General features: G+C 51.6%; 105 protein-coding genes and 9 pseudogenes (1 of these 114 running past the window's edge). 52 read left to right on the top strand and 62 right to left on the bottom strand.

The window, feature by feature from the left end; all coding sequences use genetic code 11:
- Both priA (P3339_RS00550) and priA (P3339_RS00545) read right to left on the bottom strand, forming a co-directional pair.
- On the bottom strand, positions 1 to 841 hold the 5' portion of the coding sequence (gene priA, locus P3339_RS00550) for a replication restart helicase PriA (protein WP_282952103.1). It extends 140 nt beyond the left edge of the window; 841 of the gene's 981 nt are visible here — the first part of the coding sequence; its start codon is at positions 839 to 841; its stop codon lies off the left edge, out of view.
- A complete protein-coding gene (gene priA, locus P3339_RS00545) occupies positions 826 to 2,073 on the bottom strand; it encodes a replication restart helicase PriA (RefSeq protein ID WP_282952102.1) in 1,248 nt (415 codons plus the stop codon). The genes priA (P3339_RS00550) and priA (P3339_RS00545) overlap by 16 nt, the downstream gene beginning before the upstream one ends.
- Before the next feature lie 364 nt (positions 2,074 to 2,437).
- Here priA (P3339_RS00545) and rpmE point away from each other — a divergent pair, with 364 nt between their 5' ends.
- From rpmE to P3339_RS00500, 11 genes and pseudogenes are all read left to right on the top strand, one after another.
- The gene (gene rpmE / locus P3339_RS00540) at positions 2,438 to 2,650 is read left to right on the top strand and encodes a 50S ribosomal protein L31 (RefSeq protein WP_083922744.1); all 213 of its coding nucleotides are present in this window, start codon (positions 2,438 to 2,440) and stop codon (positions 2,648 to 2,650) included.
- 348 nt (positions 2,651 to 2,998) lie between these two features.
- Positions 2,999 to 4,252 (top strand): malic enzyme-like NAD(P)-binding protein, encoded by a 1,254-nt coding sequence (locus P3339_RS00535; RefSeq protein WP_020414009.1) that lies wholly within the window; start codon positions 2,999 to 3,001, stop codon positions 4,250 to 4,252.
- Positions 4,253 to 4,374: 122 nt separating this feature from the next.
- Positions 4,375 to 4,806, top strand: coding sequence for a hypothetical protein (locus tag P3339_RS00530; RefSeq protein ID WP_282952101.1), 432 nt, complete (start codon positions 4,375 to 4,377; stop codon positions 4,804 to 4,806).
- Between the two features lie 81 nt (positions 4,807 to 4,887).
- Positions 4,888 to 6,239 (top strand): annotated as a pseudogene (gene gshA / locus P3339_RS00525) (glutamate--cysteine ligase).
- Between the two features lie 5 nt (positions 6,240 to 6,244).
- On the top strand, positions 6,245 to 6,469 hold the full coding sequence (locus P3339_RS23250) for a hypothetical protein (RefSeq protein ID WP_353056871.1): 225 nt from the start codon (positions 6,245 to 6,247) through the stop codon (positions 6,467 to 6,469).
- Positions 6,470 to 6,518: 49 nt separating this feature from the next.
- Complete coding sequence (locus P3339_RS00520; protein WP_020414006.1) at positions 6,519 to 7,121, top strand: acyl carrier protein phosphodiesterase; 603 nt, start codon at positions 6,519 to 6,521, stop codon at positions 7,119 to 7,121.
- Positions 7,118 to 7,609, top strand: coding sequence for a disulfide bond formation protein B (locus P3339_RS00515; protein ID WP_020414005.1), 492 nt, complete (start codon positions 7,118 to 7,120; stop codon positions 7,607 to 7,609). Before P3339_RS00520 ends, P3339_RS00515 begins: the two co-directional genes overlap by 4 nt.
- Positions 7,610 to 7,644: 35 nt before the next feature.
- On the top strand, positions 7,645 to 8,028 hold the full coding sequence (locus P3339_RS00510) for a CidA/LrgA family protein (RefSeq protein WP_282952100.1): 384 nt from the start codon (positions 7,645 to 7,647) through the stop codon (positions 8,026 to 8,028).
- Positions 8,022 to 8,714, top strand: a complete 693-nt coding sequence (locus tag P3339_RS00505) for an LrgB family protein (RefSeq protein WP_282952099.1) — start codon at positions 8,022 to 8,024, stop codon at positions 8,712 to 8,714. The genes P3339_RS00510 and P3339_RS00505 overlap by 7 nt, the downstream gene beginning before the upstream one ends.
- A 169-nt stretch (positions 8,715 to 8,883) precedes the next feature.
- Positions 8,884 to 9,108 (top strand): Rsd/AlgQ family anti-sigma factor, encoded by a 225-nt coding sequence (locus P3339_RS23245; RefSeq protein ID WP_353056950.1) that lies wholly within the window; start codon positions 8,884 to 8,886, stop codon positions 9,106 to 9,108.
- Complete coding sequence (locus P3339_RS00500; RefSeq protein ID WP_353056870.1) at positions 9,039 to 9,350, top strand: Rsd/AlgQ family anti-sigma factor; 312 nt, start codon at positions 9,039 to 9,041, stop codon at positions 9,348 to 9,350. The genes P3339_RS23245 and P3339_RS00500 overlap by 70 nt, the downstream gene beginning before the upstream one ends.
- A gap of 184 nt (positions 9,351 to 9,534) precedes the next feature.
- Here P3339_RS00500 and bamJ read toward each other — a convergent pair whose 3' ends face one another.
- Entirely contained in the window at positions 9,535 to 10,326 is a 792-nt protein-coding gene (gene bamJ, locus P3339_RS00495) for a BamJ family beta-barrel-assembly machinery protein (RefSeq protein WP_282952098.1), read from the bottom strand.
- A gap of 456 nt (positions 10,327 to 10,782) precedes the next feature.
- Here bamJ and P3339_RS00490 point away from each other — a divergent pair, with 456 nt between their 5' ends.
- Complete coding sequence (locus P3339_RS00490; RefSeq protein ID WP_020414000.1) at positions 10,783 to 11,703, top strand: hypothetical protein; 921 nt, start codon at positions 10,783 to 10,785, stop codon at positions 11,701 to 11,703.
- Between the two features lie 155 nt (positions 11,704 to 11,858).
- Here the strand turns inward: P3339_RS00490 and P3339_RS00485 are convergent, their stop codons facing one another.
- A complete protein-coding gene (locus P3339_RS00485; RefSeq protein ID WP_282952097.1) occupies positions 11,859 to 12,374 on the bottom strand; it encodes a TIGR02444 family protein in 516 nt (171 codons plus the stop codon).
- A gap of 109 nt (positions 12,375 to 12,483) precedes the next feature.
- Here P3339_RS00485 and P3339_RS00480 point away from each other — a divergent pair, with 109 nt between their 5' ends.
- Positions 12,484 to 14,400 (top strand): ATP-binding cassette domain-containing protein, encoded by a 1,917-nt coding sequence (locus P3339_RS00480; RefSeq protein WP_282952096.1) that lies wholly within the window; start codon positions 12,484 to 12,486, stop codon positions 14,398 to 14,400.
- 150 nt (positions 14,401 to 14,550) lie between these two features.
- On the opposite strand, the gene P3339_RS00475 is transcribed toward P3339_RS00480, so the two are convergent.
- The 8 genes from P3339_RS00475 to ftsY all read right to left on the bottom strand — a co-directional run bounded on the left by P3339_RS00475 (position 14,551) and on the right by ftsY (position 21,097).
- Positions 14,551 to 15,429, bottom strand: a complete 879-nt coding sequence (locus P3339_RS00475; RefSeq protein WP_020413996.1) for an outer membrane beta-barrel protein — start codon at positions 15,427 to 15,429, stop codon at positions 14,551 to 14,553.
- A gap of 475 nt (positions 15,430 to 15,904) precedes the next feature.
- Positions 15,905 to 16,696, bottom strand: a complete 792-nt coding sequence (trmB, locus tag P3339_RS00470; protein WP_282952095.1) for a tRNA (guanosine(46)-N7)-methyltransferase TrmB — start codon at positions 16,694 to 16,696, stop codon at positions 15,905 to 15,907.
- A gap of 88 nt (positions 16,697 to 16,784) precedes the next feature.
- Positions 16,785 to 16,964, bottom strand: coding sequence for a DUF423 domain-containing protein (locus P3339_RS23240; RefSeq protein WP_353056869.1), 180 nt, complete (start codon positions 16,962 to 16,964; stop codon positions 16,785 to 16,787).
- Positions 16,949 to 17,161, bottom strand: coding sequence for a DUF423 domain-containing protein (locus P3339_RS23235; RefSeq protein WP_353056868.1), 213 nt, complete (start codon positions 17,159 to 17,161; stop codon positions 16,949 to 16,951). The genes P3339_RS23240 and P3339_RS23235 overlap by 16 nt, the downstream gene beginning before the upstream one ends.
- 111 nt (positions 17,162 to 17,272) lie before the next feature.
- Positions 17,273 to 18,127 (bottom strand): RNA polymerase sigma factor RpoH, encoded by an 855-nt coding sequence (rpoH, locus tag P3339_RS00460; RefSeq protein ID WP_020413993.1) that lies wholly within the window; start codon positions 18,125 to 18,127, stop codon positions 17,273 to 17,275.
- Positions 18,128 to 18,350: 223 nt separating this feature from the next.
- On the bottom strand, positions 18,351 to 19,367 hold the full coding sequence (ftsX, locus tag P3339_RS00455) for a permease-like cell division protein FtsX (protein WP_020413992.1): 1,017 nt from the start codon (positions 19,365 to 19,367) through the stop codon (positions 18,351 to 18,353).
- The gene (gene ftsE / locus P3339_RS00450) at positions 19,348 to 20,034 is read right to left on the bottom strand and encodes a cell division ATP-binding protein FtsE (RefSeq protein WP_020413991.1); all 687 of its coding nucleotides are present in this window, start codon (positions 20,032 to 20,034) and stop codon (positions 19,348 to 19,350) included. The genes ftsX and ftsE overlap by 20 nt, the downstream gene beginning before the upstream one ends.
- A gap of 34 nt (positions 20,035 to 20,068) precedes the next feature.
- The gene (ftsY, locus tag P3339_RS00445; protein ID WP_211214942.1) at positions 20,069 to 21,097 is read right to left on the bottom strand and encodes a signal recognition particle-docking protein FtsY; all 1,029 of its coding nucleotides are present in this window, start codon (positions 21,095 to 21,097) and stop codon (positions 20,069 to 20,071) included.
- A gap of 373 nt (positions 21,098 to 21,470) precedes the next feature.
- Here ftsY and rsmD point away from each other — a divergent pair, with 373 nt between their 5' ends.
- From rsmD to ggt, 3 genes are all read left to right on the top strand, one after another.
- Positions 21,471 to 22,073: a 16S rRNA (guanine(966)-N(2))-methyltransferase RsmD gene (gene rsmD, locus P3339_RS00440; RefSeq protein WP_020413989.1), complete on the top strand. Its 603-nt coding sequence runs from the start codon at positions 21,471 to 21,473 to the stop codon at positions 22,071 to 22,073.
- 102 nt (positions 22,074 to 22,175) lie between these two features.
- Positions 22,176 to 22,652 (top strand): pantetheine-phosphate adenylyltransferase, encoded by a 477-nt coding sequence (coaD, locus tag P3339_RS00435; RefSeq protein WP_020413988.1) that lies wholly within the window; start codon positions 22,176 to 22,178, stop codon positions 22,650 to 22,652.
- A gap of 62 nt (positions 22,653 to 22,714) precedes the next feature.
- Complete coding sequence (gene ggt, locus P3339_RS00430; protein ID WP_282952094.1) at positions 22,715 to 24,433, top strand: gamma-glutamyltransferase; 1,719 nt, start codon at positions 22,715 to 22,717, stop codon at positions 24,431 to 24,433.
- 32 nt (positions 24,434 to 24,465) lie between these two features.
- Here the strand turns inward: ggt and P3339_RS00425 are convergent, their stop codons facing one another.
- From P3339_RS00425 to radC, 8 genes are all read right to left on the bottom strand, one after another.
- Positions 24,466 to 24,783 carry an amidohydrolase family protein gene (locus P3339_RS00425; protein ID WP_282952093.1) on the bottom strand — a complete coding sequence of 106 codons (318 nt, stop codon included), beginning with the start codon at positions 24,781 to 24,783 and terminating at the stop codon, positions 24,466 to 24,468.
- A gap of 35 nt (positions 24,784 to 24,818) precedes the next feature.
- Positions 24,819 to 26,072, bottom strand: coding sequence for an amidohydrolase family protein (locus tag P3339_RS00420; RefSeq protein WP_282952092.1), 1,254 nt, complete (start codon positions 26,070 to 26,072; stop codon positions 24,819 to 24,821).
- A 191-nt stretch (positions 26,073 to 26,263) separates the two neighbouring features.
- A complete protein-coding gene (locus tag P3339_RS00415) occupies positions 26,264 to 26,803 on the bottom strand; it encodes a disulfide bond formation protein B (RefSeq protein ID WP_282952091.1) in 540 nt (179 codons plus the stop codon).
- A 24-nt stretch (positions 26,804 to 26,827) separates the two neighbouring features.
- Entirely contained in the window at positions 26,828 to 26,980 is a 153-nt protein-coding gene (locus P3339_RS00410; protein ID WP_282953647.1) for a DUF5993 family protein, read from the bottom strand.
- Between the two features lie 77 nt (positions 26,981 to 27,057).
- Positions 27,058 to 27,873, bottom strand: a complete 816-nt coding sequence (gene mutM / locus P3339_RS00405; protein ID WP_020413984.1) for a bifunctional DNA-formamidopyrimidine glycosylase/DNA-(apurinic or apyrimidinic site) lyase — start codon at positions 27,871 to 27,873, stop codon at positions 27,058 to 27,060.
- Positions 27,874 to 27,969: 96 nt separating this feature from the next.
- The gene (rpmG, locus tag P3339_RS00400; protein ID WP_020413983.1) at positions 27,970 to 28,125 is read right to left on the bottom strand and encodes a 50S ribosomal protein L33; all 156 of its coding nucleotides are present in this window, start codon (positions 28,123 to 28,125) and stop codon (positions 27,970 to 27,972) included.
- A 36-nt stretch (positions 28,126 to 28,161) separates the two neighbouring features.
- Positions 28,162 to 28,398 carry a 50S ribosomal protein L28 gene (gene rpmB / locus P3339_RS00395; RefSeq protein WP_020413982.1) on the bottom strand — a complete coding sequence of 79 codons (237 nt, stop codon included), beginning with the start codon at positions 28,396 to 28,398 and terminating at the stop codon, positions 28,162 to 28,164.
- Between the two features lie 215 nt (positions 28,399 to 28,613).
- Positions 28,614 to 29,288 carry a RadC family protein gene (radC, locus tag P3339_RS00390; protein ID WP_282952090.1) on the bottom strand — a complete coding sequence of 225 codons (675 nt, stop codon included), beginning with the start codon at positions 29,286 to 29,288 and terminating at the stop codon, positions 28,614 to 28,616.
- Between the two features lie 151 nt (positions 29,289 to 29,439).
- On the opposite strand from radC, the gene coaBC reads away from it, so the two are divergent.
- From coaBC to slmA, 4 genes are all read left to right on the top strand, one after another.
- Entirely contained in the window at positions 29,440 to 30,648 is a 1,209-nt protein-coding gene (gene coaBC, locus P3339_RS00385) for a bifunctional phosphopantothenoylcysteine decarboxylase/phosphopantothenate--cysteine ligase CoaBC (RefSeq protein ID WP_282952089.1), read from the top strand.
- 22 nt (positions 30,649 to 30,670) lie between these two features.
- On the top strand, positions 30,671 to 33,052 hold the full coding sequence (locus P3339_RS00380) for a phosphomannomutase/phosphoglucomutase (RefSeq protein WP_282952088.1): 2,382 nt from the start codon (positions 30,671 to 30,673) through the stop codon (positions 33,050 to 33,052).
- A gap of 168 nt (positions 33,053 to 33,220) precedes the next feature.
- Complete coding sequence (gene argB / locus P3339_RS00375; RefSeq protein ID WP_282953646.1) at positions 33,221 to 34,123, top strand: acetylglutamate kinase; 903 nt, start codon at positions 33,221 to 33,223, stop codon at positions 34,121 to 34,123.
- A gap of 127 nt (positions 34,124 to 34,250) precedes the next feature.
- The gene (slmA, locus tag P3339_RS00370; protein WP_020413977.1) at positions 34,251 to 34,859 is read left to right on the top strand and encodes a nucleoid occlusion factor SlmA; all 609 of its coding nucleotides are present in this window, start codon (positions 34,251 to 34,253) and stop codon (positions 34,857 to 34,859) included.
- A 100-nt stretch (positions 34,860 to 34,959) separates the two neighbouring features.
- Here the strand turns inward: slmA and P3339_RS00365 are convergent, their stop codons facing one another.
- Together P3339_RS00365 and pyrE are read right to left on the bottom strand one after the other, a co-directional pair.
- Positions 34,960 to 35,565: a hypothetical protein gene (locus P3339_RS00365; protein ID WP_020413976.1), complete on the bottom strand. Its 606-nt coding sequence runs from the start codon at positions 35,563 to 35,565 to the stop codon at positions 34,960 to 34,962.
- 46 nt (positions 35,566 to 35,611) lie between these two features.
- Positions 35,612 to 36,265, bottom strand: coding sequence for an orotate phosphoribosyltransferase (pyrE, locus tag P3339_RS00360; RefSeq protein ID WP_020413975.1), 654 nt, complete (start codon positions 36,263 to 36,265; stop codon positions 35,612 to 35,614).
- A 114-nt stretch (positions 36,266 to 36,379) separates the two neighbouring features.
- Here pyrE and P3339_RS00355 point away from each other — a divergent pair, with 114 nt between their 5' ends.
- On the top strand, positions 36,380 to 37,147 hold the full coding sequence (locus tag P3339_RS00355; RefSeq protein WP_282952087.1) for an exodeoxyribonuclease III: 768 nt from the start codon (positions 36,380 to 36,382) through the stop codon (positions 37,145 to 37,147).
- Between the two features lie 85 nt (positions 37,148 to 37,232).
- Here P3339_RS00355 and rph read toward each other — a convergent pair whose 3' ends face one another.
- Positions 37,233 to 37,952, bottom strand: coding sequence for a ribonuclease PH (gene rph / locus P3339_RS00350; RefSeq protein WP_282952086.1), 720 nt, complete (start codon positions 37,950 to 37,952; stop codon positions 37,233 to 37,235).
- Positions 37,953 to 38,062: 110 nt separating this feature from the next.
- On the opposite strand from rph, the gene P3339_RS00345 reads away from it, so the two are divergent.
- The 3 genes from P3339_RS00345 (at position 38,063) to P3339_RS00340 (ending at position 42,045) form a co-directional block, all read left to right on the top strand.
- On the top strand, positions 38,063 to 38,950 hold the full coding sequence (locus P3339_RS00345) for a YicC/YloC family endoribonuclease (RefSeq protein ID WP_020413972.1): 888 nt from the start codon (positions 38,063 to 38,065) through the stop codon (positions 38,948 to 38,950).
- Between the two features lie 118 nt (positions 38,951 to 39,068).
- Complete coding sequence (locus P3339_RS23230; protein WP_353056867.1) at positions 39,069 to 39,605, top strand: rhomboid family intramembrane serine protease; 537 nt, start codon at positions 39,069 to 39,071, stop codon at positions 39,603 to 39,605.
- 709 nt (positions 39,606 to 40,314) lie between these two features.
- Positions 40,315 to 42,045: a S8 family peptidase gene (locus P3339_RS00340; RefSeq protein ID WP_282952085.1), complete on the top strand. Its 1,731-nt coding sequence runs from the start codon at positions 40,315 to 40,317 to the stop codon at positions 42,043 to 42,045.
- Between the two features lie 83 nt (positions 42,046 to 42,128).
- Here P3339_RS00340 and P3339_RS00335 read toward each other — a convergent pair whose 3' ends face one another.
- A complete protein-coding gene (locus tag P3339_RS00335) occupies positions 42,129 to 42,671 on the bottom strand; it encodes a carboxymuconolactone decarboxylase family protein (RefSeq protein ID WP_020413969.1) in 543 nt (180 codons plus the stop codon).
- Positions 42,672 to 42,828: 157 nt separating this feature from the next.
- Here P3339_RS00335 and P3339_RS00330 point away from each other — a divergent pair, with 157 nt between their 5' ends.
- The 7 genes from P3339_RS00330 (at position 42,829) to P3339_RS00300 (ending at position 48,715) form a co-directional block, all read left to right on the top strand.
- Positions 42,829 to 43,425, top strand: a complete 597-nt coding sequence (locus P3339_RS00330; RefSeq protein ID WP_282952084.1) for a TetR/AcrR family transcriptional regulator — start codon at positions 42,829 to 42,831, stop codon at positions 43,423 to 43,425.
- A 142-nt stretch (positions 43,426 to 43,567) separates the two neighbouring features.
- Entirely contained in the window at positions 43,568 to 44,197 is a 630-nt protein-coding gene (locus P3339_RS00325) for a sterol desaturase family protein (RefSeq protein ID WP_282952083.1), read from the top strand.
- Positions 44,113 to 44,811, top strand: a complete 699-nt coding sequence (locus tag P3339_RS00320) for a sterol desaturase family protein (RefSeq protein ID WP_282952082.1) — start codon at positions 44,113 to 44,115, stop codon at positions 44,809 to 44,811. Before P3339_RS00325 ends, P3339_RS00320 begins: the two co-directional genes overlap by 85 nt.
- Before the next feature lie 230 nt (positions 44,812 to 45,041).
- Positions 45,042 to 45,662, top strand: a complete 621-nt coding sequence (gene gmk, locus P3339_RS00315) for a guanylate kinase (protein WP_020413966.1) — start codon at positions 45,042 to 45,044, stop codon at positions 45,660 to 45,662.
- Positions 45,663 to 45,763: 101 nt separating this feature from the next.
- Complete coding sequence (gene rpoZ, locus P3339_RS00310) at positions 45,764 to 46,027, top strand: DNA-directed RNA polymerase subunit omega (RefSeq protein WP_020413965.1); 264 nt, start codon at positions 45,764 to 45,766, stop codon at positions 46,025 to 46,027.
- A 54-nt stretch (positions 46,028 to 46,081) separates the two neighbouring features.
- Positions 46,082 to 48,199: a bifunctional GTP diphosphokinase/guanosine-3',5'-bis pyrophosphate 3'-pyrophosphohydrolase gene (gene spoT, locus P3339_RS00305; RefSeq protein WP_020413964.1), complete on the top strand. Its 2,118-nt coding sequence runs from the start codon at positions 46,082 to 46,084 to the stop codon at positions 48,197 to 48,199.
- A 132-nt stretch (positions 48,200 to 48,331) separates the two neighbouring features.
- The gene (locus P3339_RS00300; RefSeq protein ID WP_020413963.1) at positions 48,332 to 48,715 is read left to right on the top strand and encodes a RidA family protein; all 384 of its coding nucleotides are present in this window, start codon (positions 48,332 to 48,334) and stop codon (positions 48,713 to 48,715) included.
- 46 nt (positions 48,716 to 48,761) lie between these two features.
- On the opposite strand, the gene P3339_RS00295 is transcribed toward P3339_RS00300, so the two are convergent.
- Both P3339_RS00295 and P3339_RS00290 read right to left on the bottom strand, forming a co-directional pair.
- Entirely contained in the window at positions 48,762 to 49,646 is an 885-nt protein-coding gene (locus P3339_RS00295; protein ID WP_282952081.1) for an NAD-dependent epimerase/dehydratase family protein, read from the bottom strand.
- Positions 49,647 to 49,878: 232 nt separating this feature from the next.
- Complete coding sequence (locus tag P3339_RS00290) at positions 49,879 to 50,139, bottom strand: GlsB/YeaQ/YmgE family stress response membrane protein (protein WP_020413961.1); 261 nt, start codon at positions 50,137 to 50,139, stop codon at positions 49,879 to 49,881.
- Positions 50,140 to 50,340: 201 nt separating this feature from the next.
- Between P3339_RS00290 and P3339_RS00285 the strand changes: the two are divergent.
- Positions 50,341 to 51,260: pseudogene (locus P3339_RS00285) on the top strand (hydrogen peroxide-inducible genes activator).
- Positions 51,239 to 53,341, top strand: coding sequence for an ATP-dependent DNA helicase RecG (gene recG / locus P3339_RS00280; protein WP_282952080.1), 2,103 nt, complete (start codon positions 51,239 to 51,241; stop codon positions 53,339 to 53,341). The pseudogene P3339_RS00285 and the gene recG overlap by 22 nt, the downstream one beginning before the upstream one ends.
- Before the next feature lie 11 nt (positions 53,342 to 53,352).
- Here recG and P3339_RS00275 read toward each other — a convergent pair whose 3' ends face one another.
- Positions 53,353 to 54,672, bottom strand: coding sequence for a dicarboxylate/amino acid:cation symporter (locus P3339_RS00275; RefSeq protein ID WP_020413958.1), 1,320 nt, complete (start codon positions 54,670 to 54,672; stop codon positions 53,353 to 53,355).
- 126 nt (positions 54,673 to 54,798) lie between these two features.
- Between P3339_RS00275 and P3339_RS00270 the strand changes: the two genes are divergently transcribed.
- The 4 genes and pseudogenes from P3339_RS00270 (at position 54,799) to phoR (ending at position 58,587) form a co-directional block, all read left to right on the top strand.
- The gene (locus P3339_RS00270; RefSeq protein ID WP_282952079.1) at positions 54,799 to 55,413 is read left to right on the top strand and encodes a chorismate--pyruvate lyase family protein; all 615 of its coding nucleotides are present in this window, start codon (positions 54,799 to 54,801) and stop codon (positions 55,411 to 55,413) included.
- Between the two features lie 57 nt (positions 55,414 to 55,470).
- Positions 55,471 to 56,312: pseudogene (gene ubiA / locus P3339_RS00265) on the top strand (4-hydroxybenzoate octaprenyltransferase).
- Positions 56,313 to 56,421: 109 nt separating this feature from the next.
- A pseudogene (gene phoB, locus P3339_RS00260) lies at positions 56,422 to 57,125 on the top strand (phosphate regulon transcriptional regulator PhoB).
- Between the two features lie 136 nt (positions 57,126 to 57,261).
- Complete coding sequence (gene phoR, locus P3339_RS00255; protein ID WP_282952078.1) at positions 57,262 to 58,587, top strand: phosphate regulon sensor histidine kinase PhoR; 1,326 nt, start codon at positions 57,262 to 57,264, stop codon at positions 58,585 to 58,587.
- 35 nt (positions 58,588 to 58,622) lie between these two features.
- On the opposite strand, the gene P3339_RS00250 is transcribed toward phoR, so the two are convergent.
- The 4 genes from P3339_RS00250 to P3339_RS00235 all read right to left on the bottom strand — a co-directional run bounded on the left by P3339_RS00250 (position 58,623) and on the right by P3339_RS00235 (position 60,999).
- Positions 58,623 to 58,982 carry a hypothetical protein gene (locus P3339_RS00250; RefSeq protein WP_020413953.1) on the bottom strand — a complete coding sequence of 120 codons (360 nt, stop codon included), beginning with the start codon at positions 58,980 to 58,982 and terminating at the stop codon, positions 58,623 to 58,625.
- Between the two features lie 2 nt (positions 58,983 to 58,984).
- Positions 58,985 to 59,596, bottom strand: coding sequence for a DUF938 domain-containing protein (locus tag P3339_RS00245; RefSeq protein WP_282952077.1), 612 nt, complete (start codon positions 59,594 to 59,596; stop codon positions 58,985 to 58,987).
- Positions 59,593 to 60,369, bottom strand: a complete 777-nt coding sequence (gene yaaA, locus P3339_RS00240; protein ID WP_282952076.1) for a peroxide stress protein YaaA — start codon at positions 60,367 to 60,369, stop codon at positions 59,593 to 59,595. Before yaaA ends, P3339_RS00245 begins: the two co-directional genes overlap by 4 nt.
- A 150-nt stretch (positions 60,370 to 60,519) precedes the next feature.
- Positions 60,520 to 60,999, bottom strand: coding sequence for a DUF4265 domain-containing protein (locus P3339_RS00235; RefSeq protein ID WP_020413950.1), 480 nt, complete (start codon positions 60,997 to 60,999; stop codon positions 60,520 to 60,522).
- A gap of 69 nt (positions 61,000 to 61,068) precedes the next feature.
- Here P3339_RS00235 and P3339_RS00230 point away from each other — a divergent pair.
- Both P3339_RS00230 and P3339_RS00225 read left to right on the top strand, forming a co-directional pair.
- Positions 61,069 to 61,749, top strand: a pseudogene (locus tag P3339_RS00230) (M48 family metalloprotease); the annotation flags it as partial.
- 380 nt (positions 61,750 to 62,129) lie between these two features.
- Entirely contained in the window at positions 62,130 to 62,354 is a 225-nt protein-coding gene (locus tag P3339_RS00225; protein ID WP_282952075.1) for a tetratricopeptide repeat protein, read from the top strand.
- A gap of 81 nt (positions 62,355 to 62,435) precedes the next feature.
- Here the strand turns inward: P3339_RS00225 and P3339_RS00220 are convergent, their stop codons facing one another.
- The 8 genes and pseudogenes from P3339_RS00220 to P3339_RS00185 all read right to left on the bottom strand — a co-directional run bounded on the left by P3339_RS00220 (position 62,436) and on the right by P3339_RS00185 (position 70,842).
- Positions 62,436 to 63,281: a putative porin gene (locus P3339_RS00220; protein WP_020413948.1), complete on the bottom strand. Its 846-nt coding sequence runs from the start codon at positions 63,279 to 63,281 to the stop codon at positions 62,436 to 62,438.
- A 582-nt stretch (positions 63,282 to 63,863) separates the two neighbouring features.
- On the bottom strand, positions 63,864 to 64,667 hold the full coding sequence (locus P3339_RS00215) for a putative porin (RefSeq protein ID WP_282952074.1): 804 nt from the start codon (positions 64,665 to 64,667) through the stop codon (positions 63,864 to 63,866).
- 292 nt (positions 64,668 to 64,959) lie between these two features.
- A complete protein-coding gene (locus tag P3339_RS00210) occupies positions 64,960 to 65,274 on the bottom strand; it encodes an antibiotic biosynthesis monooxygenase family protein (RefSeq protein WP_282952073.1) in 315 nt (104 codons plus the stop codon).
- Between the two features lie 83 nt (positions 65,275 to 65,357).
- Entirely contained in the window at positions 65,358 to 66,059 is a 702-nt protein-coding gene (gene phoU / locus P3339_RS00205; RefSeq protein WP_020413945.1) for a phosphate signaling complex protein PhoU, read from the bottom strand.
- A gap of 25 nt (positions 66,060 to 66,084) precedes the next feature.
- Positions 66,085 to 66,959 (bottom strand): annotated as a pseudogene (pstB, locus tag P3339_RS00200) (phosphate ABC transporter ATP-binding protein PstB).
- A 33-nt stretch (positions 66,960 to 66,992) separates the two neighbouring features.
- Complete coding sequence (pstA, locus tag P3339_RS00195) at positions 66,993 to 68,279, bottom strand: phosphate ABC transporter permease PstA (RefSeq protein WP_020413943.1); 1,287 nt, start codon at positions 68,277 to 68,279, stop codon at positions 66,993 to 66,995.
- Complete coding sequence (gene pstC / locus P3339_RS00190; protein WP_020413942.1) at positions 68,272 to 69,651, bottom strand: phosphate ABC transporter permease subunit PstC; 1,380 nt, start codon at positions 69,649 to 69,651, stop codon at positions 68,272 to 68,274. The genes pstA and pstC overlap by 8 nt, the downstream gene beginning before the upstream one ends.
- Positions 69,652 to 69,790: 139 nt before the next feature.
- Positions 69,791 to 70,842: pseudogene (locus P3339_RS00185) on the bottom strand (PstS family phosphate ABC transporter substrate-binding protein).
- A gap of 183 nt (positions 70,843 to 71,025) precedes the next feature.
- Here P3339_RS00185 and P3339_RS00180 point away from each other — a divergent pair.
- From P3339_RS00180 to P3339_RS00160, 5 genes are all read left to right on the top strand, one after another.
- Positions 71,026 to 71,598, top strand: a complete 573-nt coding sequence (locus P3339_RS00180) for a TRAP transporter small permease subunit (protein ID WP_020413940.1) — start codon at positions 71,026 to 71,028, stop codon at positions 71,596 to 71,598.
- The gene (locus P3339_RS00175) at positions 71,595 to 72,959 is read left to right on the top strand and encodes a TRAP transporter large permease (RefSeq protein WP_020413939.1); all 1,365 of its coding nucleotides are present in this window, start codon (positions 71,595 to 71,597) and stop codon (positions 72,957 to 72,959) included. Before P3339_RS00180 ends, P3339_RS00175 begins: the two co-directional genes overlap by 4 nt.
- A 353-nt stretch (positions 72,960 to 73,312) precedes the next feature.
- Positions 73,313 to 74,206: an ABC transporter ATP-binding protein gene (locus P3339_RS00170; RefSeq protein ID WP_020413938.1), complete on the top strand. Its 894-nt coding sequence runs from the start codon at positions 73,313 to 73,315 to the stop codon at positions 74,204 to 74,206.
- A 19-nt stretch (positions 74,207 to 74,225) separates the two neighbouring features.
- Positions 74,226 to 77,807, top strand: a complete 3,582-nt coding sequence (locus tag P3339_RS00165) for an ABC transporter permease/M1 family aminopeptidase (protein ID WP_282952072.1) — start codon at positions 74,226 to 74,228, stop codon at positions 77,805 to 77,807.
- A 171-nt stretch (positions 77,808 to 77,978) separates the two neighbouring features.
- Positions 77,979 to 78,377, top strand: a complete 399-nt coding sequence (locus P3339_RS00160; protein ID WP_020413936.1) for an acyl-CoA thioesterase — start codon at positions 77,979 to 77,981, stop codon at positions 78,375 to 78,377.
- A gap of 76 nt (positions 78,378 to 78,453) precedes the next feature.
- Here the strand turns inward: P3339_RS00160 and P3339_RS00155 are convergent.
- Together P3339_RS00155 and uvrD are read right to left on the bottom strand one after the other, a co-directional pair.
- Positions 78,454 to 79,598, bottom strand: a pseudogene (locus P3339_RS00155) (TRAP transporter substrate-binding protein).
- Between the two features lie 133 nt (positions 79,599 to 79,731).
- A complete protein-coding gene (gene uvrD / locus P3339_RS00150; RefSeq protein WP_020413932.1) occupies positions 79,732 to 81,936 on the bottom strand; it encodes a DNA helicase II in 2,205 nt (734 codons plus the stop codon).
- A 139-nt stretch (positions 81,937 to 82,075) separates the two neighbouring features.
- On the opposite strand from uvrD, the gene hexR reads away from it, so the two are divergent.
- The 3 genes from hexR (at position 82,076) to P3339_RS00135 (ending at position 85,201) form a co-directional block, all read left to right on the top strand.
- Positions 82,076 to 82,930 (top strand): transcriptional regulator HexR, encoded by an 855-nt coding sequence (hexR, locus tag P3339_RS00145; RefSeq protein WP_020413930.1) that lies wholly within the window; start codon positions 82,076 to 82,078, stop codon positions 82,928 to 82,930.
- Between the two features lie 189 nt (positions 82,931 to 83,119).
- Positions 83,120 to 83,758 (top strand): NAD(P)-dependent oxidoreductase, encoded by a 639-nt coding sequence (locus tag P3339_RS00140; protein WP_282952071.1) that lies wholly within the window; start codon positions 83,120 to 83,122, stop codon positions 83,756 to 83,758.
- A 336-nt stretch (positions 83,759 to 84,094) separates the two neighbouring features.
- Entirely contained in the window at positions 84,095 to 85,201 is a 1,107-nt protein-coding gene (locus tag P3339_RS00135) for a multidrug effflux MFS transporter (protein ID WP_282952070.1), read from the top strand.
- A 175-nt stretch (positions 85,202 to 85,376) separates the two neighbouring features.
- Here P3339_RS00135 and gstA read toward each other — a convergent pair whose 3' ends face one another.
- The 3 genes from gstA to P3339_RS00120 all read right to left on the bottom strand — a co-directional run bounded on the left by gstA (position 85,377) and on the right by P3339_RS00120 (position 87,468).
- Positions 85,377 to 85,973 carry a glutathione transferase GstA gene (gene gstA, locus P3339_RS00130; protein WP_020413927.1) on the bottom strand — a complete coding sequence of 199 codons (597 nt, stop codon included), beginning with the start codon at positions 85,971 to 85,973 and terminating at the stop codon, positions 85,377 to 85,379.
- A gap of 64 nt (positions 85,974 to 86,037) precedes the next feature.
- Positions 86,038 to 87,009 (bottom strand): glutathione S-transferase family protein, encoded by a 972-nt coding sequence (locus P3339_RS00125; protein ID WP_282952069.1) that lies wholly within the window; start codon positions 87,007 to 87,009, stop codon positions 86,038 to 86,040.
- Between the two features lie 60 nt (positions 87,010 to 87,069).
- Entirely contained in the window at positions 87,070 to 87,468 is a 399-nt protein-coding gene (locus P3339_RS00120) for a DoxX family protein (protein WP_282952068.1), read from the bottom strand.
- A gap of 463 nt (positions 87,469 to 87,931) precedes the next feature.
- On the opposite strand from P3339_RS00120, the gene P3339_RS00115 reads away from it, so the two are divergent.
- Genes P3339_RS00115 through P3339_RS00100 form a run of 4 tightly spaced genes read left to right on the top strand, consistent with a single transcriptional unit; the run spans position 87,932 to position 91,107 of the window.
- The gene (locus P3339_RS00115) at positions 87,932 to 89,035 is read left to right on the top strand and encodes a cation:proton antiporter (protein WP_282952067.1); all 1,104 of its coding nucleotides are present in this window, start codon (positions 87,932 to 87,934) and stop codon (positions 89,033 to 89,035) included.
- An 8-nt stretch (positions 89,036 to 89,043) separates the two neighbouring features.
- On the top strand, positions 89,044 to 89,238 hold the full coding sequence (locus tag P3339_RS00110; protein ID WP_282952066.1) for a hypothetical protein: 195 nt from the start codon (positions 89,044 to 89,046) through the stop codon (positions 89,236 to 89,238).
- 13 nt (positions 89,239 to 89,251) lie between these two features.
- Positions 89,252 to 90,469: a monovalent cation:proton antiporter-2 (CPA2) family protein gene (locus P3339_RS00105; protein WP_282952065.1), complete on the top strand. Its 1,218-nt coding sequence runs from the start codon at positions 89,252 to 89,254 to the stop codon at positions 90,467 to 90,469.
- A 17-nt stretch (positions 90,470 to 90,486) separates the two neighbouring features.
- Complete coding sequence (locus P3339_RS00100) at positions 90,487 to 91,107, top strand: NAD-binding protein (RefSeq protein WP_353056949.1); 621 nt, start codon at positions 90,487 to 90,489, stop codon at positions 91,105 to 91,107.
- Positions 91,108 to 91,152: 45 nt separating this feature from the next.
- Here the strand turns inward: P3339_RS00100 and P3339_RS00095 are convergent, their stop codons facing one another.
- The 11 genes and pseudogenes from P3339_RS00095 to glmU all read right to left on the bottom strand — a co-directional run bounded on the left by P3339_RS00095 (position 91,153) and on the right by glmU (position 103,631).
- Positions 91,153 to 92,772: a Na+/H+ antiporter gene (locus P3339_RS00095; protein ID WP_026305151.1), complete on the bottom strand. Its 1,620-nt coding sequence runs from the start codon at positions 92,770 to 92,772 to the stop codon at positions 91,153 to 91,155.
- A gap of 113 nt (positions 92,773 to 92,885) precedes the next feature.
- Positions 92,886 to 93,650 carry a class II aldolase/adducin family protein gene (locus P3339_RS00090; protein ID WP_282952064.1) on the bottom strand — a complete coding sequence of 255 codons (765 nt, stop codon included), beginning with the start codon at positions 93,648 to 93,650 and terminating at the stop codon, positions 92,886 to 92,888.
- Positions 93,651 to 93,975: 325 nt separating this feature from the next.
- Positions 93,976 to 94,995 (bottom strand): zinc-binding alcohol dehydrogenase family protein, encoded by a 1,020-nt coding sequence (locus P3339_RS00085; RefSeq protein ID WP_444902433.1) that lies wholly within the window; start codon positions 94,993 to 94,995, stop codon positions 93,976 to 93,978.
- Positions 94,996 to 95,193: 198 nt separating this feature from the next.
- Positions 95,194 to 96,033 carry an alpha/beta fold hydrolase gene (locus P3339_RS00080; RefSeq protein WP_282952063.1) on the bottom strand — a complete coding sequence of 280 codons (840 nt, stop codon included), beginning with the start codon at positions 96,031 to 96,033 and terminating at the stop codon, positions 95,194 to 95,196.
- A gap of 24 nt (positions 96,034 to 96,057) precedes the next feature.
- Entirely contained in the window at positions 96,058 to 97,887 is a 1,830-nt protein-coding gene (gene glmS / locus P3339_RS00075) for a glutamine--fructose-6-phosphate transaminase (isomerizing) (RefSeq protein ID WP_282952062.1), read from the bottom strand.
- 44 nt (positions 97,888 to 97,931) lie between these two features.
- A complete protein-coding gene (locus P3339_RS00070; RefSeq protein ID WP_026305148.1) occupies positions 97,932 to 98,705 on the bottom strand; it encodes a DeoR/GlpR family DNA-binding transcription regulator in 774 nt (257 codons plus the stop codon).
- A gap of 122 nt (positions 98,706 to 98,827) precedes the next feature.
- Positions 98,828 to 100,062: pseudogene (locus P3339_RS00065) on the bottom strand (dihydrolipoamide acetyltransferase family protein).
- Positions 100,059 to 101,054, bottom strand: coding sequence for an alpha-ketoacid dehydrogenase subunit beta (locus P3339_RS00060; RefSeq protein ID WP_282952060.1), 996 nt, complete (start codon positions 101,052 to 101,054; stop codon positions 100,059 to 100,061). Before P3339_RS00060 ends, P3339_RS00065 begins: the two are co-directional and overlap by 4 nt.
- Positions 101,054 to 101,206 (bottom strand): hypothetical protein, encoded by a 153-nt coding sequence (locus P3339_RS00055; protein ID WP_282952059.1) that lies wholly within the window; start codon positions 101,204 to 101,206, stop codon positions 101,054 to 101,056. Before P3339_RS00055 ends, P3339_RS00060 begins: the two co-directional genes overlap by 1 nt.
- On the bottom strand, positions 101,191 to 102,144 hold the full coding sequence (locus tag P3339_RS00050) for a thiamine pyrophosphate-dependent enzyme (RefSeq protein ID WP_282952058.1): 954 nt from the start codon (positions 102,142 to 102,144) through the stop codon (positions 101,191 to 101,193). The genes P3339_RS00055 and P3339_RS00050 overlap by 16 nt, the downstream gene beginning before the upstream one ends.
- 125 nt (positions 102,145 to 102,269) lie before the next feature.
- The gene (gene glmU, locus P3339_RS00045) at positions 102,270 to 103,631 is read right to left on the bottom strand and encodes a bifunctional UDP-N-acetylglucosamine diphosphorylase/glucosamine-1-phosphate N-acetyltransferase GlmU (protein ID WP_282953643.1); all 1,362 of its coding nucleotides are present in this window, start codon (positions 103,629 to 103,631) and stop codon (positions 102,270 to 102,272) included.
- Between the two features lie 214 nt (positions 103,632 to 103,845).
- Here glmU and P3339_RS00040 point away from each other — a divergent pair, with 214 nt between their 5' ends.
- Positions 103,846 to 107,187 (top strand): amidohydrolase family protein, encoded by a 3,342-nt coding sequence (locus P3339_RS00040; RefSeq protein WP_282952057.1) that lies wholly within the window; start codon positions 103,846 to 103,848, stop codon positions 107,185 to 107,187.
- 74 nt (positions 107,188 to 107,261) lie between these two features.
- Here P3339_RS00040 and P3339_RS00035 read toward each other — a convergent pair whose 3' ends face one another.
- The 7 genes from P3339_RS00035 to P3339_RS00005 form a co-directional block, all read right to left on the bottom strand.
- A complete protein-coding gene (locus P3339_RS00035; RefSeq protein WP_211214935.1) occupies positions 107,262 to 108,500 on the bottom strand; it encodes a glycosyltransferase family 2 protein in 1,239 nt (412 codons plus the stop codon).
- Positions 108,497 to 109,912, bottom strand: a complete 1,416-nt coding sequence (locus P3339_RS00030) for a glycosyltransferase (RefSeq protein ID WP_282953642.1) — start codon at positions 109,910 to 109,912, stop codon at positions 108,497 to 108,499. Before P3339_RS00030 ends, P3339_RS00035 begins: the two co-directional genes overlap by 4 nt.
- A 4-nt stretch (positions 109,913 to 109,916) precedes the next feature.
- Positions 109,917 to 110,438, bottom strand: a complete 522-nt coding sequence (locus P3339_RS00025) for a glycosyltransferase family protein (protein ID WP_282952056.1) — start codon at positions 110,436 to 110,438, stop codon at positions 109,917 to 109,919.
- Between the two features lie 176 nt (positions 110,439 to 110,614).
- Entirely contained in the window at positions 110,615 to 111,361 is a 747-nt protein-coding gene (locus P3339_RS00020) for a hypothetical protein (RefSeq protein ID WP_282952055.1), read from the bottom strand.
- An 80-nt stretch (positions 111,362 to 111,441) separates the two neighbouring features.
- On the bottom strand, positions 111,442 to 113,763 hold the full coding sequence (locus P3339_RS00015; protein ID WP_282952054.1) for a glycosyltransferase family 4 protein: 2,322 nt from the start codon (positions 113,761 to 113,763) through the stop codon (positions 111,442 to 111,444).
- The gene (locus P3339_RS00010; RefSeq protein ID WP_282952052.1) at positions 113,753 to 114,730 is read right to left on the bottom strand and encodes an SDR family NAD(P)-dependent oxidoreductase; all 978 of its coding nucleotides are present in this window, start codon (positions 114,728 to 114,730) and stop codon (positions 113,753 to 113,755) included. Before P3339_RS00010 ends, P3339_RS00015 begins: the two co-directional genes overlap by 11 nt.
- A gap of 21 nt (positions 114,731 to 114,751) precedes the next feature.
- A partial coding sequence (locus tag P3339_RS00005) for a Rossmann-fold NAD(P)-binding domain-containing protein (RefSeq protein ID WP_502867312.1) occupies positions 114,752 to 115,343 on the bottom strand: 592 nt, incomplete at its 5' end.

The following is a 115,343-nucleotide window of genomic DNA, read 5'->3' as shown; positions in this document are numbered from 1 at the left end:
AACGCCCGGATTTGCGCTCCAACAACGCGGGCACTGGCCCCAGATACTGTAACTGCGGTGAAGGGGGTGCCAGGGACTGCATAAACATTCTCGCATTGTGCAGGAACTCCTCAGCCCAGGAGGGCTCTTCGCACTCCGCCCGCACGAGAGCCATTGCATTGGTAGGGGGCAGCTGCGCCACCGCGCGATCGCGCAGTAATTGGCGCGCAAAGCTACCGTAGCCTTTCTCCAATAACATCTGTAACAGGGGGTGTTCAGGAAATCGACTCTGCACCAGTACCCGACCGCTCAGACTGCCGCGCCCTGCACGTCCAGCCACCTGCTCCAGCAACTGACCAGTACGCTCCGGGGCGCGGAAATCTGCACTAAACAGGCCACCATCCGCATCCTGAACTACTACCAAGGTCACCCGCGGCAAATGGTGACCTTTAGCCAGCATCTGGGTACCCAGGAGCAAACAGGGCTCTCCATCGCGCGCCGGAGCCAACAACCGGTCCAAGGCCAGCTTACTGGTCGTGGTGTCCCGATCCACACGGATTACCGGATATTCGGCAAAGCGCCGCGCCAACAACTCCTCACTGCGTTCAGTACCCCCACCCAGGGCGGAGATAGATCGGCTGTGGCACTGGGGGCAACTATCAACTAGTGAACAGCGGTAATCGCAATGGTGGCAACGCAACTGACGCAAGCGCCGATGCATGGTGAGCTTGCTGGAGCAGTGGGGGCAATCGGCCAACCAACCACAATCATCACAGGTGAGGGCGGGAGCGAAGCCGCGCCGGTTAATAAAAACCAAAACCTGTTCACCACGCGCCAGGGTTTCCCCTATATGGCGAAGCACCTGGGGGAAAATCCCTCCTCCAGCGGCTCGCGCAGAGTGGGCACCACATGGATCTGCGGAGGGCGCGCATCCCCCGCGCGCTGGCGCATGCGCAAATGCTGGTAACGGCCATTCAACGCGTTATGCAGGGTTTCCAGGGAGGGCGTGGCGGAGCCCAATAGCACCGGAACATTGGCATTGCGCGCCACCACCACTGCAAGATCCCGAGCTGAGTAGCGCACACCATCCTGTTGCTTAAAGGAAGCATCGTGCTCCTCATCCACTATCACTATGCCAAGTCTCGGCATTGGCGTCATAATCACCGAGCGGGTGCCAATCACAATATCGGCCTGCCCCGCCACTGCAGCGAGCCAGGACTGGGCCCGCTCGCCTTCAGCCAGGCCTGAATGCAGAGCCGCAATGCTGCGCTTGGGGAAACGCGAAGCTATACGCCGTAGGGTCTGAGGGGTAAGTCCTATTTCTGGAACCAGGAGTAGCGCCTGGCGCCCCTCAGCCAAAACCCGCTCCATCAATTGCAAGTAAACTTCGGTCTTGCCACTGCCGGTAGTGCCCTCAAGGAGGGAAGCGGAATAGTGGCCGCAATCCACCGAATCCAATACCTTTTGCTGTTCTTCACTCAATTGCGGCGCCGGAACCGGTTCTGCTACCGGTAGCGGTGGTGGAACGGTAGGGCCAGAGCTCCAATTAACAAGGCCGCGCTCCTGCAAGGCGCGCACTATCGTCGATGTATGCCCCAGGGCTTTCAGGTGAGTACGGCTTTGCCTTCCCTCACTGAGCAACAGTTGCAACAGGGCTTGTTGTTTTGGTGCCCGCGCCAATGCTGACTCGGGCAAACCCTTGCCCTCGGTAGTGAGCTGCAACCATTGCTCGGCCCAGTGGTCTGCGGGCTTGCCCTTACGCAGAGCGGCGGGCAGTGCGGCTGCATACACTTCACCAATCGGGGCCTGGTAATAATCGGCGATCCAGGAAAGGAATCCCAGACTGACTCTACTAAACAGCGCCGTTTGGTCAATCACCCCCAGGGCGGGCTTTAAATGTGCAAACGATGACTTCTGCACAACGTCTACCAATACCGCAACCAGTTTGCGCCCGGCAAAGGGCACCCACAGCCGCTGCCCTGGTATTAATGTCTGCGGATCCAGGCCCTCTGGAGGCAGGTAGTCGAACAGGCGCCGCAACGGTACTGGTACCGCCAAGCGTAAAATGACATTCTGTTGGACTGCCTGTTCCACCTCACCCCCACGAACCTCGGTAAAAGGCGCTAGTGTACTGACTGCTCCGGCAAGATACAGAGGCCGATTACTTTTTTATATGGCAATGTGTAACCACCAGGTCGGGTAGCCTTCCTAAGCCAGGCCCGGCCCTATGCTTACCAACACCCCAAAGAGGCAATACCGAGATATCCAGATAAGTCCATTGGCTGAATAAATGGCAATTTAGTGACTGGCTAGATCCCGGTATTTGGACTTGAACCCCGACGCTAATCTGATAGTATGCGCCGACTTTTTAATCAGCCTGGAACCGGTCCGGTTCCTGCTCCAACGACGATACCGTGCCCGGCAACAGATCGAGTGGCGGTTTCGAAAAGAGGCAATCATGAAAGCAGATATCCATCCTAACTACACCGACATCACCGCCACTTGCTCCTGCGGAAACGTAGTCAAAACCCGTTCTACCCTGGGCAAAGACCTGCAGATCGATGTGTGCTCCCAGTGCCACCCCTTCTACACTGGCAAGCAAAAGCAGGCTACTACCGGTGGACGCGTGGACCGCTTCAAAAAGCGTTTCGGCAGCCGCATCGGCAAGTAAACCGAACATTGGGATGCCTGACATCTCGGAAGAGGGCATTGGGGCCACCCCAATGCCTTTTTTTACCCTTAATACCTATATCTGCTCAAAGGTATGCCCCACGGGCAAAATCGATTCGAATTGCTTAATGTTGTCGATTTTGACGATAAATTTATCCTTCAAAATCACACATTAGCAACTGATCATCCTGAAATTAGCCACTTACTAAGGGCAAAATAGTAAGAAGTACTAGTTTTAGCCTTCCATTAAGCTTGTGGCTACAAGTGCCCCTCGGTTATTCTCTGGCACCCGCAGTAACCGGGATAGCACCGCAGCGTTATCCCAAGTTTTCGAGAGAATAGCCCCCAAATGACGGATTCATTGCGCCAGGCAGCGCTCGATTACCACGCGCTCCCCACTCCCGGCAAACTTTCAGTTGAGCTGACTACTGCCGCCGAAACCCAAGAGGACCTGTCCCTGGCCTATAGCCCAGGGGTAGCCGAACCGGTACGCGAGATAGCCAAAGACCCAGAGGCCGCTTATCAATACACTGGTAAGGGCAACTTGGTAGCTGTTATTTCTAATGGCAGCGCCATTCTCGGCCTCGGCAATCTGGGGCCATTGGCTTCCAAGCCCGTTATGGAGGGGAAATCACTTCTGTTCAAGCGCTTCGCCGATATCAATTCGGTGGATATCGAGGTGGACGTCAATAGCCCGGAGCAATTTATCCAGACTGTTGCCGCTATCGCCAATACCTTTGGCGGCATCAACCTTGAGGATATAAAGGCGCCGGAGTGCTTCCATATTGAAGAGGCACTGATAGAGCGCTGCCCGGTACCGGTATTCCACGACGACCAACACGGCACAGCTATTGTGACCGTAGCGGGAATGCTCAATGCACTGGAAATCCAGGGTAAAAAAATCAGCGAAGTGCGCATGGTATGCCTGGGCGCTGGCGCAGCTGCTACCGCCTGCTGCAAGCTAATGTTGGCTGCCGGTGCGCGCAAAGAGCAAATCACCATGCTCGACAGCCGTGGGGTAATCCACTCCGGGCGCACCGATATCAACGCCTACAAAGGCGAGTGGGCACGGGATACCGATATGCGCACCCTCGACGATGCCATAGCCGACGCGGATGTGTTCCTCGGCGTATCCGGACCAGACCTGCTATCTGCCGAGCAGCTGCAACGAATGGCACCCAGGCCGGTAGTCTTTGCCTGCTCCAACCCCAACCCGGAAATCAAGCCGGAGCTGGCCCACAGTGTGCGCGAAGACCTGATTATGGCTACCGGGCGTTCGGACTATCCAAATCAGGTCAATAATGTGCTGTGCTTCCCCTTTATTTTCCGCGGCGCTCTGGATGTACGTGCGGCACGGATCAATGAAGAGATGAAACTCGCGGCAATCGAAGCCATCCGCAAAATTGCCCACCTGCCCGTTCCCGACTCAGTTCGTGAAGGCTACGGTGGTATAGAACTAAGCTTTGGCTACAACTATATTTTGCCCAAGCCCACAGACCCGCGCCTGCTGCCCGAGGTCGCTGCTGCAGTAGCCCGCGCGGCAGTGGATAGTGGCTGTGCTCGCCTGCCTTACCCCGAGCACTACCCGCTGAAATCTGTATAGCCATCCCCACCTCACCCCGTGGGAGCGGGCGTTTGCCGCGTTCGCTCTCACGGACTCCTTGAGCCATACAGCACCCGTCGCTAAACTGCCTTTCTGTCACAGCATCAAAGTTGCCCAACATAATGAGTCATGTGTATGTGCTGGCCAATCAGCACCAGCAGTTCCTGAGCAAAAGTGGTGAATGGCTGGATGGCCGTGAGCCCAATAAACTGTTTCGCAGCGAACACAAAGACGTCGCCATCAATCAGATGTTCGAAGCCAACACACGTGATGTCAGCCTGCGCATCGAATTGCTGCAATGTGAGCTGAATAACAAGGGACAACCGCTAGTACCAGAAGAGGCCCTTGCCGACATTTCTACTCTGCAGGGTGACCCGGAAATTGAGCCGAACACGCCAGAGGAAATGCCAGCGCAGGAACCTCCTGAGCTGGAGCCCCAGGCAGAGCCGGAGGTATCCCCGGAACCGGCTCCCGAGGTTGTACCTGAGCAACCCCCAGAAGAAACGCCCGCTCATCCCAGCGAGAAAACATCGGAATCAGAGTCAGCCGCTTGAGCGGTAACTCTCACTGAACCGGCACCAGTCGCTCTATCCAGCGACGCAAGAGAAAGTTCCGGTAGTACCAAGGAGATTCGAGTGCCTATTCCCCATCTGGCCGCCCTGTCTCAGGCCAAACCTGTGCAATTACTCAAGGGCATACGCCGTGGACTCGAGAAAGAGAGCTTGCGGGTTGCCAGTGACGGTACCTTGGCGGCAACCCCCATGCGCAAACACTGGGCTCAGCCCTCACCCACGAGAGTATCACTACCGATTTTTCCGAGGCGCTGCTGGAATTTATCACACCGCCGGTAGCCACCCCCGAGGAGGCGTTGCGGATACTCGACCGTATCCACCGCTACACCTATAGCCAGATCGGCGATGAGCGCCTGTGGGTCAACAGCATGCCCTGTGTAATCGGTACCGATAATGATATCCCGGTAGCCCGTTACGGCAATTCCCATAGCGGTGCCATGAAAACTATTTATCGGCTCGGTCTTGGCCTACGCTACGGCCGCGCCATGCAGACAATCGCCGGTATCCATTACAACTTTTCTCTGCCCGATGATTTCTGGCTGTGGTTGCACGAGCTCGAGGGCAGCAGCGAGTCCTTGAGTGAATTCAAGACCCGTCGCTACTTTGATTTGATCCGTAATTTCCGCCGCAATTACTGGCTGTTGATTTATCTGTTTGGCGCAGCGCCAGCTGTGTGCTCGTCTTTTGTGGAAGGGCGTGAACACAAGCTTGAGGCGTTTAACGGCGATAGCCATACTTTACACGTCCCCCATGCCACCTCACTGCGTATGGGCGACCTGGGCTACAACAGTGATGTGCAGCAATCCCTGATCGTTTGCTACAACAACCTGCGCAGCTACCTCTCAACATTATGTTCTGCCATCAGTCGTCCCTACGGCCCCTATCAGGAGATGGGAGTGAAAGATGGCGATGAGAATTACCAACAGCTGTCTACCGGCATACTGCAGATCGAAAATGAATTCTATTCGCCCATTAGGCCCAAAAATCCGGCCAAGCGCGGTGAGACAGCCCTGGCTGCTCTGAACAATCGCGGGGTCGAGTATGTCGAGGTCCGCTGCCTCGACCTAAACCCATTTATGCCACTGGGTATTGATGCCCAGCAGATGCGTTTCCTCGACAGCTTCCTGCTTCACTGCCTGCTCACCGAAAGCCCCAAAACCAACGATACCGATTATCGCGCTACCCAGGAAAACCAGCAGCGCATTGTCTATCGCGGCAACGAGCCAGGCCTGTTGCTGCGCTCCGGCAATGGCGAGCGCAAACTCGAAGACTGGGCTTCTCAGCTTTTGGGGGAGATGAACTCCGTTGCTGAGCTGCTCGACAGTGCTTGGGGTGGCGACCAGTACCGCTGTGCCGTTGGCGTTCAGCGTGCAAAAGTGAAGGGGAAATCCCCACTCCTGCGCAGCAGATCTTAGCCGAAATGGATGCGCAGAAACTGAGCTTCTACCAATGGGCCATGGAAAAAGCTGAGCAGCATCGACACTACTTTCTCGAGCGCCCTCTCGACAGCGACTCAGTCCGGGACTTCTCCCGTCAAGCTGAGGAATCGCTGCTCAGGCAAAAGCAGATGGAAGCGGAAGATAAAGGCTCTTTTGAGGAGTTCCTCAGCCACTACTACGCACAATATATTTGTTGTCAGGACTAGTCGGCCACCGGCGTCTGACCGGGTGTGCGGGCTCGAACGGATCGATAGTATGAACTACCTCGCACACCTGTTGCTGTCCGGCCCCGAAGCGCGCTGGCGCCTGGGTGGACTCCTGGGTGACTTTGTCAAAGGGCCACTGGTTGGCGAAAGGCCCGCAGCCATTGAGGCCGGCATCAAGTTGCACCGGCGGATTGATGCGAGTACGGATGAACATACCGCCTACCGCGACGCCCTGGCAAGCTTGGACCCCAGGTGGCGCCGCTATGCCGGTATTGCGCTGGATATTTGGTTCGATCACCTACTGGCACAAAATTGGCACACATGGCACCCACAGAACCTGGAAGAGTTCTGTACCGAATGCTGGAGAGACTTTCGCAGCGACAGCGCGTATATTCCGCCGCAAGCCAAAGCGTTTATGGCGCGTGCTGAGCAGTTTAAACTGCTGCAGAGCTACCGCGAAGAGCAAGTGGTAGCCCTCACTTTGGAGCGGGTTGGGCAGCGCTTGCGCCGCCCGGTGGCCCTACAGGAAATGCTGCCCGAGCTGATCGCCGGGCGGGAAAAGCTGGAACACAATTTCAATAAACTACTGACCGACTTGAATCTCGAAGCCTCCCGGTTTCGGCAGCATTATTCAGGATCTGATAAATCATGACCTTACCCAACCCACGCATCACTTTTCTGATTGTTTTCCTAATGGTTGCCTTCCTGCTGGGCTCTGCGTTCTACTTGGAATACGTTCGCGGCCTGGAGCCCTGCAAGCTCTGTATTACCCAAAGGGTAATGCTGCTCGGTGTGGGAGTGGTTTCCCTGATTGCCTTCCTGCACAACCCGGCCACCATAGGCAGGCGCGTCTACGGTCTGCTGGTATCCATCTGGGCCCTGGGCGGACTTTACTTTGCCGGCCGCCAGTTATGGTTGCAGAGCCTACCCGAAGACCAGGTGCCCGCCTGTGGTCCCAGCGTGAGTTACATGCTGGAAGTTTTTCCCATGGCCGATGTTCTCAAGGCACTTTTGAGTGGTGACGGTAACTGTGCAGAAGTCCAGTGGACAATGATGGGCCTGAGTATTCCCGGCTGGTCCGCGATCGGCTTTGGCGGCCTGGTCCTATTCGGTGCCTGGCAGGCATTCCGCAAAGCTTGATAAAAAATGGCGGCTCCACCGGGCCGCACTCCAAAATGACTCCACCCGCCCTGAGCAACATATTTCACTGGCTGATTGGCACCGCCATTCTGTTTGGTTGTGAACGCCTCGGCACACTTGCCAGCACAATGCTCGCACTTCCTGTTCCCGGCGCGGTGGTAGGTATGCTACTGCTACTATTTGGGTTGATGGTGAATGGAGGCGTACCACGTGGCCTCGCCCAAATCAGTGCCCAGCTGCTCTTCCTGTTGCCACTACTTTTCCTGCCCGCTGCAGTGGGCGTCTTTTTTCTACGTGACCTTGCCCCCGCAGACTGGCTTGCGCTGATCGCTGCGGTTGTAATCGGCACCCTAATCAGCCTAGTCCTGTGCGCCATGCTACTGCAGAGGCTATTAAACAAGGCCGGTAGTAAATGGTAGTGGCTAACTGGCTGCACAGCTCTCTGTTTGCCTTACCGCTGAGTCTGGTGGCTTTCTGTATCGGCGTGTACTTTTACCGCCGCAGCGGTACAGTACTATTGCACCCAATAGTGACCGCCAGCCTGATAGTAGCGGCGCTGCTCCATACCTTGAATGTTCCCTACAGCGATTATCAGCACTCCAGTACACTGCTCTACGCACTACTCGGTCCAGCAGTAGTGGCCCTGGCAGTGCCACTGAAACAGAACCTGGCAGTGATTCGCCGGGCCGGCTGGCCACTGCTGGTAACGATTGCCGTAGGGGCAGTCCTGGCACCGGTTGTCGCTATCATAATCGCCCTTTTATTTGGCGCCGGGGAATCCGTATTACTGGCTCTCAGCGGCAAATCTGTCACTACCCCGATTGCCCTGGCTTTGGCCGAAAAAATCCACGCAGCATTGAGCCTCACCGCGGGCATCGTAGTCCTCACTGGAGTGGTTGGTGCCCTGGCCGGACCACCGTTACTAACTCTGCTTGGTATTCGCGATAAGCGTATCCTCGGGGTGGTTCTAGGTATAAACGCCCATGCCGTAGGCACCGCTCGCGCTTTCGAAATCAGTGCCCTTTGTGGCGCCTGCTCTGCCCTTGCCATGGGACTCTGCGGCGCGCTGACTGCACTGGTCCTGCCGCTGATTATCAGTAGCTGAACAGCTTTCAATTCCCCATAATCGAATTCGCACATCTGTCACAGTATTTTGGCGTAGTTTACTCCCTCTATCTTGCTGCCGGCGGGGAATCTCCTATCTTCCATAAAGTCTTCGACATCGGCAATAAAGCTGGCCACTGCGGCAACAGTAACAAAGGGACATATTGGAGATGCTGGAAAATTGCAAATCGGCGCGGGAGCGCTGGGGTGGTGTAAGCGAAATAATCGACCGCTGGTTACAGTCGCGGCAAAATTTGCTGGTGAGCTTCTATCATCTCTCTGAAAAAAAGAGTTCAGTGAAGACGACCCTGAAACTGAGGATCGTGTGCGCCAGTTGTGCCAGCTGTTGGTGGATTATGTCTCGGCAGGTCACTTTGAAGTCTATGAGCAATTAATGCGAGAGGGCCAGGCATTCGACGACAAGTCGGGACTTAAAAAAGCCTGTGAGCTGTACAAAGATATCGATACAACGACAGACATCGCCGTCGATTTCAATGATAAGTACTTAGAGACAGATGATCTCTCCAGCCTGGCCCCGGATCTATCCGAACTCGGGGAGGCGTTGGAAACTCGATTTAGCTCCGAAGACAAGATGATCGCCCTGCTGCATACCGCACATAAAAACCAGATTGTCTGAAAGCAGCAATAAAAAACCGCTCTTATAGTTCGCAATTTAACTCCTGTTACTGTGAAACTAAATGTATTTACAATTTTCTATTGGTTATTCGAAAGCGGTTTACTAGCGCTCAAAAGCTTCCTACCAAAAAATAAAAAAGGGCGCCCTTTAGGCACCCTTTTTCAGTAAAGTCTAAAAAGTCAGATTATTCAGACTTTGGCTCTTCCTTCTTTTCTTCTTCTTTTTTCTTGGTCTCTTCTTCACCGCCAACATTGGCCTTGTGCAACTCCACTTCAAAAATCAGGGTCGCGTTCGGGCCGATTTTGCCACCGGCACCACCGGGGCCATATGCCAATTCAGAAGGAATATAAAGTTCCCACTTGGAACCTTCCTTCATTAGTTGCAGGGCTTCAGTCCAACCTTTGATAACGCCGTTTACCGGAAACTGTACCGGCTCACCACGGGCGTAGGAGCTGTCAAACTCCTCACCGTTAATCAGGGTACCTTTGTAGTCGACTTCAACAGTGCTGCTGGCGGAAGGCTTGCTGCCGGAACCTTCAGTAATCACTTTGTACTGCAGGCCTGAATCAGTGGTAATCACACCTTCCTTTTTCGCATTCTCTTCGAGGAACGCCTTTCCTTCAGTCAGGTTTTTATCAGCAGTTTCCTTAAACTCCTGTTCCTGCTTGGCCAGCATTTCCTGCTGCTTCTTCTGCATCTGCTCCTGGAAAGCAGCAATGGTCTGTTGCTTATCTTCGTCTGTCAGACGCGATTCATGGTCACTGGCAACATCATTGAGTGCCATCAACACCACCTGAGGGTCCAGCTTCACGTCCTGGGCTTGAAGACGCTTGGCCATATCTTCAGCAATGATATAGCTGACCTTCTTCTCCTGGGTATCCAGGGTAACTTCTTTTTCCTGCTTGGATCCCTGTTCGTTACAGCCGGTCAGCGCCAGGCCAAGGGCAATTGCTGCAGCCAAAGGGTATTTATTCATGGATGTTGTCTCTTTGTCCGTATTGCGTTTATGGATTCGCGCTTGACCTTGGTCCAACGCCATCAGCGGTTTCTCGGGCAATGCTGTTGCGGCCTCCAGCCGCCGGGCGCACGCTATCCGCCAGTGCGCTCAAGTCTAACCCAAGGCGACAGCCAGTGCATACCGATGACTTTCACACTGTGCAGGACACCACATTCCCTATGCCAGTTCCGGTCTCTTCCATAAAAAAACGCAACCCGCGCTTTTTTCACTGCACTCGGCATACATTTTTATTAAAAACAGCGCTATTATCGACGAGTCACCGGTTATTGTTCTGGACTGTTTGAGGTGCTTTTCAGTTTTGGGGCAATATTGCAGTGCGCGCGTCTCTTCTTCAGCGGTATCGATCGTATTTAAGGCAAGGCTAGTGCACCACCCGGAAGTGCCAATCGATAATAAACGTCAGGACATTTACTCATGGCTGCCAAACGAAAAGCTGTCAATCCGGTCGCAGAGCTGGAAGCACAAATTTCCAAGCTCTCTGCAAAACTGGATAAAGCCCGCAATAAAAAAGTCACCGATGCCGGCAAGGCGGTATTAAAAGCCGGAAAAGCTCTGACTTCGGCAAAGGAAAAACTGGCCAAGGCCAAAACCAAGCTTAGCGAAGCCCGCGCCGCGGCTAAAACGGCCAAGACCGCCGCTGCACGAAAACGAGTCGATACCGCCAAAGCCAATGTGGAAAAACTCAATGAAGTATTCCAATTGGCTAAGAGTTCGGCAGCGGAGGCCAAAGATAGTCAATCCCTGGCTAAAGCCGAGCTTAAAGCTGCAGAAGCTGTGCGCAAAATCGCAGCCAGAACAGAAAAAGAGCTCGCTAAGAAGCAACCCAAGGCTAAGAAGGCTCCAGTAGTTAAAAAAACTGCTGGAGCTAAAAAGGCTACAGCAAAAACTGCCACTAAAGCTGTGAAAGCAGCTGGTACTAAAACGAGCAAAAAACCAGGAGCTAAAAAAGCTACTGAAAAGAAAGTTGCTACGAAAAAGGCCAGCGTACGCAAAAGCACTGCAAAAGCTACAAATTCCACTGCGAAGAAAGCCGCTGCCAAACCCGCTAAAGTCAGCACTACTCACAAAGCGACAAAGCCCGCCAGCAAAAAAGCAACCTCAGCCAAAGCTGCTTCAACAGCAAAAGCTTCTGTTGCGGCTAAGCCTAGATCTGAAAAGCCTGTGCAGGCAAAAGGCGGTGACTCCGTTACCGTAGAAAAAGCTCCAAAGGAAGCAAAAGCCTTTGTAGCTACCGAAGAGAAGAAGCCGGTGGAGTCCACACCTCCTAACCCAACTATTACACCAACCACTCCCGCCAACAGCCTGTTCTCCTCGGAAAACCGTAGCAGCGAGTGAGGGCTTCAGGCAATTGATTTACTGCGCCCAGCCGACCAACGCTCTCGATTGGCGGCAAGGGCGCAAACTTAGCAGATTTTTGCCTTATGCGACTCCGTTCTCCAGACAGGTCATGTGAGTTCATCCCACAAACAGGTCCCTGTTAAGCCCGGCGCTTATGGACTGTTGGTTTTTGTCTTACCCAGACTTCTCGATTGTGTCATAAAACTCTCTATCAACTCTGACCAGTAGGCCTGCTCTTTTTGTAGCAGACCATACTGCTGCCCAGCCAGCTCCAGGGCAGGACGATCCCCCGGCCACTCCTCAACGCAGATTTTCCAAAGAGCGGCTAACTGCAAGCGCTCAAGATTCAGCTCATAGCGTCTAAATAAATCATAAATCCGCTGGCTGTGGGGGCGAAAGCGCCCCAGCAAGCGTCGCAGGTGACGAACACTCGTGATTATCCTACGCCTCGGCGCCAGGCCACGATCCGCAACACGCCAACCCTCTTCACTCAGCTGATGACCACAGGCAGTGGCATAGCTCGCCCACAGCATCAAGCACACATCCGCACCTTTTTTATCCTGGCAACGGAGTAGGAATTCCTCCACCTCTTCATGGCGGTAAAATTCCAAGCTGAACTGCCACAGAGGGTTTTCCTGAGCAGAAGATGGAGGTGAACTATTTGTCACGTTAGAATCCCGACCTTTTGTTGATCGGCGCTTATGTAGAGGCGGCGATTGAATTCAAATACGTCGAATAGCCTAGCACCCATCGGCCTGTTCATATGAGGTTTTTCCAGTGATCAATTTGCAAGGTGTCTCCCTGCATCGGGGTGAACGTGACCTGTTGGACAGCGCAGATTGCCGTATATTTCCCGGCCACAAAGTGGGAATTATCGGTGCGAATGGCTGCGGCAAGTCAACCTTATTTAAGCTTTTACTCGGCCAGCTGGAAAGCGATGCAGGTCAGGTAGACCTACCGAGCACCTGGCGTATCTCGCATATGGCCCAGGAAGTTGAAGCCAGTGAACAATCCGCCCTTGATTATGTTCTCGATGGCGATCAAGAGCTTCGCCAACTGCAAAGACAATTGGCCCAGGCGGAAAATAGTGATGATACCGATGGCCATAAGCTGGGAGAGCTGCACGAGCGTATGGCCAGTATCGATGGCTACAGCGGGCCAGCGCGCGCCGCACAGCTGCTCGATGGACTGGGATTTTCCCACGCAGATCAACAGCAGCCAGTACGCAGCTTTTCCGGGGGCTGGCGTATTCGCCTCAACCTGGGGCGGGCGCTGATGTGCCCCGCTGATCTGATGTTGCTCGACGAGCCCACCAACCACCTGGACCTAGATGCAACCCTGTGGCTGGAGCAGTGGTTACAGCGCTTTCCCGGTACCCTGCTGATTATTTCCCACGACCGCGATTTTCTCGATGCGGTCGTCGATGGCATTGTCAGTTTTGAGCAGCAAAAACTGGTGCTCTATAGCGGTAATTACAGCGCCTTCGAGCGCACACGCGCAGAGCGCCTGGCACAGCAACAAATCCAGTTCGAAAAGCAGCAGGTCGAACGTGCGCACATGGAAGACTTTGTGCGGCGTTTCCGCGCCAAAGCGAGCAAGGCCAAACAGGCACAGAGTCGCATTAAGGCACTCGATCGCATGGCCCGGATTGCCCCAGCCCATGTGGACTCCCCCTTTCACTTCACCCTGCCTTCCGCAGAGAAAACCTCCAACCCGCTGATCGATCTGCGCGAAGCGGATATCGGCTATGCCGACAAGGTAGTGGTGAGCAAGGTACAACTGGGTATCCAGCCCGGTCGCCGCATTGGCCTGCTTGGTCCCAACGGCGCAGGTAAATCTTCACTGATTAAAACCCTCGCCGGGGAGCTGCCGCCACTGAGTGGCGAGCGCCAAAGTGGAGAACACCTGGCAATTGGCTACTTTGCCCAACACCAGCTGGAAGCCCTCGACGGAGCCGCCTCGCCACTACTACACCTGCAACGCTTAAGCCCAAATGCCAGTGAACAATCACTGCGGGATTTCCTAGGTGGCTATGGCTTTGTCGGAGATCGGGTTTTTGAAACCGTCGCTGGTTTTTCCGGCGGCGAGAAGGCACGCCTGGCGTTGGCTATCCTGGCTTGGCAGAAACCCAATCTGCTATTGCTCGACGAGCCCACCAACCACCTCGATCTAGAGATGCGCCACGCTTTAACCATGGCACTTGCGGAGTTTCCCGGTGCGATGGTTCTGGTTTCCCATGATCGTCATCTGCTTGCCAACACTACCGATGAGTTTATTCTGGTTGCCAATGGCCGCGCTGAACCCTTTAGCGGTGATCTCGATGACTACAAACAGTGGTTGCTGAGCTTTAACCGGGATAAACGGCGCGACGAGAAATTCACCGATAATAACGAAATTCCCGAGAGGTCTGCTGAAGACAAAAGAACACAGCGCCGCGCCGCTGCCGCGCTACGAGAACAGCTAAAGCCTCTTACCAATAAGCTGAAAACGATTGAACGGCAAATCTCTACAGCAGAGAAGAAACTGAACCAGGCTCAGGAAAAGCTTGCAGACGAAAATCTGTATAGCGGCGGCCAGCAGGAGGAAATCTCCCGCCTCAATAAAGTGCAGTCAGAGCAGCGCGAAATTCTTGATACCCTGGAAATGGAGTGGCTTGAAATTTCTGAACAGGTGGAAGAGTTGCGTGGAGAGTAACACCTCTACCCACCTATTCTTACAGCCTTAGAGGGGCGCTTTGCCCGGATGATGTACCTGAAACCGCCATCACAATGTTACATCACGGGCATCCCTTATCTGGATGGCACCGCGTAAGGCGGTTTTCCAAAAAGTGGAAACCGCCAGTTTTTAGCTGCGGATACAACCGTATTCATCCACCGCAATACCAATCGGTGTATTCGGACACTGGTCTATATAGGTAGGTACACCATCAAAGTCTGAGTCGATAGGACAACCGTCAGGCCCCACATCCACACCAACTGGTGTCTGTGGACATTGGTCTGTTGCATCAATCACACTGTCGGCATCCTCGTCATACCAAAAATCCGGGTACTCAAGCCACTGATAGCCTACTGCGACACTGGCAAATCCATCCAGGCCACCTTCTTCCACCCCTTGAAAAAGACGTATATCAGCACGTGCCTGCCAACGAGGCCCCAGACTGTACTTCACTCCAATACCCAGATTGACCATAGTCTGGCTATCATGCCAATTGCAAACGTACTTTGGGTAGAGGTGCGTATAAGGGTATTTACGTTTGTACTCACAGTCATACCGATACTTGCCGTCTTTATCCCTGTAATGTTTTTTTGGTGCATCATCGTAGTTAATACGAATTTCGCCAATCCCGAAAGCTACGTAGGGTTGCCAGCAAAAGTCGCCGCAGAACTGGCCACCAAATTGATAAAGCAGATCCAAATGGTAATTGTATACTTCAACCTTTTCAGGAATTTCATCTACATTCACTACAAAGTAATCAACCACTCCCTCCATGGCCCAGTAGTTGGTCATATTGAATCCCAGGCCGCCACCGCCACCAGTGGTGTCCCGCAGTTTTAATCCATGAAAGGGTGTCCCATTTAGTCGGTCACTGTTAAACCAATGTTTACCACCATTGGCGTAGAGATTCAGTGTGCCAACAAAATCAGCAGAGGCCCCTGAACTTGTAAAAAGAAGAGAAAATAAAACGCCATACAAAATTGAAAGAAGCGAGAGACGCTTTCTCATTAGAGACACCGAAATTCCTTTTCGAACCAACCCCCCAAGGCTTTTATTCGAATGGGTACTTAGCAACGAAATCGAATTTATTGGTATATTTTTTAAGTACTCTTAATACGAATTCGTATTTGATGCCTCGCCCAGTATTAGCATCATAGACTGGAAATAGGAAAAGATAGCGATAAGGACAGGAGAGATAACCGATGCCGACGCCAACAATGTAGTGGCATTCATGGCCATTAACAAACAGTACCTTCGGCGGTCCTGAATGCAATATTTTGCCGCTACACAAAACAGTATTGTGCCTGTGAACTGGATAAGTTTTGGCAGGATTGCCTTTTAGAATCTCCGATGTCAGCGAAGATCGGAAACTACCGGGAAAAACTGGCAGATAATTTTGTAGAGACTGCGATATTTCAAAACTGATCACTGGTGGAACGGGTAATATCACCAGTGATCATACTCTCGCTCTAAGTACTAGAGACTATTCTCCACCGGGACCATAAGTGGAACTGACTTCACTCTCTATGCTAGCCACTCGCTGAGCGGGAGCTTCACCGGGCAAACGCCGATACACCAAATCCCAAACACCATGGCCCAGGCGCTGGCCTCGACGTTCGAATTTGGTTTCCGGGCGCCACTCGGGCCGCGCAACATAGTCATTGCTGGCAGATGTATTTTCTAACAACTGCTCCGCCTGGAGTACTTCCAACATATGCTCGGCATAGTTCTGCCAGTCTGTCGCCATATGCATCAGCCCGGCGGTTCTTAGTTTGGCACAAATCAAGCGTACAAATTCTGGCTGCACAATGCGACGCTTGTGATGCTTTTTCTTGTGCCAAGGGTCGGGAAAATATAATTGGAACCTGTCCACGATACCCTCACCGATGCAATCATTGAGAACGTCTACTGCATCAGCCATATAAACACGCAGGTTTTCCAGCCCAGCTTTACCGGCACTATTAATCAACCTGCCGACACCGGGAGGGTGCACCTCGATACCAATAAAATTCTTGTCGGGCTCCGCCTGTGCCATCGCGAACAGGGAGTCCCCCATACCAAAACCAATTTCCAGAACCAGCGGGGCCTCGCGCCCGAAAACTTCACTCGGATTGATAGGACCATCAAACAGGGACAAGCCAAACTGCCCCCAGTAGGTATCAAAAGCGCGGCGCTGCCCTTCAGTCATTCGCCCTGCGCGGATCACGTAACTACGGATGGACTTTTTCTTGTACTCGGTGCGGTAGGGGAACTCTCCCGCGGATTCGTCTTGCATTCTTCACGACCTCTTATGCGAAACGGTTTTCTTATATTCGGGTATTGGGATAAATTGGGCGCCGACTCAAAAATGAATCTGGTCCCGATTATTTGGAGAAATTTGCAGCGGCAATTAACAATGCAATCCAACCGGCAATCATCAGGGTCCCACCAACTGGTGTGACAGGCCCCAGCCACCGCGGCCCTCCAAGGGCGAGGGCGTAGAGACTGCCGGAAAAAAACACTACGCCAAATACAAAGAAAGCTCCGCTCAGGGTGAGTGACAAGTGCACCCCCTGCTCTGGATTAACAGAGCCACGCCAAGCAATGCCAAGGCATGGAGCATCTGGTACTGCACTCCAGTCTTGTAGGCCTCCAATAGGTTCTCTGTCACCTTATCGCGCAGGCCGTGGGCGCCGAAGGCACCCAGGGCAACACCGCTGGCGCCGAACAGCGCGGCGAGCACCAGGTAAAGTTTTGCCATTATTTATCCCTCAACAGTTTCCTTCCTGGTTAGACTCAGGAAATCGATAAATACGGAAATAAAAAAACCGCGCAACTGCGCGGTTTTCTACCGAATGACAAAGATACGGGTTCAGGCCTCCATGGCCGCCCGCACTTTCTTCATGGCATTCTTTTCCAGCTGGCGGATACGCTCAGCGGAAACACCATACTTGTCAGCCAATTCATGCAGCGTGGACTTCTCCTCACTCAACCAGCGTGCCTGGATAATATCGCGGCTGCGCTCATCCAGTTGCTCCATAGCATGGGCGAGGCTACTGAGGTTGGTTTCCTGCCAGTTATCACGCTCCAGCTGGGCGGCTGGGTCGAAACTGCGATCTTCCAGGTAATGCGCCGGTGCCTGCCAGGCAGTATCGTCATCGTCATCTACACCTGCATCGAATGCGGCATCATAAGCAGCGAGACGGCCTTCCATCTCATGGACCTGGGCAACATCCACGTTTAAGTCTTTTGCCACAGCCTTGGCTTCATCATTGCTGAGCCAAGCCAATTTCTTCTTTTGGCCACGCAGGTTAAAGAAGAGCTTGCGCTGCGCCTTGGTGGTGGCGATCTTCACAATACGCCAATTGCGCAGGATAAATTCGTGGATCTCGGCTTTGATCCAGTGAACCGCGAACGAAACCAGGCGCACCCCCTTTTCAGGGTTAAAGCGCTTGACGGCTTTCATCAGGCCAACATTACCTTCCTGAACCAGATCGGCCTGATTAAGGCCATAACCGGAGTAGGACTTGGCAATATGCACTACAAAGCGCAGGTGGGACATCACCAGCTGGCGAGCGGCATTAATATCTTCACGATAGTAGAGGTCTTCTGCCAGGCGCTTTTCCTCTTCGGCAGTCAGTACATCAAAGCTACTGACCGTCTGGATATAAGCTCCCAGGTTGGCGCCCGGAGACAGCGTATGCACTGGCTGTAGGCTGGTTCCCATTCAGGTTTCTCCTCTCTTTATTAGTCGACCGGCTCCACCGGCCGCTGTCGTCGAATACTGTTTCCGGCGACAAGCTGGGCTCAGTGTAGCACTTGCACAGGCGGATAAGAAAGTCCGCCGCCAATTGCCGTATTCCGCTGTATTTCGGGCAATTAGAGGGCCGAACAACCCCTGGGGTTCCCACTGCTGCAACAGCTTTACGATTCTTTATGGAACTAACCAGTCAAGTGGGTTCGATAGCCCGAATATGCCGGGTTGCCGCCAGCCAGGCACCCAACAATCCCAAGAGGGCTGCGCCAGCGGTCAGCCCTAAAAAGTAGCTGAATCCAGGGCCTGCCAGAGCGTAGTTACTTCCATAACTGGAAGAAAGGCCTGCAATTGGCCCCGACAACAGCAGTACGCCACCCAGTAACAGCAACCAGGCCAACAACCCGCCACAAAAACCATAGCAGAGCCCGCTGTAGAGAAAGGGCCTGCGCACAAAGGCATTGGTACCGCCCACCAGCTTTACCACCAGAATCTCCTCGCGGCGGCTCTCGATATGTAGACGAATGGTATTGACTACCACCAGGATCACCCCCAGTGCCAACAGGACCGCAAGCCCAGCGGAGAGGCGCTGCCCCAGCTCAGTAAGCTGGGTAAGACGCTGCACCCAAGCTAAATCTAACACCACGGAATCAGTCAGGGCCTGTTGCTGCAAGTTCGCCACCAATATCTGCAACTTGTCATTATCTTGGGTATCCCGTGGGCGCAATAGCAATACCGCTGGAAGAGGGTTCGCATCGAGTCCCGCCAGCACATCACCGAGCCCCGATGCCTGCTCAAACTCAGCCAGGGCCTCTTCCGGGGAGATATAAGTCACTTCGGCTACTGCCGGATCGCTGCGTAGTTTTGCAGCAAAAGATTCCACAGCAGCGTCCCGCGCACCCTTATGCAGGAAAACTGAAATTTGCGGTTGTCCATCCCAACCAGCTACGGCGCGCTGAAAATTCGCTAGCCCCAGTTGCAGGGCAGCAGGTAGGGCTAAAGCTATCGCTATCACCAGTGCAGTCATGATACTAGCCATGGGGGTAGCAAAAAAACGCCGTAGGGATTCCAACGCCACCTCTCTATGATGGCCGAGCCAGCTGCGCCACAAATCGCCAAAATCGGTACGGGCTGCTACTGCCCCGGTACTGCGCGTACGTTTTTCAGCACTGGGATTGGCCTGGCGCTGTGACCTAGACTGGGTTTGCTTCACGGCTCGGAACTCCGTCATAAATCAACTGGCCAGCCTGCAGCGTCAATACTCGCCGACGCATTCGTGCGATCAATTCCAGGTCGTGACTCGCCACCATTACAGTAACGCCCACTGCATTAAAATCCGCGAACAACTGCATAATTTCCTGGGATAGTTGCGGATCAAGGTTACCGGTCGGCTCATCGGCTACCAGGATGGCTGGTTTGTTCACTACAGCGCGGGCTATGCCAACACGCTGCTGTTCACCACCAGACAACATAATGGGGTTTTGCTTTTCCTTGTGCAGGAGGCCCACCTTGTCCAGCGCAGCGCGTACCCGGCGGCCCAGTTCGCGCCTATTACAACCGGCAACTGATAGGGGCAGGGCAATATTGTCAAACACACTGCGATCAAAGAGAAGTTGGTGGTTTTGGAATACGATGCCCAGGTTGCGGCGATAGTAGGGAACCTGACTATTACGCAGTCGATTGAGGTTTTGCCCGGCAACTAGGATAGTCCCCTTGGTGGGGCGCTCTATAGCAGTAACCAATCTCAGTAGGGTACTTTTGCCTGCACCGGAGTGACCGGTGAGGAACACCATATCCCCGCGGGGAATTTCCAGGCTGATACGCACCAGGGCATCTTGCCCCGATGCATAACGCTTGTTCACATTGTCAAAGGTGATCACGGTTTCTAATTCTTGTTATTCCCTGTGAGGAAAGTCAGGCGGTATCGCGGCCGAACAGTGCCGAAACGAACTCACGTGCCCGGAAAGGCTGAAGATCTTCCGCCTGTTCCCCCACACCGATAAAGCGTACCGGGATGCCGAAACGGCGTGCCAGGGCAAATATCACCCCACCTTTGGCCGTGCCATCTAATTTGGTGAGAACCAGCCCGGTAACACCAGCCGCCTCACGGAATTGGGAGGCCTGATTGATTGCATTCTGGCCCGTACCGGCATCGAGTACCAACAGCACTTCATGGGGAGCACTGGGGTCCAGTTTGCCCATCACCCGGCGCACCTTGGCCAGCTCATCCATCAAGTTAGATTTGGTATGCAACCGGCCGGCAGTGTCTGCAATAACTACATCGATGCCGCGGGCCTGAGCTGACTGGACCGCATCAAAGATAACTGATGCGCTGTCTGCACCGGTATGTTGAGCGACAACTGGGACATCGTGGCGCTGGCCCCAAACCTGCAACTGCTCCACAGCAGCAGCGCGGAAGGTATCGCCTGCGGCGAGCATGACCGACTTACCCTCACCGAGAAAGCGATGCGCCAACTTACCGATGGTCGTGGTCTTGCCAACACCATTAACTCCCACCACCAGAATCACATACGGCTTCTTGCCAGTATCAATCATCAGCGGCGCATCGACACTCTCAAGCAGTTCCGCCAGCTCCTGCTGCAGGGCTTGGTACAGGGCATCACCATCGGCAAGCTCGCGACGGGACACGCGCTCAGTCAGGCGCTCAACAATCTCACTGGTAGCCTCAACACCCACATCTGCCATCAGCAACTGGGTTTCCAGCTCTTCAAGTAAATCCTCATCGATTTCCTTGGCACCAAGAAACAGATTGCCCATTCCCTCAACGAACTGATTGCTGGTACGGCTGAGTCCACGGCGAATGCGAGCAAAAAAGCCCTCTTTCTTTTTCTCAACAGGTTTTTCCTGAACCTGTGCAGGTTTCGCTACCGGCTCTGGTACCCGCTCGACAGCGGCTACTTGCTCCGCAACAACCTGCTGCAGCTTGGGTTCAACTTCAGCTTTTTTCTCCGTGACTTCTGCGGGCTTTTGTTCCGCAGTTGATTGTTCGGGAGCTGTGACAGGTTCCTCTCGCCCTACAGCGGTAGGCTTTTCTTCAACTGGGGGAGACACATATCCCGCTACTTGAGCACCGGTTTCCGAAGTCGAAGGCTCTTTATGGCCTGAGGACTCTTGCTCACTGGAAAGCTCCCCAGAAGCAGCCGCAACTTCCGCATGCTCCTGCTGGGACTCGCTTTGTTCAGGTTTGCGCTTTTTCTTTTTACGCAGGAAATCAAAGATCATTCGTGTATCCGGGTGTACCGCTTGCAGAAAGACGCTAATCTTAGCATCGCTAAGCCCCCAGTAGAGAGTTCCCTTGGCCAGAAGTTCATCACGCAAGCCCACCCCACAACCTCTTTCCCAACTTCGCATCATCGGAGGGCAGTGGCGCGGACGCAAACTGCAGTTCGCACCAGTAGAGGGACTGAGGCCCACGGGCGATCGACTGCGTGAAACCCTATTCAACTGGCTGCAGTTTTATCTGCCAACCGCTCACTGCCTGGATCTATTCGCCGGTTCCGGAGCCCTTGGCCTGGAGGCCTTGTCCCGCGGCGCCGCCTCAGTGGATTTTGTCGAGCTGAATCCCCATGCGGCACGCACCCTCAAGCAGCAACTGCAGTTGCTGGGCGCACAGAGAGCCCAGGTGTATAACTGCGAGGCAGCCGATTTCCTTGCGAGTAGTGATAAGCAATACGATATTGTCTTTATTGACCCGCCGTTTGCCAAAGACCTGTGGCAGGAGAGCTTGAGCGCCCTTGAGGGCCATCTATCTGCGGAGGCATTGATATATATTGAAACCCCTCGCAACACGCCTCCCCCAGTATTGCCAAACTGGCAATTAATCAAAGAAAAACGTGCTGGGCAGGTTTGTATGCGTCTATATAGCGATAGCAGCACTAAACAACGCTCAACTGAATAGCGAGGAGCCAGCGAAATTATATGAATGCATTCGGTTTTGAGCCTTAGCCGTAAATTGTTTACCATTCGCATCCCTTTCGGCCCGCACTAAAAGCCTTGGCGTATGAAAAAAGTCGTCTATCCCGGAACGTTTGATCCAATCACCAATGGCCATCTAGACCTGGTGGAACGGGCCTGCCGCCTGTTTGACCACGTTATCGTTGCTGTGGCCGCCAGCAGTCGCAAAAACCCCTTGTTCACTTTGGATGAGAGGGTAGAGCTGTCCCAGAAGGTACTCGGCCACCTGCCCAATGTGGAAGTTATCGGCTTTGATATTCTGCTGGCCGACCTAGTTCGCCAAGTAGATGCCTACGGCGTACTACGTGGCCTGCGTGCAGTATCCGACTTCGAATACGAGTTCCAGCTGGCAAATATGAACCGGCAGCTGGCGCCGAATATGGAAAGCCTGTTCCTGACACCGGCGGAACATCTTTCCTACATTTCCTCATCTCTGGTGAGAGAAATTGCCTCTTTGAACGGTGATGTCACCAAGTTTGTTCCACCGGCAGTACAGAGCGCACTCCAGGAGAAATTCCGCTAAGCCCGGACCTGGTTATTTCTGGTACACTCAAGCGGATTTTTCCACAATCCGCGGAGTGTGTTGTGCGCTACCTTCTCCTCGCCTTTGCCGTCTTAATGACCCCAGCAATAGCCGACGAGCCGCAACCGGAGATCGATACCGGTCGCAGTGCGATCAAGTCGGCCACAGCCAACACCTATATGGCGGTTACCGCCAATCCACATGCCAGTCGCGCAGCTGAGCAGGTTCTCGCCCAAGGAGGTACCGCTGTGGATGCTGCTATAGCCGCACAAATGGTATTGGGGCTTGTGGAGCCTCAGTCATCAGGTATTGGTGGCGGTGCCTTCATGCTCAGTTATGACGCCGACGACAAAGAACTCCAATACTACGATGGTCGCGAGACAGCGCCCGCTGCAGTCGATGAACATTACTTTATGCACGAGGGTAAGCCCCGCTCATTTATCCGAGCGGTTATTGGTGGCTACTCAGTAGGTGTACCCGGCGTTATCCGCATGCTGGAAATGGCACACAAGCGCGATGGCAAACTCCCATGGGAATCCCTGTTCCAGCCCGCTATCGACTTAGCCGAAAACGGATTTGAGATTTCCCCTCGTCTGCACCAGCTCCTGCTCAGGCTTCCGAGCGTTGCCGCCAGGCCGGCTATCGCCAACTACTTCTTCGACAATGATGGAAAGCCTCTGCCTGTGGGGCACAAGCTGAAGAACCATGATTACGCCCAGACATTGCGAATGATTGCCAAAGGTGGCTCAGATGCGTTTTATCATGGCGAAATAGCCAAGGCTATTGTAGAGGCAGTAAATAACGACCCGGAAAACCCCGGTCTGCTCAGCCTGGAAGATATGGCTACCTATAAAGCCAAGCAGCGTGAGCCCTTGTGCTCACTATTCCTCGAATATCACGTCTGTGGTGCCGATGCTCCCTCCTCAGGGGGTACCACTGTGGGTGGAATATTGGGCATGCTGCAGCAGTTTCCGCTGGACAAGATGGAGGCTGGCGACGACCTTCTCACCCACCTGTTTATTGAAGCCTCCGAGCTGGCATTTGCCGACCGCAATACCTACTCCGCCGATGCGGATTTTGTCAGTGTGCCGAGCAAGCCCCTGGTCTCTCCCGACTACCTAAGCAGTCGCGCTGCCTTGATTGACCCAGATAGCGCCAACACCGCCAAGCCAGGCAATCCCTCGGCCGGTACTAGCAAGCGCACAATGGCCCAGTCACCGGAGATGCCCAACACCAGTCATCTGGTGGTGGTGGACCGCTACGGCAATGGTGTCAGTATGACGACCAGCATCGAGACAGGGTTTGGATCACGTTTACTGGTGAAGGGATTTCTGCTGAACAACCAATTAACCGACTTTTCCTTCACGCCAAGGGATGCCGATGGGAATCTGGTAGCCAACCGTATCCAAGCCGAAAAAAGACCCCGTTCATCCATGTCACCCACTATCGTATTCAACAAGGACGGCAGTATGCGCCTGCTGGTTGGCTCCCCCGGTGGATCCCGCATCATCGACTACACAGCTCGAACCATTCTCTATCATTTGGGTCTGAATATGCCGATCGCAGACGCTATAGCCGCCGGTAATATTGGTGCTATCGGCCGGCGCGTGGAACTGGAACCGGGTTTTTTCAGCAGTGAAACTGTAGAAAAGTTGAAGGCACGCGGACATCAGGTAGTCGAGCGCAATCTCAATAGCGGCATTCATGCCATTGCCCTAAAGGATAAAAAACTCCATGGCGGCGCTGACCCCCGTCGTGAGGGGAGCGCCCTGGGGCACTGATCTCAGGTGGGATACTTAAAAGCCTCTGTACATCAGGGGCTTTTTTCATTGGGCAATTTATCGCTACCAAATTCATAAACCAGCCGCCCCTTGTAATAAGTCCGCAGGATATTGGCTTTGTGGATTTCACTTACAGGAATCTGGAATAGATTACGATCCAGCACAATAAAATCCGCCCACTTATCCTTTTCCAGACTGCCTGTTTCCGATTCCAGCCCATGGGCATAGGCTCCATTTATAGTAAAAGTCTCAAGCATCACCTCCAGAGGGATATTGCGCTCTACCCCGGATTGAATCCCAAACAGTGGACTACTCTCCCTACCTGAAGACAATACATACCCAGAAACCAAAGTAACGCCTTCCGGAAAAAAATGTTTACCATTTTCTACATTGAAATTTTTTTCTGTAGCGGAATTTTGCTCGGATGAACTACCGCTACAATTTTACCCTTTGCAAATTTCTGTAATTCATCGGCATCGGCAATCGTGGCATTGAAGATACTGTTACGCGGGTTTCTTTTTTTGGCCATATCTCCCAGCTGTAAGAGAGCTCCTAAAGCCAACTCAGTGCCAACGCGATTATGCACGTAAAGTTGTACAGGGAAATTATGAATATTTGCTCGCTCTACTAGCTGTATTATTGCCGGTAATTTTCCAGTTTCTAAACTATGGCCAACTGCATTCGGAGAGACCGGGGTACTGATACTGACAGAACCTATACGAAAATCTTCACCGGAATACCGTTTGGTAAGAGCCTGTAGCGTCCTAAACTGTGCTGCTGTCATATCAGGCAAAACAGTAAATGAGCTTCTTACCCGCAAGTCCAATGGTTCTAGATCCGAAAATTTATCCAGAATCGTCATTAATTTTCCACCGCTAACCAAAGGGGTATTGGTCTCATAAAGTGTTGTCACACCCCAACTGGGGGCCAGACTATTTATACGTAAAATATCCTTATGGTAATCTGTCGAACGCTTATCTGGGATCAATTTTTGCAATAGTTCTGTCGCACCTCGGCCACGCAATAAGCCTATTGCGATACCATCCTCATTTTTAGCAATAAATCCATTTAGTGGATTTTTCGTATCGTTATCAATACCGGCGGCAGCGAGCCCTTCGGAATTTGTCCAGATACTCGTTCCGTCAGCAGAAACCAGAATAATAGGAATTAAATCATTTATTTGATCGAGAATTTCTTTATGAATTTTATGGTCTGAAAATGCTTGTGGGCGCCATCCTGAACCAACCACAACCTGTTGATCCGGGTTTTCCTGGATATAAACTTCTACCGCCCGCCGGTAATCATCAACCGTATTTCCCGCGTGCAAATCAATGCCAAATGCCGATCCAGCAATTTTTGCTCCCTGAATAAACCCTGGTAAGATCAGTTTTCCCTGTAGGTTCTCAACCTTTGTATCTGGCCCAATGTATTTTTTTGCACCCTGTTCATCGCCAATGTAAACAATATACCCATCCCTGATAACCATGGCCGAGGCAACGGAACGGGATTTATCCAGTGTATAGATATAAGCATTTTCCAAAATCAGCTGAGCAGGAACTAGGCTGGAACTATTCTGTGGAATAGCTTCACCGCAGGATAGCAAAGAAAAACAATATAAAATCAAAACCAAACGCTTCATACGAGCTTCCTTTTTCAGAGGCACCCCAGTCAATCCACGGAAAGTAATTGGCTTTAAAAATAAGCGGCTCGAAAATATTTTTTTGAAATATATGCAACTGTCTTTTATAGGTAAATGTAACAGCCAGTCCAGCACATATAACCCATGGCACTGTCGTAATTGTAGAAAAGGAGAAGCTTTTATGAGCAAGCTTAAGTCCACAACCAGTGATAGCCAAAAGAGCCACTGGTACAGGGCCCCAGGCCGCACTCAAGAAAAACGCCTATCAGATTAACCATGACGATGGTAAAAAAAGCAGTGGCAACAGATTTTTCCACAAAACTGAAACGACGTGGCGCAAAATTGCGCTGGGAAAATCCTAGCATCATGGCAACCCCTGAATAAGCTAGAAGCCCGAAAAAGGCAACAGCTGACCAGGTATAAAGGTGCAGGCCAAAGAAAGCTTCACCAAAGCCAGGGTTGCCAGGAAGGATATGCAGTAGCACTTGTCGCCCAGCCACAGCTAAACCGGCAAGCCCTGATAGTATGACCATTCCATAATGTACAGGTCGCACACCAAAGCGCAGGTTCATCAGCAGTCCAATACCCACCATAGTAAAAGCCACCCTCTGCAGTAAGCATAGAGGGCAGGGTGGCTGATGGAAAAACAGCTCCACGAGGAAAGCAAACCACAATGCCACTGTAATCAGTAACAGAAGCAGGGCGTCGAACCTTCGCACCGTATACACCATGGCGAGCCCCTTTGAGGCCTATTCTTAGAAGGAAAGGTGTAGCTTAGTAGTCCAATGATATGCGAACCAGGCAAGATAAATTGCCAAGGTCACGAGCCACCAGCCAATTGCCGCCCGCGGGTGTCCACTCCAGATGTACCATGCTGACAGTAAGGTGGTGATAAATGGCAATAACATTACCACGGACTATCTCCGTAGACGGCGATAGCTTGATATTAGTATTGCCGTAGACAGTTCCCCAGATTTACTGCAAATTAACGCTGGCAGCTGGAACAGAAGAAAGTGTTTCTCTGGCCCAAAACCATGTCCCGCACCGCTCGTCCACACGAGGGACAAGGCTCACCTGCACGGCCATAAACATTGAGCTGCTGGGCGAAATAGCCCGGCTTTCCATCGCCTCCAATGAAATCCCGCAAGGTCGTTCCGCCCTGGGCGATTGCCTGACTCAGAACCTGCTTTATGGATTTGGCCATGCGCTGGTATCGGGCTTTGGAGATGGAACCGGCCTGTCGGTCGGGGCGAACCCCCGCTAGGTATAGGGATTCACTAGCGTAAATATTGCCCACCCCCACAACGATACGGCCATCCATAATGAAGGTTTTAACCGACTGCTTACGCTTTCGCGAAGCTTCAAACAAATAGTCACCACAAAATTCTTCTGAGAGAGGCTCGGGACCCAGGTGGCTGAGCAAATCATGAGTCAGTGGGTCCGCCGCCGTCCACAGCAATGCACCAAAACGGCGCGGGTCGCGGTAACGCAGTGTGAGACCGCTATCCAGGCGCCAATCGATATGATCATGCTTTTCCGGTGCCAGTGCAGGCTCAACCATACGCAGACTGCCAGACATACCCAAGTGCCAGATAGCGCAGCCTTTGTCAGTATGCACCAGTAGGTACTTAGCCCGGCGCTCCAGCTTCAGTATTCGGGCATTTCGAATACGACGTTCAAAGTCTGCGTCCACAGTCCAGCGCAATTGGTGCTGACGCACCTTTGCGGAGCGAATTTTGTGCCCTTCCAAGTGAGGTTTCAGACCTCTGAGAGTGGTTTCTACTTCCGGGAGCTCTGGCATCGTCTGGAATACCCTGTCTAAACTGGCTGCTCAATTTCCACAACGCACAAAAAAGCCCGGTTAAAACCGGGCTTTCTGTACAGTAGCGGTAGGCAATTACTTAATTTTACCTTCCTTGTACATCACATGCTTACGTACAACGGGATCGTACTTTTTGATCTCCATCTTCTCGGGCATGTTGCGCTTGTTCTTGGTAGTGGTGTAGAAGTGGCCAGTACCGGCGCTGGAATTCAGACGAATCTTCTCACGCATTGCTCTATCTCCAATCTATTAGCTGGGTTACAGCTGTTACACTTTTTCGCCGCGGGCGCGCAGCTCAGTCAGGACAGCGTCGATACCTTTCTTATCGATAACGCGCATGCCTTTTGCGGAAACACGCAGTTTCACGAAGCGCTTCTCGGACTCAACCCAGAAACGGTGACTGTGCAGATTTGGCACGAAGCGACGCTTGGTGCGGTTCTTAGCGTGGGATACATTGTTTCCGGTGACCGGACGCTTACCGGTTACCTGACATACCTTGGACATCTGTTGGCCTCTTCAAAACGCTTGTGCCCGCATAGCGCCAATCCTGAAGAGGAAAAGGTAGTGCGGGAACATAAAAATCGGGATTCTAATCCGGTTCCTGGATGGCGGCGGAACCTGTGCAGAATCTGGCCCGGCCGCAAAGAGCGGCGTTTTATACCAAAAGAGCCCGTAGGGAGCAAGTTTTGTACAGCAGTTCTGCGCCGATCACGGCATCTTTACAGAAGCCCCTGCTCGGCAAAGGATAAAGCCTTGTCCTCGCCAACGATTAAGTGATCTAGAACTTTAATATCGACCAGCTCCAAGGCCTGTACCAAGCGCTCAGTGATCCATATGTCCGCTTGGCTGGGCTCACAGATGCCAGAGGGGTGATTATGCGCCAGGATTAGCGCTGCCGCATTGCGATGCAGAGCCGTCTGTACCACCTCACGGGGATAGACACTGGCAGCATTGAGCGTTCCCTCAAACAGCTCCTCAAAAGCAATCACACGATGCTGGGTATCCAGGTACAGGCAGCAGAATACTTCCCGTCGGCGGTGGCGCAGCTGCATCGCTAAATAGTCTCGCACTGCAGCCGGGCTGCACAGTGCGCTCCCCTGGCTCACAGTCTCCGCCAAATGGCGCTTTGCCATTTCCAACGCCGCTTGCAGCAGGACAAACTTGGCATCCCCCAATCCGCGCGCGCGACAAAACTGGTCCCTATCCACTTCTAGCAGCGCTCGTAGACCGCCAAACTCAGTCAGTAGACTGCGTGCCAAATCCACCGCCGAAACCCCTGGCAAACCCACACGCAGGAATATGGCCAACAACTCCGCGTCCGACAACGCTGCGGCACCTCGCGCCAACAACTTCTCCCGAGGCCTTTCAGCCTCCGGCCAATCCTTGATTTTCATATCCACTTCCCAGCCTTTCCTGGCAGCCTTTTTCTGTGAACCCTCTCACCAACTCACCCCAAACGCGATTTTCGTGTCTATTCTCCGCCTTATAAGTACGGACGCAGAAATGCTAATCTAACCCGCTCGCATATATTCGGAAACTGTATCTATGTCCCCCCTTACCAATAAACGCATTCTTTTGGGTATCAGTGGCGGTATCGCCGCATACAAAAGCGCCGACCTGGTACGCCGTCTGAAAGATCGCGGTGCCGAGGTAAGGGTGGTTATGACTGCCGGAGCCCAAAAATTTGTGCAGCCCCTGACTTTCCAGGCTCTGTCTAGCAACCCTGTTCACTCTGACCTGTTGGACCCTGCCGCTGAAGCAGCCATGGGGCATATTGAGCTGGCCAAGTGGGCCGAGCTAATCCTGATTGCACCCGCAAGCGCCCAGGTGATGGCGAAACTCACCTGCGGCATGGCCGATGATCTGCTCAACACCCTGTGCCTGGCCAGTGAGGCACCCCTGGCGCTAGCACCCGCGATGAATCAGGCCATGTGGCGCCACCCCGCTACAACAGCCAATGCAAAAACTCTGCGCGACCGCGGAGTTCACTTATGGGGTCCAGCGGCCGGCAGTCAAGCCTGTGGAGATATAGGGCCGGGGCGCATGCTCGAGCCCGCAGAGTTAGTACTACAGGCGGAAACTATGTTTGGCAGTAGCGACTGCCTGCAAGGCAAAAACGTAGTCATCACCGCTGGTCCAACCCGCGAAGCACTGGACCCGGTACGCTATCTGAGCAACCACAGTTCCGGCAAAATGGGGTTCGCACTAGCCAAGGCCGCTCAACGGGCCGGCGCCCAGGTGACATTGATTGCCGGGCCGGTAAACTTGGCCACTCCGGCCCATGTTAAGCGCGTCGACGTTGTCGACGCACGAGAAATGCGCGCTGCTGCCGAGCGCGCAGCCGACCTCTGTGACATCTTTATCAGCGCTGCCGCTGTTGCAGATTTTCGTCCAGCCGCCGCCGCCGAGCAAAAAATCAAGAAGCAGGAAGACCATGATGAAAGCTCTATTGCCCTGATTAAAAACCCCGATATCGTTGCCGGTATCGCTGCACGCGTGGAACGACGCCCATTTACGGTTGGCTTTGCCGCAGAGACCCAACAGGTGGAGCAGTATGCACGGAGTAAGCTGCAGCGAAAAAATCTAGATATGATAATTGCCAATGATGTAAGCCGCGCAGATAGCGGTTTTAACAGCGACCACAACGCGGTCACAGTGATAGATCGAAATGGCAGCGATACTCTACCGCCAGCCTTGAAGACCGATCTGGCCAGGCAGCTTATAGAAATAATTGCCACCAAGGCACAACAGTAAAAAATCTCGGACAGGAATATCTGTGGTTTCCAAGAACAACAGTCAACGCAATTCAGCATTGCACAAAGGACTACTACTACCTTCCCTACTGGCCGCAGTAGCCTGGCTCTGTGGAGCCTATTTAATCATTGAACATCTGGTCAAACCCCATAACCGTTCCCAGGTGGCCAAGGCGGCTGAAAAACAGGGAGAAACATTAGCTCAGGTAATTCAACAGCAACTGATCGAGCGTTCTCGGCGCCTGCAAAAAATCAGTGCGTTACAGACGCCGGCTGCCACTCTTCTCAATACTGCCGAACTGCCAGAGCAATCAAGGGTACAGGTATTTAGCAGCGCGCAGATTCAGGTCGGAGCCGGCTCAGACCCGAGTCTCAATTTCGCCCTGGTAGATCTGCTCAAACGAACCCGATTGGACACACAGCAACCCCTGGAAATACTGCGCACAGGCTCCGATAACAGCTGGCAATTACACAACGTCATCAACCTAAGTAGCGAGCAACTGCTGGTAAGCCAACCCTTTACCGTAATAGAAAGCACTCTGGATGACCTTGATAAGGGTCAGGGACAAATTCAGCTCACCCAGAAATTTCCCGATGGGGCTGCACAAACTCTATGGAGCAGCGGGCAGGGTGGGAGCTATACCTCCACTGTGGATATTCAGGGAAGTTATCTGCATGTGAAATTTAGCCCTTCCACTACATTCACCGAACAATACAGCCTGTCGACGCTTTGGATTTATCTCGGTGCCGGTGCCGGCCTGCTGGTTACACTGCTGCTATTGATACGCTTTCTTCCACAAGACACTCGCGCTCCCTGGGAACGCAGCCAAAGAAACACAAAAGACAGCGAGAGGACGAGTAAACTTGGAGAAATAGAGGGTGAGGCCCCACAGCAGGATGGTTCCCTGCCTCAGAGCCTGGCCGCGGCCCCCAGTATCGCTCCACAGGCCACCGAGCAAAGCCATGCAGAAAATACCCCTAAAGAAGTGAACAAGCCGCACTCCTCTCTGGGCACCGAGTTTCCCGCGCACGTATTTCGCGCATACGACATTCGCGGTATTGCCGGCGATGAGATCAACGAGCCTTTCGCATACCAGCTTGGGCGCGCTCTCGGTACCCTAGCCCTACACGCAGGGGAGCATATCCTGCTTGTGGGACGCGATGGCCGAAATAGCAGTGAACTGCTCAGTAATTGTCTGATGGAAGGTATTCTCGATACCGGCTGTAACAGTGTTGACCTGGGCTTGGTCCCATCACCTTTACTCTATTACGCTTGCGCAAAAGGCAAGAACACCACCAGTGGAGTTATAGTAACCGCCAGCCACAACCCCGCCGAATACAATGGATTCAAGATTATACTCAAGGGCCGCCCTCTGGCCGAGGAGAAGCTCCAGGGGCTTTACCAGCTAATGAAAAAGGGCCCTTTCAAGGATGGAGAAGGCAGTAACCGCGAGCAGGATATCAAAGACAAGTATATCGATGAGATCTTCAACAATGTAGCGCTCGCCGGGCAGCCTCACCTAGTAGTGGACGCGGGCAACGGCGCTACTTCCCTGCTGGCCCCGCGCCTGTTCGAGCAACTGGGCTGTGCAGTAACACCAATATTCTGCGAAGTGGATGGGAACTTCCCCAACCACCCGCCAGATCCTTCGCGCCCGGAAAACCTCCAGGCTCTGATAGATAAAGTCGCTGAGGCCGGAGCGGACTTGGGCGTGGCTCTCGATGGCGACGGCGATCGGGTTACCCTGGTATCCAGCAGTGGACGTATCGCCTGGGCCGACCAACTGGTTATGTTGTTAGCCAGGGATATTCTCGGCAGGCACCCCGGTGAAAGCATTGTCTTTGATGTGAAAAGCAGTCGCAGCCTGGCGCAATTGGTCAGCCAATATGGAGGCCGACCGGTAATGTGGAAAACAGGCCATGCCCCGATGAAAACCAAAATGCTGGAAACCAAAGCCATTCTTGGTGGCGAATTATCCGGGCATATTTTCATCAAGGATCGTTGGTTTGGCTTTGATGATGGTATTTACGCGGCTGCGCGCATCCTGGAAATTATGGCACTACGTGAACAGAGCCTCGACGAGTTGCTGGACACCCTACCCAAAATGCAAAGTACCCCAGAAATCCTGTTACCTGTGGCGGAGCAGGAAAAATTTGCCCTGATTGAAAAGTTACGCGAGCAGGGGGGCTTTACCGGTGCGGACGTCAATACTATCGATGGCTTGCGAATAGAGTTCAACGATGGCTGGGGACTGGTGCGGGCCTCCAATACTACTAGCGTTTTAACCCTTCGTTTTGAAGCTGAAAATGAAGAGGCTCTAGAACGTATTCGCAAACAGGTTATGGATCAGCTCAAAAAAATCGATCCCACTATTACCGTGCCTAACTGGCAGCTTCTCGACTGACGAGTATAAATTGACCTGAATATACTGCGGCACAGATAAGTGCCGCTGCCGACCGGCGGTCGGTATGTTTATATCCACAACATATCCGCGTACCTGCGCGGCACTCTCGGCATAGATTGGGCGGCAGGAGAATTCCGCTCAAACGTGCCTTACTCCAAAGGAATTTCCATGTCCCTCGATAAAAAGTCCGCACTGCGTGTTGCCCAGGTCCTGAATGAGGCATTGCCTTATATCCAGCAATTTACCAGCAAGACTGTTGTAGTGAAGTTTGGCGGAAATGCCATGGTGGACAGGGAGCTTCAGAACAGCTTTGCCCGGGATATTATCCTGATGAAGCTGGTTGGTATGAACCCCGTGGTGGTACACGGCGGCGGTCCGCAAATTGGTCAGCTCCTGAACAAACTGAGTATCGAATCCCGTTTTGTCGATGGTATGCGCATCACTGACAGCGAAACCATGGATGTGGTGGAAATGGTGTTAGGCGGCACCGTCAATAAACAAATTGTCAACTTGATCAACCATAACGGCGGCCGTGCTGTGGGGGTCACCGGTAAGGATGGCTTATTAATCAAGGCACGCAAACTCACCAGGAAAAATGAGAGTGCCGGCCTGCATGCCTCGGAGATTATCGACATCGGCCAGGTGGGCGAGGTAGAAAAGGTCAATACCGATGTTATTGATATGTTGATTCACAGCGATTTTATTCCGGTAATCGCTCCAATTGGGGTCGACAAGGATGGTATTTCATACAATATCAATGCGGACTTGGTCGCCGGTAAAATTGCCGAATGTCTAAAAGCAGAAAAACTGATGCTACTCACCAACGTATCGGGCCTTAAAGATAAAAAGGGAGAGGTACTGACCGGTTTGAGTACACCGCAGGTAGAAGGCTTAATTGCAGACGGTACAATTCACGGCGGCATGCTGCCCAAAATTGCCTGCGCATTGCATGCTGTTAAAGCCGGTGTGACCTCGGCACATATTATCGATGGCAGGGTACCCCATGCGGTATTGCTGGAAATCTTCACAGATACCGGCGTTGGCACCCTAATTACCAACAATGACGCATAAAGCGGACACACAATCGTCCTTGGCAATTGAAGACAGCCGAGCGAATCGGTAGGATTCCGCCGCCGCAATATTAAGGCAACAAGAGCAAAAACCACCGTCCGCTCCCCAAGCGGACTAAAGGCAGTCAATGAGCAGCGAAAAAATCAATCGGCGTCAACAGATCCTGGAAGCTCTGGCACATATGCTGGAAGCCAGTCCCGGCGCACGTATTACAACTGCAGCCCTGGCCAAGGAAGTCGGCTTCTCAGAAGCGGCGCTTTATCGCCATTTCCCAAGTAAATCAAAAATGTTTGAAGGTCTTATCGAATTTATCGAGGAGACAGTTTTCACACGCATTGCAATGATTTTGCAGGAGGAGCCTTCAGCCCTGAACCGTTGCCAGAAAATTCTGCACCTTCTTCTGGCTTTCTGTGAGCGCAATCCGGGTATAACCCGCCTCCTCACTGGCGATGCACTGACAGGCGAAACTGAGCGATTACACGGGCGTATCCTGCAGCTATTCGATCGCCTGGAGACCCAGATCCGGCAAATTCTGCGCGAGGCAGAGCTTCGCGAACACCTCCGCCCAACTCTGCCCCTGGGCGGTGCCGCCAATCTGTTACTGGCCAGTGCCGAAGGCCGTATCGTGCAATACGTACGCAGCGGCTTCAAGCGCAAGCCTACAGAATACTGGGCTGAGCAATGGCCGGTCTTAACCTCGGGGTTTTTCCGTGAGACAGTGGCTGCAGCTCGCTAAATAGCTGCAGCCAAGCCACGGAATAATTTAGAAAAATGACGCCGGTTGGAGCCTGAGGATAAAACTCACTGAGCAATTATCCTCGCGAATTCAGCTTCATTTAGTGTTTAGCCATAAGCTCAGCATAGCGCGCAGCAGCTTTATCAAACTCATCATTGATAGAGACGGCCTCATCAGCGCGCCGGCTGAGCCGCTCACGCAACACTGAAACCTCTTTTTGCAGGTCGGCAATACGCTGCAGCAGTTCCGGGGCCACCTCGCGACCACCGCGCTGGGTACGTGCCGCGCTCGCTTCTTCCTGAGCTATCTGTAGACCGAGGCTATTGATATTCGAGCGCATAATCGCCATGTCCTGCTCGACAATTGCCAACTTGCGTTTACGCGCACTCTCAATATCGGCAACACTGTTGTAACGCTTGAGCAGTTTGCGATCAGCTTCTTTCTGAACCTCCTGCTGACGTTGAACCTCATACTCCTCTGGGCTCAATTGCGGCGGCACCACCTCCAATACTCGACCGGAGTGACTGAGGATCTCATAGCCCCCAGCCACATATTCAGGAGGCACGCTCTCATTGAGCACCAAAATGCCCTGATTATCAGTGTAGCGATAAAGTACCTGCCCCCTGGCTCCGCCTGCGGCATTTGCCAGGATGGAGAGCAGTAAAAGGCCTGGAACCAGTAAACGTGCAATAGGGGCGATTGGCATCGCTCTTCTCACTAAACAGTGCGGCCCGCTGCAGGAAAAGGCCTATTTATTGACCTGAAACCCCATAACGTTGCCGGTAGTCCACAATTTTTTGCAGGGTCTCGCCGTCCTGCGATTCCTGCTCGAGAAAGCTGATCACATTATCCAACTGGACAATGCTGATCACTGGAATATTGTACTGTCTCTCTACTTTCTGAATAGCGGAGAATTCACAATCCTCACCGGCTTTTTCCTGACGGTTCAAACCAATCACTACACCCGCCGGTTCAGCACCATGAGACTCGATAATCTGCATGACTTCACGCACCGCGGTGCCCGCAGTAATCACATCATCGATAATCAAAACCTTGCCATTAAGCGGCGCACCCACTAAGGTTCCGCCTTCGCCGTGATCCTTGGCCTCTTTGCGGTTGTAGCAAAAAGGTTTATCAATGCCTTTCTGGGCCAATGCCACGGCAGTCACCGCACCCAGCGGAATGCCCTTGTAAGCCGGTCCGAAAATGACATCAAACTCCACTCCCGATGCGATAATCGCTTCGGCGTAGGCCTGTCCGAGTGCTGCCAGTGCGGCACCGGTGTGGAATCGGCCGGCATTGAAGAAGTAGGGGCTCTGACGGCCTGATTTCAAGGTGAAGTCGCCAAAACACAACACCTGATGATCCAGGGCCAATTGGATAAAATCGCGCTGATATTGCTGCATGGAAAATTGTTAACTATTGGCTAAGGTGAAGGGAGACCTCCCCGAAGCAATCCCGGGGATAGGCATGCAAATAATGTTTCTAATGATACACAGTCCGCTGGTAAGGGGCTAATAATGCGAATAGTGAGCTTGTCTGTAGACGGCATTCATCAGGCCGCACAACGCGGTCTCTACGATTGGTTGGCTGAGCAGGACGCAGACATTATCTGCCTTCAGGACCTGCGCTCCCTGGAGCCAGAGCTTGACCACCCCATATTCCACCCCGACGGCTATTACAGCTATTTTTTCGACTCGGGCACACCCCATGAAAACGGTGTGGCGATCTATACGCGCAACCAGCCCAAGGCGATTATTTTTGGAATGGGCTTTGCCAATGGCGAAGATATGTACGGACGTTATTTGCAAGCAGACTTCGAACGCCTGAGTGTTGGTTCCCTGCTTGCTCCAGTGGCTACGGATGAAGCATCACTGGAGAAAAAGGTCCAGTTCTTCGACGATATGCAGGCGCATTTGCATAAGATCAGCCGCAAACGCCGCGATTTTATTTTCTGTGGCAACTGGGGCATGGCCCACCGCCGGGCCGATGTGCAGAACTGGCAAGATCACCAGGATAGCCCCGGGTTTATGCGCCACGAGCAGCGCTGGCTGGACCAACTGTTCAATGAGATTGGCTATGTCGATGCCTTCCGCCGCGTAGTCAAAGACACCGATGAATTTACCTGGTGGCCGAGCGGCGCCGTGGGCGAGGGCGATGGCTGGCGCACCGACATGCAAATCGTGTCGCATGGCTTGAAAAACCGTATCGAATATGGGGCTATCAACAAGAACGTTAAATTTTCCAGTCACCTTCCAGTGATGATGGATTACGACATTGAAGTGTGAATGCTATGAAGCCTGGATTCGTCCAGGCTTCATAGATCAGCTTACTTGTTGGCGACATACAGGACTCGCCATCAGTTACCGGTTGCTACTGATTTAGCGCCTCCTGTTGGAGTGCAATCAGTTCATCAATACCTGCCTTGCCAAGCCCCAGCAGCTGTGCGAACTGCTTCTCAGTGAAAGGCTTGCCCTCTGCTGTACCCTGAACTTCAATCATGCCACCATCTGCTGCCATCACCAGATTCATATCGGTATCAGCCGCACTATCCTCCGGGTAATCCAGGTCGAGTACTGCCTCGCCATCATAGATACCAACAGAAACCGCAGCGACCAAGTTGAGCAATGGATCCTCGGTAAGGATTTTTTCTCGCTGCATATAGCGCAGGGCGTCCACCAAGGCCACACAGGCGCCAGTAATAGCGGCCGTTCGCGTACCGCCATCGGCCTGAATAACATCGCAATCCAAGGTGATCTGGTTTTCACCTAGCTTTTCCAAATCTACCGCTGCGCGTAAAGAGCGGCCTATCAAGCGCTGAATCTCAACAGTGCGGCCACTCTGCTTGCCCTTGGCCGCTTCGCGCGGCATACGCGAGTCGGTGGAACGCGGCAGCATCCCATACTCAGCGGTAATCCAACCACTACCTTGACCACGCAAAAACCGCGGCACTTCACTCGACACCGATGCGTTACACAAAACTTTTGTATCGCCGAACTCTACCAAAACAGAGCCCTCAGCGTGACGGGTGTAGTTACGGGTTATTTGAATCTGGCGCAATTGCGCCGCTGCGCGGCCGCTGGGACGCTGCATAGCTCACCTCAGAAAATTATATGAAAGCCCAGCATTATATACCCCAGCATGCCTGTCCGAACGCTGTGCTATGATGCCGGGCCGATAAATACGCCTGCAGGGGATCAGCAATGGCCAATAACCGGGAACAAAACAAAGTGCGGAGCATGACTGCTTTCGGCCGCGCCGAAGGCACTTACGCTACAGGGACCACTATCTGGGAACTGCGCTCGGTTAATCATCGCTACCTAGAGCCCCATTTTCGTCTGCCAGAGGTTGGACGTCCTTTAGAGGCCCAGTTACGTGACACTCTACGCAAAACCCTGTCCCGCGGAAAGCTTGAACTCACCCTGACCATCAAACCTAACGGTGTGGAGAGTAGCGGCCTCGAAATAAACCAGCCCCTAGCACAGGCATTAATTCAGGCCGCCAAACAAGTGGCTGCAGGTGAAGAGATACAGCCATTAAATCCTCTGCAGCTATTACAGTGGCCCGGAGTGATCAGCGAGCCGGAAGCCGATACCGAGCAGCAGTCAGCAACTATCCTGAAGGCATTTCACGAGGCGTTGCAGCAGTTACGCGCAAATCGCGAACGCGAGGGCGCAGAGCTGGCAAAGTTTATTGAAGCCCGTCTCAAAGGAATTGAAGAGCAGGTGGCTAATGTTCGCGAACTGCTCCCACAAATACTGGAAGCCCAACGGGAAAAGCTACGCAGCCGCCTGGAAGAACTCTCTGTGGACCTGGATAAGGAGCGTCTTGAGCAAGAGATAGTGCTACTGGCTCAAAAAGCCGATGTTGATGAAGAGCTGGACCGTCTGAGTGCCCATACTGCAGAAACCCGCCGCGTGCTCGCCGGCGGTGGCGCAATTGGCCGACGCCTTGATTTCCTGATGCAGGAGTTTAACCGGGAAGCCAACACTCTTTCATCAAAGTCCATTGTGACTGACACCACTCAAGCAGCTGTAGAACTGAAAGTATTAATCGAGCAGATGCGTGAGCAAGTACAGAATATTGAGTAGGAAAACCATAGGGCTTTTACAACTAAAGTGAAGGCTCTATATTCTCCCACCTTCGACAGAACTATTCTTTTTAGTCTTCCCCACGTTAAAAATTAAAATTTATGCGTAAAAGTTTTAAATGGGCTGGAGCAATTTTTTTGTATTAGCCACTATTGAAATTATCAATATAATTACGGGGCGATCACTAAATCATTTCGGCCTAGTCCCAAGGTCTCTCAGCCATCTACCTCATATTTTTTCCGCTCCACTGCTACATGGAAGTGTGTGGCACTTTTTATCAAACATAGTAACTCTGTGCGTATTTAGCTTTTTGGTATTACAATATGGAGTTAAAACCTACCTGAAAATAACAATCGCTATTTTAGTTACTACCGGGCTTACCGTTTGGCTATTTGCAAGAGACGGAAACCACCTGGGGGCAAGTTCGATAATCTATGGTTATTTCGGTTTTTTGCTAATGGCTGGATTTATCAGCAGGCAGTTTAGTCGATTAATTGTGTCCATCTTTATAGGGATTTTTTATGGGGGAATGATTATTGGCCTGCTGCCTAAAGGAAATTATATTTCCTGGGAGTCACACCTATTTGGCTTCATCTTTGGCATATTGGCGGCGAGGCTTTGGGCGCACACTCCCAGCTATAATATAGCCCGGTAAGCGACATCAACTACGTGAGACTGTTAGTCTTCAGAGTGGTTATACACATCAAACCCGAGATAGAAATAAAAGCCTTTCAAAATAAAATATAAATAATTAAAGCGCACCTTTCACAAACATTCAAAGCATCCTTCTGAGCCCAAACAGACTTAACCTTCCCTGAATTAATAAAATCTGAGAGCAATGTCTCATTCTTAAAGATATCAAATAGGATCACCGTCTTAGTTGAATCCAAGGGCTAATTTGCCTCTGATGAAAGGTCTAAGAATTCAAGCTAGCTAAAGAAAAAACCACTTCGAAAAACATAACGATACTTCCTGTCTAGCAGAAAATTGTATTAATTTTTTTCATAACAATTCTTATATTCTCTTCGCTCTCATTTTCAATGAGAACTGCAGCACACTTCCTCAATAGACAATTTCTCAATACCTGACTTTTTTTTCAAAACTTATAAATTTGTCGCAAAAAGCCACAAGTTTTATTGGGTTTTCACTGAGGATAATGATTTCGATATCGTTATATACCTGTGCCCGATTGAAACTCTGGTACCAATTTTAGTGAAACTGACTAATTGATCACGTGATTGGCAGTTTTTTGGCTAACCCGTTTGGCAAATTTATTTTGCCAATACGAGGTGACACAGGAGTGGCCGGCCTGCCAGAACACTGACTGGCATCCGGACAAATAGAATCTCGGAGAAATAACAATAATGAAATCATCATTGAAAACTCTTTTTCAAAAGACAGCTTTAGCGAGCTCACTTTCAATACTGTGCGCGGCACCCTTCGCTGCCCATGCAGAAGAGGCGGACAACACTCTGCTGACAGATCGCATCATCGTAAAATATAAAAATAACGCCAAGGTCGGTCGGGCTGCCACTATGGCCCAAGAGACTGTGGAAAAGGCTTCTCGTCGCGCCGGCCACAAGATGCGTCACCTACGCCGTATGGCTACCGGTGCACAAGTAATGCGCCTTGAGGGGCGGAAAAATAAAGCTGAGCTGGAAGCCATTATCAGCCGCCTGAAGCAGGATCCGGATGTGGAGTATGCCGAGCCTGACCGTATTATGCGCGCTATGGCCACACCTAATGACCCGAGCTATCTCAATCAATGGCACTATTTTGAGACCACCGGCGGCCTGAACCTGCCTTCAGCTTGGGATGTAACCCAGGGTGAAGGAGCTGTTGTCGCCGTACTTGATACCGGTTATCGCCCACACCCCGATCTGGTCGGCAACATTCTGCCGGGCTATGACATGATTTCTGATACCTTTGTCTCTGTGGATGGAGACGGCCGCGATAGCGATGCCACTGATCCAGGTGACTGGTACACCAATAAGGCCTGTGGCGATGATCCACGTATCCCCTCAGAAAGTGACAGCAGCTGGCACGGCACTCACGTAGCCGGCACTATTGCCGGGGTCACCAATAACAATATGGGCATCGCCGGGGTCGCCTATAAAGCCAAGGTCGTTCCGATTCGTGTACTCGGTCGCTGTGGTGGTTATACCTCTGATATTGCCGACGGCATTATTTGGGGAGCAGGCGGTTCCGTCAGTGGCCTGCCGACTAATGCTAATCCAGCCCAAGTACTCAACCTGAGTCTTGGTGGCGGCGGTAGTTGTGATACTACAACCCAAAATGCTATCAATACCGCCCGCAGCCTGGGCGCCACCGTTGTAGTTGCCGCTGGTAATGACAATACCAATGCCAGCCAGTTCAGCCCGGCAAGCTGTAATGGAGTTATTACGGTTGCAGCAACTAACCGTAACGGCGGGCGCTCTTACTACTCCAACTACGGCAATGTAGTGGATGTTGCCGCACCGGGTGGAGCACAGAGCTTCCTCAACGACCCGAATGGTATTCTGTCCACACACAACAGCGGTGCAACAAACCCAAGCAGTGATAGCTATTTCTACAGCCAAGGCACCAGCATGGCCGCGCCTCACGTTGCCGGTGCTGCCGCGCTGCTCTACTCAGTCAACCCGAACCTGAGCCCGGACGAGGTGGAATCAATCCTAACCAGCACTGCCCGTAGCTTCCCGTCCTCATGCAGCAGCTGTGGTACCGGTATTGTCGATGCGGCGGCAGCTGTAGCCATGGCCAGCGGCGATGATGGCGGTGGCAATGGCAACGGAAATGGTGATGGGGTGAGCTGGACAGAGACCAACCTCTCCGGCGGCTGGCGCAGTCGGCAGGACTTCACTATCGAAGTGGCGGCTGGTACCTCTTCCCTGAACGTACAAATGTACGGTGGCGAGGGTGATGCAGACCTGTACGTGGGACACAGCAATGCCTCACAATGGGCATGCACCTCTAGAGAGTCGAGCAATAACGAAAGCTGCACCATCAATAACCCGCAGTCTGGTACCTGGGATATCACCGTATACGGCTACAGGTCCTATACTGGTGCAACCCTGGAGGCGGAAGCCGTGCCCTAAGCGGCAAGTTAAATTTACCATTATTGGAAAAGGCCGGCATTTACCGGCCTTTTCTTTTCTGCTCTCAAACTATTCAGTTTTAGCTAGCGAGCAAATGCAGCAAATTGAGTATCCACCGGTGTATCAGCAAAATGATTGATGTAATTGCTCATCACTTTCTGCGCAACTCCGGCAATTATCTCGAGCAGGCTCTGTCGATTGTAACCAGCCGCATAAAAGCGCTCCAATACCTCATCTGAAATCACACCGCGCTCACGGACAATCGCCAGGGTGGTATCCCTGAGTACTTCTAGCTTTTCAGTTGGCAGGGATGTCTTATTTCTAAGAGCCTCATTTACTTCGTCTGCCACCTTCATCGCCTTGGCAATGGCACTGTGTGCCGGCACACAGTAGTGGCAGTTGTGCTCCACATTGATGGTTTGCCACACCACTGTCATTTCCTCAGCTGTAAATGAAGTATTCAGAAAATACTGGTGTAAATCCTGGTAAGCAGCAAGGGCCTGGGGAGACTCCGCCATAACCCCATGCAAGTTAGGAATATACCCAAATGCCTTGAGAGATTTCTGTAGGAGGGGTTTGCTGTCTTCTGGTGCGCTTTCAAGGTCGTAAATTTGAAACTCTTTCATCGCTGAACCTACCTTCATTGTTTGGGTTAAATACTTGAGCGATCGATCAAGTGAGGCTCAGACTACCCAATATTGAGCGACTGTTCAATATTAAATGGTAATTGGCGTACACCCCTTGAAAGGGTAAAATTTGAGCAATTGCTCAATTGGAGGCTGCATGGCGAACACCGCGAAATTCAATCGTCGGGAAGTACTACAGAAGGCGACTAGGCTTTTCTGGCAAAATGGATTTCACGCCACATCGACCCGTGACCTGCAGCAGGCCACCAATCTTCGACCTGGCAGTATTTATGCAGCTTTTGGCAGTAAATCTGGTCTTTTCAAAGAAGTTCTCGCCTATTACGCGCAAAACCGCGATGAATTACTCCATCGCTGTATGACAGAAGAGACAAGCACTCTGGGCGGCTTGCGCGCCTATTTCCGCTACATACTGCTTGGTGATGACGTTGATGCCCCAAACGAGCTCTGCTTATTGGCCAAAGCCATCTCTGAGCTGGATGAAGGGGAGGAGACGCTATTGGACGAGGCCCGCTCCTTGCTGGCTGCACATGGTGAAAAGTTTCGCCTCTATGTGGAGGAGGCGGTAAGCGCTGGAGAGCTGCCCCAGGATACAAATTCAGAGCTACTCGCCCGCCAGCTACAGGTTCAAATGATCGGGCTGCGCACTTTCCTCCGTGCCACCTCGGACCGCGCGGCAGTAGAGCAGATGATAGGGAAGCTATTTGACCCAGTCCCGGCGCAGACATCCAACTAGGGAGATTCTGTGCTTGGAAGCTAACCTTCTCAAACTAACGCTGACGGATTTCGGAATCCAGCTCCTGCGGACATTTGCCCTGCACAGCCCCTATGGCAAAGTCAGGTAAGACGGTATCGAGCAATAACTATAAGAGGTCGCCGTGAGTCTGATTACCTACGCTATCCCCTTTTTCCTGTTCGCCATTCTGGCAGAGCTTGCCCTGGACCGCTGGAGAGGTTGGGGGGTCTACCGCCTTAACGACACCCTGGGCAATCTCAGCACCGGCATCCTTAGCAGAATCCTGGGACTGACTTACAAAAGCCTTTTCCTGATTATCTATATCCCTCTGTTCCAACTACTACAACCTTACTACCAAGCAATGGGTTTCGACTGGTCCATCAGTAACGGCTGGCACCTGCTAATCGCCGTAATCGCCTACGATTTCTGTTATTACTGGAAGCATCGCATCTGCCATGAAATCAATGTGTTTTGGGCCGAACATCTGGTGCATCATCAAAGTGAGGACTACAACCTGAGTACCGCCCTACGCCAGTCCAGTGGCGGGCTGCAATTGGATTGGGTTTTCTATCTACCACTATTGCTTATCGGCTTGCCGGCGGAAATGGTGATCGTTGCCGGTGCACTGGATCTAATTTATCAGTTCTGGGTACACACGCAAAAGATTCCCAAAGTCCGCTGGATGGAATGGCTGTTTATAACCCCTCCAATCATCGTGTGCACCATGCGCAAAACAAGGTCTATGTGGATAAAAACTACGGCGGCATCCTGATTCTGTGGGACCGGCTGTTTGGCACTTATCAAGAAGAGCTTGAGCATGAGCCCTGTATTTACGGTGTGCGCAAAGCGCTTAACACCTTCGACCCTCTTGCAGCTAACCTTCAGCACCTGAAACGCATGGCTAAGGACGCCTGGTATACAAAGAGCTGGTGGGACAAGCTCACCCTCTGGTTCCGCCGCACCGGTTACAGGCCCGCCGACGCCGAGGCGGCTATGCCTGTACCCTCCACCAACCTGGCACATTTTCAGCGCTACGACCCACCTATTCGCCGTGCCCGCCGAGTGTATGCGCTGGCCCAGCACCTATGTTACTCCGCCGCAACCCTGGCCTTACTCTGGTATTACGAATCGCTGAACTTTGCCTATCTAATCTCGGTAGTTGCCCTGCTGGTTTTCAGCCTGGTTATCAACGGCCGCATTCTCGATGGCCACCACTGGGTGAAATATCTGGAACCCCTGCGCTTGGCGCTCCTGGTTGCACTATTACCGTTGCTAAATACCCAATTTGTCCCACTTTTTATGGCCTATATTTCTGTCAGCGCGCTGATGTGGTGGTGGTTGGCAATCACTGACAAAGAGGATAAAGTCGCTGTCGTTAGCGATTAGCAACAAGGGGCAACCTCAGTCGCATGATGTTGGTGGTGATTGAGCAAACTCCTGCTGGGCGATCCCGGCCGGTCTCAGGGGTGCAGTCTGTAGCGCACTTCTGGAACTCCCAACACATACCCCCAACTCCGGCCGGGGTTTAGCCTCCCATGCATACCCCGCCGTTTGAGACAGCGCGAATCTAACCGCTTCGGTTATAATGCACGCTTTGCCTTCGAATAGGATCAGTTGTGCCTACAGGAACTCTCTATACCGTATCTGCACCCTCGGGTGCGGGGAAGACCAGTCTGGTAAAGGCGCTGGTGGACAACGACACCCAAGTCACCGTCTCCATTTCCCATACCACCCGTGCCATGCGCCCCGGTGAGGTCAACGGTGTCGACTACCACTTTATCGAGCGCAAAGAGTTTCTGGCAATGCTCGAAGAAAATGCCTTCCTCGAGCACGCCCAGGTATATGGAGACAACTACTACGGCACAGCCAAAGGCAGTATTGAAGAAGTTCTCAACAGTGGCCGCGATGTGATCCTGGAGATCGACTGGCAGGGGGCCGCCCAGGTACGGCGTCTGCTTCCAGATACGGTGGGCATATTTATTCTGCCTCCCTCTCAGGAGGCATTGCGCCAGCGCCTCACCGGGCGCGGCCAGGATGACCAGGCTGTTATAGAACGGCGCATGGACCAGGCCATCGATGAGATGACACATTATGTCGAAGCAGATTACCTGGTGATTAACGATAATTTCGACCAGGCCCTGATGGAGCTAAGTTGCATTATCACAGCCCAGCGCCAGCGCCTCGGGCAACAACAGCTGCGCCATGGCGAGCTATTAAAGGCATTGCTGCGCCATTGAGCCGATTGATCGAATTGCGTACACTCCGCGGTCCGGTAAAATAACCGGTCCTCCCGAACAGAATTTGCCCTTATGGGCACAGTGAATGGAACCGAAAGTTTATGGCACGTATCACAGTTGAAGATTGCCTCGAGCACGTCGACAACCGCTTCGAACTCGTTATCGTGGGCAGCAAGCGCGCCCGCCAGATTGCTACTGGCGGCCAGGATCCCATGGTTCCAGAAGAGAATGATAAACCCACAGTAATCGCCCTGCGGGAGATCGAGGAAGGCCTGGTAGATGCCAGCATCCTCGACCAGCCGGATCGCGAAGAAGCCCCGGCCCCCATGGTGGCCCCGGCCTACCTATCAGACCAGGAAATCTGATCCTGGCCTGTTCGAACTGGAAGTCTATGAGTTATACGAGAGGCGCGCGCGGCATTGCACACCATCGATAGTCTGGCCCACCGCCTCTCTTCATACCTGCCCCCCGATCAGATCCAGATAGTCCGTCGCGCCTACTTCTATGCGGAGCAGGCCCACGACGGCCAGCAGCGTCGCTCCGGCGAGCCCTATGTAACTCACCCACTGGCGGTGGCTACCATCCTTGCGGGCATGCATATGGATCACGAGAGCCTGGCCGCGGCCATGCTGCACGACGTGATTGAGGATACCGGGATTCCAAAGGCAGCTCTGGCTGAGCAGTTTGGCAGCGAGGTGGCCGATATTGTCGACGGCGTCTCCAAACTGACCCAGTTTGAAACTGACAGTGCGGCAGAAAAGCAGGCAGAGAACTTCCAGAAGATGGCCCTGGCCATGGCGCGTGATATCCGCGTGATCCTGGTCAAACTCGCTGACCGACTGCATAATATGCGTACGCTGGGCGCGCTAAAACCGCAAAAACGCGCACGCATCGCCCGGGAGACCCTCGAAATCTACGCCCCTATCGCCCATCGCCTGGGCATGAATGATGTGCGTATCGAGTTTGAGGACCGCGCCTTCTTCGCAATCTATCCACTGCGCGCCAGCCGGTTACGCGCCGCCCTTGTAGCCGCGCGCGGCAATCGCAAGGAGCTGTTAGAACAAATCCAGAATGCTATAGAGTTGCGCCTGCAGCGAGAGGGGATCAGCTCTCTGGTGATTGGCCGCGAGAAACATCTATACAGCATCTATCAGAAGATGCGCGCCAAGAAGAAGTCATTTAAGGAAATCATGGATGTCTACGCCTTCCGCATTATCGTGGATAGCGTGGATACCTGTTACCGGGTTTTAGGTGTGATGCACAGCCTGTATAAGCCGGTCATTTCCGAATTTAAAGACTACGTCGCCATCCCCAAATCCAATGGCTACCAATCACTGCACACCGTTTTGCTCGGCATGCATGGGGTACCAATCGAGGTACAGGTTCGTACCAAGGAAATGGATGAGATGGCCAATAGTGGCATTGCTGCCCACTGGTTGTACAAAGCTTCCGGCGATGAAGTGATTAATACCGGCGGCACCAGCCAAGTGCGCGCGCGCCGCTGGGTGCAGGGCCTGCTGGAAATGCAGCAACGCGCTGGTGACTCGTTGGAGTTTATTGAAAACGTTAAAATCGATCTGTTCCCCGATGAGGTGTACGTATTCACCCCCAAAGGTCAGATTGTCGACCTGCCAGCCGGTGCCACTGCCGTGGATTTCGCCTACTCAGTGCATACGGATATCGGCAACTCCTGTGTAGCGGTGCGTATTAATCAGCGCCTGGCACCGCTATCGCAACCCCTCGAAAGTGGTCAGAGAGTGGAAATCCTCACCCGTAAAAGTGCCCAGCCGAATCCCAACTGGCTCAATTTTGTCGTCACTGCCAAGGCGCGCAGTGCAATTCGGCACTTCCTAAAGCACCAGCGTCACCACGACTCTATTGCCCTGGGACGACGCCTGCTGGAAAAGGCTCTGGGAAAATTCGACACGCGCCTGGAGGAACTCACTCCGGAACAATTGGAACGGGGCCTACAGGAAGCCAAGTGCGCGACACTGGACAAGTTGCTCGAAGAGATAGGCCTGGGCAATAAGGTCGCCTTCTCCGCCGCAAAGCTACTGGCACCAGCCCACAGTGAAGAGGCGGAAACCGGCAATATTTCTTCACCACTGACGATCGATGCCCAGGAGGGCATGATGATCAGTTTTGCACGCTGCTGTCGCCCGATTCCCGGGGATACCATCCTGGGTCATATCAGCTCCGGAAAAGGCGTTGTGGTACACCGCGATACCTGCCGCAACACCAGTGAGTTCCGTGAACACCCAGAAAACCTGATGCTGGTGAACTGGTCTCCCGACGTAACTGGAGAATTCCTCGGTGATGTTCGCGTGGAGGTTGAATCGGAGCGAGGCATTATTGCGCGTCTAGCCACCCGCATTACCGAGGAGGGGGCCAGCATTGAACAAATCAATGTGGATGAAAAAGATGCGCACAATAGCGTGATCTCCCTGACGCTGGAAGTGAGTGGGCGGGTGCATCTGGCAAGGGTGATGAAACGACTGCGCAACCTGCCATCAGTAATCCGTATCTCCCGCCCCTAAGGCGCTTATCAGCTCATTATTTATGCCTCTTAGCAATGCAATTATGGCTGTCAGTAACGCTGACATTTGCCATCAAAGCACGTTATATTTAGCCGCTTTCCGTAAATACCAATAAGTAATGGAGTGCCCCGCATGCCCAACCGCGCAATTATCAAAACTGACAAGGCTCCGGCTGCAGCTGGTACCTATTCACAAGCGGTGAAGGTTAACAACACGGTTTACCTATCCGGGCAGATAGGGCTGGACCCAAAAAATCAGCAGATGGTTTCAGGCAGCTTCGCCGATGAAGCACGCCAGGTATTTCGCAACCTGAGTGCCGTGTGTGAAGCGGCAGATGGCTCACTCAATCATATTGTGAAGCTGAACTTGTTCATCACCGACAGCGGTAATTTTGCTGCGGTCAATGAAATCATGGCTGAATTTTTCCAGGAGCCTTATCCAGCACGGGCCACTGTAGTCGTCAAAGAGCTCCCACTGGGGGCCCAGTTTGAAGCCGAAGGCGTAATGGTGCCCTGATTTTCTACAATGCAAAATAAAGCCGGGCCAATCGCCCGGCTCATCTCTACCCTTCCGCTTCAAGAAGGGCGCTATAGCCCACTTTATAATCCGGATACTTCAGCTCGTAGCCGCTGGCCAGCATTCGCTGATTACTGAGCTTCTTAGATCGACGCTCACTGGTTTGCACTATCTCGCGCAAATGGGCACTGGTATAGCCCATCGCCTTCACCAGCCACTGCTGCAACTCATACATGGGCACCGGCTTGCTATCGGCACCAATATATAAGTTTTCTGGGGACCAGCCCTGTTTATGTCTCTCAATTAGATGCAATAAAAAGCCAATGCAGTCATCCACATGAATGCGATTGCTGTACTGTGGAGGTTGCGGAGGGGCACAGCGTCCGGCACGTACCTGGGAAAGCAGGCGGTCACGGCCCGGCCCATAAATACCGGCAAAACGCACTATGCAAGTGCCGGGCATCGCCGAGCGGATGATATCCTCCGCAGCCAGCAGAGCCTCTCCCTGAAAACCACTGGGGACAGGGGGAGTCTGTTCATCGATAAAATCATCGCCGCTCTGACCGTAAACCCGGGTGGAAGATACCCAAAGCACCAGGCGCGGAGGTTTAGGCAGGTCCGGGATCGCCTCGGCGAGAGCCCGAGCAGTCTCTACATAAGCACGCTGGTATCCATTAGGTGTGTGTTCGTCGGGGGTAAATGTGGCGAGTATGATATCGGCACCATCTGCCAGCAGGCGCTCAATGTCACCGGCCTTTGTGGCATCTCCCCTGCGCCAGTTAACAACATCGGCGCGGCGCTTACTCGCCAAAGCCACCAGTGGGTTACGACGCATTCCGAAAACGCTGTATTTCTTCCGGTCGATATTCAGCGCGAGGCGCGCCCCAAGGTCACCACACCCAAGGATCCAAAGCTTTTCTTGTTGTGTCATATAGTTCTCGGCGGAGGGTGCCAAGTGCCGCACCAACCGTCATATTCCCTTAATTTTTATGCTGTTGAGTCCTGTTGGAGAAACATAAGATCCTCTGCAACACAGATCCTTCTCACCCGATCACTCCGGGCCCTCCAAAATTAACCCGCAAACGATTGCGATACCACCATCCATGGATACCGAAGCGGGGCAGCTTATGCCCCACAAATCAAACTGCCGCTCTGGTTTTGAACTAGTTACCGCGCCGCTTGAGTAAACGGTATACAGCGAGAAAGATTATCGCACCAATGGTCGCTGTTATTATGTCGCCAAATCCGAAACCGGTCACGGGTCCGCCGAAACCAATTAAGGCACCGAGCCAGCCTCCGATAAACGCACCGATAATGCCGATGACCATAGTCACTATCCAGCCACCAGGGTCTTTGCCTGGCATGATCCACTTGGCCAATGCGCCGGCAATAAGTCCGAGAATGATCCAGGATAGAACTCCCATGACGTTTCTCCGTTCGGTATGCCCCCATAAGATATAGCAAAATTTTGCGCCTCAATCCCCTATCGACGTCCACAATTGGTAAATTTTTCCAACTTTCAGTCTCCAGGCAGAAGGCTAGGGGCAGGGTGAGACACAGTATTGGCGAGCAGCTATTATTTATGAATAATAGCTATCACCTGAGACCATTTAATTGTCTTTACCATGACCCTCAATGAATTGCGTTATATAGTCACCCTCGCCCAGGAACAGCATTTCGGCCGTGCCGCCGAGCGCTGTTTCGTGAGCCAGCCGACCCTGTCCATTGCAGTGAAAAAACTGGAAAGGAATTGGGTGTTGCGCTGTTTGAGCGCTCCAAGACCCGGGTACAGGCGACACCACTAGGAGAGCGAATTGTCGCCCAGGCCCAACTTGTGCTCGAACAGTCTGCGGCAATCAAAGATATCGCCAGCGCCGGTAAGGACCAGCTTTCCAGCCCTCTCTCTGTCGGAGCAATCTTTACCATTGGCCCCTACTTGTTCCCACACTTCATTCCCCAGTTGCAACACCTGGCCCCAGATATGCCTCTGTATGTGGAGGAGGGGTATACTGCCACTCTGCGCCAGCGTTTACGCAAAGGCGAACTCGACGCAATTATTATCGCGCTGCCGTTTACCGAGCCTGATGTCGTGACACAGCCCCTCTACGATGAACCTTTTGTGGTGCTGATGCCATCCGGTCACCCTCTCACCCAGTTTGAGACTATCGACCCGGAACAATTGACTGATGACAATGTACTTTTACTAGGTGAGGGACACTGTTTCCGCGATCAGGTACTAGAGGCCTGCCCACACCTCCAGTTGACCATGGAAAAAGATAACGGTGGCGGCATCCGCACCGCCGCCGATGGAAGCTCATTGGAAACCTTGCGCCATATGGTGGCTTCGGGGCTGGGCATCACGGTACTGCCCCTGTCTGCAGCTACAGCTTCACAATATGCGAGCGGCCTGCTGGAGACCCGCCCATTTGTTGCACCGGGGCCTCGTCGCACCGTCGCCCTGGCCTGGCGCGCCAGCTTCCCACGCCACCGCGCCATTGATATCCTACGAGAGGCTATCAGCCAGTGTCATCTGATCGAGCCCTAACCAGCCTCTCAGAACAACCTATTACCGCTCTCAAGGGGGTAGGGGATAAGTTTGCCCAGGTGCTGGCCAAACTGCATATTTACTCCTTGCAGGACCTACTGTTCCACCTGCCACTGCGCTATCAGGACCGCACCCGCATAGTGCCGGTTGCGGGGCTCACCGCTGGTATGGATGCAGTCATCGAAGGTGAGGTAACAGCAGCTGATATCGTCTTCGGCCGGCGGCGCAGCCTGGTTGTGAAACTGCAGGATATGAGTGGCAGTATCACCCTGCGCTTTTTCCATTTTTCTGCAGCACAGAAAAACCGCTTTGCCCGCGGCGTACGCCTGCGCTGCTTCGGCGAGGCCCGTCGCGGCGCTGCTGGGCTAGAACTCTACCACCCGGAAACCGAGGTTGTTGGCAGCGAGAATTCTGCCACAGAAGAAACCCTCACCCCGGTTTATCCATTGACCGAGGGTGTTAGCCAGGGACGCATGCGCGGGCTGATGCAGCAAGCCGTGATGCTCTTGAGAAGTGGGGCCGTCACCGAGTTACTCCCCACAGAGTTATTACCCAAGGCACTGCGTTACCCTTTGAGGGATGCCCTGATTTACCTGCATTCACCTCCTGCTGGTACCCAGCTGGAGCAGCTCGGCGCTGGTATACACCCTGCACAGCAACGCTTGGCGTTGGAGGAATTACTCGCTCATCACTTAAGCCTGTTGGAGCTGCGGCGTAATAGCACCAGAGTTGCAGCTCCGCCGCTATCTGTAAATGAGTCCCTGGAGAGGGATTTTCTCTCGCGTTTACCATTTTCACTCACCGGCGCACAGCAGCGGGTATGCGGGGAAATCGCCGAGGATCTCGCCCGGGACGCCCCTATGATGCGCCTGCTGCAGGGGGATGTCGGTGCAGGCAAGACTCTGGTGGCGGCCATGGCAGCACTAAAGGGCATAGGCGTCGGCGCCCAGGTGGCCGTAATGGCACCCACTGAAATCCTCGCGGAACAGCACAGGATTAACTTCTGCAACTGGCTCGACCCTCTCGGCGTACAAGTTGCCCAGCTCACCGGCAGCCTGAAAGCCGCTGAGCGACGCGAGCAGCTGGCTAAAGTAGCCAGTGGTGATGCCCAACTGGTGGTGGGAACTCATGCACTTTTCCAAGCGGAAGTGGTTTTCCACAACCTGGTTCTGGTTATTATCGATGAGCAGCACCGCTTCGGCGTACGCCAGCGCTTGGAGCTTCGTGAAAAGGGCGCAGCCAGCGGTGCCACTGGCCGGCTGCAACCGCACCAATTGATCATGACTGCGACTCCAATTCCTCGCACCTTGGCTATGTCGGCCTTTGCCGACTTGGATTGTTCCGTCATTGATGAATTGCCGCCGGGGCGGCAACCCATAAACACGGTAGCTATTTCCAATGATCGCCGAGACCAGGTAATGGAGCGCGTGCACAGCGCCATTGCCGAAGGCCGTCAGGCCTACTGGGTCTGCACCCTGATTGAAGAGTCCGAGAGCCTGCAAGCTCAGGCAGCAGAGTCCACTGCACAGGAGCTGGCGGAAACGCTGGATGGCGTACGCGTGGCCCTGGTGCACGGTCGTCTCAAGCCAGAGCAAAAAGAGCAGGTGATGAGCGCTTTTAAGGCGGGTGAAGTGGACCTGCTGGTAGCGACCACTGTGATTGAGGTGGGGGTGGATGTGCCCAATGCCAGCCTTATGATTATCGAAAACCCTGAGCGGCTCGGTCTGGCCCAGCTGCACCAGCTGCGCGGTCGCGTGGGACGCGGCTCCATCGCCAGTCATTGTGTGCTGCTCTACGGTACTCCTTTATCGCAAAATGGGCGTGCACGCCTACAGGCACTGCGTCAACATAGCGATGGCTTTGCTATTGCGGAGGAAGACCTGCGACTGCGTGGCCCCGGGGAGATTCTCGGCACACGCCAGACCGGTGAAATCCAGCACCGCATCGCCGATTTGCAGAGAGATGCAGAACTGTTACCCCAGGTGCAGAGGATCGCTGCATCCCCAACGCTAAATCAGGAAATGCGATGCCAGCTGATAAAACGCTGGCTGCAAAACAAGCCCCGTTTTGCCGAGGCTTGATGAAAGGCGCCTCAGTGGGCGCCAACAGTATTTTGATTATCGTTGATGCTTACACTCTTGTAGTTGGCATCGTAGTAAGTCTCTTCATCGAGAGCCCCTTCGCTCTTCGCCACCACACTACTTACCACCGCATCACCGGTAATATTCACCGCAGTACGCACCATATCCAGCAGACGATCGACACCGATCACAATAGCAATGCCTTCCAGCGGCAGACCCACCTGCTGCAGCACCATACCGAGCATAATCAGACCCACACCGGGTACACCGGCAGTGCCAATAGAGGCCAGGGTGGCAGTAAGAATCACTGTAAGATAACCGGTCAGGCCAATCTCCACACCGAAGAACTGGGCAATAAAGACCGTAGCCACCCCCTGCATAATCGCAGTGCCGTCCATATTGATAGTGGCACCCAAGGGAATAGTGAAAGCGGCAACCTTGTTATCTACGCCCAGGCGTTTCTCCACTGTAGATAGGGTCACAGGAATAGTGGCTGCGGAGGAGGCAGTACTGAAAGCGAAGACCATGGTGGACCACATTTTCTTGAGTAACTCCAACGGATTGAGGCCACTCAACATCTTCAAAAGCAGCGAGTAAGTCCCCAAGGCATGTAGCAGCAGGGCACCTAGTACAACCAGGAAGTACTTGCCTAACTGCAAGAGCCCTCCAAACCCCAAGTCAGCAAAAGTTTTTGCCAAAAGGGCAAAAACTCCATAGGGGGCAAACACCATCAGCACACCCACCATGCGCAATACGACAGCATTCATATCATTAAAGAAAGCAGCGATGCGCTGGCCCGGCTCGCCACAGCGGGAAATCGCATAGCCCATCAGCAGGGCGAACACGATAATCTGCAGCATATTACCTTCAGCCATTGCGGCTACTGGGTTAGTGGGGAAAATATTTACCAGCACTTCGGAAAGGGGTGGGGATTCCTTTGGCTGATAAGCCGCGGTGGCCTCTGCCGCGGTTTCACTCACACCGACCCCAGGCTGGAATATCAGTGCCAAACAAAGGGCCAGAGTAATAGCGATGGCTGTGGTCAGCATATAGAGCAGAACAGTTTTACCCGCCAATGGGCCAATACGGCTGCCTTCCGATAAAGCACAGGCACCACTAATCAGGGAAACCAGCACCAGCGGCACCACCATCAGCTTCAGTGAGGCAATAAATATACGGCCGATGATGTCAAAAAGACCCTCGGTCAGGTAAAGGTTAATGGCGCTGGTAACACCCTCGCCGAGCAGCTGGCTCATATTCAGGAAATTGAACAGGCACCCCAAAAGAATGCCCGCAATCATCCCCACAAGAATTTTGGTCGTAAGCCCCATAACAAGCTTCTCTTTATGGATTCGTTATAGATTCGTTGTTTTCGTCAAAGAGGGCACTATATCCACTGGCGACTCAGGGAGCAAAAATGCAACAGGGTGAGGCCAGCCGCCAACAGGCGAGGTACAATGCCATTTTTCCAGACTGCGGAGTTATCGTTGCACCAATCCCCATTTGTACCCACCGGCGATTGGCGTGGGCAGCCCCTAGAGCCAACACTCCCAGAGCCTCCCGAGTCACTGTTGCCCTGGCTGGAATATTCGGGCTCGCTGACGGCGGCTTTGAAGCAGCAGAGCGGCGAGGATTTTCGTGTACAGGTCCTCTTCCAGGGCTGGCAAACACCCCTTGCTGAGGAGTGTCGCGCACTAAAACTGCGTGAGCACAGTCGCGCCCTGGTGCGGGAGGTTTTACTGTATGGCTGCGGCCAGCCCTGGGTATACGCCCGCAGCGTATTGCCGATGCGCAGCCTACAAGGCAAGTCCCGCAATTTGCGCAGCCTGGACGACCGCCCATTAGGGGAGTTACTTTTCAGCGAGCCAGGTATTCGCCGTGGTGATATTCAATTTAATCGCCTGCAGCGAAATCCGAATTTCCAGCTGGAGACCCTGTGCAATGAGAATAAGAACGCCTGGGGTCGCCGCTCTACTTTCTGGCTTCGGGACAAGCCCCTGCTGGTAGCAGAGACATTTCTCTCAAGTTTCCAGCCAGAGACCTCACCTTTAGCCGCCGCAGTCACTAACTAGATACTGGGAGAGTCCACCGTGATCAGCCAACAGATTGCCACCCGCTGGCCCGCAATCATGCCCTACTGGCAGCTGGCTCGCATGGATAAACCCATCGGCTCTCTGTTGCTGTTATGGCCCACTTGGGCAGCACTATGGCTGGCTGCGGATGGCTGGCCGGGACTGCACCTGTTCTCCGTATTCACACTTGGAGTGATCCTGATGCGCGCAGCCGGTTGTGCAGTAAACGATTTTGCTGATCGTGAGATCGACGGCAAAGTAAAGCGCACTGCTGGGCGCCCCCTGGCTACTGGCAGTATCACTCCAAAAGAAGCACTTGGACTTTTTGCCGGACTCAGCCTGTTGGCCTTCGCGCTGGTACTGACAACCAACCAACTGACTATTCTTCTTTCCTTACCCGCTCTGGCACTAGCTTTCTGCTATCCCTTTGCCAAGCGTCACACCCATCTGCCCCAAGTGGTACTGGGTGCTGCCTTCAGCATGGGCATTCCCATGGCCTTCGCCGCAGTAACTGGCAAAGTCCCACCACAAGTCTGGCTCCTCTATGTTGCCAACTTGCTGTGGACCCTGTGTTACGACACTTTCTACGCCATGGTGGACCGGGATGACGATCTGAAGATTGGGGTTAAATCCACAGCAATCCTTTTTGGAGAGATGGACAAAGTCATGACTGCCGCCCTGCAGCTACTGGTATTGATGGCACTGCTGCTCATCGGCCAACGCTTTAGCCTCGGGGGCATTTACTACGTTTCCCTTATCGTTGTGGCCTCATTGTTTGCCTACCAGCAATGGCTGGTTCGCGAACGGGGAGAGAAGCCTGTTTTCGTGCGTTTCTCAACAACAATTGGGTAGGGTTGGCGTTATTTACCGGAATTTTTCTGCATTATCTGTTTAATTAACTGCTGACTGGGAACCGGACAGCAGCCGTCATATATTTGTCATATTAATCTCGTTTAATCCCCAGCCATAACCGGGAAAACCTGGAAGCTGAGCGGGAATGGCAGGCAAATGCACAGTAAAACGATTCTGATTGTCGATGACGAGGCCGCAGTACGCGACATGCTGCGGATAGCGCTGGAGATGGCAGATTACCGCTGCCTCGAAGCCGAGAACGCCCAGGAGGCCCACGCCCTGATTATCGATGAAAAGCCGGACCTGATCCTGCTCGACTGGATGCTGCCGGATGTCTCCGGTGTCGAGCTGGCCAGGCGCCTCAAGCGCGATGAACTGACCGCTTCAGTGCCCATCATCATGCTCACGGCAAAAGGCGAAGAAGATAATAAAATCAAGGGGTTAGAGACAGGCGCCGACGACTATATCACTAAGCCCTTCTCCCCCGCGAACTGGTTGCACGCCTCAAGGCTGTGTTGCGGCGCGCAGGCCCGGCCACACCGGAAGACCCATTGAGTGCCGGCAACCTGGTGCTGGACCCTCTCAGTCACAGGGTGACTATCAAGGGACAGCCTGTAGATATGGGCCCCACCGAATTTCGCCTGCTGACCTTTTTCCTATCGCACCAAGAGCGAGCCTACACACGTACCCAATTGCTGGACCATGTCTGGGGCGGCAACGTATATGTGGAAGAGCGCACTGTGGACGTGCATATCCGTCGCCTGCGCAAAGCCCTGACAGTGGATGGTCATGACCGATATATCCAGACAGTACGCGGAACAGGCTATCGATTTTCTGTGCAAACTGTCGAAAAAGTGTGACAATCCCCACAGATCGGCACTGACTTCCACGGGAACCAATGGTCACACTTCAGAACTATGGGTTTCCAAGATGTATTGACCGTGAAGGGCTGCCAGGCAGAGCCCTTTCGCATCCGTCAGGTAACACGGCAACGCTATGTTGGATCGCAGTATTGGCGAGTTTTCGCGTTTTGTAATTATCGCTCTGGGCTGCACCATTCTCGGTTTCACCTCAGGCAACTGGTCGCTCGCCCTAATTGCGGGCCTGGCCGCCTACCTTCTATCTGTATTGTGGCAACAACAGCGCTTCAACCGCTGGCTGGCCAATGGCCGGCGCGGACCCGCTCCCACCTCTTTCGGTATCTGGGGCGAAATCTACGATGACTTCTATCGTATGCAACGCCGTCATCGCCGTGAGAAACAAAAGCTGCACGCTATGTTGCGGCGGGTACAGGACAGTACCAGCGCTCTGCGTGAGGGCATAGTTGCTCTCGAGAATGGTGACCATTTGGCTTGGTGGAACCCCGCTGCCGGTGAGCTACTCGGCCTGCAGGCCAGTGACAGCGGACAATCCCTGGTCAATTTTGTCCGTGACCCCAACTTTGTCAGCTACATGCACAGCGAGGATACCGACTCGCGCGAGCCTCTGACCCTTCCCGCCCCAGGCAATGAAGCACTGCACCTGCAGCTGGAGGTTACCCGCTATGGAAAAGATGAGGCACTGGTTATCGTTCGCGATATCACCCGCTTGCACAACCTGGAGCAGATGCGCCGCGATTTTGTTGCCAATGTCTCCCACGAACTACGCACCCCACTGACAGTCATTGCCGGCTACCTGGAAACCTTGCAAGGCAGTGATATGGCACCACCCGCGTGGCAGCGTCCACTGGCACAGATGGAGGAGCAGGCCGCACGCATGACCACACTGGTCAACGACCTGTTGCTTCTGGCACGCCTGGAGACCTCTGAGCGCACTGGCGGCGACATGCTGATAGATGTGCAGGAACTGATGGAGCGAGTAGCGCGGGAAGCACGCAGCTTTAGTGGTGGTCGCCACCAGATAGAGGTGGAAAACGAAATCCCCAGCTGCATTCGCGGTGATGCTAGCGAGCTACACAGCGCCTTTGCCAACTTGGTGCTGAATGCGGTGAAGTACAGCCCTGATGAAGGGGCCATCAAGCTTCGCTGGTGGCAGGACAACTGGGGCGGTCACTTCAGTGTGGAGGATCGAGGCATAGGTATTGACCCTTTACATATCCCGCGCCTTACTGAACGCTTTTATCGGGTCGACCCCGGTCGCTCGCGAGACAGCGGCGGCACAGGCCTGGGACTGGCTATCGTGAAGCACGTTCTGATACGCCACGGCGGTGAAATGAGTGTTGAAAGTACTCCCACACAAGGCAGCACTTTCACTTTGCACTTCCCTGTCAAAAAAGTGGTTAGCAAAGTAGAGCAAGGTCCTGAGGTGACAGTGGGCGCTTAAACACCGCCCCACTCCTTACCCAGATAAAGCCGGGGTTAATCAAACTCCTCCAGCCTTACCTTTTCACCATTTTTTGTATAGGTGCTCTCGTCCTCATCATTAACCGGTGTACTCTCCCTGCTCAGGATCAGGTGGTGCAATTGCAAATCCCCATCACGCAGCAACAGGTGCTCATTGCCCTCATCGTCCGTAGGCAGGGGCCGGGAACCCAGTAAAGCATCGCGCAAGGCGCGCAGGCGAGGCACATCCTTATAGCGGTTCAGGTCATTAGAAAGGCGCGTCTTCATACGCTCACTTTCGTGCAAGGCAGCAGCAGTCTCACGATACTTGGCAAAAAAATACACAGCGCCAATTGCAAAGGCCACAATTACCGTTACTTCAAACCACGCAGGCATACTTACTCCTTATTATCGTTTTTACGCCAGACAACCAGTTGATTATTGGCTGGCAGGAAACTTAGCTCTTCGCGCCGCATATCCGCATCTGCAGCGAGCTGATCCAACCATTCCAGGTCACGGATACCACTGGCTGGGTTGCGCTCCTTGAGCCAGAGATCAAAATCGGCATTGCTTGGCCCGATAAAAGCCCCATCAATTTTCACAGGACCGTAGACAACCAGCTGACCACCGGACTCCAAGACCGAGGGGAGCTTGTGGAAAAAGCGCTCTACCGATTCTCTCGACATGATATGCAGGGTATTGGCGGTAAAGACCACGTCTGCACTGAGCTCTGGCCAGTCGCTATCGACATCCAGGGCAAGAGGCTTTAGCAGGTTTTGCGCGGGCTGCTTCTCCAACCAGGCGCAAACTCCCGGTAACATCTCCGCACGTTCAGAAGTCTGCCAGGTTAATTGGGGCAACTGAGGAGCAAAGTAGACCGCATGCTGCCCGGTACCACTTCCAACTTCCAGCACTTGCCGGCTATCAGCCAGCAGGCGTCGTAATTGTTTAAGGATGGGATCACGGTTACGCGCGCAGGAGGGAGCATCCGGTAGGGCCTGCTCGCTCATTGCGCTTCGTCCCGGGTAAATACCCAATCGTGTTCACTGGACATTTCAGGGCTGTATTCATACCCCCCGACATCAAAGCCCTTCAGCTCTTCTGCCTTTTTTACCCGCTGGTCGATAGCCCAACGACTCATCATGCCCCGCGCCTTCTTAGCGAAGAAACTGATCATTTTGTACTGGCCATTTTTCAGGTCCTTGAAGTGTGGGGTAATCACTTCGGCATCGAGTGCCCTGGGCCTGATCGACTTGAAGTACTCGTTTGAGGCCAAGTTAACTAACTCACGGCTCTTGAGGCTATGCAACTGCTCATTGAGAGCCCCGGTGGTTTTCTCTCCCCAAAATTCATACAGGTTCTTACCACGGGAATTCTCAAACTTGGTGCCCATCTCCAAACGGTAAGGCTGCATCAAGTCCAGTGGGCGCAGGATACCGTAGAGCCCCGACAACATACGCAGATGTTTTTGCGCATAGCTGAAATCGCGCTTGCCCATAGACTCTGCATCAAGACCGGTATAAACATCGCCTTTAAAAGCGAGCAGCGCCGCTCGTGCATTCGTAGCAGTAAAAGGCCGCTTCCAGGATTGGAACCGATCGTAATTCAGGATGCCCAGCTTATCGGAAATTTTCATCAGGCTGGAAATCTGCTGCGGGCTGAGTTTACGCAGCTCTTTGATCAATGCTGCAGACTCCTTGAGAAACTCCGGCTGGGTGGTTTCCAATTCGGGAATTTCACTCTCATAATCCAGCGTTTTCGCGGGAGAAATCACTATTAACATTGGATACCTTACTTTCCTCTGCCTAACCATCGCTGTTAGCGACGTTCCAAACCAATTGCGAATCTAGGGCATACCTGAAATTTTGCCCGGCTCTCTTAGCATAATGCGGCAGTAAATATTGCTACTACCCTTGATTTACCCCGGCCGTGACTATTCTGGCTTTAGAATATCCTGCCACCAATTCAAGGGGGTCTGGCCATCCTTGGGATCATACACGTTGCCGTAATACCAGACACTGTTGGCCCCATCGCAGACACTATTCAGGATCTTTTCAATTTTTTCGAACCCGCAGCTGACATGAATGCTGTATACCAGCATACGCGGAACTTCCAGATCCAATTCGCCTCCAAGTTTTTCCAATTGGGGGGTTAATTTATCCGAAAGCTCTGCGCTATCACCGCGACAAAATACTCGGATTGACAAATTACCAGAGCGTTTTACCAGCTCAAACTGCTGGGTATCTTTATCTACCTTGATACTATCGCCGCTGGCGATGCCCTTTATAAAAGCGGGGGAACGTACCAGCTGACAGCTACTGTCTTCATTAATACGCACCTGCAGGCGTTCTACCACCGGCTCGCCATCAGGGTTCGTGCCCGCAAACAACTCGATTACCTGTAGTGCTGTCATAACCTCTCTTCCCGGACTGTGTACAATGGGTGATCGCTAAATACTCAGCATTATACAGGGAGGCAGGCAATGATCTCGCGCAACCAGACTTTCTTCGCGACTGCGGCATTTGTAACAACCTCAATTCTCAGTGGTTGCGTTGTCAACCCCGTAACCGGAGAACAACAATTCTCCCTGATCTCAACCCAGCAGGAACTGAGCCTGGGGCAGCAACAGTACCCTAAAAACCAGCAGCAACAAGGTGGGCAATACACCATAGACCCCAGCTTGCAGGATTATGTGAACAGGGTGGGACAAAAACTGGCTAGAGTTTCGGACCAGCCCCAACTGCCCTATGAGTTCGTCGTGCTCAACAATTCCGTGCCCAATGCCTGGGCCCTACCCGGCGGTAAAATCGCCGTTAACCGTGGCTTGCTGGTGCTGCTGGACGATGAAGCTGAGTTGGCCGCTGTGTTAGGGCACGAAATTGTTCACGCCGCTGCGCGGCATTCAGCTACAGCCATGTCCCAGCAACAGGTGCTGGGCGCAGGGCTTGCTGTCCTGGGCGCAGCGGCAAAAGACACCGCCTATGCAGACCTCATCTCTACCGGCAGCCAGCTTGGTGGCTCAGCCTATATCGCACGCTATGGTCGCGGCAATGAGCTGGAGTCTGATGAATACGGCATGAAATATATGGCTGCTGCCGGCTATGACCCCCAAGGAGCAGTTCGCCTGCAGCGTAAATTTGTTGAGCTCTCCAAGGGGCGCCAGACCAACGGACTGGAAGCACTATTTGCCAGCCATCCCCCATCACAATCCCGTGTTAACGCAAATATTGAGCACAGTAAAGCACTGGCAAAAGGGGGCATTAGCAACCGTGGTGCCTACCAAAAAGCGATTAGCCAGCTTAAACGCGATGCCGATGCCTACAAAAATTATGATGAGGCATTGAAGGCAGCAGGTAACAAGCAATATGACAATGCCCTAAACCTCGTGCGTAAAGCGCAAAAACAACAGCCCAAGGAAGCAGCTTTCTTCGCACTGGAAGGTGACCTGCTTGCGCAAAAAAACAGTACGCCAGCGCCCACAAAGCTTATGATCGTGCTGTACAAAAAAACCCAGCCCTATTTTCCCATTGGCTGAAACGTGGAATGGTCAGTGCACAACTTAAGGACTATACATCGGCTGAAAGAGACCTAAACCGCTCTCTTCGCTACCTGGATACGGCTTACGCACATTACTATCTGGGTGAAGTCTATGAGAAGCAAGGCAATGTACAAACTGCTTTTCAGCATTACCAGACTGCGTCTCAAGCAGGAGGAGAAATTGCATCGAAAGCTCAGGCAAGAATGCAGGGGCTGACAAATAGAGGATAGTTTAATTGTAATTTAAAATATCCGGCACTATAAAATCTATAAAAAGGGCTATCTCATATAGCCCTTTTTACTTTCTTTCACTCAGAATTGTACAGTCACACCTAGTTCAAATTTCTTTACATCCACATCTGGATTCAAGGCCTTTGCATAGATATCATTTCCAAAACTGGAATGCTTGAAAACATTCTCTAAAATAGTGCTATAAGAAGCGTCCACAGCTATATTACGATTAAAAAAGTGAGAAAACCCTAACTTGTAATCATTATTTCTATCGTAATCAATTCCAAATGAAGTATTCTGTGTAAAGTAGTAATCTGTGCCCACTTTCCAATAATTATCTCCACCATCTATATTGAGGTAGCTAAAATCTGCAGCTAAATATTTATTATCACCTAAACCTGCAAAATATTTAGAAGAAAACAGCTGCCAATCAAAAAGTTCATCAGCAACGAACCCAAACCCAATATAATCAGTACTATTTAGCTGATAATTGTAGCGCGCCTCAACATAAGTGTCGCCTTCAGTATTATATAACTTCATCAGAAAATCTGGAGTAAACAAGTATCCCAAAGCTATAGTATTGAAACTATTTTCCGTAAAATCTGTTAAGTTAGCGCTAACTAAAAAACCATTTTCAGCAAAATACTCACCAGCGAAAGCAAAGTTATCATTGTTCCAATCTCCAATATTTCGATGGTAATATGCCGCTGATATATTGCTAGATTTATTGATAAATTCAAATTCTTTTAGCGGGCCAAGAGTATCCTTCCCAGAAAAATAATAGGTTGTTTCCACAGAAAAATCATCGCCACTTCCACTGTCAAAATCTAGATTAGAATAGCCTGCAGTAGTAATTGATTTGTACTCTTCAGCTGAAGCAACAGCCGAGAAAAATACCAGTAAAAAAGCCGAAACCCTAAGTTTCATTTAAATCTCCTTCTTATTAGCTATTTTCAAATATATGGCGCCAAATAGGACTCCTCCTCCAGGAAAAAATTCAAATTAAAGTAAAAAATCCAATAATCAAATAAAATCAATTTTCTTGAGCGCCAAAAAGAGCTGAATTACACTTAGAATTCAAATAAGTTCCCATCGATAGCAAATAAATATTATGCAGCAACCCTAGCTGGGAAAATATTCAATTACCTTTTCAAGGTATAGATAAATACTGCAAACCAATAAGATTACTGAGCAAGTATAACGAAATATTCAAGCTTCATTTTAATAGCTTAAAACTTAAGACTGTTATCAACAAATTAATATCGAATACAAAAAATCTATGGATTTGGAGTCTTAATACAACTAATAAATTACTCGAAACTCTTATTGCAATTTGTAGCAGACCTTCATATTAACCTGGATAATGCATGTTGATAGTAAGGTAGCATTTAGAGGGATTTTAAATATTATCAGTTGATCGAAAATCTAGAAGGGTTAGTGCGGATAGATAGAATAATATAAATCCAGAAATAAAAGGGCTATCTTAGATAGCCCTTTTATGAGTCCAAATTATAGCTGCACAGTCAGCCCTAATTGGTATGTATCGTAATCTAAATCACTATCAGTGTTGGTAACATAAGCCGCTTCAACAGCAAAGTTGCGGTTGAAGAAGTGGTTCACCCCCAACTTGTATGTATCATACTCATCGAAAGAGAAGCCGATAGAAGTGCGCTGAGTAAAGAAGTACTCTGTGCCCAGAGCCCAGTAATCATCAGCCTCATCAAAGTTCGTATAAGTCAACTCTGCGGTCAGGTATTGTTCACCACCCAAGTGAGTAAAGTACTTGGAAGACAGTGAGCGAGTATCAAACTCTTCATCAACAAATAGATTAAAACCGATGTAATCAGTAGAGTTTAACTGATGATTGTAGCGAGCATCTACTGAAAACTCATTGTCGCTATCATCATCAACATGATTCAAAGTCAGCAAAAAATCAGGGGAAAATAGATATCCAATAGATTGATAATCTACATTATTTTCCCAAAGGTCAATAATTCCTGCACCAACAACAAAGCCGCCAGACGTAAAGTACTCACCACCTACTGAGAAAGTATCGGAGTCAAAACTTCTGATATTGTAATGAGAAAATCCTGCGGAAAAATTACTGACTTTATTAATATATTCAAATTCTTTTAGTGGGCCGAGGGTTTCTTTACCCCCAAAATAGTAAATTGTCTCAAAATCAAAATGGTCTGCATCTGCAGAACCAAACTCTGTATCAGCGTAACTAGCTTTGGTGAATGAATTGTATTCCTCAGCACCAGCAGTAGCCGCGAGAAGCATCAGGGGAAGAGCTGCGAGCTTGAATCTCATATCAAAATCCTTCGTTAACGTTGGGATCCAAATTGGGCAGCGGATTGTAACAAAAGTTTTTTAGTTCGCAACAACAGCAAATTACAAAAAGTCAGTTAACTATTTTTTTGCGACAAGCTGAATAAAACAGGTGGTTGAATTGACTGGAACAAAAAGATAAAAATACTTGTAATGCAGCGTAATAACTAATTGGAAAAACAAATCACAAAAAACAATATAATTTTATATTTTTTTAATTCTTATCAGCCACACTTGCTTTATTCAGCTTACATTCAGTTTGGATTCACTAATATTAATCCAGGCTAAAATTAACAACCCATTGCGGATCTTCAAATTCACCCAATGAACGAATTTCGACGAAGGGGGCAACACTACGAATGATTTTTTCGATCTCCACTGAATGCTGTGCCTGCATTGCATCCCTGTCTTCCTTACAACGCCAAGTGGCAACAGCAAGCAATTTTCTTGGATCATCAATCTTGCGGTGAAGTTCCGTTCCCATAGCGCCGGGATATTGCTGAATTATCCTGGACGCCCGTACCCAGGCCTCAGCATATTCCTCAGCACTGAACCCCTCTTTGATCTGAACTTCGAAAATATATTTCATCACTTCCTCTCAGGACGCCCGAGCTGGAAAAACCTGCAATAAAAAAAGGCCGCTTAATGCGACCTTTGTAGCGGACTGGAAGTTCAAGACTTCCGCAGATTTTTTTCATGGCCGTGGCGAATATCCGCACCTTCCACCAAATAAACTACCTGCTCACAAATATTCTTCGCATGGTCGCCAATACGCTCCAGTGAACGCAGCGCCCAAAGCACGTTGATCACTCGCGAAATACTACGCGGGTCTTCCATCATATAAGTGACTAACTCGCGAACCGCGGTGCGGTAATCCATATCCACCTGCTCATCTTCCGCCAGCGTGCGCAGGGCTGACTCAACATCAAAACGGGTGTAGGCATCCAGGGCATCGTTGAGCATCTTGCGCACGGCATTGGCGATATGGCGTATTTCAGTATAACCACGGGGTGAGGTGCCTTCATCGGTGAGGGCAATGGCCATTTTTGCAACCTTGCAGGCCTCATCGCCGATGCGCTCCAGATCACGAGCTATGCGAGTTACCGACATCACCATCCGTAAATCCGAGGCGGCGGGCTGGCGTTTAGCAATAATTAAAGTCGCGTGCTCGTCGAGTGCCATCTCGCTCTTGTCGATCTCCTCTTCGACACGCAAAACCTCCTCAGCCAGCTGACTATCAGCATTGGACAAGGCATCTACAGCATCGGCGACCTGACGGGCAACCATGCCGCCCATCTCCAACATCTCGGTCTTAATACCTTCCAGGTCCTCGTTGAACTGACGGGAGATATGCTGATCGAAGTGCATTTCCATAGTGTTCCCTCGGGGCGTGGCCAACTCAGCCGAAGCGGCCGGTGATATAGGCTTCGGTTAATTCGTGCTCAGGGTTGGTGAACACGGTTTCGGTATCGTTAACTTCGACAAGTCGACCCAGATGGAAGTAGGCCGTACGCTGACTGACGCGAGCGGCCTGCTGCATTGAGTGTGTAACGATGGCGATAGTGTAGTTCTCGCGCAGCTCATCAATCAGCTCTTCGATACGTGCGGTGGCGATGGGGTCCAGGGCCGAACAGGGCTCATCCATCAGAATAACTTCGGGGCTAACCGCAATAGCCCGGGCAATACACAAGCGCTGCTGCTGGCCACCGGAGAGTCCGGTACCCGGCTTATCCAGGCGATCCTTTACCTCATTCCATAGCCCGGCGCGGCGCAAGCTGCTCTCAACAATTTCATCCAGATCGGCGCGGCGGCTGGCGATCCCATGGATCTTGGGACCATAGGCCACGTTCTCATAGATGGACTTTGGAAAGGGTTTGGCTTCTGGAATACCATGCCCACCCGAGCACGCAAGGGCACAACATCCACCTTGGGACCGTAAATAGGATCGCCATCCAGACTCAACTCTCCCTCAACACGACAACCTTCAATAGTGTCGTTCATACGGTTGAGGCAGCGCAGGAAAGTGGACTTACCACAACCGGAGGGGCCGATCATGGCCACCACTTGATTGCGGCCTATATCCAGGCTGACGGAGTGGATAGCCTGGGCCTCGCCGTAAAATACATTCACATTGCGCATGCGCAACTTGGCGGTATCACAGAACGGCTTGCCCACGGTTTTCCGGACTTCGGCGCTCGCTGCAATTTGCCCGCCAGTCAGTTCGGATTGCGCCGCCTCTGTGCGCCCCGCGGCATCCAGGGTCATGGTACTCATAAATAATCCCGCTTTCTGTTAATCCGCGCTGTGTTACCAGCGGCGCTCAAGTTTCTTGCGCAGTAATACCGCGCTGGCATTCATTACAATCAATACGCTCAGCAGCACCATAATTGCTGCCGAAGTGCGCTCGACAAAAGCGCGCTCAGGGCTGTCGGCCCACAGGAAGATCTGTACCGGTAGCACAGTGGCTGGATCCGTCACCCCGGCGGGCACATCGACAATAAAGGCGACCATACCAATCATCAACAGAGGTGCTGTTTCACCCAGAGCCTGGGCCATGCCGATAATCGCACCGGTAAGCATACCCGGCATTGCCAGTGGCAACACATGGTGGAAAACCACCTGCATACGCGAGGCACCCATCCCCATAGCCGCTTCACGAATAGAAGGCGGTACCGCTTTTAATGCCGCACGGCTGGAAATAATAATCGTCGGCAGTGTCATCAGGGTCAGCACCAAACCGCCGACTAACGGCGCCGAGCGAGGCAGCTCGAAGAAATTGATAAAAATCGCCAGCCCCAACAAACCAAATACGATAGAAGGTACCGCAGCAAGGTTATTAATATTCACTTCAATTAGGTCGGTCCAGCGGTTCTTCGGTGCATATTCTTCCAGGTAAATGGCGGCGGCTACGCCGATAGGGAAGGACAACGCCAGTGTCACCAGCAGAGTAAATAGCGACCCCATCAGCGCTGCCCGAATACCAGCCTGCTCTGGCTCACGGGAATCCCCATTGGTAAAGAAGGTGGTATTGAAACGTTTTTTCAGCTCACCACTATCCAACAGTTGCTCAATCCAGCCGGCTTTCTGCTCAGAGGTGCGACCACGAAAACCCTCCTTGGAATCCTTGAGGCTCTTAACAAAGGTGTCCACATCGTCATCAGCGGCGAACCAAACCTTCTCGCTCTTGCCAAGCAGCTCAGGGTCATCAGCCAGGCGGTCACGCAGAGTGAAAGGCGCGCCAGAAGAAACCAGGGTATATAGCTCGCGCTTTTCGCCACGGCTGGTCACCGAGGGAAAGCGCTCGCGCAATGCTTGGCGAATCACACCGGAGAAGTTGGCCCAGGCCAGGCTCTCATCATCGACTTTGTCGATGTCAAGTACCTGTGCGTCGTAGTGTATTTCCAGCTGGATAGCGGTCTGCATAAAAGCACCGCTACCCTTGCTGATAATATCGCTGAACAGAATTACAACTGCGAGTACCCCGAAGGCGATACTGGCAATGCCCAATCCGCGAAAGAGCTTTTCCTTGCGATGGCGGCTGGCGAGGCGCTTCTCAATACGCTCGCGAACCTGCGCCTGAGTCAGATTAGTCATACTGCTCCCGATATTTTTTCACTACGTGCAGGGCGATAAAGTTCAGCACCAATGTGGTAACAAACAGCATTAAGCCCAGGGCAAAGGCCGCCAGGGTTTTGGGGCTGTCAAACTCCTGGTCACCAACCAGCAGGGTCACAATCTGAACGGTAACAGTGGTCACAGACTCCAGCGGGTTGGCGGTTAAGTTAGCTGCGAGTCCCGCCGCCATCACCACGATCATGGTCTCACCAATTGCCCGTGACACCGCCAGCAGAACACCGCCGACAATTCCCGGCAAAGCCGCCGGGATGACCACTTTGCGCACTGTTTCAGAGTGGGTGGAGCCCAAGCCCAGGGCACCATCGCGCAATGATTGCGGCACCGCATTGATCACGTCGTCCGACAGTGAGGAGACAAACGGGATAATCATAATGCCCATCACCAGACCAGCAGCCAAGGCACTTTCACTGGAGGCCTCCAGGCCGACCGAGGTAGCCAGGTCACGAATAAAGGGCGCAACAGTCAGGGCGGCAAAGAAGCCGTATACCACTGTAGGTACACCGGCGAGAATCTCCAAAATAGGTTTGGCCACTGCACGGACACGTTTACTGGCATATTCCGCCAGGTAAATTGCCGCCATCAAACCAATCGGTACAGCGACAAACATGGCGATGGCAGAAACCATTAAGGTGCCGGTAAACAGGGGCACAGCACCGAAGGCACCACTGGAACCAACCTGGTCGGCACGCAGGGCCATCTGCGGGCTCCAGTGCAAACCGAACAGAAACTCGGTGACCGGAACCGACTGGAAGAAGCGCAGGGATTCAAATAGCACCGAGAATAGAATACCCACGGTGGTAAAAATGGCCGCGCAGGCACAGGCAATCAATATAGCCCGCAAGACCTTCTCAACTTTTTCTCTGGCGCGTAATTGTGGAGAGAAACGTAAAAGAGCAAAGGCCCCAAGACCCACGGCCAATATCAAGCTCATAAAGGCTTGCATATTATTGGAGCTGCTACGCAATTGGCTGAGGTGATCCGCCGCTTCTTGCAAACGTGGAGTGGCTTCCCCCAACATATGACCCGCAGCCAGATTTTGAATTTGGGCGTAGAGCAGATTCTGTCCTGAAATTGTCTCGGGTTTGTCGGCGACACTGTTCAGCACCATAGCCCGAATAATGGCATCGTCAAAAATCAGCCAGGCTCCTAGTAATATCAAAGCCGGCAAGCCACACCAAAGCGCGGCAAATATTCCGTAATAACTAGGCAGGGAAGCCAGATTGCGTAAGCCACCTAAGCTGCGTGCAGCGCTCAGTGCACGGCTAAAGCCGGTACCGTAGGCCACCAGTATCAACAGCAGCAGAAGGGCGAACAGTGTGGGGGTTTGCATTGATTTACCGTGCTAAAAAATGGTGGTCGGCATTATCCCGACATTTCCTTCAGATTCCACAGTGCTGTGGACAAAGAAAAGCCAAGCCCTCTCGGGCTTGGCCGTCAATTCCCTTTGACTGTACTACTCCAGGATATAGTTATTTTGCAGCGAGATTGCTCAGTGCATTCAGCTTGCGAACGTCAGTAGCAATTTGCTGACGCTTCTCTTGAGGCAACGGGATCATGCCTTTGTCTGTCAGGTAACCTTCATCACCCCAGGTGCGCTCATTGGTGAACTCGGCCAGGAATTGCTTGATGCCCGGTACTACGTCAGCATGCGCTTTCTTCACGTAGATAAACAGCGGGCGGGATACCGGGTAGCTCTGATCAGCAATAGAATCGAAAGTCGGGGCCTGACCTTCAATCAGTGAGCCCTGTACTTTGTCGGCATTCTGATCGAGGAAGCTGAAGCCGAAAATGCCCAGGGCATTCGGGTTGGCAACCAGCTTGTTCACGATCAGATTGTCGTTCTCACCAGCTTCTACATAAGCGCCATCTTCGCGCACGTTGTGACAAATCGCCTTGTAAGCGCTCTTGTCTTTTTTCTTCATGGCCTTGATCCAGCCAAACTTCTTACAGCCACCTTCCATCGCCAGCTCGGCAAAGGCATCGCGGGTACCGGAAGTGGGGGCGGGCCCAGAACTTCAATTTTGGTATTGGGCAAAGCCGGGTTTACGTCTTTCCAGGTCTTGTAAGGGTTGGCCACCAGGGTCTCGGAACCGTTAGGGTTTGGTACTTCTTTAGCCAAAGCCAGGAAAATATCCTTGCGGGATAGCTCAAACGGAGCTGCTTTCTTTGCGTTGGCGAGTACGATGCCGTCGTAGCCGATCTGGACTTCCACAACATCAACGCCGTTGCCGTTACACATTTCCAGCTCGGACTGCTTGATACGACGGGATGCACCGGTGATATCTGCAGTGCTCTCGCCAACGCCCTGGCAGAATAACTTCATACCGCCGCCAGTTCCCGTGGATTCAACTACCGGGGTTTTGAACTGTGTAGCGCGGCTGAAGCGCTCTGCCACAGTAGTAGTAAAAGGATAAACGGTAGAGGAACCGACAACACTGATGTAGTCGCGAGCCGCCATAGCCACCTGAGAGGTGGCGAGGGTCAATGCCGCCAGGGAAGTGGCCAGAATTTGCTTGTTCATGTGGAACTCCGATGAGTGTTTTTTATTTCACGCGGCGATGCTAGGAACAACGGGTGACGATTCTATGAACAAAAGATGACAAAAAGATGACAGCTTGAAATATGGCTCGCTGGTGCATGGACTGCCAAAACGGTAACCTTCGTGCAACCAAGATAACAATAAGATGTAAAGAGAGAAGCCCCCATGCCTTTTCTGTTGCGTGGAGCCCGTGCATTGGAGAGTCTGTCCAGTCGCACCGGTCACCTGCTGGCCTGGTTTACCTGGGCCATGGTTTTACTGCAAAGCTGTGTCGTGGCACTACGCCATCTTTTCGATAGCGGCTCTATCGCCCTACAGGAATCCGTAGTCTATCTGCACGGTGCTACCTTTATGCTCGGCCTGGCCTACGCCCTGCAAACTGATGCCCATGTGCGGGTAGACATCCTCTATAGGCGCATGGGGACCAGGGGCAAGGCCTGGGTTAACGCCGTAGGTTATCTCATCTTTTTATTACCAATTTGTACTTTTATGCTGATTAGCAGTTGGCAGTTTGTACTGAACAGCTGGTCAGTGCTTGAAGACAGCGCCAATGCCGGCGGCCTGCCAGGGGTATTCCTATTGAAGAGCCTGATCCCTCTTGCGGCAATTACCCTAGCCCTGGCCGGCGCAGCCCAGTTTATGCGCGCCCTCCTGCAACTGATGGAAACGCCAGCCCCGACAACCAAGGCCTCGGCCAAGCCCCGGTTACTAAGGCAAGCAGAGGAGGCTGAGGCATGATGGAGTTAATCCCCCTGCTGATGTTCGCCGCTGTCTGTGCAATGTTGATGTTCGGCTATCCGGTAGCCTTCACTCTTGGTGGAACAGCGCTAATCACCGCTGGCCTGGGTATTGTGTACGGCGTCTTTGATGCAGAATTGCTGCGCGCCTTTCCCGATCGCCTCTACGGCATTATGCAAAATGGCACCCTGGTGGCCGTGCCATTATTTGTGCTGATGGGTGTGATACTGGAGCGCGCCCGAATCGCCGAGGATTTACTGGTCAACCTAACCAAGGTATTTATGGGGGCGCGGGCAGGAATGGCCATTTCTGTAGTAGTGGTTGGTGCACTGCTCGCCGCCAGCACCGGAATAGTGGGTGCCACGGTAGTAACTATGGGTCTGATGTCCCTGCCCACCATGCTGAAACAGGGCTACTCTCCCAAGCTCGCCACCGGTACCATCTGTGCCACCGGTACCCTCGGGCAAATTATCCCTCCATCTATTGCGCTGGTATTACTGGGAGATACTCTCTCCAATGCCTACCAACAGGCACAGCTGTCTGCCGGAATCTTTAACCCCAAGCCCGTCAGCGTCGGTGACCTGTTTATCGGGGCAATTATCCCGGGCTTACTGCTGGTAGCCGCCTACATTATTTACCTGTTATTCATGGCCCGCCGCGAACCGGCGAAAGCTCCCTCCACCGAACAGGAGGCACTGGAAGTCTGGCCGTTGATTAGCAGCCTTTTTCCTCCTATTGCCCTGATGTTGGTGGTTTTGGGCTCCATTATTACCGGTGCAGCAACTCCCACAGAGGCCGCTGCAGTAGGTGCACTGGGCGCAGGTTTGTTGGCTTATAGCCGTGGTGCCCTGAATTGGGCACGAGCGGGGGAGGTTGGGCGAAGCACCCTACAAGTAACAGCGATGGTCTTCGCAATCCTAATCGGAGCCTCGCTGTTTTCTCTGGTCTTCCGCGGTTATGGCGGCGAAGAATTGGTAACCAGTATTTTTCACAGCCTGCCCGGTGGCGTAGTAGGGGCGACACTATTGGTAATGCTGGTGATTTTCTTACTTGGGTTTATTCTCGACTTTATCGAGATCACCTTTGTAGTGGTACCTATTGTAGGGCCAGTTTTATTAGCAATGGGAGTCGACCCGATTTGGCTCGGCATTATGATCGCCATTAACCTGCAAACTTCATTCCTGACACCACCGTTTGGTTTTGCCCTCTTTTATCTACGCGGTGTCGCACCCAGCTCAATAGCTACTTCCGCTATATACCGTGGTGTTGCGCCCTTTATTGGCATCCAGATTTTTTTACTTTGTCTATTGGCGCTCTGGCCAGCTCTGGCAACCTGGCTGCCAGGGATTATTCAAAAATAACAGGTACATACCCTATTTTTACACCTGTTAAAAATAAAAGGGGCCGGCTCAATTGCGCCGCCCCTTCTCAGTCTCTATCGTCAATTCCACACTCCGCACTTAACTACAGAAACATCAAACTATTTGTCTTTTAAAACTTTCACTACACCTTGTCATCCCTCTTTTCAGAAAATACTCCTGTTACATTAACGATTTAAAACCTGGTGTAACTGTCTATATATTGACGGTGAAACGCACCTATCGACACTCGAAACAAATAAAGATAACAAATAGGGAATCAAGAACTCTGAAATCAGTCTATCGATTCTTAAAAAGAATTAAGAACATGAATAAATATTAAAAGGGAATTAAAAATGCTGAAGATCTCTAGTCTTTCCAAGACTTATGACAATGGCGTACACGCGCTTAAAAACGTCAATCTGGATATTCCAAAGGGAATGTTCGGGTTGCTCGGACCCAATGGGGCCGGCAAGTCCTCATTGATGCGTACCATCGCCACTCTGCAATTCGCCGATAGTGGATTCATCACTTTTGATGGAATCAATGTGGCCACCAATCCGCAGAAAATCCGTAGTACTTTAGGTTACCTGCCACAGGATTTTGGTGTTTATCCGAGAATCAGTGCCGAAGATATGCTTGATCATATGGCGGTACTTAAGGGTATCAGCAATCGAAAGGAACGCCGCGAGCTGGTGGCTGACTTATTGCACCAAACCAATTTATTTCGTGATCGCAAGAAAAATCTGAGCGGTTACTCCGGCGGTATGCGCCAGCGCTTTGGCATTGCCCAAGCCCTTATCGGCGACCCGCGCCTGATTATTGTCGACGAACCCACAGCTGGACTCGACCCACAGGAGCGCAATCGCTTTCATAATCTGCTCAGCGAAATTGGCGAGAATGTAGTAGTGATACTCTCCACCCACATTGTGGAAGATGTTGCCGATCTGTGCCCCAATATGGCCATTCTCGCAGCTGGAAAAATTGTTGCACAAGGTAAACCTGAAGAGCTGACTTCCAAGCTGCAAGGTCGCGTATGGCGGCGTATCGTCAATAAATCAGAGTTGGAAGAGTGCCGTAATAAATTCGATGTGATTTCCACTCGCCTATTAGCCGGCCGTCATGTTGTACATATACTGGCGGAATCTCAACCGGGTGAAGGGTTTGAACAACTGCAACCCGACCTGGAGGATGTCTACTTCTCCACCCTCTTCAGTGATGAAGAATCTCGAGTGGCTAGCGCCGCCTGAGGCGGGGGAGGGTATCGACATGTTTTTATCTATTGCTAAGTTTGAATTTCACTATCAACTGCGCCAGCCGGTGTTTTATGTCACCAGCCTGGTTTTTTTCCTTCTGACATTTGGCGCCACTGCCTCCAACAGTATACAAATCGGCGGTGCCGGCGGCAGCACCCTAATCAACTCCCCTTTTGCGATCATGCAAACCCTACTGATCATGAGCTTGTTCAGTATTTTTATTACCGCCGCATTCGCAGCCAACCCGGTACTGCGTGATCGTGATATGAAAATGGATGGTATCGTCTTCAGTACCCCTATCAGCAAGCGCGATTATTTACTAGGGCGCTTCACAGGGTCATTTACTGTTTCTTTCCTGGCATTTTCAGCCTCTGCCCTAGGTATGCTGTTCGGTTCCTGGATGCCCTGGCTGGACCCGGAACGGTTAGGTCCAACACAAATATCTCATTACTTACAAACACTATTCGCACTCATTCTTCCCACCATGCTGTTTTGCAGCGCACTGTTTTTTAGCCTGGCAGCTGTAACTCGCAGCATGATGGCCACCTACTTGGGGCTGATTGCTTTTCTGGTTCTCTATTTTACCAGTCAGGGGATGATGGACGAGCCCGCTTATCGCAGTGTCGCCGCACTGGCCGACCCCTTCGGTCTCGGCGCCTTCGATAATGCCACTCGTTATTGGACCGCCTTCGACCGCAATACTTCCATGGTTGCCCTGGAGGGAGAGTATCTAACCAATCGCATAATATGGCTCATCGCCAGTTTGCTTATTATCGGGTTGGGCTATAGATGCTTTTCTTTTGCCGAGCGCAAACCACTCTGGTCACGTCGTCACAGAATAGAGAATCAAACTGAGGAACAGCTTCGTTACAATAAGCCAATACCGCGAATCACTCCTACTTTTGGCGCAACCGCTGTTTGGCAACAATTCCGGGTACGCAGCGGTTTTGAAGTCAAAGCTGTGGTAAAAAGCCTGGCTTTTTGGGTAATTCTCGCAATTGGTGTTCTCAACGTACTGGGTGCTTCCCTTAACCTGGAAGCAATTTTCGGTACCTCGGTTTACCCTGTTACCCGCTCAATGATAAGCCTGATACAGGGCGCCTTCAGCCTGATCATGATGATTATTCTGATCTACTATGGGGCTGAATTAGTATGGCGCGAACGCCAGACCGGCTGCCATGAAATTATGGATGCAGTGCCCACACCGAACTGGGTTTTTGTGGCAAGCAAGTTTATTGCAATGCTGGTGGTTCTAGCCGGTATATTGATTGCCAGTATGCTGACCACTGTCGCTGTACAGCTGGGCAAGGGGCACGCTACCCTCGAGCCAGGGCTTTATTTTTATGGTCTCTGGTACCAATTCGCAATGCCCTTCTACCTGATGGCTGTTCTTTCTATCTTTGTCCAGGTAATTACCCGTAATAAATTCCTCGGCATGTTGCTGATGGTGGGCTACCTGATCAGCTCTATAGTGCTCGACATCTTAGGTTTTGAGCACAACCTCTATCAGTTCGCCGGTTGGAATGCTGCTCCCTACTCGGATATGAATGGCTATGGTCACTTTGAACAGGGTCGCGCCTGGTTTGCATTTTACTGGACAAGCTTCAGCCTGATATTAGCAATGTTGAGTTATGGGCTCTGGCAGCGGGGCACCCTGGCCTCACTAACGAGCAGGCTCAAAGCCCTACGCTTCCAGCTGGGATTGCCCAGCCGTTTAGCTGGTATTACAGCCTTCCTGCTGTTTGTTGCCAGTGGAACCTTTATTTTCTACAACACTAATATTCTCAACGACTATGAAACCAGCAAGGATCGCGAGCAGCTAGCCGCAGACTACGAGAAAAAGTACAAATCCCTGGAAGACAAGCCAGCGCCACATATCATCGATGTCAATGTAGATGTGGATATCTTCCCCGATGAACGCCGCTATGAAGTGCGTGGGCGTTACTTCCTGATGAATAAGCGCGATAAATCTATCAATGAAGTAGCCATCGGACTGGAGCGCGGTCTCACGGTCAACCAGCTATCCCTGAGTCAGGCCAAACTGCGCGAAAAGGATGAGCAATTCGGCCATTATTTCTTCGAACTGGAGCAACCCCTGGAACCCGGAGAGGCACTTACACTGGAGTTTGATCTTAGCAGGATCAGCCGTGGCTTTATGAACTCCGGCTCCTCCACCACTATTGTGCAAAACGGTACTTTCTTTAATAACTTTGAGGCGATGCCCTTTATCGGTTACAACAGCAATATTGAATTAACTGACCGTCACCTGCGCAAGAAGTACGATCTACCCCCGCCTCAGCGAATGCCCAAACTGGAGGATACAGATCACTACCGGGAGTCCTACCTGCGCAGCGACTCCGACTGGATTAACTTTGAAACCACGGTCAGTACCTCAGTGGGACAAGTAGCACTGGCTCCCGGCTATCTGCAAAAAGACTGGCAGGAGGGAAAGCGCCACTATTTCCACTACAAGATGGATGCCCCGATTCACAATTTTTTCTCCTACCTTTCTGCGGACTACACCATAGTTAAAGACCAGTGGAAGGATGTAGCCATTGAGGTCTACCATCACAAGCCTCACGACTACAACGTGGACCGTATGATTGAAAGTGTGAAGAAATCCCTGGAGTATTTCAGTGCGGCTTTCAGTCCCTATCAATATCGCCAGTTGCGTATCGTTGAGTTCCCGGGTTATGAAAGTTTTGCCCAGGCATTTCCCAACACCGTGCCCTTTTCAGAATCCATCGGCTTTGTCGCCGATCTCCGCGACCCGAATGAAATTGATTACGTCTTCTATGTGACTGCCCACGAGGTTGCACACCAGTGGTGGGCACATCAGTTGGTCGGAGCCAACGTGCAAGGCGCCACTTTGCTCTCCGAAACCCTGGCCCAGTATTCCGCACTGATGGTTATGGAGCAGGAATACGGTCCGGAAAAAATACGTCGCTTCCTCAAATATGAGCTTGACCGTTACCTGAGCGCGCGGGGTAGCGAACTCCTTGAGGAACTCCCCCTGACTCACAATGAAAATCAACCCTATATCCACTACCGAAAGGGTTCTGTAGCCATGTACGCCCTCAAAGATGCCATGGGTGAAGATGCCATAAATGCGGCCTTGGCATCGTTGCTGAAAGATAAAGGGTTCTCCAGTGACCCCTATCCCACCAGTATGGATTTGGTGGCAAGGCTCAGAGCGCACGCCGAAGCATCTCACCAGGAACTGATCACCGATATGCTGGAGAGGGTAGTTCTTTTTGACCTGAAGATCGCAAAGGCCACCTCTGAGCTATTGGATAATGGTAACTATCGCGTTCTGTTGGAGTTGGAAGCTCACAAGTTCGAGGCCGATGGGGAGGGCCAGGAACAAGAAATCCCAATGAATAATCGGATAGATATCGCCATTTTCAAGGAAGATCCCGACAAGAACTTTAATTCAGAAAACGTGCTCTACTTCGCCAAACAGGAGATCAGCGAGCAAACCACCGTGCTGGAGTTTGAAGTGGAGGGCAAACCGAGCATCGCTGGAATTGACCCCTACATCAAGATGATTGATAAAAACCCAGACGACAACCTGCTGGAAGTAGAGGCTTTGTAAGGCCCAGATCACTAGTCTCCCGGCCATCTGGGGTGGTGGCTGGGAAGCAGGATCGCCAGTTTTCTCCAGCAAATTCTGGATAACACTGGTCAATTACTGCGCAATTTGTGCTAGAATGCGCCACCTTCCCAGAAGTAGTACCCAATAACTCTAACAATCTGTGAGCAGTCGATGTCCGCACTTTCAGCCCTAGATGAAAACCCGCAACCCACAGGTACGCTAACCCTGCAAACCCTGGCCATGCCCCGTGATACCAATCCCCAAGGGGACGTATTTGCTGGCTGGCTGATGTCGCAAATGGACCTGGCCGGCGCAATCCTCGCCCAAAGTATCGCACGGGGCAGGGTAACCACCGTTGCGGTAGGCAGTATGGTGTTTTTACGCCCGGTACCTGTTGGCTCCACAGTCAGCTGCTATGCAGAGGCTATCGAAGTGGGTCGTTCTTCGATCAGGACTATGGTTGAGGTGTGGCTGACACGGGTTGATTCCGGTGAGCAGGTGAAGGTCACTGAAGGTGAGTTTGTTTTTGTCGCTATTGACGATAGTGGGCATACCAGGCCACTGCCTTAAGTTATTCACAAGAAGTCGCTCACTGAATCGCTGCGGGGAACAGTCTGGTACACAGCTTCCCCCTCATTATCCCCATTTAATCCTTTCTGTTCTCATTATCCAGCTCTCGCGCCTGGTAATAAGCCTCTTCACTAATCTGGTGGTAGGGCCGTACATCCCGCTCAAAATCCTTAAAGGCTTTATAGATACGGGCAAACTCAGGGTCCTTGTCTGCAGTCTCCTGCATAATTTGCGTGTTGATTTGCTTTAAATGAGAAAGTACTTCATCCGGTAGACGCCTGAGCTTTACACCGTGCTCTTCCACTAATTCACGCAGGGCTCGGTTATTGCGCGCAGTGTACTCATCCAGCATGTCCTGGTTTGCTTCCCGGGCTGCCACGCGCACAATTGCCTGCAGGTCTTTAGGCAATTTATCGAAGGCTTTTTTATTGACAATAAATTCCATCATCGAGCCAGGCTCATGCCAACCAGGATAGTAATAATACTCGGCAACCTGGTGAAAGCCGAATGCTAGATCATTGTATGGGCCAACCCATTCGGTCGCATCAATGACGCCAGTCTGCAACGCTGTATAAAGCTCACCACCAGGAATCGTGACGGCCGTGCCGCCGGCCCGGTTTAATACTTCACCTCCCAGTCCAGGAATTCGCATTTTTAAACCCTGCAAATCCTCGACAGAGTTAATCGGCTTATTAAACCAACCCGCCATTTGCACCCCTGTGGAACCACCTGCCAGGGGTATCAAATTAAAAGGCTCGTAAATCTCCTCCCAGAGTTCCAAACCACCGCCGTGGTGGAGCCAGCCATTCATTTCCTGGGCATTCAAACCAAAAGGTACCGCAGTGAAAAACTGGGCCGCCGGAATCTTGCCTTTCCAGTAATAGGCTGCACCGTGCCCCATTTGTGCCGCACCCTCGGAAACAGCACCGAAAACCCCCAATGCAGGCACCAGTTCACCCGCACCGTAGACCTTAATTTTGAGACGGCCAGCAGACATCTGCTCTACCTCTTTGGCGAAGCGCTCCGGTGCCTGGCCCAGGCCGGGGAAGTTTTTGGCCAGGTAGTAACCAGCTTCCACTCAAACAATTCTTTATCACCAGTATCAGAAAAGTGTTGTTGAGGCCCTTGAGCCGCACGGGAAGTTACCAGCGCGGCAAAGGTAATTACCAGCAGGGCGAGAAGGCCCAAAATAACGGCGGGGTACCAATTAATTTTTTTCATCGCTTCTAATTATCGTTTTTCTTGTAAGGCGCTGACTGTCAGCTAGCTAACTTTAATTATCGTGGCTCCAGTGATACTGGAGCCACGTGAGATTTGCTTCTTCAAAATAGATTCAGTTTTCCAGACCCTTGGTCTACAGCGGCTGCAATTTAGCCATAGCCACCACCAGCCATTTACTGCCGGCATCATCGAAGTTCACCTGTACCCGTGCGCGCGGGCCATTACCCTCAAACTGCACTACGGTGCCCTCACCAAATCTGGCATGCTCCACTCGCCCTCCCAGGGCGAGCGGTGGCAAATCATCAAAGTCTGGGGCCGGGTCGGAAAACTGACCAACTTTGCCATAATCCGCCTGGTATAGTGGCCGGGAAATCTCAGTCTTGAGGCGCACCTCGTGCACCAAATTAGCTGGAATTTCACCAATAAACCGTGAGGGGCTGTTATAGGTCTCACTGCCAAACAGGCGGCGGTTTTCTGCGTAGGTGATATACAGTTTGCGCATAGCGCGGGTAATTCCCACGTAGCAGAGTCGGCGCTCCTCCTCCATACGACCCGGCTCCTGCGCGGACATCTTGTGGGGAAACAGGTTTTCCTCCACACCCGCCATAAATACCAGGGGAAACTCCAGGCCTTTGGCGGAGTGCAGGGTCATTAACTGAACCGCCTCCTCAAATTCATCTGCCTGGCCCTCACCGGCATCGAGGGCAGCGCTGTCGAGGAACTGGTTGAGCAGAGGAATTTCCTCCTCATCTTCCTCCCCTTCGGGCAGGTCCACACCAGAGAAAGCGCGACAGGCAGTCACCAGTTCCTGCAAGTTCTCCACCCGCGTCTGGCCCTTCTCACCTTTTTCCTTGCCGTGGAATTCCAACAAGCCGCTAGTCTCGATCACATCCTCAGCAATAGCATCCAACTCTTTATCTTCTGCATTCGCTGCCAGCTGGTTAATCAGGTCCAGAAAGCTCTGCAGGGCATTGCCGGCGCGAGCGGCCAATACCCGCTGCTGCAACATCAGCTTGGCCGCCTGCCACAGGGAACAGCCCTGTTCGCGGGCATAGGAGCGCACCATTTCCACCGTGCGCGCACCGATGCCACGGGTCGGCGTATTCACCACCCGCTCAAACGCAGTGTCATCATCGCGGTTGGTAATCAGGCGCAGATAAGACAGGGCATTCTTGATCTCCAGGCGCTCGTAGAAGCGCTGGCCGCCATAGATGCGGTAGGGCACCTGCTCGCGCAGAAGCCCCTCTTCAAGTACCCGGGATTGCGCGTTGGAGCGGTAGAGGATGGCAATGCTGTCGCGGCGGTTGCCATCGCGCACCCAGTCATTGATGCGTTCGACAATAAAGCGCGACTCATCCTGTTCGTTGTAGGCTGCGTAGACGGCGATGGGCTCACCCTCTTCACCCCTGGTCCACAACTCCTTACCCAGACGGCCACTGTTATTGGCGATCACCGCGTTGGCCGCATTCAAAATGGTGGAGGTGGAGCGGTAGTTTTGCTCCAGGCGCACCGTCTGGACTTCTTTCAGGTCTGTGGAAAAGTGCTGAATATTCTCGATCTTGGCACCGCGCCAGCCGTAAATGGACTGGTCATCGTCACCCACAGCTGTGATATGGCACTGCTCACCAGCAAGCAGACGCAACCAGGCGTATTGAATCGTGTTGGTATCCTGGAACTCATCCACCAGGATAAAGGGAAAGCGCTGGCGGTAATGGGCGAGAATAGCGTCGTTATTCAACCAGAGTTCATGGGCGCGAAGTAACAGCTCACCGAAATCCACCAGCCCACCACGCTGGCAGGCCTCTTCATAGGCAAAGTAGATCCGCACCATGGTCTGCAACCATGGGTCGGCGCCAGCATTGATATATTGCGGGCGCAGGCCTTCATCTTTCTGCGCACCGATCCACCACTGGGTTTCCCGCGGCGGCCACTTTTTATCGTCCAGCCCCAGATCCGCCTGTACCCGCTTGATCAGGCGCAGCTGGTCGTCGGAATCCAGGATCTGGAAGTTCTGCGGCAACCTGGCCTCTTGCCAGTGGGCTTTGAGCAGGCGATGGGCCAGGCCGTGGAAGGTGCCCACCCACATGCCGAAGGTATTCACCCCCAGCAGCTCTTCGATACGAGCGCGCATCTCGCGGGCCGCCTTGTTGGTAAAGGTCACCGCCATAATGGAATAGGGCGAGGCACCTTCCACCTGCATCAGCCAGGCGATGCGGTGCACCAGCACCCGGGTCTTACCCGAACCGGCACCGGCCAGAACCAATTGATTGCCGGGCGCGGCTGCTACTGCTTCGCGCTGGGCGTCGTTGAGGGGGTCTAAAATCTGAGATACGTCCATGGGCGATGATTGTACCAGAGCTGCTGTGCGAGACCTGTGTAAATAAACAGCATTTTACCCATCCTGACAACGCAAAGCCGCTCGCCAGCGGGGGGCACAGCCGCTACACTGCGCCATCTGGCATAGCGAAGGTAGTCTTGTGAAACCAGCGGAAGTCACGCAAAAAATCAGCGAACAACTGTCATCCATGCGCAAATCTGAGCGCAAGGTGGCGGAGTATATCCTCGCCAACCCGGATGAAATTATTCATATGCGTATTGTTGACCTGGCCACCGAGGCCCAGGTAAGTGAGCCCACGGTAGTGCGTTTCTGTCGCGCAGTAGGCTGCTCGGGGTTCCAGGAGTTCAAGCTGAACCTGGCCCAGCAGCTGGCCTCCAGCCCCAGTTTTGGCCAGATTGCAGTAACCGAGACCGACACCATTGCTGAATACAAGCGCAAAGTATTCGATTCCACTGTGGATACATTGTTGAAGGTACGCGACAGGATTGACGACCGCGCACTGGAAGCCGCTGTGACCGCCATGGCCGCCTCCAAGCGGGTAGAATTCTTCGGCTTTGGTGCCTCCGGTGCTGTCGCTGCCGATGCTCAGCACAAATTCTTTCGCCTGCAACTGGCTACTGCCGCACACTCCGACCATCACATCCAAAATATGTCGGCTATGTCGATGCAACCAGGGGATGTTGTGGTGGCTATTTCCCAGAGTGGGCGGACCAAAGCACTGTTACGCTCCATGAGCATGGCAAAAGAGCAGGGCGCTCTGGTCGTGGGCCTGGCCCCAAGTGGCTCCCCGGTAGCCCAGCAGGCGAGTATTCCACTGGAGGTGGATGTAGAAGAGGATATCGAGATCTACACGCCACTGTCTTCTCGAATCGCCCACCTGGTGGTAATTGATGTGCTAGCAATTGGCGTAGCCCAGCGTAAAGGACCACAGTTGCAAGAGCACCTGTTAAAGCTCAAACAGGGCCTTTACACCCTTCGTGAAGACAAGCACTGAGAGCATGAGCGTCCGCATAACGAAAAGATTAACCGCAGGCACCGCATTGACGGCTTCCCATAGCAGCCAATGCACTGCCATCGGCCAACAGAAATTTATTGCTCCAGCACTATTAACTATCCCATAAATACTGCAATACAAAACTAAACTGCTTGGCATCCCCAACAAAGACACCCCGAGATTGAACGCATGAATATTGCATTGATCGGTGCCAGTGGTTTTATCGGTTCTGCACTGTTGGTCGAGGCCTTGGCAAGAGGGCACCGGGTCACAGCTCTGGTTACCCACCCCGAGAAGCTACAAACCCAGGAGAGGTTAACCGCAACCCAGACCGACGTATTAAACACTACGCAGCTTGCCGACTTATTGAGAGGCCACGATGCGGTGATCAGTGCTTTTAGCGGCCACGCCCAACAGGATATTCACGGCTATTACCTGCGAGGCTTCGAATCAATTCTCAACGCCTGCAAAGAGGCGGGGATAGATCGCCTTCTAGTTGTTGGTGGCGCCGGCAGTCTTGAAGTTGCTCCAGGAGTGCACTTATTGGAAACTCCCCAATTTCCACCGGAATGGAAAGCCTCAGCTCTCGGTGCCCTTGATGCCCTCAAGCGACTAAAGCAGGAAAATACGCTACAGTGGACTTTCCTGAGCCCCGCCGCCTTGATCGAGCCCGGCGAGCGCACTGGTCATTTTCGTCTCGGAGGCGACCAGCTGATGGTGGATAGGGATGGCCGTAGCCGCATCTCCCTAGAGGATTACGCCATAGCAATGATCAATGAGCTGGAGCAGCCTCAACATATCCAGCAGCGTTTTTCAGTTGCCTACTAATGAAAACTGTTAAGTTAAAAGATACTGAGTTATTGATAAGCTGGTGAAAAGGTCACTGTCCCGTTACCATTGGGTCACATTGGAGCCTTGGCCAAAGGCCACCAAATACGTACCCTCGGCTGGATAAACACCAATTTTATGTTTGAAATCCAGCCGACATACCCGAATAGACCGCCTTCTCAGCGCCTTTCGCGATACGAAAAAGCTCTCTACCGAAAGAACCGTCTTAAACTCACAGGTTTGATATTGAGCTTGCTGTAGTCTCGACTGTGGTCTGCCATAACAGATCGAGCAATGCGTTTTACGGTTTTCCACTGAGCTGTATCAGAGTCAACTATGAGTTCGAAGCCAAAACCTGATGAAAAAACCACACCGCGTTGGCTGGTGGTATGGCTGGCGGCTCTCGTATCCTTGACGCCCTTTTCGATTGACAGCTATCTGCCAGCTATTCCCGCCATGGCTGCAGCGCTGGATACTGAGGTGGAGCGAGTACAGTATTCAGTTTCCAGCTTTTTGTTGGGTTTCGCCCTGGGGCAATTGTTCGGTGGCCCACTATCAGATCGCTGGGGCCGCCGCTTAGTGGGGACTATTGGTCTAAGCATTTATATTGTCAGTTCTCTGTTAGTGCTGCTCACAGACCATGTCGACCAGTTGATTATCCTGCGCTTCCTTCAGGCCATCGGTGGCGGTTTTGCTACTGTAATCTGCGCAGCAATTGTGCGCGACCTGCACAGTGGGCGCGAAGCAGCCAAGATTATCTCCATGATCAGCACCATAATGTTGATCGCTCCCCTGATCGCACCAGTCATTGGGGCACTCCTTCTGGCCATTGGTGGCTGGCAAAGCATTTTTGTTTTTTTACTCTTGTACGCATTGGCAATGCTGGTTCTGGTGCGCCTGTTATTGCCGGAGACGGTGCCGCGCTTTACCCGCGCGCGTCGCCAGCTAATGCCTCTGGGGTCCTTGATCTCAAGTTATGGGCAGGTATTGCGCAATCGCCGGGCCCTCGGTTTCCTGGGCGCCCAGGCCTGTGTGAGCGGCTCGATGTTTATCTATATCACCACAGCGCCCTTCGTATTTATGGATTATTTTGAGGTCAGTGCCAGCCAGTTTCCCCTGTTTTTTGGCAGCTGCATTCTGGGCCTGATCTGCATGGTGCAGGTCAATATACGGCTGTTAAATCTGTTTCAGCCGCGCAATATATTGCTGGCAGGCATCTCTCTACAGATACTGGGTTGTGGTCTGCTGTTGCTGGGCACTATGACTGGAATTCGGGAAATTACCTTGTGGATGGTGCCACTGGTACTGGTGATGAGCTGTATCGGCATGACAGGCCCCAACGCTGCAGCCTGCTATCTAGAGTTCTTCCCCAAAATCAGTGGCAGTGCCAACGCCCTCTATGGGGCCACCATATTTATTACCGGGGGGTCCTGGGCGGATTAGTCAGCAGCATACACACCGGCACCCTGGTGCCTATCGCCGCATCTATGTTTGGCTGTGCGGTGGCAGCATTTTTTTCCGCCATGGTAATCGCTCAGGCGCGCAAGCCCATCGAATCAGATATACCGGCTACCAAACGATTCACCCCACGCTAATCCATGAGGATTGGCAACTGTTCCTACAATTCTTCCTCTTGTAGGGCCTGCTGTACCGATGGCCGTTCCGACATTCGCTTCTGGAACGCCTGCAGCTTGGGCCAGCGCGCCATATCAAACTGCTGGGCTTCCATCCAGCGGGACAGCACATATAAGTAGGCATCCGCCACAGAAAATTCATCGCCCATCAGGAAGTCTTTGTCCAGGCGCTTTTCTATATAGTCGAAGCGTCGTAACAAGCTTTCCCGCGCTTGCTCCTGCTCATCCTTGGCGCCATCCCAGAACAGCGGTTTAAATAATTTATGTACCTCTGCACTGAGGAAATTAAGCCACTCCAACAAGCGGTAATGGGCGAGGCTACCAACTGGCGGAGCCAGGTGTGCATCTGGCTTTTGTTCCGCGAGAAACTGTACTATCGTCGACCCCTCTGTCAGTATTTCCCCACCTTCCAACTGCAGGGCAGGGATGTAACCCTTCGGATTTATCTTCCTGAAGTCATCGCCGTTTTCCATGGTATGTGTCTTCAGATCAACCTTGCACAAGTCCAGATCAATACCCGCTTCAAGCGCGACAATATGTGGGGATAGCGAGCAGGCGCCGGGAGTGTAAAAGAGTTTCATTGCGGTCCTCAGGTAACAGTTGCGCAGCAACCAGCAGTATAGGCGTGCATTTTTAAAACGTTACCTAGCCGCGCCTATGCGGTGCAGCGTAATCCAGCTGTGGTCCCTTTGGCACAATTCCAGTGGGGTTGATATGCAGGTGGCTACCGTAGTAATGATGCTTGATATGGAAGAAATCCACTGTTTCCGCTACTCCCGGCCATTGAAACAGCTCCCGGGTAAATCCCCACAGATTCTTAAAGTCAGCCAGGCGCTGCTTGTTACATTTAAAATGGCCATGATAAACAGCATCAAATCTGATTAATGTTGTAAACAGTCGCCAGTCGGCCTCTGTTATCTGATCTCCAGTCAGATAGCGGTTATTCTGCAGGCGCTGCTCCAGCTGTTCGAGAGTACTGAAAAGCGACTCATAAGCTCGCTCATAGGCCTCTTGGGTAGTGGCAAAGCCGGCACGATAAACCCCGTTATTTACGGTTTCATAAACCACATCATTTGTCGCATCTATATCGCCCTGCAGGTCATCGGGGTAAAAATCATCCTCGCTACCGGTGAGGCGATCAAAGGCACTGTTGAGCATTCGGATGATTTCAGATGATTCATTGCTAACAATACACTGGTGCTGTCTGTCCCACAGCACTGGTACAGTGACACGTCCGCTGTAATCACTGCGATTGCGCTGATATAGCTGGTAAAGGTAATCATATTGAAAGAGGTGATCACCACTGCTGCCTTCCTCGGTGTTGAAGGACCAACCATGCTCACGCATAAAGGGGCTGACAATAGAAATATCTATGTAGTCGCGCAGATTTTTTAATGTGCGGAAAATGAGCGTACGGTGGGCCCAGGGGCAGGCGAGTGAAACATACAAGTGATAGCGACCTGCCTCAGCGATAAAGCCTCCCTCTCCACTCGGCCCCGGGGCTCCATCACTGGTCACCCAATTGCGGAGCTGTGCTGCCTCACGCACAAACTCACCCTGGCTTTTAGCAGTGTCATACCAGTGGTTGCGCCACTGTCCATCGACCAAAAGGCCCATCACTACCTCCCGGCGCTCTCGTGAGTTACCTCCTAGTCCCTGTTGAAATCAGCGCAGTAACTATTTTTTACGGAACCAGTGGTCCAGACTGAAGCGCCCTGCACCAGCGCAGGCAAGAATCAAAAAGCCGCCGGCAATGGTGATGTTTTTCATAAAGCTGGTCATCTCACCTGAATCTCCGGGAGAGAAGTGCACCATCCATGCGCTGGCAAGACAGAAAAGAAACAGAATTATCGCCGCAAAGCGGGTAAAGAGGCCAAATAATACTGCCAGCCCCCCGAGCAACTCAACCACAATCACCAGAGGCAGTAAAAAGGCCGGGAGTCCCATGGATACCATAAATGCCTCTGTCATTTTATAGCCGCCGATTTTGTTCCAGCCGGCAAAAATGAATATCAGAGACATCAATATTCGTCCTACCAATTTGGAGGTGTCGCACAATGCAGGATGGTTCGCCATAACTTCCTCTCTCATTTCAGGGGAATTACAGACAATGGAATGCCTCCAGTGTAGTTGGGAACTGTTATGGGAGACGGATGCCGCGCATCGAATATTAGTAATAATCAGATTTAACAAGGAAATGGATGCCAAAATATTGACGAAAATCCATAAGTGGCAGCCTGGACAGCTTCTACTCCTCACCTGGGCGCAAAATTGAAAAATGCAGTTGTGCCTCACTGGGGAGCCGTTACAATTGCGCGCCCCTAATGAAGGCGCTGGCCGGCAGTATCCACATGGCGCGCCCCTGCGTAACCCCGGAACCGGAGCCCTCCTCACGGGAAAATCGAGCGGCGCTCGCACGGCTACAATAACGGCACGCTCACAATTGATAAATTTGCCCGCTGAGAGAGCAGGTATCACTGCTCCTTTTTGAGGGTTGGGAGTAATCCCGGAAATTTCACCCCTGGAGTCCACGCACGGCATGGAAGTCTATTACACCTTTTGTTTTCTTGCCGCTGTGTCGGTTTTTCTCGGCTTCCTCAATCAGTACGTTTTGCGCGCGCAAACCACTATCGCAATCACCGCGGGTGCGCTGGCACTGTCTCTTATAGTGACTGGTCTGGGCAAATTGGGTGTGGTCGAACTGCGCACCTGGGCAGATCAACTACTGCCGTTGCTCAACCTGGAAGATATTCTGCTGAAGGGCATGCTGGGATTCCTGCTTTTCGCCGGCAGTTTACATATCGACCTGCTGGCACTGCGTAACCAGAAAATCGAAATTGGCCTGCTGGCGATCGTCGGCACCCTGATTTCTACATTTGTGGTAGGGGCACTGCTGTACTGGTTCCTGATGTTGATTAATATGCCAGTCGCCTTTGTTTACTGCCTGCTATTTGGCGCACTAATATCTCCTACAGACCCCATCGCGGTGCTGGCGATAATGAAAAACCTGAAAGCACCCGAGCAGGTATCTATCCAGGTAGAGGGGGAGTCCCTGTTTAATGATGGCTTTGGCATAGTGATTTTCGCTGTGATCTATGCCCTGGCCTTTGAGGGCGGCCAACCGACTGTTCCCGCAGTCGCCGAGCTATTCATCGTGGAGGCGATCGGCGGTATTTTGCTTGGCCTGATTATCGGCGGGCTTTTTCACTGGTTGATCTGCTGCACCGACGACCACAGTCTGGAATTATTGCTAACCCTGGTGATCCCCACTGCAGGCTTCTCGCTGGCGAATATCCTCGGTGTTTCCGGAGCCCTGGCGATGGTAGTAAGCGGCATTATTATCGGTAACTTCACCCGTGAACGGGGCTTTTCCCGTGTGAGCCAGCATGAGCTGGATAATTTTTGGAATATTACAGAGGATTTTCTCAACGGCTTGCTCTTCCTGCTGGTGGGCCTGTTCCTGATCACCATCGACCTACGACCCGCAGACTACCTGCTAATGGTAATGGCAATTGTGATAGTGCTGCTGGCCCGGGTTATGGCGGTGGGAGTGCCCTTCCTGTACCTGAAGAGGCGCCGTCGCTATCACCCCTATACCAACCGGATACTGATTTGGGGTGGCCTCAAAGGGGATTGGCTCTAGCGTTGGCTATGTCCATCCCAGCTGGCAGCGCTTTTGTACAAGGGCAGGACCTGCGTTACCTTTGGGTGGTAATGACCTACGGCGTGGTGCTCTTTTCTATCGTGGTGCAGGGCTCTACCATAGCCCCGTTAATTCGCCGCAGCCGAGAGTTTGCCGAGCCCGAAAGTACAGTGGGCTCCAACCAGCAACACACCGCCAAATAGCGATAATTCATCAATGGAACACTCTAACTTCCTCGTAGAAGCCGTCATTTTTATGGCTGCGGCGGTGATCGCCGTACCCATCGCAACCCGTCTCGGCCTCGGCTCAGTACTCGGTTATCTGCTCGCTGGAGTCGCGATAGGGCCCAGTGCCCTGGGCCTGGTGGGCGATGCCAGCGACGAGATGCATGTGGCCGAGTTTGGGGTGGCCCTGATGCTGTTCCTGATCGGTTTAGAGTTACAGCCAAAAAAGCTGTGGCAAATGCGGGGAGCCATTCTCGGTACAGGCAGCGCCCAGCTCCTATTGACCGCTGCCGCTGTTGCCGGGGTAGCCCTGCTTTTATTTGGCTTAGACTGGCGCTCAGCGGTTGCTATCGGACTGATATTGGCACTTTCTTCAACTGCTATTGTTTTGCAATCCCTCAGCGAAAAAGGGCTGCTGAAAACCCAGGGTGGGCGCAGTGCCTTCGCAGTATTGCTGTTCCAGGATATTGCCGTTATTCCCATCCTTGCACTTTTACCACTACTTGCCGGCACTCCCGCCGAAGCCCACGCCAGTGGCCTGAGTGGCTGGCAATATGCTGCCGCGGTGATCGGCACCATTGCCGCTTTTGCGATTAGCGGCCGCTACCTACTCGGCCCATTGCTGCGCCTGGTCGCGGGCAGCCAGGTGCGCGAGATGTTTACCGTTACCGCCCTGTTAATAGTCTTCGCCGCTGCAGCGGTAATGACCTGGCTGGATCTATCACCGGCACTGGGTACCTTCCTGGCCGGAGTGCTGCTGGCGGAAAGTGAATTCCGCCATGAACTGGAAGCGGATATTCAGCCGTTCAAAGGGCTACTTCTGGGGCTGTTCTTTATTGCCGTTGGCGCGAGTCTGAACTTCGCCCAGATTGCCGAGAACCCATTGCTGTTGTTCGGCCTTGTCATCACTCTGGTCCTGGTTAAGTTTGCCGTTCTTTTTGGCCTTGCACGCATGATGCGCCTTTCGAAAGGGGAGGACTGGTTATTCGCCCTATCCCTCGCCCAGGCGGGGGAATTCGGCTTTGTGCTCGTCTCCTTCTCCACCCAGATCCAGGTCCTGGATGCCGGTGCCAGCAGCCTGCTGGTTGCTTTGATTGCCTTGACTATGGCACTCACCCCGGTATTGCTATTGATATTCGAACAATTTATCCAGCCACGCTTTCTGGTTGGGCCTGAAAGTCCTGTGGAGGTAGATACCCCCCACCAGTAGACCATGGCTCGCCGGTAATTATTATCGGCTATGGTCGCTTTGGGCAGATCACTGGGCGCCTGCTCAACGCCTGCGGCTTCGGCACTACTCTGTTAGAGCGCAATGCAGAACAATTGGATCTCGTGCGTCGCTATGGCATAGAAGCCTACTACGGGGACGCTTCGCGAGAGGACTTGCTACGTGCTGCCGGTGCCAAAAATGCACGTCTTGTTATCCTGACACTGAGCGACCAGGCCGCATCTCTCGAAATTATCGCCCAGCTGCAAAAGCATTTCCCGCATTTGATTATTCTCGCAAGGGCGCGCAACCGCATGCACCAATATGCACTGATGGAGGCCGGAGTAAAATATATCTTTCGTGAGACCGTGGATTCGGCACTGGCAATTGGTGAGAAGGCCTTAATATTACTCGGCCTTAGTCCGATGCAGGCGCGTAGAGCAGCACGTAAGTTCAAACAACACGACGAGCGTATGCTGGAGGCTCTATTTCCCTACTGGCGCGATGAAACCCAGCACATAGCCCAAGCCCGAATCTATCGAGAACAGCTGTTACAGGCACTACAGCAGGACAGACGCGACAAAGACCTCCACTTGGATCACTACTGGGAAGAAGCGCAACCAGAGACAGAGAAGCCTTAGGGTTGCCGAGGAGTTGAACGGGTATGGCGCGGACCTGGAGACTTTCTAGCCTTTTGACATCAGGCTCGCCTCTACCAAGTCTACTTCCATTACCAACTTGCGATGGAGTTCATCATCGATTTCCCTGCGCACTCTCAGGGTAAAAAGTTGCTTGCGCTCAGCGGCAAGAGCCGCCAGGCGGAAATTACGCTCGACTCGCGCGCGCACCCATACCTGTTCCTCATTTTCATCCTCGCCAGTACTGATACGGCGACGATAGACTTCCAACAGGTGATCAATCGCCTCATAGGCAACATCTTTGTGCTCCCAATGCGCATTGATAGTACTGCGTAATATTATCAAGCGTTCCTCTGCCGCCTTAGCCGCTGACATCCTTGCACCTCGCTCATCGCCAATCGCTGCCAGTTGCGGTGTATCCGGCAAATGCTTCAGCAACAAGGGAAGTGCAAAACTGGCCAACAACAGTGAAAAAAGGATTACCCCCATGGCAATAGCCAGCGCCAGTTCCCGCCCCGGCAAGGGTGAGCCGTCAGGTAACAGAAGAGGAAGGGAAAAAGCTCCTGCAAGGGTTATCGCTCCCCGTACCCCTGACACAGTCAATACACTGACCAATATCAAGTGTGCTGAAAGTGAGCGTATGCTCCGACGAAAACGGGAAAAATAGAGGGATACCCACACCCAGATAAAACGCAGTAAAAGCAGTACCAAAGATATTGCCAGGATATATAGAGCCACCATGCCGAGGCTGGTATGCCTTGCACCGGCGAGATCAGCCTCTGCCAGTCGAACCAATTGCTCACCGAGTAAAACGAAAATAATCCCATCCAATACCGTTTGCACAGTCTTCCACACAGCGCGGCGATCCATACGTGTCGTGGACATTTCCGAGCCGTGTAGATTAGTGTAATGAGTAGCAATACCTGCCGTTGCCGCTGCCAGAATCCCGGATACCTGTAGGCTTTGACCTGCCATATAAGCGGCAAATGGCACTAATAAGCTCACCAGTATCTGTATTGCAGAGTCCTCACCACCTATTCGCACCAGCCAGCGCAACAAATATCCGCAAATAAAGGCAACTCCGGCTCCAATTGCTATGCCACCCACTGCAACCCAGACAAAACCACCCACCGCTTGCGAAAAGGAAAAGCTGCCGGTCATCGCGGCTGCCACTGCGAACCGGAAAATATCCAGTCCCGACGCATCGTTGAACAAGGACTCCCCAGCAAGAATATGTTCCAGCCGCGCTGGCATGGCATTACCACCATGCACAACTGAAACTGCAACCGGGTCTGTGGGCGCGAGTATCGCCGCTACAGCAAAAGCTACGGCAACAGGGATGACCGGCACCAGCCAATAGATAAAAAAGCCCATGCCCACTACGGTAAAAACCACCAGACCAACAGCCAGGGTTACAATCAACCCCAAATCCCGGAAAAAAGCACCCTTGGGAATACGCCAACCGGCAAGAAATAGCAGGGGAGGAATAAAAAGAAGAAAGAAAATTTCCGGGTCGAGCGGTATCTCGATACCGAAAACCCCACCTAGGATAACGCCGCCAACAATTTGTATTAATGGGAGGGGGATGGGTAGCGGAAGGATACGAGCGACAATAAGGCTAAGTGCCACCACCAATAGTAAAAGCAGCGCAAGAACGAGATAGTGCATCGCCCACTCAGGATCCTTGAAAGGCTCACCGCATAGCGGCATTTAACCCGACATCCAACGGGCTAATCATTTCAGCCAGTATAGGAAACTGTGAATACCCAATACATGCCTACTTAATCAAACATATCCGGCTGCTCTTCACAGATCACACTATACAAAGGCTGGAAGCTGAATAGCCCAGCCAGTTCTGTACCCACCACTGCACGAGTCCGGATAGCCACTTCCGGGTCAATTAATACTGGTTTTCCAGCCGCTTCGGCCATTAATTGCGCCTGGCAACTACGCTCCATAGTAATATACCACCAGGCCGCCTCATCCACAGTTTTCCCCACAGTAAGCAAGCCATGGTTCTGCAATATCAGTGCTTTGTAATGGCTTAGCGCTTTTGCCAGGGTTACTCCCTCTCCCATTTCCAGCACAACACCGGAGAAAGTATCCAAAAGCCCGTGGTCAGCAAAAAAAGCACAGGCATCCTGTGTAATAGGGTCCAACAAACGTCCGAGGGTAGACCAGCTTTTACCGTATAGGGAGTGTGCGTGTGCTGCTGCGACAATGTCCGGACGGGTTCGGTGAATATGAGAGTGAATAGTAAAAGCTGCCCCATTTAAATAACCATTGCCTTCAACCACCTCACCTTTGTGATTGACCAGCAATAATTGCGACATACGTATTTTCTGGAAAGCCACCCCCATGGGATTTACCCAAAAATGATCCTCAAATTCTGGATCCCGTACGGTAATGTGGCCGGCTATTCCCTCATCGTAGCCAAACTTTCCAAATAATCGAAAAGCAGCTGTCAGTTTTCTTTTCCTCTCTTCGCGTATCTGCGCCGGTGGTAATAATGGATCTCCCAGCAACATACTGATGTCGCCATTCATAACCGCAGCATCAATGCCTGTTTTTTTCTTATTTTTTCTACAGTACTCATCTGCTGGATCTCTCTAATAGAAAAATTCCGAAAGCCGGTTATAGCACGTAATATCTATTTTAAGCGAGAGGAAGTGTTATAACTTTTTTAAAATAAAGCCAATTAAGCAGATGACTTTTATGCCTTTAATTAAGATTTATCTGTCGTGTATTTTTTTGCATAAAAACCAAACTTTTTTGCTGATTAAAAAGTATGGGACATATCACTATGCCCCATATTTTTTAAGAAAAAATTTATCTGAAAAACGCTTTAACGAAAATTATTGTTCCGATGATTCAATCGAATCCCTCCAGGACAACTTTTCCCTTGGCTGCCTGGGATTCGATGAAAGCATGAGCCTTGCGCAGGTTTTCTGCGTTTATTTTCCCAAAATGCTGGCCAAGAGTAGTTTTAATTAACCGGCCATCAATCAATTCAGACAGTTCGCTGAGTAACTGGTGTTGCGCGCCCATATCTTCAGTTTCAAATAGCGCGCGGGTAAACATAAATTCCCAGTGTAACGAGATGCTCTTTTGCTTGAACGCTATCACATCGAGCGAATTGGGGTCATCAATTAAGGCAAACTTACCCTGGGGCTTTATGCACTTTACAATCTCAGCTTGGTGATCTTCCGTATTGTTAAGACTAACGACATAATCGACCTCATCAAGCCCGGCACCTGCCAACTCTTCACTCAAAGGATTATTGTGATTAATAACCTGATGCGCCCCCAGGCTTTCCAGCCAGGCTTTCGTCTCCGGCCGTGAAGCTGTGCCAATTACCGTAAGGTTGGTCAGGCGTCGCGCCAACTGAACCAAAATAGAGCCCACGCCCCCAGCGGCACCTATTACCAGGATGGACTTGCTATTGGCCCCTTTACCCGTCTCTACCTGTAAACGATCAAAGAGCATTTCCCAGGCGGTAATAGCAGTCAGGGGCAGGGCAGCGGCTTCCGCATCAGCCAGGCTATACGGCGCACGGCCAGCGATACGCTCATCTACCAACTGATACTGGGCATTGCTACCTGGGCGGGAAATATCACCCGCATACCAAACACGGTCACCAACGGTAAACTCAGAAACCTCATGGCCAATCTCTTTAACAATTCCTACCGCATCCCACCCCAGAACTTTCCAATGCCCCTCAGCTGGCGTCGCCCTGGAGCGCACCTTGGTATCCACAGGGTTTACCGATATCGCACTAACTTCAACCAGTAAATCTCTCCCAGACACTTTGGGAACCGGCAGAGAAATATCCTGCAGTGATTGAACATCGGAAATGGGCAGGGAATGTTGATAACCTACGGCCTTCATCATGGTAAAAATTCCTACTTACATAGCTTCGTTGAGATGGCTCCATCTTAAGCACCGTTACCCAATAGAAAAACCGCCCAAAAGTGTAAGGAGTTTCAAAAAATATTATAAAGTTCAAGCGGCTAACAAAGCGTTATGCCTTCCCACGAAAGCACAGCGCGACATACCGAGAACGGCCCGGGAAAATTTTTTGGAACTAGCTCAGAAAATCGCGCAACAGCCTATTAAATCTGTCCGGCGCTTCCAGAAACACAAAGTGACTTCCCCCTCGGAAGCTTCGATAATCTCCAGTCGCGAGCCTCTTATCTGCTTATGAATCCACTGTTGACATTCCACGGGATGGGGACTTGCCCTCCCAAAAATAATCAAAGTGGGTTTTTCAATACGGGGGATAAAATCCCGCCAATCGCGGGTAACATTGTCAACAAATAGGCGTGCCGCCAGTGCGCGGGGGAATTGTAAATTGACCGCAACCAACTCTTCCCTCTGTTGTGAAGTCATTGCAGGGGTCACCATGGACATCAAAATATCCCGGGTGGCCAGCTCTCCACCGGGTCCAATCAAACGGTTGGTAAACTGGTAGAGCCCGTTGGGTGTGATAATTGCCCCGGCATCCAAACACTGCTTTTCCGACCAGCCGGGATCGGCGAGAAGGGCAGCGGGTTCGTCGATAAAGATGAATTTTGAAACCAAGGAATCACCAAACATCTCCAGGTAATTCCAGATAACTGAGGCCCCGGCCGAATGACCGAGCAGGTAGAGTGGGTTTGGCCTTAGAGCCTCAATCAGCTCCTGCAGATCCTTGGCCAAACGCGCAACTCGATAACCATATGAGGGTTTATCAGAGAGGCCATGGCCGCGCATATCCAGTGCGATCACCCTCAGACGATCGCTCAATCCGGCGAGCTGATACTTGAACAGGGCAGCCCCTTGGGACCAGCCATGCAGAATTAATAGAGTGGGACCGGAACCTGCCTGCAGATAACGGAGAGTCACACCATCCGAAGTAGTAAATGCAAACTGCTCAGCAGGTTCATTCATAAGCCATCCGTGGCCATTTGGGATTTACTCTACGGTAACTGACTTAGCCAAGTTCCTCGGCTGATCTACATCGGTGCCCTTCAGTACCGCCACATGATAGCTAAGCAACTGCAAGGGTACTGTGTAGAGAATTGGCGCCAAGCTCTCTGGGGAATCCGGTACTTCAATCACGGTAACCCCCTCCTCACTAGCAAAGCCTGCTTTGGGGCTGGCAAAAACAAATAACTGGCCGCCACGTGCACGTACTTCCTGCAGATTAGATTTGAGCTTTTCCAGTAATTCATTATTTGGTGCCACAACAATTACTGGCATATCCGCATCTACCAGTGCTAGGGGGCCGTGCTTGAGTTCCCCAGCCGGATAAGCTTCGGCGTGAATATAGGAGATTTCCTTAAGCTTCAATGCCCCTTCCAGGGCAATTGGGAACTCGACACCACGTCCAAGGAACAATGCGTGGTTTTTCTCTGCAAAAGCCTCGCTGCTGTGCTTAACCACCTTATCGAGATCCGTAAAGTCTTCCATCAGCTGCGGCAATTTATGCAGAGCTCCCACTAACTCCGCCTCTCGCTCAGGTGAGAGGCCATTGGCCTTGGCCAAGGCAATACAGAATAATTGCAGGGCTACCAGCTGAGTGGTGAAGGCTTTTGTAGAGGCTACACCAATTTCCGGGCCTGCTTCAGTCATCAGGGACAATTCAGATTCACGCACCAGGGAACTGTTGGGTACGTTACAAATGGTCATGGAGGCCAGATAGCCGAGTTCCCGAGCCTGACGCAAAGCCGCCAGAGTATCGGCAGTTTCTCCAGACTGTGAAATGGTTACAAACAGGGTACCTGGACGTACTACCGTTTTACGGTAGCGCAACTCACTGGCCACCTCTACGGAACAGGGCACCCCGGCCCAATCCTCCAACCAATAGCGCGCAACCATACCCGCATGGTAGCTGGTACCACAGGCGACAATCTGCACCTGCTGCACCTGTGGCAAGATCTCTTGAGCGCGAGTACCCAGCGCCTGGGATAACACCGAGTGGTCACCAATACGTCCCGCCAGAGTTGCCGCCACAACTTCCGGCTGCTCAAAAATCTCTTTCTGCATATAGTGGCGATAGCGACCCTTGTCAGTTACGTCATGACCGCCATCGAGCTTGTGTACTGGACGACTAACTTCTTCCCCCTGCCTGTCCCGCACAGAAATACCGCTGCGACGCACCTCAGCAACATCGCCCTCTTCAAGGAAGATAAAGCGATCGGTAACCTGGCGTAAAGCCATAGGATCAGAGGCAATAAAATTTTCCTCAATACCAACACCTAAAACCAAAGGGCTGCCATAGCGCGCACAAGCCATAACTTCCGGCTCTTCACTGCTGATAACAGCGAGGGCGTAGGCCCCCTCAAGCATCTGTGTTGCTTTAGCTACGGCGTCCACCAGACTATGACCATCTTTACTCAGAGAGTGAATTAGATGTACGACCACCTCTGTATCAGTATCTGAGGCAAATTTATAACCTTTATCCTGCAACTCTGAACGCAATGCTTGGTGATTTTCAATAATACCGTTATGTACCAGAGCAATATGTCCAGACATATGTGGATGAGCGTTTTCATTGGATGGAACCCCGTGGGTGGCCCAGCGGGTGTGAGCAATCCCCTGATGGCCCTCAGCGGGCTCAGCTTGAAGCTTGGCTTCTAAGTCAGCAACCTTACCCAGACTCTTGCGCAACTGTAGTTCGCCATCATCACTGCGCAGGCAAACTCCCGCAGAGTCATAGCCGCGATATTCCAGGCGGCGCAATCCTTCTAGTAGAATTTCAGTTACATTGCGCTGCGCGAGGGCGCCAACAATTCCACACATGTTTATCTCCTAATAAATCAATTTCTTTTATTTAATTCTGCTGCTCATTTAGCTCTACTGGAGGCTGCAGCACGGATTACCTGCACTCCCAGACCCTCAAGCTGTTGCTGTGCATCGTCACTCAGGCCTGTATCAGTAACCAGGGTATCTACTTGCTCCCATGGCAGTTCCAGGTTTGGAATACGCCTGCCCACTTTGCTGGATTCAGCCAACACCACGACTTCGCGAGCAACTTCTGCCATCACACGCGATAAACCAATCTGCTCGTTAAATGTGCAAGTACCGCGCTTCAGGTCTATTCCATCGGCTCCAATAAAGGCGCGGTCGAAGTCGTAATCTCGCAACACCTGCTCTGCCACCTTGCCCTGAAACGCCTCAAAATGGGGGTCCCAGGTGCCTCCAGTCATAAGCAGCGTCGGTTCGTTTTCCAGTTCACGCAAAGCATTAGCTACATGCAGGGAGTTGGTCATCACCACCAGGCCGCGCTTACGCTCCAGTTCAGGAATCATTGCCGCGGTGGTGCGGCCATAATCGATCACGATACGGTGGTGATCGGGAATAAGTGCCGCCGCTGCACGGCCGATCACACGCTTAACCTCTGAGGGCCCTTCCTCTACTACCAGTTCCCGTGGCACCGGGATGGCGCCTCCGCGGCGACGCAGTAGCAGCCCATGATTTTCCATAGCGGTAAGATCCTTTCGGATCGTAACCTCTGAAGTTTCGAAGCGTCGTGCTAACAGCTCGACACTAGCCTCTCCCGCCTCATTGAGAAGGCTCATGATGCCGTGTCGACGTTGCTGTGTATTGCGTTTAGACATAAATGGCTATCTTTCATTTCGAAACTTAAAGATAGCAAAACGAAAGATAAGTTCCCACATTATTTTTCCTCTCTGGTGATATTTACCGGAGAGTTATTGGGGGATGATTGCGTGATCAATATTTAGCGGGAAAGAGCCTGTAACATAGCCTGAAGAAAACGCGCTAATTCTCCACCTGTTACAGCTCTATGATCAGCGCTGATTGAGAGAGGCAGCAGAGGGCGCATAGCTGGCCAGCGATCAATAATGACGACTCCCTGGCAAACCCGCCCAGCACCGACAATCGCTACCGTTGGGGGCAATACAACCGGAGTGGCGTAGCGGCCAGCAATAGTGCCGAAATTGGATAAAAGTATCGTCGCTCCCTGTAGATCGCTTTGTGCAATACCGGTTTCCCTGGCTTGGTGCTTAAAATCTGCAACCTGCTGCAATAGCTCTTCATCCGAGCGCCCCCCACATCCCTAAGTACTGGAACAAATAGGCCTCTCGGGGAATCCACTGCCAATCCGATATTCACTCCCTTCTGGAGAGCCAGCTGACCTTCCTGGTAGAGAGCATTGAGGGTCGGTTCAACTGTACAAGCAGCTTGCACAGCACGTACCAATCGCAACAGGGCCGGCGCGCTGCCCCACCAGCTGGAGATATCTGCATCATCACACAAGGTAATTTGCATTACCTGGTCTCGCGCCCGGCTCATGGAAAGCCCCATAGCCCGCCGTGCCGGCGACATAATCGTCTCGGGCTGGCCCCCGGTTGCAGTACTTTTGCTGGGAGAGGAAGGCGGCGAGGATGGGCTAACTTTTCTGGCAATCTTCTCCCTGGAGCCTACCGCTGCAAGCACCTGGGATTCAGTCACCAGGGCACCGTTTTCTGAGAGTCGCTGCAAGTCCACCCCCAAACGCCGAGCCAAGGCACGCACTGAGGGTGTAGCCAGCCGCCTGGGGGCCCCTGAAAACCACTGCTCCGCGCTCAGGACATCTCGCCCCTGCTCCAACTTGCCGACAACTGTGCCACCATCAAGGTGGGAGCTAGCCTCTTCTGCAGCTTGAGCAGGCTCTTTAATCACACCTGGTGCTTCTTCAGAGCTCCTGGGCGATATCTCCTCACCCCCGATATCCTCACCAGCGGTGACAAACCCAACCAGGGGTTCGCCTACATTGACGGTTTCATCCTCGGCTGCAAACAGCTTCTCAATTCTGCCGCCCCAGGGAGCTGGCACCTCCACTAGCGCCTTGGCAGTCTCAACCGTCACCAGGCTTTCATGGGCGGCAATCGTATCTCCTTCACTAACATGCCACTCTCGCACAACCGCATCGGGCAACCCTTCACCAAGATCCGGCAGGGTGAAAACTTTCATACCGCACCTCCGTTGGCATAATCGAGTGCTTTGCGCACCGCAGCCAAAATTCTCGAGGCTCCCGGCAGATATTCATCCTCCAGTTGGAAGTACGGCATTACGGTATCGTAACCAGTGACACGCTGAACTGGAGCATGTAGCAGGTCGAAGGCATATTCGTTAATCTGCGCCACCACTTCAGCCCCCAGGCCACAAAATCTTGCAGCTTCATGTATAACCACACATCGGTGTGTTTTCTCCAGGGAGTCAATTACGGTGTGGATATCCAGTGGCTTTAAGGTGGCGGGATCAATCACCTCAGCTTCAATACCTTCTTCAGCGAGTTGCTCAGCAGCCTGTAAAGTTTCCTTGAGGGAGGCCCCCCATGAGATCAGAGTGACATCAGTACCCTCCCGTAAAACAAATGCTCGATCCAGTGGCAGAGCCTCACCGCTATCCGGTACTTCCTGGCGCGCCGCACGGTAAATGCGCTTCGGTTCAAGGAATACAACCGGGTCTGGATTGCGAATGGCCGCCAGTAACAACCCATAAGCCCGCGCCGGAGAGGAGGGCACGACTAAGCGCAATCCGGGAATATGGGCAAAAAGGGCCTCGGTGCTTTCCGAGTGATGTTCTGGAGCATGGATACCGCCACCGTAAGGTGCCCTATATACAATGGGGCAAGACAAGCGTCCGCGAGTGCGGTTTCGGTATCGACCAGCGTGGCTGAGGATATGGTCCAGTGCGGGATAGATAAATCCCATGAATTGGAACTCCGCCACGGGGCGCAATCCTTGGGCAGCCATACCAATGGCAATCCCTGCAATCATGGTTTCAGCCAAAGGCGTATCCAAAACCCTGGCACTTCCAAACCTATCCTGCAGCCCTTCAGTAGCTCGAAACACTCCACCGTTTACCCCCACATCCTCGCCGAACACCACCACCCTCTGATCCGCCTGCAATTCAAAGGCCAGAGCCTGTGTGATGGCTTCTACAAGCGTGATCTCGCCCATCAGTTTTCTCCCCGCAGTTGTTGATACTGCTCCAGAAAGGCCTCGGGCAGAGTTTCATAGAGGTGATCAAAGATCGCGGTAGCTGCATCCCTGGGAGTGTCCCGGTATTCCTGCACCGCCTTTTCCAACGCCTGGTTCAGCTCCCTTTGCATTTCTTCTTCCTGGGAATCCCCCAGAACCCATGAGCCCGCATATAGCTGCGTAAACGACGCAATGGCTCCCGCGACCAGGCTTCCTTCAGAGCCTGTTCTGGCTGGTAACGACTGGCATCATCAGCGGTGGTGTGATCGCATAAACGATAGCTGACCGCCTCAACCATAGACGGACCCGCACCCCTGCGTGCTCGTTCCACGGCATCCCCGACAGCCTCTCGCACCGCAATCACATCATTTCCATCGACCTGTAAACTGGGTATGCCTGCAGCAATCGCTTTTTGCGCAAGGGTTTTACAAGCAGTCTGCTCGGAGCGGGGTAGGGAGATAGCCCACTGGTTATTATTGATCACCACCACCAGAGGCAGCTGCCAGTCTCCCGCAAGATTGATAGCCTCGTAGAAATCCCCACGCGATGTTGATCCGTCCCCACCAGTAGTAACAGCAACCCGCATAGGCTCACCAAGCTGTTCATGTTTGTATTTGAGGGCGAAAGCGACCCCAGCCCCATGCAGCATTTGTGTGGCGATGGGAACGCTTAGAGGCAGATCCTCGCGGGCGTGGCGGAAGTTTTGACCGCGCTCATCCCCACCCCAAATAGCGTAGATTTCCTGAATAGTGACACCCCGCTCCAGCAGGGCGCCGGTTTCGCGGTAATTTGGGCAGTAGACATCCTCTTTTGCCATGGCTGCACCGACACCTACGCCAATAGCTTCCTGCCCAAGACTGGACGGGTAGGTACCGAGCTGGCCCGTGCGCTGCATTTTTACCGCGCGATCGTCCACTAATCGGGCAAGGGCCATCTGGCGATAAAAAGCTACCAGGGTATCGGGGGTAGCAAAATCTGGTAGCGCCTGGGTCGTATGTCCACGTTCATCCAAATACTCTAACGAGGCAATATCAAAGCTGGCGAGCAGTTGCATTCTTGGCTTGTGCATCGGGCCATTCCTTGTGTTCCCGATGCGCAAGTTTAATGGATGGGTATCAGCACAGAGTGCGCGAGAAGGGATCCTCCGCCGGAATTCAATATCCCACCGGAGAATTCCTGAAAGATGGGGGTTGGCTAGCTCTTTTTGGTCGGACGCTGCCAACCATTGATATTACGCTGCTTGCCCCGAGCCACCGCCAGTTCTTCGCTGCCCACCTCACGGGTAATCGTTGAACCGGCACCCACAGTTGCGCCGCTGCCTACTTTTACTGGGGCTACCAGTGCAGTATTGGAGCCAATAAATGCCCCATCACCAATTTCTGTCAGCGATTTGTTCACACCATCGTAATTACATGTGATGGTGCCAGCACCGATATTCACAGCCTCACCTATAACCGCATCCCCGACATAGGAAAGGTGATTTATCTTACTGCCAACACCAACTTTCGCCTTTTTGGTTTCAACAAAGTTGCCCACTTTGGCACCGGCTGCCAGTTCTGTGCCTGGACGCAAACGAGCAAAGGGGCCTACGGTACAGGCTTCCCCCACTTCGGCATCCTCAATAATGGAGTTGGCCTCTACCCGGGTACCATCTGCGAGATGACAATTCTTCAGCAAGCAGTTGGGACCAATTTGTACACCTTTCCCCAGAGTGACTCGCCCCTCAAAGATACAGTTAATATCGATAGAAACATCGGTATCGCACTCGAGACTACCGCGGATATCAATACGCGCTGGATCGAGCAGGGTAGTGCCAGTATTCATGAGGGCCAAAGCTCGACTGTGCTGTAAAGCCCGCTCCATTTGTGCCTGTTGCGAGCGACTGTTCACTCCGGAAACTTCCAGGACATCGCTGGCGCGCACGCCGGTTACTGCCATCTCCTCACTTACTGAACGAGCAATCACATCAGTCAGGTAATACTCTCCCTGCGCATTGTCACAGGAAAGCTCCGGAAGCCAACGGGATAACAACTCTGCCGGTGCAGCAAGAATACCGGTATTTACCTCGCGGATAGCGAGTGTGTCCGCATCGGCATCCTTCTCCTCCACGATGGCGAGTACCCTACCAGCCTCATCACGCACAATACGCCCATAACCGGCGGGATTGGCCATCTCCACAGAAAGTAATGCCGGGCCCTTGTCCGCCGCCGATAACAGCGACTGCAGAGTCCCTGATTTTACCAGCGGTACATCGCCGTATAGCACTAACACTGTGGCGCCCTCACGAAAATTTGGGATTGCCTGGGCAACGGCGTGGCCAGTACCCAATTGCTCTGCCTGCTCCACGAAATGAACGCCACTATCGGCGAAATGCTCCCGCACCATCTCAGCACCATGTCCGATCACCACTGTGATTTCCACTTCTCCCAACTGCCTGGCAGCCTCGATCACACGTCCCAACATGGGGATTCCGCCAATCGGATGTAGCACTTTGGGCAAATCTGAATGCATACGGGAGCCTTTACCCGCAGCCAAAATCACAACGTCGATAGTCATTTTGATTTGAAATCTCACTAATTTCGCTAAATTAAGGCTATTGTCTCCAGTCCTCCAGGCTAACTCAACCCAACCCGGCAGCCTGGCGCTCGGCGCATTGCGTTTGCCGCCGGGCAGTGATCCCGGTAATTTACCAACCGCAAAATCAATAACTTGCCCACTACAACAGAACAGTTAAAGCCATCGCCTTGCAAAGCGGTGGGGGAAATTGTCCATGAATACAATCAAGCAGATAAAACCGAAGCGCCATCTATTGGCACTGACGGCCTTGGCACTGGCTTTGCCACTAGCGGCGACAGCAGAAAGCGCAAAGGAAGAGAAAGCACAAGAAGAGCAGGTGGAAGAGCAATCCTGGGATATCAACAAGCCGGCTTATGAATTTAAGCCAATCCAGCTGGATACCCGCGAGACTACCTGGAGCAACCTGGATATCAGCCCGGATGGCAAAACCATCCTCTTCGATATGCTCGGCGATATCTACACAGTACCCGTCGCAGGTGGTGAAGCTGTAGCCTTGACCAATGAAATCGCCTGGAATATGCAGCCTCGCTTCAGCCCAGATGGCAAGACTATTGTGCTTATCAGCGACCGAGACGGCGCCGACAATATCTGGCTCATGGATCGCAATGGAGAAAACCTACGTCAGCTCACAACTGAAAAGGAAAACCTGCTGCACTCGCCGAATTGGAGTCCAGATGGCCAGTACCTGGTGGCACGCAAAGGATTTATGTCCGGGCGCAGTATCCCCGCCGGTGAGATTTGGATGTACCACTATGGTGGAGGTGAAGGCCGCCAACTGAAAGAGCGCATTGGTGGCGATATCGCCCAGAAAAACATTGCCGACCCGGCTTTCTCCCCAGATGGACGCTACGTCTATTACTCCATCGACACCACACCGGGTACCGTATGGGAATACAATAAGAACTCCACCAAGGAAATTTTTGCGATCAAGCGCTACGACCTGCAGGACGGTGAAGAGGAAACCTTTATCTCCGGCCCCGGCGGTGCAGTAGCTCCTGTACCCTCTCCAGACGGCAGCAAGCTGGCCTTTATCCGACGCCAGGACAACCAGACTTCCCTATTTCTGAAAGACCTTAACACCGGCCTCGAAACCCCGGTTTATTCCGGTCTTGAGCGCGACCTGCAGGAAATCTTCGGCCCGCACGGCAACTATGTGCAGTACGATTGGATGCCCGATGGCGAATCGCTGATCGTATGGACCGGCGGTAAATTCCTGCGCATTTCAATAAACGGTGACAGCGTCGCGCCAATTGAAGCCCATGTGAAGGTAGAGAAGCAGGTCGCCGACGCGGTACGCTTCCCTGTCGAAGTGGCCCCTGAAACCTTCGATGTGAAGATGATTCGCTGGGCGCAAAAGTCTCCCAACGGCAAGCAGGTCGCTTTCCAGGCCTTGGGCAAGATTTATATCCAGGATATCGACAGCGGTGAGCACCGCCGCCTGACTCGCCAAAATGATCACTTTGAGTTCTACCCCAGCTGGTCCCGCGACGGCCGCGAGATTACCTATATCACCTGGGATGACCAAAAACTTGGCCATGTACGCGTGGTTTCCGCTCGTAACGGTCGCGGCAAAAACATCACCGAACAACGCGGTCTATACGTAGAGCCAACTTTCTCCCCCAGCGGTGATACGGTGGCTTATCGTCGCTTTACCGGCGGCTACCTGCTGAGCCCCGAATACTCATTAGAGCCGGGTATCTATCTTGCAGACGCCGATGGTGACTGGCAGCGACGGGTCGTGAAGTCTGGCTATGAGCCGCATTTCGGCGCCACCGATGACCGTATTTACTTCTCTGAATACGTTGGCGCCAACGGTGGTAAGCGTGTGTTGAAGAGCACCAACTTGGAAGGCAAAGATGAGCGCGAGCACCTCCACGGGGCGGAGATCACCTCCTTCCGACTGTCCCCGGACGGCAAGTGGGTCGCCTTCACCCAGGACTTCAGAGCCTTCGTTGCTCCCTTTATGCACACCGGCAAGTCCGAGGTGATCGGCCCCGACAGCAAAGCGGTTAAAGTCACCCAGGTATCCAAGCGCGCCGGTGAAAACCTGCACTGGTCCGCCGATAGCGAAACCTTGGGCTGGGCTCACGGACCTAAGTTGTTCGAACGCGAACTTAAGGATGCCTTCGAGTTTGTCGCCGGTGCCCCTGAGGAGCTGCCAGAACCGGTCTCCGAAGGTATTGACTTGAGCTTTGAGCAACCCTTCGACAATCGCGCAGGTCTTGTTGCCCTGACCGGCGGCAAAGTCGTCACTATGCGCGATGCGGAGAACACCCGTGAAATTATCGAGGATGGCGTGGTTCTGTTCCGGGGCAACCGCATTGTCGCGGTGGGTCCGGCAGCAGAAGTGGAAATCCCCGCTGAAGCGAAGCGCATTGATATTACCGGCAAAACCGTATTGCCTGGACTGATTGACGCCCATGCCCACGGTGCCCAAGGGCGCGAAGAAATTATCCCGCAGCAGAACTGGAATCTGTTCTCCAGCCTGGCATTTGGCGTGACCACCATTCACGACCCCTCCAATGACAGCAGCGAGATCTTCTCCGCCGCAGAAATGCAAAAGGCCGGCCTGATTACCGGGCCGCGTATTTTCTCTACCGGCACCATCCTCTACGGCGCCAAAGGCCCGGGCTACAAAGCCAAAATCAACTCTCTGGAAGATGCCCAGTTCCATGTGAACCGCCTAAAAGAAATGGGCGCCATCTCGGTGAAGAGCTACAATCAGCCTCGCCGCGACCAGCGCCAGCAGGTGCTAAAGGCAGCTCGCGAAGCCGGCATTATGGTGGTGCCCGAGGGCGGCGGTAAGTACCAACACAATATGAATATGATTGTGGATGGGCATACCGGTATCGAGCACTCACTGCCAATCGCCAATGTTTACGGCGATGTGGAACAACTGTGGAGCCAAACCCAGGTGGGTTATACGCCGACTTTCGTCGTGGCCTACGGCGGTCTCTGGGGTGAGGAGTATTGGTATGACCGTACCGAAGTATGGAAAAACGAGCGCCTGACCCGCTTTACCCCCGACTTTATCGTTAACCCTCGTTCTATCCGTCGCCCCACTGCGCCAGATGCCCACTACAACCACTTTAATGTGGCCCGCCAGGCCAAGCAGCTGCGCGATGAAGGTGTCACCGTACATATCGGCGCCCACGGCCAGCGCGAAGGACTGGGGGCGCACTGGGAGATGTGGATGATGGAGCAGGGCGGTTTTACCCCCTGGGAAGCCTTCCGCGCCGGTACCATCGACGGCGCTCGCTACCTGGGTATGGATAGCGATATCGGTAGTATCGAAGCAGGAAAGCTAGCTGACCTGATCGTGATTGATGGCAATCCATTGGACAATCTACGCCTGTCCGAAAACATTACCTATACGGTAATTAATGGCCGTGTGTTCGAAGCGGAAACCATGAACGAAGTCGGTGCTGGCGAACGCTTGGCATTCTTCCACGAACGCCTGCCTATCAGTGCGATGCCTGCTCCTACTGCGAAAGCGGTAGAAGAAAAAATGGAGCGCCACCATTGGGTGCACTGATCTCAACCATATACTGAGGTGTTAACAAAAGGCCGGGAAACATCCCCGGCCTTTTTATTTGGCTTGAAATTATATTATTTAGATCGCCTGCGCCCTCCCAACTTGTGCCAGAGAATGGCACGGTACATTGCTACAGGAAGCCGAAAGATTCCCGTGACTAACCACCAGAATGACTCGTAGATGGCAATGGTCTGATCTGCCAAAGGGTGATCCCGCTCAAGCCGTTCGGGATAGTGGTCATGTCGTAACACCCCACGATTAAACAAAAACCCTCTTACAGGTTTACTGATTCGCCAACTAAATGATTTTGTCAAGCGGGTCAGGTTATCAGCGAGATAGCTTTCAGATGGGATCTTTTGGTTTGTCATTAATTCGAAGTAATGAGCTTTGGACTGATTCTCAATCTGCCAATCATTATTAAAATCCGGCGGTGACAGCCAGTCACTTCCCTGGAACCCGTTCATCGTACGTAAATCCAATGTGTACTTAGGAATAGATTCCTGATTTTTTATTATAGATTTTGAAATATAATACACATCTGCATTCATCCGATCCGGATTTTTCAACTCTCTTTCCAGCCTTTTCTTGAAGCCAGCTCGAAACTTAAAATGGAAAAGATATGCACAGTTATCACTTAAGGGTATCGGAGTACACGCATGTGTTGAACGTATATATTGAAAATCTGGTCGCCAATACACAAGGGGTATTTTATAGGATTTTACAAAATAGTTGGAAATGCCTGATATCTGTGCTCTGGCTCTAGAGCGAATCTCAAAGAAAGGGAAAGCCTGTATACGCTTCTTTATATAACTTTTATATGGAACACAATTAGGAGCTATAGCCATCAACTCAGCAAGGGTTTCTGCATTAGTAGGATCTCCCTGTAAATTATCACTAAAAAAATCGATCAGTGGTGTATATAGGGCAAAAGCCAACTCCTTTTGCATACAGCGGGTGGTCTGATCCAATGAAACTTGATTGCTTTTTGCAGGTAACTGAAGAAACTCATCGGCATCAACTACAAGGGTCCACTTTCCCAAACAATATTCCTTGGCGATTTTATTAACCCAATCAACCCCTGCATTAGCCTGAGGGTAACCTCCATCAACCGTATAAAGTTGAACATCTTTCTGTTTCAATAAATAATCAATGGAATTATCAGTGCTACCAGTATCCACCAAGTGAAAACATGTAACGCCTAAAGAACGATAATGATGAAGAAATACGGGTAAGATATCTAACTCGTCTCGGAAAACACAAATGAGTGGGAAAGTAGTGTCTTTTGCTGCTTCGATAAGCTTAATGGACTTCAAACTTTCACCCTGACGAATTTACGCAATCTTCGCATCGTTTTCTGTATAATACCCGGCTTATACTTCGCAGCTTTAGCTTTATTGTTTTCTTTCTGCTGTTTTCTAAACAATAGAAGACTTTTGTCCTCAGAATCCAATCCTTTTAAATAAGGGCTAATTTGACGGAATTCCCCCTCCTCTTGGAAATGGTTCCTCTCTTTCATAGAATTTTTACTGGTTCGATAGTAATATAATGGGTCTGGGTAGTAAGATATCTTTACTTTTTCAAAAATTAGCTTGCTATAAAACTCAATATCATCTTTCCCGGTTCTATATCTCTCTGTATAACCTCCATATTTTTTGAAAAGGGAAGTTTTTATTAAGCAAGTTGCATCCCCAACAATATTCACCTTAGTCGCCCAAGCTTTAGCTGGCCCCATAAAACGAATCTGGGTTCCGAGTTTACTCTCAGCTGTATTTGGTTCTCCTACACCACTAAATCTAATAGAACTACAAGTTAAGCAATCAATACCTGAAAAGATTGCCGCACGGACTAACTTGTCTACCATATCTTGCATCATGACATTATCATCATCAAAAAACAGAAGATAGTCACCAGAGGCATTCCTTGCTGCAGTATTCCGCGCAGCACCTACATATCTGTTTTCCTGATAAATAAATTGCCAACCCCTATCTTTATAGCGGTCTTCATAAATCTTGAGAGCTTTCAATGTATTATCAGAAACACTACCGTCATCGACAATAATTACTTCAAAATTTTTATAACTCTGTCTATCTATACTATTTAAGGCCTGATCAAGAAGCTCTGGTCTCTCGTAGTGAGTTACGCATATTGAAATAAGAGGTAAAACAGCGATAGATTTAGTCTTTTTAATTGAAACTAGGTGCTCTTGGCCATGCCACTGTTCCCAGACTTTAATAGATTTTCTCAACCTTTCATGCTTTATACCTGGACAAGGAAGCTCCTTTATATGAACTGCCAGTTTACTTGCAAGGGAAATATGGTTGGGTTTAAAAAGTATTTTTTCAACACTCTTTTTATCTAGTAACTCGGATGTGCCACCGGTGTCCGCCGCAATAAATGGTATCCGAGCAGCAAGACATTCGTATACTGCAATGGGCGAGTTCTCCAACAAAGCAGGGATAATAGCTAGGCGTCCATCTCTACTCAGGTATTCTACAGCTTCCAGCGAGTTAAAATTACTTCTATATTCTATTTTAGTTTTCCAGTTACCTTGATTTTCCTCAATAAATTTACGAGCATCAAAGCGATGAGAAAGTCCGCCTAAAAAAGTTATTTTTGGCAGCTTTATTCCCTTTACAGAAAGAGTATTAAGAGCATTTACAAATAATATAATTCCCTTCCGAGGTTCTAAACGCCCAAAGAAAACCCACTCTCGAGTAACCGATATAATTTTACTGGTATTTTTTTCTATCTGGCATCAGGTCATCGATAAAGACATTCGGCCAATAAAAGCTTCGTTCAGGAAGATTATATTTATTTCTTACCATCCATTGAAAAAGGTGGTTGCTGCCACAAATAAGCGTATCCGCCATTTCAGCACTTTTACGCTCCATAAAAACCCACCCGAGCTGCCGTTCCTCCTTAAGGAACTGTTGATTTCCCTCAGCAGACCATAGCGTAGGAGAGGATCCCTTTACAGCAAAATGAATATTCTGAAATGCAATACCAAGTTTCTTAGCCAGTAGAGCGATATATGCCATGCCTCGCCACTCTGAAACATGGACAACATCAAAACAATTTTCGTGTTGCCTAAGCCATTCATAAGCTGCATATGGCATTGCCATAGTTCGAGCCATTGCAGTTTTTGCAAGAATTTGCGGGGCGATACTAAAAAAATCAATATTATATTTTTCAAAAAACTCTTGGTTCTTTGCATCTTGATAGGATTTTTTGCTAAGCCATTTACAAAGCAAATAGTAACTTTATGCCCAGAACGCTGTAAAAAAACGGCCAGATGATAATAAGCGGTTCCTATGCCTCCATTTTTTATTGGGCCAAAAATATCTTCTGTTATTATGCAGATACGCCTTAACCTCAGGGTATCTTCAAATTTGATATCCTGATGAAGTTCTTTCATTATATGGCGGCCTTACATCGCTACTAACATTTGCTTGAGGTAACGTAGACGCCCATTTCTCAAAATTAACCCATTTTCCTTTACACGTATCGTAATTTCAGAGTTTTCTTGCTTAATATCAGGGGTTAATGCAAACCTAAAACCATACCAAGCCAGCTTTGGGTTCCTCGTACCAAATCGCTCAATATAACGGTTAGCAGTAGCCTCTGCGATCACAGTTCCATTAAGTTCCAAAACAACAACTAGATTACGTGTTATGTTGCTTCTGTCCCAAGCCCAACCCTCTATAGAACGAGGATCAATTGCAAAAAGTTCACGGGGTGGAATTGATCCCTTGATTGGAGAGCCTGTATACCCCTTCATTAAACGTTGTAGAGTTGTACCAGACTTTTGTATTAACATCTGGAAGCTGAACCTTGATTTAACCCCATGCTCTTCCGCTTTATTTTGATCATAAATAATTTTGGCAAAATCATGTTCAGAATCAGATACTTCTATAGAGTGCTTATCACTATTCACTTCACTGACTTCAGTTCCTTCCAAGTGATTAAATTCACCATTTTCTGAACTATATTGGTGCATTTCATCAGAATTTAACTCATCAAAATTAGATTGTTCATTTTTAGAGAAAAGGCTCCAGCTTAACTTTTGATTAAATAGTTCTTCAACAGCCAGTTCATTTAAAATAGGGCTCCCCGAAATTGCTGCAAAAACATTTTTTGATAACTTAATAACCCGAATAAAGCGGGTATAACTCATTTCATTTTCTTCTAAAATGAATTTAATATTAAAACGTTCCCCTTCCTCCCAGCTATCAGGTATAGGAAACCTATGTAAAGTCAGATCATCTTCTTTTTTTCAAAAGAAATCGACTGGCTCTCTCCATTTACTATTAGCTGTCTTTTTCCTATACCATTTGCAACACAAAGCAGATGAGAATTCCTTTCATCTAAGCCAACGACAACTCTTGGATTCCGATTTTTCATCTTTCTAGGTCTATCGGCGTGCACAAGCCATACAGCTTCTTCCTCATGTCGTTGTTTATCTCGATAAAGTGCTGGTTTCAGTCTCGATCCAACTACTTGTGATCCAGGAAGAAGGGCAAGCTTCCGGTAAGCTATGTTTTCGTTTTCTATCAAAGGCATTGAGCGAAGATATATTGAATTGGCATTATGCTGAGAATCTTCAAGCTCCTCTAAGTAACATTCACTCTCTAAATAGCATTCAGGAATTACCATTAACTCCAGTCCGTAATCCTTACTTGCCCTTAAAATATACTCTTGCAACAAACCATAACGAATATCATATGGTAGTAAATCTCCAATCTTGACAGATACAGCTTTAGGAATGCAGACAACATTCGTTCCGATAGAGTTTCCAAATGATATTTCTGAAACAATATCACTTCCAATTGGCATTACAATTTTGTTGTCAGGGAGAGAAAGGAAACTTGTAATAAGATAATTCTGTCCTAGCAAGAGAGTCTTGCGTAATGCTGTACAAAATCCTAAAACAAATCTTGACGCTGTACCATCACATAATATACAAGCATCGGAGTTGCTCTCCTTTAAGCTGCAATCAAACGCAATGCCCGCAGGAAAGCCGATAAAATCAATAACTTTTGAGTCTATTCCCGATTCTTGGAGTAAATCACAGGCCTGTATTGCAATTTCCTCCAAGGCCGGGTCAATTATTATAAATTTGACAGAGTCAGGTTTATCACTTATCAAAGATTCCGCAAATTCTATCGTATTACTCGCTTCACGCAACAAGACCAATACTTCTAAACGTGGTGTCACGGCCTCATTAATGATCTCTGGTTCCTCGGGTTTAATATTTATAGCTTTGCAAATGGCATCACCACCTTGATACTCAGCAAACAAATCAGCAAGATAAGCATGGAATCCATACCACACATCTAGATTTTTTTTATTGTCAAAACTGCTATGAGCCACTCTATGTCCATTTTCAAGAACTTTACTTAATCTCTCAGCGAGTTCATGGGCGTATGGAGCGATAAGACAAGTATCATGGTCTTCTACATTTATAAGTTCAGGTGTGCCACCAACACGAGTGGCTATAAAGGGAATATTATTTTCTAAAGCCTCATATACAGCCATGGTGGAATTTTCAATTAGCGAAGGCATAATAGCTATCATATCTCTAGAACATAAAAAAGACAGAGCCTCCGGTTGATTACAATCTGTTATACAATTAACTTCAAAGCTCCATGACAAAGCTTTTCGTTCGATATAATCTGAAACCTTCTCATTTTTCTGATTGGGGAGTGCCTCACCATACTTACCAAGAAAATTCACCTTGGCTGGTGGATTCCCAGCACGTTCCAGAAGGTCAAGTGCATTGCAGAAAAGTTCAATACCTTTTCGCATCTCTAGCCGACCAAAGAAAGTTAGTTCCTGGGTTTTAACAAGGTCACCAGGCTTTCTATCAGGGCGTAGATCATCTACATGTACTTCGGAAAAATCTAAGATATTTGGTTGTACATAGGAAGCATATGGAAGTTTATAACCAACATAACGCATAAAACAAAGTAAGTGAGCACTACCGCCAATGACCATATCAGCGAACTCAACACATTTCTGTTCGGCAAAACTTGCCGGTAGAAGCTCCCTCTTTGAGATAGGCTGCATCTGATAGTGGCGATTCCAAAGATGCGGGGAAGAGGTTTTAACAATAAATAAAGTTTCCTGAAACGCCAGCCCCAATTTCTTCGCCATAAGTGCATAGATCAATCCTCCACGCCACTCTGAGGTATGAACAACATGAAACCGATCTTGTTCTGCCAACCACCGGTAAGCCGCACTATATCGTCTCTGCCAATTTTGTGAGGGACCTATGATCGTCTCTTCTGCGTGAGCCAAGTAGTGAAGAGATACCCCAAAGCTGGAAAAATGCTCTATCCAATGTTCAGGCGTTTCGTTTTCAACTTTTTCCCCTTTTAAATAGAGCACATGTACTTCATGGCCATGAGCGGCCAAGCCCTTTGCTAAATGGTAATAAGTTGAAGCGATACCCCCATTCCTTACTGGCCCTAAAATTTCTTCTGTTGCAATACAGACACGAAGTTTATTATCCGATTCAATGCCGGCATAGGCGTTGAGATCAGGAAATTCTTCGACTGCAAATTTATCAATCTGCATTCTCTAGAACCCTCTGATTAAGTCTACCTACTACCGTATTTTCATTATCGATAAAATAGTTCCAGGTTTCTTTGATACCACTTACAAGTTCTGTGCCTGGTAAAAATCCTAGATGCTGCTTTGCTTTGGAAATATCAGTAAAATTGTGACGAACTTCTCCAACTCTGAATCCATGGTAAACTAATTTTAATTTATCATTTTCACCAGTAATCTGTTTTAGCAAAGAGATAATTTCGTTCACAGAAGTTGGCCTTCCACTACCGAGCTGAAAAACTCCACTTTGCCTTACTTCTAATGCCTTTATAATGCCCTGACATAAATCACCGACAAAGATAAAATCTCGTGTTTGACTACCATCACCATAAATTTCGCAAGGCTCTCTTTTTAAAATTTTCTTCATAAAAGCGGCTATAACGCTACCTTTATGTAAAGAAAGTGGGCCATAGACATTCGAAAATCTTAGAGACGTAATAGTAAGCCCATAACTTTGAGTATATGCGGAGCAGTAGGCCTCCGCCGCGGCCTTAGATGCACCATATGCTGACGACGGGTTTATGGGCATTAACTCATGTACTGGTGGTACAACGTCTCCGATAATAGCACCGCCGGTTGAGGCATTAACAAGACACTTAACACCCTTTCTGCGCATAGCTTCCAGAATATTTACGGTTCCTTGAACATTTACCTCAAAATTATGGGCAGGATTTTTTATTGAATCGACAACTCCCGTGTCAGCTGCTAAATGGACGATGGCATCAACACCTGCTACTGCTTCGTCTACGGTTTTTTGGTCTCTTATATCTCCCCGAATAAAATGATGGGGATACCGGGATAATGAAGTAATACTCCCGGTAACCTCGTTATCCAAGACCAGAATTTCATCATATAAACCCTTCTCACTCAGGATTTTGATCAAATTCGAGCCAATGAAACCGCAACCACCAGTAATAAGGATGCGCTTAGGCATAACTTTAGCCACCTGGAAAGACTAAGAAATGGGTTCAGCTACTTCACCAATTTTTTCTTGATAGGAAACATCTGCAAGCTCATTACTTCGCGTCCAATAGGATATACAGGGAATTTTGGAGTAGTCTGCTCGATTTCGATAACGCTCTGTTATCTCAGTAATTTCATTCAGAAGACTATCCTTTATAAGCGTAGGCCTCCATCCAAAAGAACGTAAAAGGTCATTGCGTACATTTAAATCATTTCTTTCCGCTTCTCGTCTTGGATTTGGAAGATAACTAATTTCACAGTTAGTAAGTGATTGAACCAATTTTGCCAAATCAGAAAGCGTCTGAGTCTCTGCCATTTGATTCAATATCATTGGCCGATCCCCCTCGGAAGGTGGGTGTAGTAGCGCTTGTTCCACGCACTTACAGGTATCTGAAATATGAATAAATGCCCGCGTCTGGCCTCCAGTTCCATGTACAGTGAGAGGAAAGCCTACTGTGGCTTGCATTAAGAATCTGTTTAATACAGTGCCATAATCACCATCGTAATCGAAACGATTTATAAGTCTCTCATCCAGGCTCGATAGCTCGGTTTGTGTACCCCATACAATCCCCTGATGCAAGTCA

The sequence above is a fragment of the Microbulbifer sp. MLAF003 genome (assembly GCF_030012965.1).
GTDB lineage: Bacteria > Pseudomonadota > Gammaproteobacteria > Pseudomonadales > Cellvibrionaceae > Microbulbifer > Microbulbifer variabilis.
This window is presented reverse-complemented; position numbering and strand designations above follow the sequence as displayed.

Excerpts from the sequence above, each read along its gene's own strand:
- P3339_RS00135 (WP_282952070.1), top strand. The coding sequence starts at position 84,095 with ATGAGTTCGAAGCCAAAACCTGATGAAAAAACCACACCGCGTTGGCTG.
- P3339_RS23245 (WP_353056950.1), top strand. The coding sequence starts at position 8,884 with ATGCTGGAAAATTGCAAATCGGCGCGGGAGCGCTGGGGTGGTGTAAGC.
- P3339_RS00055 (WP_282952059.1), bottom strand. The coding sequence starts at position 101,206 with ATGCAAAGGGAGCTGAACCAGGCGTTGGAAAAGGCGGTGCAGGAATAC.
- P3339_RS00165 (WP_282952072.1), top strand. The coding sequence starts at position 74,226 with ATGTTTTTATCTATTGCTAAGTTTGAATTTCACTATCAACTGCGCCAG.
- P3339_RS00490 (WP_020414000.1), top strand. The coding sequence starts at position 10,783 with ATGGCTGCCAAACGAAAAGCTGTCAATCCGGTCGCAGAGCTGGAAGCA.
- glmU (WP_282953643.1), bottom strand. The coding sequence starts at position 103,631 with ATGACTATCGACGTTGTGATTTTGGCTGCGGGTAAAGGCTCCCGTATG.
- P3339_RS00420 (WP_282952092.1), bottom strand. The coding sequence starts at position 26,072 with ATGAAGCGTTTGGTTTTGATTTTATATTGTTTTTCTTTGCTATCCTGC.
- P3339_RS00365 (WP_020413976.1), bottom strand. The coding sequence starts at position 35,565 with ATGCCAATCGCCCCTATTGCACGTTTACTGGTTCCAGGCCTTTTACTG.
- P3339_RS00140 (WP_282952071.1), top strand. The coding sequence starts at position 83,120 with ATGAATATTGCATTGATCGGTGCCAGTGGTTTTATCGGTTCTGCACTG.
- rpoZ (WP_020413965.1), top strand. The coding sequence starts at position 45,764 with ATGGCACGTATCACAGTTGAAGATTGCCTCGAGCACGTCGACAACCGC.
- pstC (WP_020413942.1), bottom strand. The coding sequence starts at position 69,651 with ATGCAAACCCCCACACTGTTCGCCCTTCTGCTGCTGTTGATACTGGTG.
- argB (WP_282953646.1), top strand. The coding sequence starts at position 33,221 with ATGTCCCTCGATAAAAAGTCCGCACTGCGTGTTGCCCAGGTCCTGAAT.
- P3339_RS00335 (WP_020413969.1), bottom strand. The coding sequence starts at position 42,671 with ATGAAAGAGTTTCAAATTTACGACCTTGAAAGCGCACCAGAAGACAGC.
- P3339_RS00505 (WP_282952099.1), top strand. The coding sequence starts at position 8,022 with ATGGTAGTGGCTAACTGGCTGCACAGCTCTCTGTTTGCCTTACCGCTG.
- rph (WP_282952086.1), bottom strand. The coding sequence starts at position 37,952 with ATGCAGCGTCCCAGCGGCCGCGCAGCGGCGCAATTGCGCCAGATTCAA.
- P3339_RS00290 (WP_020413961.1), bottom strand. The coding sequence starts at position 50,139 with ATGGGAGTTCTATCCTGGATCATTCTCGGACTTATTGCCGGCGCATTG.
- P3339_RS00475 (WP_020413996.1), bottom strand. The coding sequence starts at position 15,429 with ATGAGAAAGCGTCTCTCGCTTCTTTCAATTTTGTATGGCGTTTTATTT.
- P3339_RS00115 (WP_282952067.1), top strand. The coding sequence starts at position 87,932 with ATGGAAGTCTATTACACCTTTTGTTTTCTTGCCGCTGTGTCGGTTTTT.
- coaBC (WP_282952089.1), top strand. The coding sequence starts at position 29,440 with ATGTCCCCCCTTACCAATAAACGCATTCTTTTGGGTATCAGTGGCGGT.
- P3339_RS00520 (WP_020414006.1), top strand. The coding sequence starts at position 6,519 with ATGAACTACCTCGCACACCTGTTGCTGTCCGGCCCCGAAGCGCGCTGG.
- P3339_RS00300 (WP_020413963.1), top strand. The coding sequence starts at position 48,332 with ATGCCCAACCGCGCAATTATCAAAACTGACAAGGCTCCGGCTGCAGCT.
- P3339_RS00010 (WP_282952052.1), bottom strand. The coding sequence starts at position 114,730 with ATGCCTAAGCGCATCCTTATTACTGGTGGTTGCGGTTTCATTGGCTCG.
- P3339_RS00270 (WP_282952079.1), top strand. The coding sequence starts at position 54,799 with ATGCCATTTTTCCAGACTGCGGAGTTATCGTTGCACCAATCCCCATTT.
- P3339_RS00120 (WP_282952068.1), bottom strand. The coding sequence starts at position 87,468 with ATGGCGAACCATCCTGCATTGTGCGACACCTCCAAATTGGTAGGACGA.
- gstA (WP_020413927.1), bottom strand. The coding sequence starts at position 85,973 with ATGAAACTCTTTTACACTCCCGGCGCCTGCTCGCTATCCCCACATATT.
- P3339_RS00345 (WP_020413972.1), top strand. The coding sequence starts at position 38,063 with ATGGCCAATAACCGGGAACAAAACAAAGTGCGGAGCATGACTGCTTTC.
- P3339_RS00110 (WP_282952066.1), top strand. The coding sequence starts at position 89,044 with ATGTCCATCCCAGCTGGCAGCGCTTTTGTACAAGGGCAGGACCTGCGT.
- radC (WP_282952090.1), bottom strand. The coding sequence starts at position 29,288 with ATGAAAATCAAGGATTGGCCGGAGGCTGAAAGGCCTCGGGAGAAGTTG.
- mutM (WP_020413984.1), bottom strand. The coding sequence starts at position 27,873 with ATGCCAGAGCTCCCGGAAGTAGAAACCACTCTCAGAGGTCTGAAACCT.
- P3339_RS00320 (WP_282952082.1), top strand. The coding sequence starts at position 44,113 with ATGGCTGTTTATAACCCCTCCAATCATCGTGTGCACCATGCGCAAAAC.
- P3339_RS00245 (WP_282952077.1), bottom strand. The coding sequence starts at position 59,596 with ATGAGCGAGCAGGCCCTACCGGATGCTCCCTCCTGCGCGCGTAACCGT.
- P3339_RS00510 (WP_282952100.1), top strand. The coding sequence starts at position 7,645 with ATGACTCCACCCGCCCTGAGCAACATATTTCACTGGCTGATTGGCACC.
- P3339_RS00515 (WP_020414005.1), top strand. The coding sequence starts at position 7,118 with ATGACCTTACCCAACCCACGCATCACTTTTCTGATTGTTTTCCTAATG.
- bamJ (WP_282952098.1), bottom strand. The coding sequence starts at position 10,326 with ATGAATAAATACCCTTTGGCTGCAGCAATTGCCCTTGGCCTGGCGCTG.
- P3339_RS00295 (WP_282952081.1), bottom strand. The coding sequence starts at position 49,646 with ATGACACAACAAGAAAAGCTTTGGATCCTTGGGTGTGGTGACCTTGGG.
- P3339_RS00080 (WP_282952063.1), bottom strand. The coding sequence starts at position 96,033 with ATGAATGAACCTGCTGAGCAGTTTGCATTTACTACTTCGGATGGTGTG.
- P3339_RS00020 (WP_282952055.1), bottom strand. The coding sequence starts at position 111,361 with ATGAGTTATACCCGCTTTATTCGGGTTATTAAGTTATCAAAAAATGTT.
- P3339_RS00070 (WP_026305148.1), bottom strand. The coding sequence starts at position 98,705 with ATGTCTAAACGCAATACACAGCAACGTCGACACGGCATCATGAGCCTT.
- P3339_RS23235 (WP_353056868.1), bottom strand. The coding sequence starts at position 17,161 with ATGGCAAAACTTTACCTGGTGCTCGCCGCGCTGTTCGGCGCCAGCGGT.
- P3339_RS00040 (WP_282952057.1), top strand. The coding sequence starts at position 103,846 with ATGAATACAATCAAGCAGATAAAACCGAAGCGCCATCTATTGGCACTG.
- uvrD (WP_020413932.1), bottom strand. The coding sequence starts at position 81,936 with ATGGACGTATCTCAGATTTTAGACCCCCTCAACGACGCCCAGCGCGAA.
- P3339_RS00355 (WP_282952087.1), top strand. The coding sequence starts at position 36,380 with ATGCGAATAGTGAGCTTGTCTGTAGACGGCATTCATCAGGCCGCACAA.
- phoU (WP_020413945.1), bottom strand. The coding sequence starts at position 66,059 with ATGGAAATGCACTTCGATCAGCATATCTCCCGTCAGTTCAACGAGGAC.
- P3339_RS00050 (WP_282952058.1), bottom strand. The coding sequence starts at position 102,144 with ATGCACAAGCCAAGAATGCAACTGCTCGCCAGCTTTGATATTGCCTCG.
- slmA (WP_020413977.1), top strand. The coding sequence starts at position 34,251 with ATGAGCAGCGAAAAAATCAATCGGCGTCAACAGATCCTGGAAGCTCTG.
- rpmB (WP_020413982.1), bottom strand. The coding sequence starts at position 28,398 with ATGTCCAAGGTATGTCAGGTAACCGGTAAGCGTCCGGTCACCGGAAAC.
- pstA (WP_020413943.1), bottom strand. The coding sequence starts at position 68,279 with ATGACTAATCTGACTCAGGCGCAGGTTCGCGAGCGTATTGAGAAGCGC.
- P3339_RS00275 (WP_020413958.1), bottom strand. The coding sequence starts at position 54,672 with ATGGGGCTTACGACCAAAATTCTTGTGGGGATGATTGCGGGCATTCTT.
- P3339_RS00015 (WP_282952054.1), bottom strand. The coding sequence starts at position 113,763 with ATGCAGATTGATAAATTTGCAGTCGAAGAATTTCCTGATCTCAACGCC.
- coaD (WP_020413988.1), top strand. The coding sequence starts at position 22,176 with ATGAAAAAAGTCGTCTATCCCGGAACGTTTGATCCAATCACCAATGGC.
- P3339_RS00175 (WP_020413939.1), top strand. The coding sequence starts at position 71,595 with ATGATGGAGTTAATCCCCCTGCTGATGTTCGCCGCTGTCTGTGCAATG.
- P3339_RS00125 (WP_282952069.1), bottom strand. The coding sequence starts at position 87,009 with ATGGGCCTTTTGGTCGATGGACAGTGGCGCAACCACTGGTATGACACT.
- P3339_RS00180 (WP_020413940.1), top strand. The coding sequence starts at position 71,026 with ATGCCTTTTCTGTTGCGTGGAGCCCGTGCATTGGAGAGTCTGTCCAGT.
- rpmG (WP_020413983.1), bottom strand. The coding sequence starts at position 28,125 with ATGCGTGAGAAGATTCGTCTGAATTCCAGCGCCGGTACTGGCCACTTC.
- glmS (WP_282952062.1), bottom strand. The coding sequence starts at position 97,887 with ATGTGTGGAATTGTTGGCGCCCTCGCGCAGCGCAATGTAACTGAAATT.
- yaaA (WP_282952076.1), bottom strand. The coding sequence starts at position 60,369 with ATGTTAATAGTGATTTCTCCCGCGAAAACGCTGGATTATGAGAGTGAA.
- P3339_RS00330 (WP_282952084.1), top strand. The coding sequence starts at position 42,829 with ATGGCGAACACCGCGAAATTCAATCGTCGGGAAGTACTACAGAAGGCG.
- P3339_RS00220 (WP_020413948.1), bottom strand. The coding sequence starts at position 63,281 with ATGAAACTTAGGGTTTCGGCTTTTTTACTGGTATTTTTCTCGGCTGTT.
- rpoH (WP_020413993.1), bottom strand. The coding sequence starts at position 18,127 with ATGGGAACCAGCCTACAGCCAGTGCATACGCTGTCTCCGGGCGCCAAC.
- P3339_RS00095 (WP_026305151.1), bottom strand. The coding sequence starts at position 92,772 with ATGCACTATCTCGTTCTTGCGCTGCTTTTACTATTGGTGGTGGCACTT.
- P3339_RS00090 (WP_282952064.1), bottom strand. The coding sequence starts at position 93,650 with ATGAATGGCGACATCAGTATGTTGCTGGGAGATCCATTATTACCACCG.
- P3339_RS00105 (WP_282952065.1), top strand. The coding sequence starts at position 89,252 with ATGGAACACTCTAACTTCCTCGTAGAAGCCGTCATTTTTATGGCTGCG.
- P3339_RS00530 (WP_282952101.1), top strand. The coding sequence starts at position 4,375 with ATGAGTCATGTGTATGTGCTGGCCAATCAGCACCAGCAGTTCCTGAGC.
- P3339_RS00415 (WP_282952091.1), bottom strand. The coding sequence starts at position 26,803 with ATGGTGTATACGGTGCGAAGGTTCGACGCCCTGCTTCTGTTACTGATT.
- P3339_RS00085 (WP_444902433.1), bottom strand. The coding sequence starts at position 94,995 with ATGATGAAGGCCGTAGGTTATCAACATTCCCTGCCCATTTCCGATGTT.
- P3339_RS00215 (WP_282952074.1), bottom strand. The coding sequence starts at position 64,667 with ATGAGATTCAAGCTCGCAGCTCTTCCCCTGATGCTTCTCGCGGCTACT.
- P3339_RS00410 (WP_282953647.1), bottom strand. The coding sequence starts at position 26,980 with ATGTTATTGCCATTTATCACCACCTTACTGTCAGCATGGTACATCTGG.
- P3339_RS00250 (WP_020413953.1), bottom strand. The coding sequence starts at position 58,982 with ATGCCTGCGTGGTTTGAAGTAACGGTAATTGTGGCCTTTGCAATTGGC.
- P3339_RS00340 (WP_282952085.1), top strand. The coding sequence starts at position 40,315 with ATGAAATCATCATTGAAAACTCTTTTTCAAAAGACAGCTTTAGCGAGC.
- P3339_RS00535 (WP_020414009.1), top strand. The coding sequence starts at position 2,999 with ATGACGGATTCATTGCGCCAGGCAGCGCTCGATTACCACGCGCTCCCC.
- P3339_RS23250 (WP_353056871.1), top strand. The coding sequence starts at position 6,245 with ATGGATGCGCAGAAACTGAGCTTCTACCAATGGGCCATGGAAAAAGCT.
- P3339_RS00060 (WP_282952060.1), bottom strand. The coding sequence starts at position 101,054 with ATGGGCGAGATCACGCTTGTAGAAGCCATCACACAGGCTCTGGCCTTT.
- phoR (WP_282952078.1), top strand. The coding sequence starts at position 57,262 with ATGTTGGATCGCAGTATTGGCGAGTTTTCGCGTTTTGTAATTATCGCT.
- rpmE (WP_083922744.1), top strand. The coding sequence starts at position 2,438 with ATGAAAGCAGATATCCATCCTAACTACACCGACATCACCGCCACTTGC.
- P3339_RS00210 (WP_282952073.1), bottom strand. The coding sequence starts at position 65,274 with ATGAAATATATTTTCGAAGTTCAGATCAAAGAGGGGTTCAGTGCTGAG.
- trmB (WP_282952095.1), bottom strand. The coding sequence starts at position 16,696 with ATGCAAGACGAATCCGCGGGAGAGTTCCCCTACCGCACCGAGTACAAG.
- P3339_RS00170 (WP_020413938.1), top strand. The coding sequence starts at position 73,313 with ATGCTGAAGATCTCTAGTCTTTCCAAGACTTATGACAATGGCGTACAC.
- P3339_RS00225 (WP_282952075.1), top strand. The coding sequence starts at position 62,130 with ATGGTCAGTGCACAACTTAAGGACTATACATCGGCTGAAAGAGACCTA.
- P3339_RS00235 (WP_020413950.1), bottom strand. The coding sequence starts at position 60,999 with ATGACAGCACTACAGGTAATCGAGTTGTTTGCGGGCACGAACCCTGAT.
- pyrE (WP_020413975.1), bottom strand. The coding sequence starts at position 36,265 with ATGCAGCAATATCAGCGCGATTTTATCCAATTGGCCCTGGATCATCAG.
- P3339_RS23230 (WP_353056867.1), top strand. The coding sequence starts at position 39,069 with ATGGGCTGGAGCAATTTTTTTGTATTAGCCACTATTGAAATTATCAAT.
- P3339_RS00160 (WP_020413936.1), top strand. The coding sequence starts at position 77,979 with ATGTCCGCACTTTCAGCCCTAGATGAAAACCCGCAACCCACAGGTACG.